Source organism: Methylobacterium sp. SD274 (genome assembly GCF_017355285.1).
Classification (GTDB): Bacteria; Pseudomonadota; Alphaproteobacteria; order Rhizobiales; family Beijerinckiaceae; genus Methylobacterium.
The window spans coordinates 1-112,960 of the sequence record NZ_JADIJP010000011.1 but is presented as its reverse complement, the minus strand read 5'-3'; the positions used below and the strand labels follow the sequence as shown (position 1 = coordinate 112,960).

Below are 112,960 nucleotides of genomic sequence, written 5' to 3'. Positions count from 1 at the left end.
CCATGAACATGCATTGGTCGGCGCGTTCGAGGAGCGACACGGCAGTGTCCCCCGGTCGCGAGGTCGCAACTCCGAGGGAGATCGTCACCTTGCCGAGGGACTCTCCCGTGGTCCGCTTCACCAGTTCACGCCCCATCACGCTGGCACGGACCTTCTCTCCGATGGCGACAGCCGCGTTCCGGTCGGTTTCGGGCAGGAGAATCCCGAACTCCTCGCCGCCGAAACGCGCGAGGGTGACACGAGCCTTCAGGTGCTCGCGCATGACGATGGCGACGAGGCGCAGCACTTGATCGCCCGTGAGGTGGCCATAGACGTCGTTGAAGCGCTTGAAGAAATCGACGTCGATGACGATCAGGCTACAGGGAACCGCCTGGTTCGCCGCGGCCTCGACCATCTTGCGCAGACTCTCCTCGAAATGCTTGCGGTTAGACAGCCCGGTGAGCGGATCGGTGAGGCTCTCCAGCCGCGTCGCCTCCAGCGTCTCGCGCAGGGTCTCGATCTCGCTGCGACTCTCGCGCATGCGGGCTTCGAGCGTACGGTTATTGGCGGTGATCTCCCGGGTCGTCGCCACGAGTGTCGTAACGATCTCACGGACGCGGGCGCGGTTCTGGTCCGAGACGTCGAGATCGCGCGATAACGCCTGAAGTGACGCGCCATACTGCGCGGTCGATCCGAGGGAGAGGTCCATCACCTCCATGATGCCCTCGATTTCGGCCAGCATGTTCGCGTTCATCCGCTCGGTGGCGGCGACAAGACGGCGACTGTCGACATACGTCTCGTAGAGGGAATCCACATCGGAATCGGAGAGGCTGCCATTCTCCGTGGTCAGCCTCTTGATCGCGTCGTTCATCAGCGGCTGGGTGCCGGACACGTAGGCATACCAGACGGAATAGGCCTGGGGGGTCGCCGAGGAGCCGTAATCCCGCATCAGCACGTTGGCGCGGTCGGACAGTGCGAAGGTTCGCTCCCTGTCACCGTAGCTTCCGTGGCTCATCAACCCGCCTGCTTCCCGAACCGGCATTCAGGATGCTGAATGACGAGATGTTCCCGTTACCCCACTGATGGTGGAGATGCAGTTAAAAGGGCAGGGAACAATTTGTGGCTCAGCGCGTCAGCTCGACTTTTTGATCACGGCCGGGCGCAGGAGGAAGGCGGGCACATGCTCGCCGAGACCGAGCGGCGTATCGCCATCCTCATCGTCTCGACGACGGGGTGACGGACGGCGTTCGTCGCGGCCGCGGTCCGACGAGCCTCGGCGGGAATCTTGACCGCGTGGATCAGGGTTGCGAGCCTCTTGCGGCGGACGAGAAGGCTCGCGCCGGCGCGGAGGCTGGACGATTGCCTCGGGCGTGGGGGACTCGGCCACGGCATCGACCTGTGCGGGCTCGGAACGCCGCGAGGGCTGGCGCTCGCGTGATGAGCGCCGGCCTTCCGACTTGCCATTCTCGGACTTGCCGCTTTCGGACTTGCTTCCCTCGGATCTTCCGCCCTCGCCACCGCGTGAGCGCCGAGCGGAATCCCCGCTGCGTCCGCGATGACGTGTGCGGGTCTCTTCCTCGACCACCACCGGCGAGGGCTCGGCCAGGGTGCCGAGATCGCCCTCAGCCCAGGGGATCGGCTGACCGATCAGGCTCTCGATCGCGGTCACCGACCGTTCGTCGGAGCGGGTGACCAGGGTGAAGGCATGCCCGGCGCGACCGGCACGGCCCGTACGCCCGATCCGGTGCACGTAGTCTTCCGGGTGATGCGGCACGTCGAAATTGAAGACGTGGCTCACCGCGGGAATGTCGAGGCCGCGAGCCGCGACGTCGCTCGCAACCAGCAGCGGAACTTCACCGGAGCGGAATCCATCGAGGGCGACCGTGCGCGCGCGCTGATCCATATCGCCGTGAAGGGCCGCGACGTTGAAACCGTGGCTCGCCAGCGACTTCTGCAGCAGCGCCACGTCGCGCTTGCGGTTGCAGAAGATGATGCCGTTGTTGAGTTCGGCCTCACCGCGGATGAGACGGCGCAGGAGATCGCGCTTCTCGTGCCCCTCCGACCCTGCGGCGACCAATTTCTGCACGATCGTCGTCGCGGTGGAGGCGGGGCGCGCCACCTCGATCCGCTGCGGGTTATGCAGGAAAACGTCAGCCAGCCGCTCGATCTCGGGCGGCATCGTCGCGGAGAAGAACAGGGTCTGGCGCGTGAACGGCACCATCTTCACGATGCGCTCGATATCGGGAATGAAGCCCATGTCGAGCATCCGGTCCGCCTCGTCGATGACCAGGAGCTCGACCCCGGTGAGCAGCAGCTTGCCGCGCTCGAAATGGTCGAGCAGGCGGCCCGGTGTCGCGATCAGAACGTCGGCGCCGCGCATCAGCTTGGCATCCTGCTCGGCGAAGGAGACGCCCCCGATGATCAAGGCCACGTTGAGCTTGTGGTTGACGCCGTAGCGGTCGAAATTCTCGACCACCTGGGCCGCGAGTTCGCGGGTCGGCTCAAGGATCAGCGTGCGCGGCATGCGCGCCCGTGCCCGTCCATTCTCGAGCAGGGTGAGCATCGGCAGGGTGAAGGCGGCGGTCTTACCCGTCCCTGTCTGGGCGATACCAAGGACGTCACGGCGCGCCAGAACGTGCGGGATGGCTTGAGCCTGGATCGGTGTCGGGTCCGTGTAGCCCGCGGCCGTGACGGCCTGGAGGACCTTGTCGCTCAATCCGAGGTCGGCAAAAGACATATGCTGATGTGAACCGTTGCGCGCAGGAACTCGTAACGATCCGCGCGGAGAAGATCGTCGTGGGCTAGGCTCCGCAGTCCGTTCGAAAAGGGTCGTTCGAATACAGGACCAGCCGCGCACACGCGTTGCGGGACACTTAGAGCCTTGAGGTGTCTTGTCAATCGACCACGGGCAAAGCACCGTCGTTTATCCGGTGCATACGGCGTCCTGCGAACGAGAAGCCGAAGAGTCGGGGGTACTGTCAAGCTGGCACACGCCCTGCTTGAGCGAGCGCCGGTAGGACATGGGCTTCGGCCCTCACACGAAGGGGGACGAACTCATGTCACATAGCGCCTCGATCACCGAGCCGGCCGCGTCCGGAGGTGCCGTTCCCGATTCCCATGCGGATGTGGTGATCAAACCCGGCTACGACGACCGCCTCACCAACGAGGATCTGGCCCCGCTCAGGAAACAGAGTTGGGGCACCTACAACTTCTTCGCCTTCTGGATGTCGGACGTCCACAGCGTCGGCGGCTACATCACGGCGGGCAGTCTTTTCTCCCTCGGCCTCGTGAGCTGGCAAGTGCTGGTCTCGCTGCTCGTCGGCATCCTCATCGTGCAATTCTTCTGCAACCTCGTGGCCAAGCCGAGTCAGGTCACGGGCACGCCCTATCCGGTGATCTGCCGGGCCTCCTTCGGCGTGAAGGGCGCCAACATCCCCGCCATCATCCGGGGCCTCATCGCGGTCGCCTGGTACGGCATCCAGACCTACCTCGCCTCCAGCGCCTTCATGATCGTCGCCTTGCGCTTCTATCCTGAGCTGAAGCCCTATGCCGACGTGGCGCAGTTCGGCTTCGCCGGCCTGTCCAGCCTCGGCTGGGCGGCCTTCATGGCCCTTTGGGTGATCCAGGCCCTCGTGTTCTGGCGCGGCATGGAGGCGATCCGCAAATTCATCGATTGGGCCGGCCCCGCCGTCTACGTCGTGATGATCGCCCTGGCGGTCTACCTCGTGGCCAAGGCCGGCGTGGCGAATGTCGGCCTCACCCTCGGCGAGGTGAAATACCGGGGCTGGGACGCCCTGCCGGTGATGCTCAATGCGGTCGCCCTGGTCGTCTCGTACTTCTCCGGGCCGATGCTGAATTTCGGTGACTTCTCACGCTACGGGAAGTCATTTCCCGCGGTGAAGGCCGGTAATTTCTGGGGCCTGCCAGTGAACTTCATCGGTTTCTCGCTGCTCACCGTCATCACCACCTCTTCGACCTTGCCGGTCTTCGGCCACCTCATCATCGATCCGGTGGAGACGGTGAGTAAGATCGACAACACCTACGCGGTGGTGCTCGGCGCCTTCACCTTCATGACGGCGACGATCGGCATCAACATCGTGGCGAACTTCGTCTCCCCGGCCTTCGATTTCTCGAACGTGGCTCCGCAGCATATCAGCTGGCGCATGGGCGGGATGATCGCGGCCGTGGCCTCGATCTTCATCACTCCGTGGAACCTCTACAACAACCCGGCCGTGATCCATTACACGCTCGACATCCTCGGCGCGTTCATCGGTCCGCTCTTCGGCATCCTGATCGCCGACTTCTTCATCGTGCGGAAGCAGCATGTCGTGGTGGACGACCTCTACACGATGAGCCCGACCGGAACTTACTGGTACGATGGCGGATACAATCGCGCCGCGATCTACAGCGTCATTCCCTCCGCCCTGGTGCCGGTGCTCTGCGCCGTCATTCCGGCCCTGGGAAGCGTGGCGAATTTCAGCTGGTTCATCGGCGTGGCCCTGGGCTTCTCGATCTATGTCGTCCTGATGCGTAAGAGGGCCGCCGCGGCCAAGGCCTGACCGGAGACCGATTCCCTTTGCGCATCCTGCTGATCAACCCCAACACGACCGAAACCGTCACCGATCTGGTCGCCGCGCATGCGCGGCGAGTGGCGGGCGACGCCGTCGAGATCGTGGCGGTCACCGGGCGCTTCGGTGCCCGCTACATCACCAGTCGGGCCGCGTCGGCGATCGCGGCCCATGCCGCCCTCGACGCGCTGGCCGAGCACGCCGAGGGTTGCGACGCGGTCTACCTCGCCTGTTTCGGAGATCCGGGACTCGGAGGCCTGCGCGAGATATCCCCGCTGCCGGTGGTCGGCATGGCCGAGGCCTCGTGCCTCGCCGCCACGGCGCGGGGAGGGCGCTTCGCCATCGTCACCGGGGGCGCCCTATGGGGACCGATGCTGGAGGAGTTCGTGGCGAGCATCGGCCTCTCCGACAAGCTCGCCGCCATCCGCACCATCGCCCCCACGGGAGACCGCATCGCACGGGACCCCGAGGCGGCCCTGGCGGATCTGGCCGCCGCCTGCACCACCTGCGCCATCCGCGACGGGGCGGATGTGGTGATCCTCGGCGGAGCGGCGCTGGCCGGCCTCACCGAACGCATCCAGCCGCATGTGCCGGTGCCCGTCCTATGCTCGGTGGAAGTAGGGACCCGTGCGGTCCTCGCCGCCGCGATCTGCGGCTTGCCGCCGGGCCAGCCGGCGCCGTCCATCGAGAGCATCGGCCTGTCGCCGGCCCTGGCCGAGCGGCTGGCACAGGAGTGACAGAGCTCCGCACCCGCTGATTCCACGTGCCTGACGGCACTTGCGGACAGGCGCAGGATCAGCTTACTTTGCGATACAAAGTTGATCCGGGAGCATCGGATGTCCGATCTCGATAGAGCCCTCGCCGATATCGTGGCGATCCGCGCGCAACTCGCCCGCGGCGACGCCTTCTGCGGGTTCGGACCCTCCGCCATCGCGGCCACGGGCGTCCTCGCCCTCGGCACCGCCCTGGCGCAGCATGTCTGGCTCGACGACCCGACCGGGCAGCCGCTACTGTTCCTAGGCGGCTGGATCGTCACCGCCCTGGCCTCCGCCGGCCTGATCGGCGCCGAGATGCGAGCCCGTTCGCGTCGCGACCATGCGGGGCTCACCGACACGGCGATCGTGAACGCGGTGGAGCAGTTCCTGCCCGCCGGCGCGGCGGGCGCCTGCCTCGCCCTGGTCCTGGTACAGGTTTCGCCGGAATCCCTGTGGATGCTGCCGGGGCTGTGGCAGATGCTGGTGAGTCTCGGGCTCTTCGCCTCGGTGCGGTCCCTTCCGAAAGGCATCGCGCTGCCCGGCGCCTGGTACATGGTGGCGGGCCTCGCAGTGCTCATGCTGGCGAGCGCCGACCACATCCTCTCGCCCTGGACCATGGGACTGCCCTTCGCCGTCGGCCAGTTTCTGATGGCTATGATCCTCTACCGTGCCCGGGAGGACAGTGATGCGTGATGCTCCCTTCGCGTATGACGGCCTCGACCGGGTCATTCACGAGAAGGCCCGGCTCGGCCTCCTCACCTCGCTGATGGCGGCTCCGAAGGGGCTGGCCTTCGGCGACCTTAAGCAACTCTGCGGCCTCACGGACGGTAATCTCAACCGTCACCTCCAAGTGTTGCAGGAGGCCGGCTTCGTCGAGATCAGGAAAGGGCAGGGCAAGAGTCATGGTGGCACCCGCCCGCTGACGACCTGCCATCTGACGCCGACCGGCCGGACTCGCTTCCTCGATTACCTCGCCGTCCTCGAACAGGTGGTGCGAGACGCCGCCAAGGCCGCCGAGATGGCGGCCGAGAGCGCGGGCCTCCCCCTCGTCGCGCGTCCGGCCTGACGCCTGGACTCCGTCTTTTTTTGCCAAGGAACTCTGCGATGCAAAGCGAACAGACGCCCGGACTGCATGTGGGCATCATCATGGATGGCAACGGACGCTGGGCCTCGGGGCGCGGACTGCCCCGCGCGCTCGGTCACAAGGAAGGCGTCGAGGCGATCCGCCGGGTCGTGGAGGCGGCGCCGAAACAAGCCATCGGCACCCTCACCCTTTATGCCTTCTCTTGCGACAACTGGAGACGTCCGGAGGCGGAGGTCTCCGCCCTGATGGGGCTGCTCCGGCTCTACCTGCGCAACGAGATCGCCCGTTTGGTCGAAAGCGGCGTACGTCTCAGCGTGATCGGCCGGCGCGACCGCTTGCCCGAGGGACTCGCCGCCGCCATCGGCCGAGCCGAGGCCGTAACACTCGAGGGGAAAGCCCTGCATCTGCGGATCGCCGTCGATTACTCAGCCCGCGATGCCATTCTCGCCGCCGCGCTCGCCAGCGCCAGCAATCCCGGGATGACCCGCACCACCTTCTCGACCTTGGTGACGGGCGATGCCTGTGTCCCCGAGGTCGATCTCGTGATCCGCACCAGCGGCGAGCAGCGGCTTTCCGATTTCCTGCTCTGGGAGAGCGCCTACGCCGAACTTCACTTCACCCGCCGCCATTGGCCTGATTTCGATGCCGGAGACCTCGAAGACGCTCTCGCCGCCTACCGCAATCGCGACCGCCGCTTCGGAGGGCTGGCTACCGGGTCCGTGGCGGCCTGAAAAGCTGAGCCGACGATTGGCGAGGCAGGAGGCTGAAGGGTCGGGTCAAAGACTACCCTCTCACCCTTCGGCAGGCTGTTTTCCTTGCGATATGATGGTTCGGTCGGCTTGAGCCAGGCATAGCTTCGTCGGCGAGCAGACGGCTCCCTCGACCTTTAGGGCTGCGCTGCCCTCAGACGAAAAAGAGGAAGGCTCCGAAGCTCGCGAGGAAGCCCGCAAGAGACACCGCCGAGAGAGCAAGAAATTTGGAGGATGCCGTCGATCCGTCGTCGGCTCCGTCCTCGATCGGCGAGAAGGCACGACCCGCAGCCTGCGACGCGCGGATGAGATCGTCGTGGCGCACCATTCTCAAGGCTGCAGAGGGCGCCATGTCGCTCTCCCACCGATCGGCTCTATGTGCGGAAACGCACAAACCAGAGATTGGTTCCCAATCCGACCCGTCATCGCCCCGCCATGTCCGGCTCCTAGGAATCCGTCACCTAAGTCACAGGACGAGTTCCACCATGACCGAGCCGCTGCGCACCCGCTCGCAGGCCGCCGAAGACGGCGAGGATGCAGGCACGAATACGAGCGGCAACGCCACGTTCGGCGATGTGGTCGCCGCGCGGTTCGACCGGCGCGACCTCCTGCGCGGTCTCCTCGGGGTCGGCGCCATCGCGGCGGTGGTGACGCCCCGCGCGCTCGCGGCCGCCCCGGCTGCGGCGGCGCAGGGACGGGCGACGCCGTTCCCGTTCAAGGAGATCGAAGCGGGTTCGGACACCCACCATCACGTGGCCGAGGGGCACGATGCCGACATCCTGATCCGCTGGGGCGATCCAGTCCTGCCTGGCGCGCCTGCTTTCGATCCGCGGAACCAGTCGGCGGAGGCCCAGGCCCGGCAATTCGGCTACAACAACGACTTCGTCGGTTATTTCCCGATGCCCGGCGCCGCCGATCCGGCGGCGCACGGACTTCTCGTGGTCAATCACGAATACACCAACGAGGAGCTGATGTTCCCCGGCCTCGGCCGCCAGGATATCAAGACCGTTGCGTTCAAGGGCATGAACCGCGAGCTCGTCGATATCGAGATGGCCGCCCATGGCGGATCGGTGATCGAGGTGAAGCGAACGGACGGCAAATGGGCCGTGGTGCCGAACTCGCCTCACGCCCGGCGCATCACCGCGGAGACGGTGATGACTTTGTCCGGTCCCGCCGCAGGCTCCGACCGGCTGAAGACGACGGCCGATCCTGTGGGCCGTACGGTGAAGGGGATGATCAACAACTGCGCCGGCGGAACCACCCCCTGGGGGACGTGGCTCACCTGCGAGGAGAACATCAACTATTACTTCTCGGGCTCCCTCGCTGAGGGTTCTGCTGAGGCGACCAACCACAAGCGTCTCGGCCTGCCCGGCAACGCCTATGCCTGGGGCCGCTTCCATGAGCGGTTCGACCTGTCCAAAGAGCCGAACGAGCCGAACCGCTTCGGCTGGGTCGTGGAGATCGACCCGTTCGATCCCGCCTCCGTCCCGACGAAGCGCACCGCCATGGGCCGGTTCAAGCACGAAGGCGCCGCCGGCATCGTCTCGAAGAGCGGCCGCTACGTGGTCTACCAGGGCGACGACGAGCGTTTCGACTACGTCTACAAGTTCGTGACGGACGCGGCCGTAAATCTCGCCGACCGGCAGGCCAACCGCGATATCCTCGATTCCGGCACGCTCCACGTCGCCCGGTTCGATGCCGACGGACGCGGCGCCTGGATGCCGCTGGTCTTCGGACAAGGCCCCCTGACGACGGAGAACGGGTTCCGCTCCCAGGCCGACGTGGTCATCGAGGCACGGCGTGCCGCCGACCTCCTCGGCGCCACCAAGATGGATCGCCCGGAAGACGTCGAGGCCAATCCGAAGACCGGCAAGGTCTATGTCATGCTCACCAACAACGTGAAACGCAAACCCGACGAGGTGAACGCCGCCAATCCGAGGCCCGACAACCGCTTCGGCCACATCGTGGAGCTGACCCCCGACGAGGGCGACCATGCGGCACCGGGCTTCGCCTGGGAGATCCTCGTCAAATGCGGCGATCCCTCCATCGCTACGGTCGGCGCCACCTTCTCCTCCGCGACGACGAAGGACGGCTGGTTCGGCATGCCGGACAATTGCTCGGTCGACGGACAGGGTCGGCTCTGGGTCGCCACCGACGGGAACTCGCCATCGAAGACGGGCCGGAACGACGGAATCTGGGCCATGGAGACGGACGGGCAGGGACGGGGAACCGGCAAGCACTTCTTCCGGGTGCCCAACGGCGCGGAGATGTGCGGCCCCTACTTCACACCGGACGACACCACGTTCTTCGTCGCCGTCCAGCATCCCGGCGAGGCCGACGAGGAGGATCCGAAGGCCGCTCCCGCCACGTTCGAGGCACCTTCGACCCGGTGGCCGGATTTCGACGATGCGATGCCGCCCCGGCCGGCCATCGTCGCCATCACGAAGCGAGGCGGTGGCCGGGTCGGAAGCTGACCGCTCGACCTTTCCAGCTGGACACTGGATCCCCCTCCGTCGCCGTTGAATGGCGGCCCTGTCGAACCGGCGTCGTGGAACTCGCCCCCATTGCGCCGCAACTCCTTCAGAGTGCCAGCAGGGGTACGGATAGCGACCGGGGAAAGGGCAGGGCGCAGCGACCGCGACGGTCCCTCCGAAATCCCGACGACACAGCGTTAAGGGAATCGGCGCAAGCTGTGCAGGAACACGGGGAGAGACCTCCCGCGCCCTCATGGCGGCGCTTCACGTTTCCGTTTCGTTCCTGTATGGTTGGCACATGACTCAGCGCGAGACCTCACGCCAGGCCGTTGCGGCCCCCGCCGTCGGCCGGCCGAGCGATCTGTTCGCAGGCGGCCAGGCGCCGGTTCGCGGTGCCAAGGCTTCCTCCGCCGCCCGGGCGCCCCTCGACAAGGCGCCCATCGAAACAGCCGAGGCCGGCTACGACGCCTCGTCGATCGAAGTGCTGGAGGGGCTGGAGCCCGTCCGGCGCCGGCCGGGCATGTATATCGGCGGCACCGACGAACGCGCCCTGCACCATCTCTTCGCCGAGGTGATCGACAATTCCATGGACGAGGCTGTGGCCGGCCATGCCAGCTACATCGAGGTGGAACTGGAGGCGACGGGCCACCTCGTCATCACCGATAACGGACGCGGTATCCCGGTGGACCCGCATCCGAAATTCCCCGGCAAATCCGCCCTCGAAGTCATCATGACGACGCTGCACGCCGGCGGAAAATTCGACTCGAAGGTCTACGAGACCTCGGGCGGCCTTCATGGCGTCGGCATCTCCGTGGTCAATGCACTCTCGGACAGCCTCGAAGTCGAGGTCGCCCGCAGCCAGACCCTGTACCGCCAGACGTTCTCGCGCGGCCACGTGCAGGGGCCTCTGGTGGAGGTCGGCCGGGTGCAGAACCGTCGCGGCACCCGGGTGCGCTTCCATCCCGATGCCGAGATCTTCGGAGCTCTGAAATTCGATCCGCGCCGGCTGTTCAAGATGGCCCGGTCAAAGGCCTACCTGTTCGGCGGCGTCGAAATCCGCTGGCGTTGCGCGCCGTCCCTGATCGAGGGGATGGACGACGTCCCGGCAGAGACCGTGCACCGCTTCCCCGGCGGCCTGCGCGATTATCTCGCCCGCGATCTCGAGGGCAAGGAACTCGTCACCGATGCGGTTTTCGCCGGCAAGGTGACGAAGCCCGGTGGCCATGGCTCCCTCGAATGGGCCGTCGCCTGGATGGTGGTGGAGGACGGGGTCTCGCACTCCTATTGCAACACCATCCCCACCGCCGAGGGTGGCACGCATGAAAGCGGCCTGCGCGTCGCCCTGCTGCGGGCCCTACGCGAACATGCCGAACGCGTCGGCCAGGCTAAGCGCATGACCTCCGTCACAACGGATGACGTCATGGCGACCTGCGCCTCGATGCTCTCCGTCTTCATCCGCGAGCCGGAATTCCAGGGCCAGACCAAGGACAAGCTCGCCACCGTGGAAGCCTCGAGGATTGTCGAGACGGCGATCCGCGACGCGTTCGACCATTGGCTCGCCGCCTCCCCGGCCCAGGCCAACAAACTTCTCGACTGGGTGATCGACCGGGCCGAGGAGCGCCTGCGCCGACGCCAGGAGAAAGAGGTCGCGCGCAAATCCGCGACCCGCAAGCTACGTCTGCCGGGCAAGCTCGCCGATTGCTCCAAGGCCGGTACGGCCGGCTCGGAAATCTTCATCGTCGAGGGTGATTCCGCCGGCGGCTCGGCAAAGCAGGCGCGCGACCGCGCCAGCCAGGCGATCCTGCCCCTGCGCGGCAAGATCCTCAACGTGGCCTCGGCCAGTCGCGACAAGATGGGCGCCAACCAGCTCATCTCCGACCTGACCCAGGCGCTCGGTTGCGGCACGGGCAACAGCTACAAGGGCGAGGATCTTCGCTACGAGAAGGTCATCATCATGACCGACGCCGATGTCGACGGCGCCCATATCGCATCCCTGCTGATCACCTTCTTCTATCGCCAGATGCCCAAGCTCATCGACAAGGGCCATCTCTACCTCGCGATCCCGCCGCTCTACCGCCTCCAGCACGGCGCGAAGACGGCCTATGCCCGTGACGATGCCGATAAGGAGCGGGTCATCAAGACCACGTTCAAGGGTGCCAAGGTCGAGATCAGCCGCTTCAAGGGGCTCGGCGAGATGATGCCGGCGCAGTTGAAGGAGACGACCATGGACCCGAAGAAGCGCACCCTTCTGCGCGTCGCGGTCCTCGACGAGGCGCGCGTCTCCACGGGCGACGCCGTGGAGCGGCTGATGGGCAACAAGCCCGAAGCCCGTTTCGCCTTCATCTCCGAACGCGCCGCCTTCGCCGACGAGGCCGTGCTCGATATCTGATGCCGAGTGCGGGCTGAGGCGGGCTGATCGAGGTCTGGCATGAGACAGGGGAAGCACCGCTTCCCCGTCACTGTGCGACGAACCCATACCAACGCAAAAAACCCGGCCGCGAGGCCAGGTTTTTCGTAAGGACGATCCTGAGCCGCGCAGCCCTCAAGGAGGACTGCGCGGAGATTATGGACGATCCTAGTAGGTGCCGAACTTGTAGTTCAGGCCGGCGCGGACGACGGCGAACTCGTCGTCGCGACGACCGCTGCTGATCGACTGCACGACAGCGTTGTTGGCGGCGGTGTTGATGATGAAGGCGCCCTGGTTGCGGGTGCCGCGATCGAGGTTCACGTACAGGCCTTCGACCTTCAGCGTCACAGCGGAAGCGCGGAAGAAGTTGAAGAACGAGTCGGTGGGGAGAGCGTATTCGATACCACCGCCGACGGCGTAGCCGGTGCGGAAGTCGTCGTTGCCCTGGAAGCCGCCGAAGCTACGGTCGGTGCTGCCAGCGCCGTAAGCGAAGCCGCCGGTGCCGTACACGAGGGTGCGGTCGAAAGCGTAGCCGAGGCGACCGCGGACGGTACCGAAGAAGTCGAGGCTGGAGAGGCCACGCGGGTCGTTGATGGCGAAGCCGGGAGCGGCAACGACGCCCGAGTCACGACGCTTGGCGCCGAAATCGAGGTACTGGGCGTCGGCTTCGATACCGACGACCACGCCCGAACCCGGGGTGAACTGGTAGTTGTAACCGATCTGCGCGCCGCCGGAGAAGCCGTCCTGGCTGTCCTTGCTGAACGTGGCGACCTGCGGGGTGCCAGCGGCGGTGAAGCGGCTCGCCACCGGGAAGGAGTTGGGGCCTTCCTTGCCGGCGTCGAAAGCGTAACCGGCGTTGATACCGGCGTAGAAGCCCGTCCACGTGAAGACCGGGACCGGAACGAAGACCGGCGGAGCGGCGCGACGGGGAAGGTCGGCGGCCGAAGCGACAGCAGTCAGGCCGGCGAGAACGGTCGTAGCGAGAAGCAGTCTTTTCATTGTGTGTCTGGTCCTGATGGGCATTAAGCCTGAGCGCTTGTAGGCTTGGTCGGGCGTGAGGTCTGTCGCATTCCTGCAACAACATCCATCGAATACAGCAGCAGCCGTCAACGAAGGGTAAAGGTTAGACTCAGGTGAGGAATTAGGAATCGGCCACGTGTTCTGGCGCACCTGAGGGTATTTCTCCTTCAGAGCGACCGATGATCCAGATCCACCGGTGCGACATCCGCTCCACACCTTCTACAACCATTTGTTAATCAGAATAATTATGCATCATTCAGATCAGCAACAATGATCACTGTGATGTTCGCGAGAACGGTGTCCGGCTTTCAAGGGGACGACGCAGCTCCTGCATGGGAGCGGGGCCTGGCAAGTAAATGCAGGATTGGGGGTCGCGCAGGTCCGGCGATCTTGAGACTCGTACCGTAGAAACCGGTTTTCGGGTCGCGGCGACGCCTAGCCGGCATATCTCGAACGGAGCGATCGTACCGATCCGGCGTCTCGTCTCCGACGAAACGAACCTTGCGAGCCATGATCTGAGCGATCCGGGCTTCCCGGCCAGCGCCGTGGCCTATGCGTCCAGAGCCCCGGAGAATGAGGGCGGGGCGATCAACGGTCGATCAGCAGGATCGCACCGGGCTAACGGATACGTGATGACTCCGCCGACGGCGCAGAGCGCCGCCGGCAAGGGACTCGCCCGGTTTCTCAGGCGGCCGTAACCCAGAGTTCACCCTTGCCGAGGGTGGCGAGATCGCCGGAATAGCGCTTGAGCGCACCCGCCGCGAGGTCGGCATGGGCGGGGCTGAGGGCGCGCAGGGATCGGGCGAGCAGGCGCAAGAACACGAGATCGTGCGTTCCCGTCTCGACGAAACTCGGGCTCAGGGCACCGTGTCCGCCTGCGAGGATCGTCCCACGCCGCATGCCGTAGCCCGGATGGTCACCCACCGAGAGGGCCGCGATCGTGCCTGCGATCATCCGCGATCCGGCATGAGCCCCGGCGGATCCGACCAGGATCAGCCCGCGCCGCATGCGGTCGCCGAGATAATCGCCGGCCGAGCCTCGGATCACCAGCGTGGCGCCGTCGAGCCCGGCCTTGGCGGCATAGACTGCGCCGCCCGCATGATCGCCGGCATCCCCTTCGATGGTGATCGTGCCGCCCTTGGCACCCGATCCAGCATAGGGGCCGGCCGATCCCGTGACCGTCACCGAGCCCGATGCCATGCCTGCGCCGAGGCGCTGGCCGACATCGCCGACGACCCGGATCGAACCGCCGCTGAGCGAGGCACCAATGCTGTCGAAGCGGGATGACCCGCCCTCGATGGTCAGGCTGTCGGAGCCGTCGAGGCTGATCGCGAAGACGTCGCCCAGCGTCAGGCCGCGTCGGCTGGTGCCGATGGGGAGTTTCCCCGCCTCGGCCTCGGTCAGGCCGCTCAGGGAGAGCGGATTAACATGAAGGAAATCGAGCCGCTCCGGCGGCTCCTGGCGCAGGGTGAGGGTGCTCATGCCGCTCCAGCCTCGCTCGCCGGCTCCTTCGAGAGCAGGTCCTTCAGGTGATAATGGTGGCGGCCGAGATTGCCGCCGTAATTGCCCGCCGTCACTGCGACGAGCCCGTGCGCGGCACCCGCCTCGGTGGAGGCGTGGAGCGCCGCGCGCATGGATTCGGCCACTGAGCGGGATGTGAGCCCGTCGATGACGATCTCCAGCACCACACCGACCTCCGCCGCGAGTTCGGAGCCGGCCCGGCCCTTGAGGGTCGGGCAATAGGCGTCGTTGGTGGAGGCCATCATGCCTTTCGTCCGTGCTCCGACCTTGGAGCCGGAACGGACGATGCCGCCGGGGAAGGGCAGGATCACGTCCGCCACCGAGCGAGCGGCATCCACGGCGATCTCCGCGACCTTGAGGGTCTCGGCATGGTTGCGCCCGAGGAACAGCAGGTTGCCGCCGCCCACCGCGCCGTCCACCGCGCGGACGAAATCCTCACAGAGGAACTCACCATCCATCACCGGCACACGCCAGTAGCGCCGCGCCTTGCCGGAGCCGGGGTCGGTCAGACGCTTGGCCACCGCGAACCCGTCACCGAAATAGCGGATCGCGCCGCCGAGCTTGATCTTGTGAGGCCCGTCGACGCCCGCATAGCAGGCAGTGCCGGGGCAGGTGAGGATGCACTGGCCGACGCGCTTGAGGAGTTGGTCCTTGAGGCCGTTCGGCTCGAAGCCGAACAGCAGCACGCGCACGCCGGGGCGGCCGTCCGGAGTCTCCTCCGGCGAGAGCTCGCAATCGATCCCGGCCTCGGCGCCGCAGCCGATCACCGACGTAGCGAACCCGGTCATGGTCACGGCGGCGATCATCGCCCATTTGGCGGTGTCGTTGGTGATGATCAGCGCCGTACCGGCGACGTCGAACGCCTCGGCGAAGGTGTCGATCACCGGAATGCCGTTGAGGGTGAGGTCAGCCATGGTCAGTCACCCATCCTCACGCGACGCATCGTCTTCGAGCCCTGCAGGATCTTCATGCGCGACATGCCACGTCCTCGAACACGTCGCCCGCGGGGAAGGCCGCGTCCGGTACGGTGAAGCTGTCGAGGCCGGTGCCGAAGCGAGCGTCGAGATAGGCGTCGGCGCGCGTCACCATCGCCTTGTCGGATTCGACGACGAGCTCCAGCGTGCGGCCCGAACGCCAGTTCACGATCTCGCCATCCTCGACGATGACCTCACCGTCCTTCAGGACGAGCCGGGCACGGGCGAACATCGCGGTCCGGTTCTTGTCGTCCCGGTAGATCGCGACATCGGCGCGGGCGCCCTCACGGAGATGGCCGCGATCGGCGAGGCCGAGGAGCTTGGCCGGGCCGGACCGCGTCAGCTGCGCGATCTCGGAGAAGGAATATTCCCGCTCGATCCCGCACAGGCCGGACCGCTCCGCGATGACGTTGTGCAGGCCGGCGATCTCACGGTCGCGCTCCTCTTTGTCCATCAGCAGATGGATGATCCGCGGATATTCGGTGAAGGGGCCGCCATTGGGATGGTCGGTGGTGAGGATGGTGCGCTCCGGATCGCCCGACAGCAGCATCAATTCGAGGCCGATCGCCCATTGCAGGGAGCTGACCGGGCCGCGCGGCTTGTACAGGAACGGCACGATGCCGCCGCCTTCCGCGTCACCTGCTGTGATGATCCACTTCTTCGGGTTCGCGCCCTTGCGGCCGGCGAACTGGCGGATCACGTCCAGCGAGATCGTCACGGTCTGGCCGAAGGCGACCTGACCCACGTCGAACGTGGCGTTGGGGTGCCGCTCCATCGCCTCCGTGATTCGCTCGGCCGCAGAGCGGAAGCCGCCGGTGGCCGGGTTGGCGGGATCGGCCGCGCCATAGGCATAGAATTGCGCATGGGCGAAGTGGATGCGCCGTCCCTCCGCCGCTTCCATCGTCGCCACGAACGAATCGTCGGCGCCGGGAATGCCGAGATTGTTGGCATGGACGTGGAGCGGGTGCGGGACACCGATCTCCTCCACCGCGTCGAGGAGGGCGTTCATGATCTTGCGGGTGGTGAGCCCGTAGACCGGGATCTCCTCGTCGAGGCTGAGATTGAGCATCCCGTCCTTGAAGGCCGATGCGCCTCCCGCATTGATGCACTTGACGCCGAGGCCCCGCGAGGTCGCCACCGAGAGGGCGACGAGGTCCCGCACCGCCGCCTTGCCCTCGCGCTGGCGCAGCAATTCGAGGAGCTGGTCATCGTTGCCCATCACCGTAAGGGCGCCGCGGTCGAGCAGCGGGATGTCGGCGAGTTCGAGTTGCGTCGCGAGCGCGTTGGTCGGCGGCATCGCCGGCTCGACGGCGACGGTGTAGCCCATCCGCGCGTAATTCGCGCCGATCCAGGCGGCGGAGCCGCCGGCATGAGCAAAGGGATGGCCTTCTGGCGCGGCCTCGCTGGCATAGAGATCGGGCAGCAGCAGGCGGCTCATCACCACGTTGCCGCCGGCGATATGCGAATGCACCTCGACGCCGCCCGCCATCACGACGCAACCGGAAGCATCGATGGTCCGGTCGGGCTTGCGCTCGGAGGCGGCGACGACATGGCCGTCCTCGATCCAGACATCACCGATACCGTCGCGGCCGGCGGTAGGATCGACGACCCGGCCGCCCTGGATCAGGATCAGCATGAGACGCCCTTCTTCTGCGTGAGGCGATCTTGGATGGCGGCGAGCACGCCGGCCGCCGTGAGGTCGGCCGGTTGGCCGACGGGGGGCGAATAGGTGATCGCCGCGCGACGCTCGTTCCACAGGGCGCCGCCGGCGGTCTCGCCGGGCACGCCCACCGCGATGACGATGTCGGCGACGTCGCCCGTGGCCTCGGGGCTGCCCTCGCCGACAATGGCGATGGTCGGCAGGCTGCCGAGCCAGTCCGGGCGTGGGGCAGGGATGGCGGCGAGCCACAGGGCGGCATCGACTTCACCGGCGGCCACCTGGCGCGCGCTATCAAACCGCCAGGGATCATGCTCGGGCAGGTCGCGTCCGAAACCGACCCGCGGCGGCTGGCCGGTGGTCCAGGAGGCGAGCTGGGTCACGGCACGCCCCTGGAACCCGTCGGAGATGGAGAGCGCGAAGAAACGCGTGAGGTCGTTGAGGTCGCGGACCAGACCCTGCAGCATCTCCACGCCGAGCTCACCGAGCTCGGCCGCATCGTAGAGAACGACGCCGTATTGCGCGGTCGTGAGACGACGGGCGAGGTCTGCAAAGGCCGCTTCGCCGGAGAGGTTGCCCTTCACGTAAGCGCGCAGATGCGCCACCGAGACGGCGAGCCCGCCGGTATCGGCGGGATAGGCCACGTGCCGCGTGGCTCCGTTGCCGGGACCGCCGAGGGAGAGCAGCGTCCGCTCGGAGCCGGCGGCGCGGCCGCGCACCGGCGCGGAGGAGGCGATCTCCTGCACGATCGGGCGGTCCCACGGTCGAAGGCCGACAACCAGCACGGCATCGGCCCGGCCGATCGCCTCGGCCGGCGTCGTGTTGAGGTTACCGAACTGACTGAGAGGACCGAGCTCCGCATAGAGTCCGTCGCCACCGGCGGGATCGACGGAGGCGCCGATCAGTCCGGCCAGATGATAGGCCGCCCTCACCGCGCTCGTATCCGCACTCAACCCCGTGACGATCGGAGTCTTCGCTGTGGCGAGGAGCGTCGCGGCGGCCTCCACCGCCGCGCTCACGTCCACCGCACCACCCTTTACCCAGGCAGCCATGCCTTCACCTTGGAGAACGAGGGCCCGGCACGCGCTGTGTTCAGCGTCGCGCACGGCGGGACTGCGCCAGTCCATTCCTAGTGGGCCGGCACGTTTGCATCGCGGAGACGTCGCAAGCAACCCCCCACGCTCGCCGCTTCGGGGCAATCGCATGGAGGCAATGGGGTTCGAGATGGCGGGCGGTGCTTGCGAGCGGTCGGCCCTCCGTGGGAGAAGCCGGCAACCGGGCCGTCGTCTCGAGCGCGGTTTTGCTCCCGCCACCGACCGACGGGACGAGGATGCGGCTGACACGCGCCAGGACGGGAGCGTGTCACGATAAAGGAGCTCGCCGTGGACCGGATCGCCGACGAACGGCCTCTCAGCCAGGAAGCGGCGACACGCGGCGCAGTCCGGGTGCATGCACCCGCGCGCCTGCATTTCGGGTTTCTCGATCTTCATGGCGGCCTCGGCCGGCGCTTCGGGAGCATCGGCCTCGCGGTCGACGCCCCCTCCATCGATCTCACCGCGAGGCCGGCGGCGGCGCTCCGGGTGGACGGGTTCGAGGCCGGGCGCGCCAGGGGCTATGCCGAGGCGGCGGCGCGCCATCTCGGCATCGCAGGGCACGCCGCCTTGCAGGTGGACCAGGCGATCCCCGCCCATGCCGGTTTCGGCTCGGGCACGCAGCTCGCGCTGAGTGTCGCCGCGGCGCTGGCCGCCCTCGACGGCCGTCCCTTTTCACCCGATGCCTTCGCCGATGCCCTCGACCGTGGCAACCGGTCCGGCGTGGGCCTCGCCGCCTTCACCCAAGGCGGGCTGATCGTCGACGGGGGCCGAGACGCCAGCAATGGCCCGCCGCCCCTGATCGCGCGTCTCGCCTATCCTGAAGCGTGGCGGGTGCTGCTCATCCTCGACGAGGGCATGACGGGAGTGCATGGCACCCGTGAGGTCGAGGCCTTCCGAGACCTGCCGCGCTTCCCGGAGGCGCAGGCGGCCGAGATTTGCCGCATCGTACTGATGCAGGTGCTGCCCTCCGTCGCCACGGCGGAGCCCGAAGGATTCGGGGCCGGCATCACCACCATCCAGCGGTTGATCGGCGACCACTTCGCGCCGCATCAGGGAGGGCGCTATGCGAGCCCCGCCGTGGCGGAGGCCCTTGCGGCGATCGCCGCCAGAGGGGTGGCCGGCTACGGCCAGAGTTCATGGGGGCCGACCGGCTTCGCCCTCCTGGCGTCGGAGGCCGAGGCCCAGGCGCTCAAGGCCGACCTCGAACGTCCCGGTTCCCTGCGCTTCGTGATCGCGCGCGGACGCAACAGCGGCGCCTCGGTCACGCGACTTTAAGGGAACCTGGCGCATGAGCGACGCTTGACCATGCCGGCCCAGGCCGGTTCTGGATGTAGACGTGAAAGAAACCATGCGAGAGGCGACCCCGCGAGGGAGTCGGACACTTGCGGAGGAGACAGACGATGGCCCGTTCGATTCTGCATATGCTGACGCCCCTCAAGCATATGAGCCCGTTCGACGTGAACATGGCTGTGGATGCTGGCTTCGAGACGATCGCGACCTATACGGACGTAACCCTGCCGGACGTGACCTCCCTGGTGCAGGATTCGATCTTCTCCCGCTCGCCCCAGGACGGTACGCGCACCAGCATCTTCATCGGCGGTAAGAATGCCGAGGATGCCCTCGACATGATGGACCGGGCGAAGAAAGCCCTGGTACCGCCCTTCGCCAATCACATCGTGGCCGATCCGGCCGGGTCCTTCACCACCGGTGCCGCCATGGTCGCCGAGGTGACCCGCGCCCTCAAAGCGAAGTTCGGCACCGACCTGAAGGGCAAGCGCATCGTCATCTTCGGCGGAGCCGGCGTCGTGGCTTATGTGGCGGCGGTGATCGGCGCGCTGGAAGGCGCCAAGACCGTCCTCGTCGGGCATGATGGCGAGGAGCGTGTCAGCAAGATCGCCTTCACGATGAAATGGCGCTTCGGCATTGATGTCGGCGCCGTCGACGGCTCCACCGGCGATGCGCGCCGCGCCGCCATCGCCGAGGCCGACGTGATCCTCTCGGCCGGCCCGGCCGGCGTCCCGATCCTGTCGGCGACGGATCTCGAATCGGCGCCGAAGCTCCTCGTCGCCTCCGACGTGAACGCAGTACCGCCCGCCGGCATCGCTGGAATCGACGTGAACGCCAAGGACGTGGCGCTGCCCACGGGCAAGGGTATCGGCATCGGCGCGCTCGCGGTCGGCAACGTCAAGTACCAGACCCAGTCGCGCCTGTTCCGCCAGATTCTCGCTGCCGACGAGCCCCTCTGCCTCGATTTCCGCGACGCCTACAAGGTCGCCGTCGAGGTAGCCGGCTGACGGGCACTCGTCCGCTCGCTCGATCCTACCCATGACCTCATCCTGAGGTGTCCGCGAAAGCGGGCCTCGAAGGAGGTCTCCAGCTCCCGCCGAGCAAACTGGAAGCCTCCTTCGAGGCCTTCGCTTTGCTCGTCGCCTCAGGATGAGGCAGGGTGGTGGGAGCGGCGTAGGAGTGATCCGAAGCGATCGCCGCAATGGCAGCATCATCCGAACGGCGTCCGTCCCAGGGTGACGCACTTCTCATCGCCGCCCAGTCCGGGCGCGCTCTGGCGCAGGCCGCGCGCAGGGCGGGCCTGCGCCCCTATGTCCTCGACCTCTTCGGCGATGCCGACACCCGCGCCCTCGCCGAAGGCTATCGCCCCGCCGAGGGCCGTTTCGGCGAAGGGCTGACGGGGGAGGGCGTTCTGGCCGGGCTCGATGCCCTGGCCGCCAAGACGGACAAGCCACCGATCGGACTGGTTCTCGGCAGCGGCTTCGAGACCGCCCCGGATCTGATGGAGGAACTGGGCCGGAGCCACAGGCTGCTGGGGGCCACGCCCCGCTCGGTCCGGGCCCTGAAGGATCCGTTCGCCTTCGCCGCCCTCTGCGCGCGGCACGCGATTCCCCATCCCGAAGTGACACGGGACCTTCTGGCTGACCGGTCGGGCTGGCTGGTCAAGCGTGCCGGCGGGTCCGGCGGCAGCCATATCCGCCCCGCGGGCATGGGCCGGGCCCCACCCGGCGCCTACTTCCAGAGACGCGTCGATGGAACAGCCCATGCGGTCGCCTTCCTGGCCGACGGGCGCGAGGTGGCGATCCTGGCGGTGACCGAGCAATGGAGCGCGCCGTCTGCCTTACGCCCCTTCCGCTATGCCGGTGCGCTGGAACGGGCGGCCCACGAGCCGCCTTTCCTGGCCGCCCCCGCCCTCGACGCGATCACGGCGGCGATTGGTAGCCTCGTCGCCGCGACGGGGCTTCGCGGCCTCGCCAGCGCCGACCTCCTCGTCTCCGAGGCGGGATGGTGGCTCACCGAGATCAACCCGCGCCCAGGAGCCACGCTGGACATCCTGGACCGACGCAACACGCCACTGCTGACCGCGCATATCGACGCGAGCCTCGGCGTTTTGCCGCGAATCGAACCAGCACCGGTGGATGCGGCGGCCACGGAAATCTGGTACGCGGCAGCCGGCTACGCGCCGATGCCGCCCCTCGACTGGCCGGATTTCGTTCGCGACCGCCCACAATCCGGCGCCCCCGTGGCACGCGATGCACCGTTATGCACCGTGTTCGCCCAAGGTCCGGACTCGGCCGCCACCCGAGACCTATTGCGTGTCCGGGCCGCCACTCTGCGGACCCTGCTCGCCCCGACGGAGGAAGCCCGATGACCACCCATCCCCCCGCCACGCTCCGGACCACGCCGAGCCTGAACGCCCTGTCCGCTCCCCTCGTGGAGAAGCTAGTGGCGGACGCCGAGGCCCTGCGCCTTGCCGTCACCACCGAGAACGGCGCGCGCATGGTCGATGCCGGCGCCACCGTGCGCGGCTCCATCGAGGCCGGACGGCGCATCGCCGAGATCTGCCTCGGCGGCCTCGGCACCGTCTCGATCGTTCCCACAGGACCGATCGCGTCCTGGCCCTATTCCGTCGTGGTGCATTCCGCCGATCCGGTTCTGGCCTGCCTCGGCAGCCAGTATGCCGGCTGGTCGCTTGCCGACGAGACCGGGGATTCCGGTTTCTTCGCCCTGGGTTCCGGCCCCGGCCGCGCCGTCTCGGTGGTGGAAGACCTCTATAACGAGCTCGGCTACCGTGACACGGCCAGCCGGACCGCCCTGGTGCTCGAAGCCGCCGGCGGACCGCCCGCCTCCGTCATCGCCAAGGTCGCCGAGGCCTGCGGCCTGTCGGCCGAGGCCCTGACCTTCATCTACGCACCGACCCAGTCGCTGGCCGGCTCGACACAGGTCGTCGCCCGCGTCCTCGAAGTCGCCCTGCACAAGGCCCATACCGTGGGCTTCGACCTGCACAAGATCGTCGACGGCATCGGCTCGGCCCCGCTCTCGCCGCAGCATCCGGATTTCATCCAGGCCATGGGCCGCACCAACGACGCCATCATCTATGGTGGCCGGGTGCAGCTCTTCGTCGAGGCCGACGAGGCGGATGCCAAGCAACTCGCTGAGCAGCTTCCCTCCACCACCTCCGCCGATCATGGGGCGCCCTTCGCCGAGATCTTCGGCCGGGTGAACGGCGATTTCTACAAGATCGACGGCGCGCTCTTCAGCCCGGCCGAGGTCATCGTCACCTCGGTGACCACCGGCAAGAGCTTCCGCGGTGGCCGGCTGATGCCGGAACTGGTGGAAGCCTCCTTCAGCTGAGGCCCATCACGCAACCCTCCCCCCTCCGCGGGGGAGGGTGGTCGCGGAGCGACCGGGAGAGGGGAAGCCCTGTCCGGAACCGGCGCTCCCCTCTCCCGACCCGCTTCGCGGGCCACCCTCTCCCGCAAGGGGGAGAGGGATCGACGTCGAGGTTGCGAACAACATGCGCATCGGGCTCGCGGCCGATAACGGCAACTGGCACAAGGCTCGATTGAGGGCCGCCCTGGAACATCTCGGCGCCGAGCCGGTGCTGTTTTCGCTCGCCGACGTGGCGGTGGTCACCGGCGCGGGTGAGCCGCTGCGGGTGCCGGGGTTCGCGGACGGCCTGCCCGACGGCGTCCTCCTGCGCACCATCGCCGGGGGTACCTTCGAGGCCACCACCATGCGGCTCGGCGTGCTCCACGCCCTCGTCGCATCCGGGGTCACGGTGTGGAATTCCCCCGGTGCCATCGAGCGCTCGGTGGACAAGGCCATGACGAGCCTCCTCGTCGCCAGGGCCGGACTTCCCACCCCCGACACCTTCGTCTTCTCCAGCCGCGAGGCCGCCGCCGCCTGCGTCGCCCACGAGGCGGGACCGGGCCGGCCGCTGGTGCTCAAACCGCTCTTCGGCTCGCAGGGCGAGGGTTTGCAGCTGATCGAACGGCCGGAAGACCTGCCCGCCGAAGAGGCCGTGTCGCGGGTCTATTATCTCCAGCGCTACATCGCGCGGAACGACGGCCTCTGGCGCGATTACCGGGTCTTCGTCTGCGAGGGCCGGGCTATCGCCGCCATGATCCGCGAAGGCGACGGCTGGATCACCAACGTCCATCGCGGGGGCCGGCCATTGCCCTGGGCGATGCCGGAGAAGGCTGCCGAGCTCGCCGAGCGGGCCGCCGCCGCCATCGGCGTCGACTATACCGGCATCGACCTCGTGGAAGACGGGGAGGGCGGATACCTCGTCCTCGAAGTCAATTCCATGCCGGCCTGGTCGGGCCTGCAGCAGGTCACCGAGGTCGACGTCGCGGCCGCCGTAGCCCGGGGCTTCCTCAACGCCGTACGGGCAGCGAGGCCCCCCCGGCTCCTCGCGGCATCGGGATGAGCCGGCTCTCGCCGGAGGCGATCGCCACGGCCTACCAGGCGTGCTGCTTGGCCGAGCTCGATGCCCTGAAACCCGGAAACGTCCACGTCTTCGGCGACGGCCACCGCATGGCGGTGGCCGATTTCGTCACGAGCGCCGAAATCTCCGCTCCCCATCTCGCGGAACCCGGCGCGCGGGTCGGCCGGCGCGTGCGCACCGCCATGGAGGCGACCCTCGGCGCGGTGGGCCAGAACACCAATCTCGGCATCCTCCTCCTCTGCGCGCCCCTGGCGCTCGCCGCCGAACGCGGCGGCCCCTTGCGCGAGGCGTTGAGCCACGTTCTCGTTACCCTCGACGCCGCCGATGCGACCGACGTCTTCGCGGCGATTCGCGCCGCCAATCCGGGCGGCCTCGGCCGAGTCGAGCGGCACGACGTGACCGAATCGGTAGCGCCCGCCAGCCTCGTCGCTGCCATGGCAGAGGCGGCCCCGCGCGATCGGATCGCCCGCGCCTACGTCACCGATTTCGCCGACATCTTCGGCATCGGCCTGCCCGCATTGGCGGCGGCGCGCGGCAAGGGTCTCACGCCCCCCTGGAGCACGACCGCGGTCTTCCTCGGCTACCTCGCGGCCGTCCCCGACAGCCATGTAGCGCGCAAGCACGGGCCAGACCGCGCCGACGCCCTGCGCGCCGAGGCGGCGGAGCTTCTCTCTCTCGATCTCGCCACGCACCCCGTCACCGAGCTCTTGGCACGGGACCGCTCGTGGAAGGGCCAGAACCTCAATCCGGGCACCAGCGCGGACATGACGGTGGCCACCCTCTTCGCCGACCAATTGCTGGCGGCCGGGATGGAACAGCCGTGACACCGGCCACCCGGTGCCGGCGGAGTGCGCCATAATTCATGAAACGGCGCGTTCAACCCCCCGTTAGACAAAGATTTTGCTCGAATCCGCCCCCCCTGCAGGGTTGTTCCGGCAGAGACCCCAGAGTAGGGTCCGCGCCGCGATCCGGGCAAACCGGTCCGGTCCTCATGGGACTGGACGCCGTGAACAAGGATGGCTTTCGGCCGCGCCAAACTACGGGGCGGTCATGCTTTTTCAAGACTCCTGGGAGAAACCCCACATGGCGAAGATCAACAAAGTTCTGGTCGGCGAGGCTCTCGTCGGCGATGGCAACGAGGTCGCCCACATCGATCTCATCATCGGACCGCGCGGTTCGCCGGCCGAGACGGCTTTCTGCAACGGCCTCGTGAACAACAAGCACGGCTTCACCAGCCTGCTCGCGGTCATCGCGCCGAACCTGCCCTGCAAGCCGAACACCCTGATGTTCAACAAGGTCACCATCAACGACGCCCGTCAGGCCGTCCAGATGTTCGGCCCCGCCCAGTACGGCGTTGCCAAGGCCGTGCAGGACGCCGTTGCCGAAGGCATCATCCCCGCTGACGAAGCCGACGACCTGTTCATCCTGGTCGGCGTGTTCATTCACTGGGAAGCTGCCGACGACGCCAAGATCCAGAAGTACAACTACGACGCCGTGAAGCTGTCGATCCAGCGCGCCGTCAAGGGCGAGCCCACCGCTGCCTACGCCACCGAGCAGCGCAACTCCGCTTCGCACCCCTTCGCGTCGAACGCTTAGATCGGGGACAGTCCTGGGCAGAGCGCGCCTCCGCCCGCACCGCGGGGCCTGCTCCAGCGACTGGCTTCCATCTTCCTCGGACGATGAAACATGAAACGAGGCGGCTCTGGCCGCCTCGTTTTTTTATGGCCTCGACACTCTTGGATCGCCCCTCTACCGCCGCAGCGTCCCGTCGTGGATCGCGGTGGCCACCAGGGCGCCCGTAACGCCGATCTCCTCCAACGCGGCGACATCCCCCGGTCCGCGCACGCCGCCCGCCGCGTAGAGCCGCGTCGCGGGGCTGGTCCTGCGGATCTCGGACAGGCGGTCGAGATCCGGCCCGGTCCCCGCGCCGACACGGCTCAGGGTCATCACGATGACCTCGGAAGGCCAGTGCGCCGGCTCGTCATGGAGTTCCGCCGGCCCCATCCTCTCGGCCCCCCGGCTATCGAGGGAGAAGACCGCGCGGTCTCCCAGCGCTCGCACCAAGCCGGCATCGTGCTGGCTCTCGCTACCGATCACCGGGCGGCCCAACCCCTCCGCCAGGAACGCATCGACGCCGGCGGCCCCTGAGAATCCCGCATCGACCCAAAGCTGTACGCCCGGACAGGCGAGAGCGACCTGCGTGAGACTGCCGAGATCGGGAGGCCTGCCATCGATGATCGCATCGAGATCGGCGACATAGAGGATGTGCGCGGCGATCGCGTCCGCCAGCCCCCGCGCGACCTCCCCGGGCGACGATCCCTTTGCCAAGGGCGTCACGATCGGGGCATAGGAGTCGCGATCCCCGGCCCTGGCCCGCACCACCTCTCCGTGGCGCAGGTCGATCACCGGAACGATCCGAAACCCATCCTTCATCGCGTTCCTCCCTGTACGGACTTGCCCGTGACATCTGCCGCATCCACGCACAACCCGGTGATCGGCTGGGATCTCGGAGGGGTCCATGTCAAGGCGGCCCTGGTTCGGGGCGGCCGGGTCGAGGCGGTGGTGCAGGCGCCCTGCCGTCTCTGGCGCGGCCTTCCCGCCCTCGACGAGACGTTTTCGCAGCTGCCGGATTGGGCGCGCGGCGAGGCCGAACACGTCGTCACCATGACGGGCGAACTCACCGACTGCTTCTCCGACCGCACCGATGGCGTGGCGCAGCTCTCCGCCTGGGCGAGCGCGAATCTCGCCGGTTCGGTGCGGATTTATGGTGGCCGGGCCGGGCTCCTCGCGCCCGGCGAGGCGACGGGCGCCGCCATCGACGTGGCCTCGGCGAACTGGCACGCCACGGCGGCCCTGGCTGGCCGCCACGCGGCGAACGCGCTCCTCGTCGATATCGGCTCCACCACGGCCGACCTGATCCCCATCGTGGACGGCCACCCCGCCGCCACCGGTTACAGCGACGCCGAGCGCCTGGAGACGGGCGAACTGGTCTATTCCGGCGTGGTGCGCACGCCCGTCCTCGCCTTCACCGCCTCCGCGCCGTTCAAGGGCCGACGCACCGGCCTGATGGCCGAAACCTTCGCCACCACGGCCGACGTCTACCGGCTCACCGGCGACCTGCCCGAGGGGGCCGACCAACAGCACAGCGCCGACATGAAGGGCAAATCGATCCCCGAGACCGAGATCCGCCTCGCCCGTATGATCGGCCGCGACCATGCGGAGGGAGGCTCAGCGGATTGGCGCGCTCTCGCGGCGCATTTCGCCGAATGTCAGCTCCGTCCCCTCCACGACGCGGCGGCGATCCTGCTCTCGCGCCCCGACATCGCGGCGGATGCGCCCCTGATCGTCTGCGGGGCGGGGCGATTCCTGGCAGAGCGGCTGGCCCGGCGCCTGGGACGCCCGGCCGTGGCGCTCACCGACCTCATCGCGCCGTCGCTCGCGGAGGAGGGCGCCGACTGGGCCTCCACCTGCGGCCCGGCCGTGGCGGTGGCCCTGCTGGCCGCCGAAACCATCCAACACTGAACCGAACGGGAGACCCGCATGAGCGCCACGCACAAACTCGCCCGTATCCTCGCCACGCGCTCCGGCGCGGGAATCGAGCTCGCCCTCGCCACCGAGAGCGGCCAGACCCTCAAGGTACTGGCGAGCCAGGACCAGATCGACATGCTGGTGGACGAGTTGGAGGACATCCTCAATTCGCCGGCCGAGCCCGGAGACGACGAGCCGCCGGCGGCGGCGTGACGCGCCGCTCCCCTCAGTAGGCGTCGCGCTCCTCGCGCTCCTCGTCACCTAGCAGACCCCGGATCTGGTCGAGGCAGCCCTGGAGGATGTAGGCGGCCGCCAGCATATCGACGACCTCACCGCGCTTGGCCCGAGAGGCATCCGCCGCGATCAAGGCCCGCGTCACTGCCGCCGTGGACAGGCGCTCGTCGCAGAAGAGCACCGGCAGGTCGAGCAGGGGCTTCATGTTGCGCACGAAGGAGCGCGTGGCCTGGACGCGCGGCCCTTCGCTACCGTCCATGTTGAGGGGCAGCCCCATGACGAGGCCGCCGACCTGGTGAGCCTCGCACAGGAGGCGCAGGCGCGCGACGTCGGGGGTGAACTTCACCCGGCGGATGGTCTCGAGCGGCGAGGCGATCTGCCGGCCCACATCGGACAGGGCGAGCCCGATCGTCTTGGTTCCGAGATCGATCCCGATGAGGCGTCGGCCGCCTGCGGACGCCGCGACGAACGCCCGGACCTCGTCTTCCGTCACGAGACCTGGCCCAGGAAGGTGGAGGGCAGGGGCTCCGCGCCCATGCCGAGGATGCCGCGCACGGCGGGGCCCTGAACCCGTCGCATGAGGTCGGGAAGGTCGCTCCCCCCGAACCGCACCGATTCGAGATCGGCGCCCATCACCCAGATCTCGTATTCCCGGCGCTCGGTCTGGTCCGTGCCGACGACCACGTCCCAGAACAGGAACTCGCCCGCTTCGGTCTCACCGAAGAAACAGGCGCGCTCGACCACGCTCGGATCGTCCCCCTCGATATCGAAACGATGGCCCTCCCGCATCTCGATCACGGAGGCGATGCTGTGCGCGATCAGTTCCGAGCGGGTCACGAGGTCCGCGCTCTCGGTGGAACTCGGAATCGCGATGCGGATGGAACCGCAGGCGAGCCCTGCACCGCATTCGAGGCAGAAGCTACGGTAGCTTTCCGGCAGCGGGAAACCGAGTTCGGCCTCGGCACGGTCGAGATCGGCCGGATCGGCTTTCGGCCCGGCAGTGAATTCGGTGAACACCGTCTGCCACATGATGTCTGTCCTCGACGCGCTAGACCCTACTCCGGAGGGAATAGCCGCGTGGGACGCAAATGCGCCAGACGTCCACGAAGGATTCCTCGACGTGACGCCGCTGGGTTCGCTCGATCCCGTCCCCGGCTCGACGCAATGCGTTGCCCGGGCCGCGACCAGGAACCCAGCGCGTCCTCTCATGCGCCCCGAGGCGAGATCGCGATGGTCAGCCACAGATTCCATCCCGCCGGGCGGTTCTCCGCTTCGAACTCGCGGTAGAATTTGAGGTTGAGATACCCTTGGGCGTCGCCCACCGGAAACAGGTAGCCGGCTTGGGGTCCCGCCGCGAAGACCCTGCCCTTGAACGGGCCAAATGTAGCGCCGCGTCCGCGATCGCCGGTCACCTGCTGATAGACGTAGCCGACCAGCCCGATCTGGTATTGGTCGCCGATGAACTTCGACGCCGAGAAGTCGATATGTGCGTCGATACCGTTCTGATACTGTGTCTTGGTATTCTCGAAATTATACGTCATGCCGGCGACGGCCGAGAGTTCGTAGCCCAAGTCCTTATCGTAATAGGTGTAGCCGAAACCGGCGTCCTGGCCCCAATGCCCGATGCCGAAATTGGCCAGGCGTGATGAGTTGTAGGTGCCGGACGGGACGTTCGTGAGGGTATAGACGAGGTAGTTGTGATTTCCGGCGCTCCAGCGCATCGAAGCGGCTGGCGTCAGGTCCATGATTCCAACCCGGGAATCGTTCCTCACATCGGTGATGGCGACGGCCATCCCGCCGAATGCGCCGAACAGGCTGAGGGACAATTGCCCGTCGAGCACCGGCGTTGGGAGGGAATAGGTGATCCCCGCATAGGCGAGGTCAGCCCTCTCGGAGACGTTCTGAACCCTTGCGGTCGAGTGGTAGTAGGTCAGGCTCGTCGACCATCCCGGCATGCCCGGCACCGCCGCCATGCTGGCGAAGGAGCCGGCCAGATACAGGTTCGCTCCCCCTTCGTCCGCCCGTGCCGGAGCGGTGAGGAAGGTCGCCGTGATGGAGGCCAGCAACGCAGCCAGCACGTGCATGGTCCTGATTCTGGTCGCTGACTTTGCCACGGCGCTCACTTTCTGGTTGTCCCGAAGCGAAAGAGTCGCCGGACGCACATCTCGGTCGGTCGGTTGTGGCGTCACGATGTGGGCAGCGAGACCGTGGGCAGAGTGGCCGTGGGCGGTTCGACCTGAAGGGCCGTGCGATTGAACCTGAGAAGGTAGAGAAAATAGACGCCGCCCGTGACGAGCAGCCCCACCACGATCAAGTCGGGGACCAAAGCTGCATCGGGCGTGACCAGCACGAACAGCGCGCCCATCAGCCAGACGAGGGCGATGACGGCGACGGGTACCTCGAAAGCGCCCAGGTCGAAGGCGCCGACCCGTCGGTCGAGCTTCTTTCGCACGGCCAGATAGAGAATGACCGTGACGCCGTAGCTGAGGATCGGCAGGATCGTGGACGCCGTGATCAATTGCAGAAGCGCCTCGCCCGGAAGCGCAAGCATGAGAAGTATGCCCCCGACGAGGACCAGGATCGTCGCCGGAATCGGCGTCTGCGTCCGCGGGTGGACCTGGCTCATCAGACGCGACGCGGGAAAGCGGCCGTCCCGCGACATCGCGTAGACCAGCCGTGCCGCGGTCGCCATCACGACCATTCCGCAGGCGAAGAAGGCGAATGTCACCGCGGCCATCATGATCGTCTTCATCATGGGGCCGAACTGGTCGTGGAGAATCTCGGCCACCGGCGAGTCGCTCAGGGTGATCCGCTGGACATCCGGAATGGCGACGGTGAGCGCGATCAGGAAAAGCAGCCCCAGCACACCCGCGGCGACGACGGATCCAACGATGGCGCGAGGAACGCTGCGAAACGGGTCCTTGGCCTCCTCGGCGACATTGGCCGCGGCGTCGAAGCCCACGAGGGTGGAGAGGCCCATCAGCATGGCGAGCATCAGGCCCCCGCCGACCTTGAAATAATCGGGGTCGGCGGCGGCCGTCCCGCGGGAGGTCAAGTTGGCGAAGGAGCCCATCCCGTTCATTGCGATCGCGATCGGCAGAAGGATCACGAGCAGGATGACGATCATCACCTCGATGCCGACGGCGGTCCCGTTGATCAGGCCGACGAGGCGCGTGGACACGATGGTCAGCACGGCCTGGACCAGCAGGATCGCCAAGGTGATCCACCGGGCCGTCTGCTCGTCGGGCGCCATGCCGAGCAAGGGCATGAGCGCCTGACTGGCGAGTGCGTTGTCCACCGCCACCACGCCGATGCCGAGGTAACAGAAGCTCAAGAGACCGAACCACCAGCCGATTGCCGGATTGGCGAGGCGCGACGCCCATTGATAGGACGAGCCCGTCAGGGGAATGCGGGCCGCGAACTGTGCGATGACGAGGGCGACGAAGGTCTGCCCGATCGCCACGATCGCCCAGAGCCAGATCCCGACCGGGCCTGCACTGCGAAGGACGTCGTCGAAGGTGCCGAATATCCCGACGGCGACCGAAATGAAGGCAAAGGAAACGGCGAAGACTTGAAACGAACCCAAAGTTCGCTTCAGTTCCTGGCGGTAGCCCCCAAGCTCTGCGGAGGTTTCTTCCCCACGCAGCCCATGCGGAAACTGTTCCATGATCACCTGCCGCCCCTCGCAGCGATGATTTGCCCCCACCGCATGCTTGGGCGTTAAGCGAAAAAGCGTCCCTCAACAATTGAGAAATTGGCGCGGTCACAGTGTTGGTGAGTGCCTCGCAGCCCACAGCTTTGATAGAAACGACAAACACGGCATTCGATCTCTGAATATTCAGACACATCGAATCTCAGAACGGCAGCTTTTCCCGATTAAATCGCCACCGCACAAAGACCATCCATGACTTACAGGACGGAGTCTGAGCTCTATCTGGCAGCACAGGTCGTCTGGTTCTCACCAGAAGAGTCATATCCGACCGGATATGGTCTGGCCCGATACGACTCCCGGTTGTTGTCGTGACGCGTCTTGTTTCGACGAGCCGGTTTCCGCGTCGTGGGAATGCGCTCTTGTTGGCAGAAGCTGGGAAGCTGTGCCGACCGTCCCATGAGACGGAGCGTCAAGACAATCCGATGGGCCGCGTATCGCCCGGCCTCGGCGACGGCATTGCTGGAGCGAACATGCAGTTGCTTGCCGCCTCGCTCATCCGACGATTCGTGTCGAGCCGGCACCCTCGTTCGAATCCGTTTGGATTGAATGTGCCGGGCGGCTCAAGCGGGGACGCCGTTGGCGTGAGGAATATGTGCTGACAGCAGCAGCGCGCGACTTCCTCCCCGTCTTGATGATGGGAGCCTGGGCGCAGCGGAACCGCGGCGTCGACCTCGCTCGCTTCGTCGACGATACGACGGGCCTGGAGATCGAGCCCATTGCCGTCGATGCGCCCAGTCACGAAGCCGATCGATCTCCACGGTAAGGTTGGGCGGCACGCGGACGGCATCCGCAAGGCCATAGGTATAGCGCTCCTGCTATGGCCCCCGCCTATTGGCTCAGGGATGTCGAGCGCCGCTTGGTATTCGCAACACCAATGGGTGTTCGTTTAACGATTTCCAATGATGATCCCTACACGGCTGCCTATGGATTCTTGAGTGGCAGCGTTCGGAGATCATCGTGTCTTTCCAAAATCTTTCCATCCGCACGAAGCTGGTTGCGGCCTTCTTGATCCTGACCCTCCTTACCGTCGGGCTGGGCGTGCTTGGCCTGCTCGGGACACAACGCATGCGCGAGCAGGCGCTCAAGATCGAGACCAACTGGCTGCCGAGCGTACGTATTCTCGGTGAGATCGATACGCTCACAGCGCGGACGAGCGCGCTCGTTCTCCGGCACACGCAGGCCACCGACCCGGCACTGGTCGCCAGTATCGAGAAGGATATGGAGCGTTTCGGCAAGAAGCTCGACGAGAAGAAGGCCGCCTACGAACCGATGATCGCCTCACCGGAGGAGAAGACCCTTTACGAAACGTTCACCCGTGAAGCCGGGAACTTCGAGGCGGTGCGCCGGTCCATTCTCGATCTCTCGCGCGCCGGTCAGAAGGCACAGGCCTACGACCTGTATGAGCAGAAAGGCATCATTCCGCGCCGCGCGGCCTCGGCGGCTCTCGATAAGCTGGTCGCGATGAATAACGAAGGGGCCAGCGCCGCCGAGACGGACAGCAAGGCCGTATTCGAGACGACGCGTGCCTGGGGGATCGGTGCCATCGCGCTCAGTCTCGTCATCTCCGCGCTCTCGGCGGCATTGATCGTTCGCGGGGTCACGCGCGGCATCGGATCGGTGGTTCAGCCGATGCAGGCCCTGGCGGCCGGCGACCTCTCGGTGACGATCCCGCATCAGGGCGCCCGGACCGAGATCGGCACCATCGCCGACGCGGTGCAGGTGTTCAAGGACGGGTTGATCAGGATGCGGGCCCTCGAGGAGGAGACGGTCCTGGCGCGGGCCGGGGCGGAGGCACAGCGCAAGGCGGCCATGAAGGCCATGGCCGACCGTTTCGAGGACGCGGTCGGAGGCATCATCTCCATGGTCACGAGTTCGGCCACCGAGCTGCAGGCAACCGCGCAGAGCATGGCCGGCACCGCGACCCAGACCGCCAACCAGACCACGAGCGTCGCGGCGGCGGCGGAAGAGGCCGCCTCCAATGTCAACACCGTCGCGGCGGCGGCCGAGGAACTCGGCTCGTCCGTTCTCGAGATCGGGCGCCAGGTGAGCACCTCTGCCACGATGGCGCAGAGTGCCGTTCAGGAAGCGGCCGAGACCGCCGAACTGGTCCAGCAGCTGAACACGGCGGTGTCCCGCATCGGCGACGTCGTGACGATGATTACCTCGATCGCCGGCCAGACCAACCTGCTGGCGCTCAACGCCACCATCGAAGCGGCGCGAGCCGGCGAGGCGGGGCGAGGGTTCGCCGTGGTGGCGGCCGAGGTCAAGGAACTCGCCAACCAGACGGCGCGGGCCACGCAGGAGATCGGGGAGCACATCAACCAGATCCAGGGCTCCACCGACCGTGCCGTGTCGGCGATCGGCAGCATCGCCTCGCGCATCCAGGACATCAGCGGCGTCGCGACGACGATTGCGGCCGCGGTCGAGGAACAGGGAGCGGCGACCCAGGAGATCGTGCGCAATGTGGCCCAGGCCGCGATGGGCACGAGCGAGGTGACGAGCAACATCTCGGGCGTGGCGGGAGCGGCCGAAGAGACAGGAGCGGCGGCAAGCCAGGTTCTCGGCGCCGCTTCGGATCTGTCGCGTCAATCCGAACACCTGAACGCCGAGGTCGACAGGTTCCTGGCCACCGTGCGCGCGGCCTGACGCAACCGATCACGAGGGTGGGGCGACGTTCCGGAGCCCCACCCGGAGAGCGGGGTACCCAGGCGGACTTCAAGTCCACCTCTGCATCAGGTGGCCATCCGAACTGCCGGACGAAGAGGAGGCATCGCCTCGACCAGCACCACCTGCGCTGCGGTTTGTAACCGCACCGGCCCCGAACCGCATCGTCGTTCCGCCGACAGGCCACCGCAAGACGAACCGGCAACGGGTGGTAACCCGCTTTGGCAATTGCAACACGTTCATGCCCTCCGTAGTTAAGGATTTCTTAACGATACGGAGACACCATGCGTCGGCTCGGCCGAATATCCCTCTGCCTCGACATGGTGCGACCGGCGCCCACGGGTCCGCGAACCGGACCTGCCGACGGCGAGGGCCGGTTGTCGTTCCGGCACAAACTCATGCTCGCCTTGGCTCTCGAAATTCTGGTCCTTGGCTTCCGGCAGTCGGAAATCGTCCGGCAGGACAAAGGTATCGTCGTCGAGACTCCCTCTCATCCCGGCAATGCCATTGTCTGAGTTAGGGCTTCCGCCCGCCCCCGGCGTTGCGGCGCCGCGAAGCCCGGTGCTATAGCCCGGCCTCTGACGCGCGTTCCGGCGCAGGTCCCGAGGTCCGAAGGCAGCATGTCGGTCGACGCAACCACAGTGAGGCGCATCGCGCATCTGGCGCGTATCGCAGTGAGTGACGACGAGGTCGCGCCGCTGCAGGGCGAACTCAACGCCATTCTCGCCTTCGTCGAGCAACTCTCCGAAGTCGATGTGAGCGGCGTGGAGCCGATGACCTCGGTCACCCCGATGGCGATGAAGAAGCGGACCGACGTGGTCACCGATGGTGGTCACGCTCGAGACATCGTCTTCAACGCTCCCGAGACCGAGGACCATTATTTCCTCGTCCCGAAGGTGGTCGAGTAGCTCCGTCGATTTCGTGATTCTTGCCCGCTGAGAGGGACCGCGCGGCGCCGGAAACGGGCGACGGGGTCCGGCGGGCTTTGGAGGACAGGCCCCATGACCCAGATCAACGAACTCACCCTGGCCGAGGCCCGCGACGGGCTGAAGGCCAAGGACTTCTCCGCCACGGATCTCGCCAAGGCGCATCTGGCCGCCATGGAGAAAGCGCGGGGCCTCAACGCCTATCTGCTGGAGACGCCGGACCGCGCTCTGCAGATGGCGGAGGTCTCCGACGCCAAGATCGCCTCCGGCGAGGCACGGCCCCTCGAAGGCCTGCCGCTCGGCGTCAAGGACCTGTTCTGCACCCACGGGGTCGCCACCACGGCAGGCTCCAAGATCCTCGAAGGGTTCCAGCCGCATTACGAATCCGCCGTGACCCACAATCTGTGGCGCGACGGCGCGGTGATGCTGGGCAAGCTCAACCTCGACGAATTCGCCATGGGCTCGTCGAACGAGACGTCCGCCTATGGCGACGTGGTCTCGCCCTGGCGCCGGAGCGGCTCCGAGGCCAAGCTGGTTCCGGGCGGCTCGTCCGGCGGTTCGGCGGCGGCGGTGGCGGCCCATCTCTGTCTCGGAGCCACCGCCACCGATACCGGCGGCTCGATCCGTCAGCCCGCCGCCTTCACCGGCACCGTGGGCATCAAGCCGACCTATGGCCGCTGCTCGCGCTGGGGCACCGTCGCCTACGCTTCGTCGCTCGACCAGGCCGGCCCCATCGCCCGCACGGTGCGCGATTGCGCGATCCTGCTCGGCTCCATGTCCGGGCCGGATGCCCGCGACACCACCTGCGCCGACCTGCCCGTTCCCGATTTCGAAGCGGCGGTGGCGCGGGGCGTGAAGGGCCTCACCATCGGCATTCCGAAGGAATACCGGGTGGACGGCATGTCCGCCGAGATCCAGGCCCTCTGGGACCAGGGCGCCGCGATACTGAAGGATGCGGGCGCCACGATCCGTGAGATTTCGCTGCCGCATACCCGCTACGCGCTCCCGGCCTATTACATCGTCGCCCCGGCCGAGGCCTCCTCGAATCTCGCCCGTTATGACGGCGTTCGCTACGGCCTGCGCGTGCCCGGCAAGGACATCGCCGGGATGTACGAGAACACCCGTGCGGCGGGCTTCGGCCGCGAGGTGAAGCGGCGCATCATGATCGGCACCTACGTGCTCTCGGCGGGCTATTACGATGCCTATTACGTCCGCGCGCAGAAGATCCGCACCCTGATCAAACGCGATTTCGAAGAGGCCTACGCCTCCGGGATCGACGCGATCCTGACGCCCGCCACCCCGTCCGCCGCTTTCGGCATCGGCGAGAAGGGCTCTGGCGACCCCGTCGAGATGTACCTCCAGGACGTCTTCACCATCACGGTGAACATGGCCGGCCTGCCCGGCATCTCGGTGCCGGCCGGCCTCGACGCGCAGGGGCTGCCATTGGGCCTCCAACTCATCGGGCGCCCGTTCGACGAGGAGACGCTGTTCGCCGCCGCCCAGGTGATCGAGGAAGCCGCAGGCCGGACCAAGCTGCCCGCCGCGTGGTGGGCATGAAAGCGCGGCCATGACCGTTCCGGTCTATCCTTTCGACGTCTGGATCTGGGCCGCGTTCGATCCCGTCCTGATCGCCATCGCGCTGGTCATGGGCTGGAAGTCGGATCAGTTCGTGAAGGTCATCCTGGTCTCGCTGATGGCTTTCGCCATCTCGGTGCTGGTGTCCTGGGCCGTTACCGCCATCGGCATCCCCTGGCCGGCGCCGGTGAGCCATGACGGGCCGACCTTCTTCCCCATCCGCTGGATGGCGGGCTTCCTGTGGGGCACCGTGGGCTTCATGGCACACCAGCTCTACCGCCTGCGCGCTTGACCGCGCCGGCCGGTCCTTCCACCTTTCCGGCGCGGTTTCGCGCCGCGCAACACTGAATCCGGGCCATCATGACCGCTGCCGTGAACCCTAAGAAGCTCATCAAGGGCGGCCTGCACGACTGGGAGGTCGTGATCGGCATGGAGATCCATGCTCAGGTCACGAGCCGCTCCAAACTGTTCTCCGGCGCTTCCACCGAGTTCGGTGGTGAGCCGAACGACCACGTCTCCCTGGTGGACGCGGCGATGCCCGGCATGCTGCCCGTCATCAACGAGGAATGCGTGGCCCAGGCCGTGCGCACCGGTCTCGGGCTGAAGGCGCAGATCAACCATCGCTCCGTGTTCGACCGGAAGAACTACTTCTATCCAGACCTGCCACAGGGCTACCAGATCAGCCAGTTCAAGGACCCCATCGTCGGCGAGGGCGAGGTGCTGGTGGACCTGCCCGAGGGCGAGACCATCACGGTGGGCATCGAGCGCCTGCATCTCGAGCAGGATGCCGGCAAGTCCCTGCACGACCAGAACCCGACCCAGAGCTTCGTCGACCTCAACCGCTCGGGCGTCGCCCTGATGGAGATCGTCTCGCGGCCGGATCTCCGCTCGTCGGAGGAGGCGCGCGCCTACGTGACCAAGCTGCGCACCATCCTGCGCTATCTCGGCACCTGTGACGGCGACATGGAGAAGGGCTCCCTCCGGGCCGACGTGAACGTCTCGGTGAGGAAGCCCGGCGACCCGCTCGGCACCCGTTGCGAGATCAAGAACGTCAACTCGATCCGCTTCATCGGGCAGGCCATCGAAGTAGAGGCCCGTCGCCAGATCGCGATCATCGAGGATGGCGGCACGATCTCCCAGGAAACCCGGCTGTTCGATCCGGGCAAGGGCGAGACCCGCTCCATGCGCTCTAAGGAAGAAGCGCACGATTACCGCTACTTCCCCGACCCGGACCTACTGCCGCTGGAATTCGACCAGGCCTATGTCGATGCGCTGGCCGAGGGACTGCCGGAACTGCCGGACGCCAAGAAGGCCCGCTTCATCGAATCCTACGGCCTCTCGCCCTACGATGCCGGCGTGCTCATCGCCGAGCGGTCTTCGGCCGATTATTTCGAGGCGGTGGCCAAGGGCCGGGACGGCAAGGCCGCGGCGAACTGGGTGATCAACGAGCTGTTCGGGCGCCTCAACAAGGAAGGCCACAGCATCGAGACGAGCCCGGTCTCGGCGGACCAGCTCGGCGCCATCGTCGATCTCATCGGCGAGGGCGTGATCTCGGGCAAGATCGCCAAGGACCTGTTCGAGATCGTCTGGTCCGAGGGTGGCGACCCGCGTCAGGTCGTCGAAGCGCGCGGCATGAAGCAGGTGACGGATACCGGCGCCATCGAGGCGGCGGTGGACGAGATCATCGCCAAGAACCCCGACAAGGTGCAGCAGGCCAAGGAAAAGCCGACCCTGCTCGGCTGGTTCGTCGGCCAGACCATGAAAGCCACCGGCGGCAAGGCCAACCCGGCGGCCGTGAACGCATTGCTGAAGGCGAAGCTCGGAATCGAATAAGGCTGGGCCGATCCTGGACGCGGACCGCTTTGTCCTCAGGAAGGACACGAAGGCGGCCGCGCCCTACACCGACCTCCTGCATGTGGGCGCCAGCGCCATTCCGGGGTGTCTCACGAAAGGCGACCTCAATCTCGTCGTGCGGGTGGATGCGGCGGAGTTTGCCCGCGTAGAGACGGCAATCGCTGCCTCATTCCGGATGATGAAGCCCGGCTCGATCCGAACGGACGATTCGCAGCCTTCGCGGACGAGACACGCGCGATTCCGCCGGGCATCCAACTCACCGTCGAGAATGGCCGCTATTGGCGCAGTCCAACGCGTTCAAGATGGGGTGCGACGGGCTTTCCATGGCGACGTATCACGCCGAAGAAGGCGGCCTTCATCGACGCGGCGCTGACCGCCTGGGCGCGACGAGGGTGATCGTATCGAAGAGAGCGATCGCCTAACGCGCTCGGTCATCGTGAGACCGTGCAGCCGAGCCGCGGCTCACGGCTTCTGCGAGCGGCTTCCGGCACGACGCTCAGATCTGCGAACGCCCTTCATGGAAGGAGAGGGACCTGCGCCAGCCGAAAGCGATGCTTTCATGGGTTATCCCGCTCGCGCGGATCGCGCAGCGGGTGGGCCCCGAAACCAGACGATCCCCATCGTAATCCGCCACGAACCATGGCCGATCCTGCAAGGACATAGGCGGCGGAAGCGGTCGAGTTGGGGCATTCTGCGTATTCGAAGTCGTGCCGTGTCGGCCGCTTCTGCACCCCGGAGACCGCCTCCGTCCCGTAATTCGTGTTTGTGCTGCTCAACGTCCGGACCGAATTAAACCCGGATGATCGTCACAGCATCCTGCTGGGGTGGAGTCATTCCCGTCTCCTGCGGCTAAGTTGGTCGCGATCGACAAACGATCAGCGCCTCCTCGTTGCTTGAGATGTGCTTTGCTTCGAAGCACATGATCAAGGTGCGACTGGATTTGACCCGCGTCAAGTCCCTATCTCCACTTTCTCGAACCTGTATTCATTCCCATCTGAACGGTTCGGGAAAAGCTATGGACCTTCAGGCGCTTGGCGCCTCGCGGCCGCCGCGAAGAACCGCCTCAGGCGACGTTTCGCAGGGCGCCGCTCCCGGTCGAGGGGGAAAGGCTCGGCGCCTTGCCCGTCGCCGCCTCGTAATCGGCGGCCAGATCCGCAGCGCCGCGCAGACGCCCCGGCTCGTCGCGGTAGCTGCCCGTTCCGGCCACGGGTGCCCCCTGCCATTGCCTCTCGATCGCCAGACGCTCGGGCGTGCCGGCGAAGGCGGCGATGAAAGCATCCGCCGCCATGAGCAGGCGGCAGGCGCTCGGATGGTCGGCGACGGCGGCAGTGTAGTACCAGGGCGCGGGTGCGATGTTGCCGGGCACGATCTCGATGCGGCCGCGCCACGGGCTGTCGGCGCCGGTGCAGGCCCAGTGCATGATCGGCGCGTCCACGGCGAAGGCATCCACCACGCCCTCGGCCAGAGCGTCGTGGATGCGGCCCTGGTCGGTGATCGGCACGAGGCTGCCGAGGGTCGCTACCCGCCTTCCCTTCGCCTGGAGGTTCTCGGCCCAGCGCAGTCCGGCGGCCTCCAGCGTGGCGTAGGCGCTCGGATCGTTGATGACGCCGAGCGTCCGGCCGTCGAGGTCGGACAGGCTGCGGATGCGCGTGTCGCCGGCCCGGCGCGCCAGCACGTAGTGGAGATGGGTATAGGCCTGCGAATAGGCGATGGCGCCGAATCCCGGGCTCGGCGGCAGGGCCGACCAGACGATGTCGGCGGGTGCCTCGGCGGCGGTCCGGCCCGCATCGAGCAGTTCCGTGCACTGGTCCCAGGGGCATTCGACGAAGACCGGCGCGACGCCGAGGGAGCGAGCGAAGGCCGTGGCATAGGCGATGTCGAGGCCGAGCAGGGCGCCGCCGGCGGACTTGCGGAAGGACAAACCCTTGAAATCGGGTTCCACGGCGATCCGCAGGGTACCACGTGCCCGGATGTCGTCGAGGAGATCGAAGTTCTTCGGACGGCGAGCGAGACCGTGCCGGGCCATGTCCGGCGCGGGCAGGCCCGAGGCGGCCGCGTGGAGCGTGGCATCGGCGAGGGCCAGGGCGCGAGACGTCTTGGCCTCGGTCCGGTCGATACTGCTCTGCATGGCGCCGAGAGCCTCGCCGATGGAGGCGTTGCTGGCGCTGATCGAGGACAGTTCGACGCCCACACCGCCGAGCAGGGTCTCGATCCGGTCGGCGGTGGACCGAACGGCGCCGGCGAGTCCGTCCAGGGCATGGTCCGTCGAAACCCGCAGGGCAGAGAGATCGGCGCGGACATCGGAGAAATCGATGATGCCGGCCGCGTTGCGCGCACTCTCCCGGGTCTGGTCGGCCAGGGCGCGGACCTCGGCGGCAACGACGGCGAAGCCGCGCCCATGCTCGCCGGCCCTCGCCGCCTCGATCGTCGCGTTCAACGACAGCATCCGGATCGTCGCGCCGATCCCATCGATGGCGGCGACGATCCGGCTCGCCTCGGCAGCCTTGGTGTCGATGCGCACGCCGATGCGGGCGATCTCGGCGTTGATCGCGCGCATGGCCTGCCCGACCGCATCCACGAGTTCGCCGCGGAGGCGCTCGGCAGTCCCCGCCGCCGTGTCGCGCCCGACGCTGCCGAGCGTCGCCGCCAGGGAACGGTCGACGCCTGTCGATTGGCGACGGATCTCGCGGGTGAAGCTGGCGGCCTGTCCATTGGCGCGGGCGGCGTGGCGCATGAGTGTCGCCATGCCGGCCACCGCGTCGGTGACGCCCACGTCTTCGGGCGCCGCGGTCGGGTCGTTCTCAAAGGCGTCGATGGATTTCAGCACGTGACCCGACCCAGCCGAGAAGATGCCGGAAGAATCGCCCATGGTCCTTAAGCGCGGTTGAAACCTCTTCGCGATCCGTGCTCAACTTCGCGCCAATACTGAAGAAGTTTTCACCTCTTCATCGCTGGCACATGCTGCCCCAAGGCATTCGGCGAAGCGCGACGTCTTCGCGGCCAGGGCTTCAGCGGGCCGCCGCCCCCGGAACACGCTCCTGCCCGGCGGAGGCGGAGGGTCCCGTAAAGCGGTCGCGCAGGGTCTTCCAGAACGTGCCGCCATGGGCACCGGGCTCGCCCACGGAGACGGTGGCGTTCATGCCGGCCACCAGGGTGACGCCCTCGGGAACCCTCTCGATGCGGATGCGCACGGGGACGCGCTGGGCGAGGCGCACCCAGGTATATACCGGGTCGACATTGGGCAGGCCCTGCGTGCTCGGCGAGGCGTTGGCGTTGCTGATGCCAAGCGTGATGCTCTCCACCCGGCCATCGATGAGAGCCGAGTAGCCGAGGAGTTCGGCCCTCGCCACGTCACCCACACGGATATGGGCCAGCTTCGTCTCCTCGAAATAGCCGTCGATCCAGAACGAATCGGTGTCGATCACCGCGACGTTGACGGTGCCGGCGGTGGCGTAGTCGCCCGCACGCAGAAGGAGGTTGGTGACACGCCCCTTCACCGGCGAGCGTACTTCCGTGCGCCCTCGGTTGACCCTGGCCTGATGCAGCTGCGCCTTCGCGGAAGCCAGTGCCGCCTCCGCGATCTTGGCGGTGCCGGCATATTGCTGCTTCTCCTCCACCGAGGTGGAGAGGGTGGTCAGGGCCTCACGCCGGGCCGCCTGGGTCCGCTTCACCTGAAGGTCGGCCTCGCGGTTCTCCAGTTCGGCCTGGGCGGTGGCGATGGAAATGTCGAAATCCACCGGATCGATGACGTAGAGCACATCGCCCTTGGCGACGTTCTGGTTGTCGGCCACGCGAAGATCGACGATCTGGCCGGAGACCTGGGGCGCTACGCTGGCCACCTGCACGCGGACGCGCCCGTCGCGGGTCCAGGGCGCGGTGACGTAGAACTGCCAGACCAGGGCGGCGGCCAGGCAGGCGCAGGCCAGGATCACAACGGTCGCCAGGAGCCGCACCACGCGCCACCATCGGCGCCTGGCGAGGGACGGCGCGCGCTCGCGGGACGGGCGAGCATCGGAGAGATCGTCGTCGGCCATTGTCAGGCAAGATCCATGTCGGCGGTACACATTGCTCAGAAGAGAACGATGAGAAGCGCGAGGATGCAGACGAAGATCCCCGCCTCGGCCAGCGGCGGGTTGGCGACGTAGCGGCTGAAGCGGATGCGGCTGAAGCCGAACCGCAGGAGCACCATGATGGCCAGGGCCGCCACCACATAGGCGACGAAGGGCGAGATCAGGACGCCGCCGAGATCGATGTCATGCCGCACGGGGCGCCTCCATCAGGCCGGTCGCAGGATGCCGAGGCGGCGCAGGAGGCGGTGCTGGCTCTCCATGATGCCGCCCGCCGTCACCAGGTCGCTGACGAGGCGGGCGATGTCGAGCCGCGTCGGACCGCCCACGGATCGGCCGTGCCGGAGGAACGCACGAACGGACCGGGCGAGCGTGGCCGCGTCCGCCGCCTCCAGTCCCTCCCGCGCCTGCCTCGCGGCATCGTTCAGAGAAGGCTCGTCGGGGAGGCGGCACAGCTGGGCATGGGCGCGGGCGGCGGCCGATTCGAGGCGGGCTAGGTCGAAGGCACGGTCCAGGCTCGCCGCGCGGACGGCGCCGCTGCCCGAACTCCATTGCGAGAATTGCAGCAGCCGATCGCTGTTGAGGCTGGTGCGGGTGGTGGCGTCGCCGCCATCGCCGGCCAGCGCGTCCAGCACCGAATCCCGAGCCGAATCGAGGGCGAAGGCGCGACGCTGGGCGGGCGAGATCGGCAGTACGATCCGCACCGCGACGAAGAGGATACAAGCCGCCATGGTCACCAGGAACGCGTTCGCGAGGAAGCCCTGCACGTCGTAGGTCTGCGGGTTGGACGGCGACAGGAGGACCATGAAGAACACGAGCAGGATGAAGCCGATTCCGAATGTCGGCGGGTTCAGGCTGAGAAAGCACGCCACGAAGATCACCGGCGCGATGGCGATGGCGAGCAGCGGGAAGCCCTGCTCGCCCCCCAGCACGCCGAAGAGCACGATTCCGGCGCAGAGCGCCGCGACAGGCATGCCGATGAGGACGCCGCGGGCGAAGGCCTTCGAATCGGGCGCGATGGCCGAGAGCGAACAGGTCGCCGCCACCTGTACCAAGGCGAAGGAGGTGGCGGGCCAGCCGGCGGCGATGAGGAGGAGGGCGGTGGCGCCAAAGGCGATCCCCACCCGTGCCGCCCCACGAAGGGCCACTGGCAAGTCGCGATGCGTCGGCAGGGCGACGTCGCGCTTCGGTCGGCAGCCGGTGGAAAGGGCGTTCAATCCATCCTCGGCAAAGGAGGAGGCGCGCGCGAAATCGAGGCCGCGCTGCAGCGCCAGGATCTCCAGGGGCGCGCTCGTCTCACTCTGGATCGCCTCATCCACCAGGGCACCGAGACGATGCGAAGCCGCGTCGGCATCGGGCGTCCCGTCGTCGGTCAGGCCCAGGCAGATCCGGCGGGCCTCGGCGACAGCCTCACTCTCGCGGTCCAGCATGGCGGCGGCGGCCGTGAAGGCGCGGCTCGCCGCCGCCATGGCGTAGAGCGCGGCGATGGTGCTGCGCGCCCCGGCGGCCCGGCGGGCGCCGTCGTCGAGTTCGCCGCCGATGGCGCTTGCATCGGCGCGCATCACCGCGATCTGCCGGATCAGGGCCGCCGCGCGCTCCGAGCCTGGATCCGCCCGGGACAGGGTCTCGCGGGCGAAAGCCTGGGTGGCCGACAGGGCCTCCGAGAGCGGCTTGCGCAGGGTGCGCCACGTGCTGGGCGAGGCCAGCGCGTCGTTGATGAAGGTGATGGCGACGATGCCGATGGTGATCGCCGCGACGCGGTCGATGGCGGCCTCGAAGACCGCCTGCGGCGTGTCGATATGGGCGACGGCGACGATGGCGACGGTGAAGCCCGCGAGCATGGCGCCATAGGCCCGCGTGTCCTGCAGGAAGTGGGCGACGAAGACGCAGAGGCCGAGCCAGGTCGCCACGGAGACCAGGAGGAGAACCCTGTCCTGTCCGAACGCACCGATCAGCAGAATCGATATCGCGCCCCCCGCCAGGGTGCCGAGAAAGCGGTACAGCGCCTTGGACAGGGCTTGGCCGCGTTTGGGCTGGGCCAGGATCGCCACACAGACGGCGGCCGACGAGGCGCCGGAGAGCTGAAGCCAGAACCCGGCGTAGAGGGCCAGCACCATGGCGAGCCAGATCCGCAGGGCGAATGCCCAGGCGGAGGGCGCGGGAAAGATGCGCTCGACGAACGAGAGCACGCGGTCGGCCGGGGAGGGGCGTGTTTCGGCGGACAGCCCGCTCATCGGCAGGCTCCGCTCACAGGGAAAGCCCCGTTCACAGGGAAGGCTCGCCCGCCGCCGCATCCGCGGCCTTGCCGGCGACCCGCATCTGCCAGAGGCAGAGGAGGGGCGTCACCACCAGCTCCATGATCAGCGCCCCCAGCATGACCGCCGAAGGCAGCCCGGTGAGATAGAGACCGAGCAGCCGCGCCAGACCGCCGAGCGCGACGACGAGGGTCAGGAAGCGGAACAGGCGCGATTTCGCCTCGATGGCCGGGACGCAGCTCCAGAACAGGATGCCGATGCCCATCAGAAGACCCGACAGGTAGCGGAAATGACTGTCGGCGGAGATCTGGGCCAGGCTGTTGCCGCCGACTCCTCCAAGCCCGAACAGGATTCCGAAGAGGCCGGACGCCACCGGTATGATCGCGGCCACCGCCACGACTCGTTGCAGCGCCTCGCGCTCCCGCATGCGTCCGTTCCCCGTTCAGGCCCGGCTGATCCCGCGCCCGCGAGCCGGCTCCCAGCCGAACTAGATCAGGCCTTGATCTCCTTCAAGCGCTTGACGCATTTACTATAATATTGCGGCCATTTCGGTCCTTGCGCGGCCTTGTCGGCGACCGAAAGGGCGCGCCATTCGGCACCGCACTTCTTCTGCCGCTCCCTGGCAGCGTTCTGCCCCACGCTCAATTCCTTCGCGGCGGCATCCGGGGAAGCGGCCACAGGGGCCTGGGCGGACGCGGCCGTGGCGAAGCCCAGAACCATGGACACCGCGATCACCATGGCTGGAAAACAACAAACCCGCATGATTGCAACCCCAGATCGTTACCCTGCACTCACGAAACGGAGGCAGAGCCGACCTCATCACAGCCAGAAGTCGGGGGGAGAGCAAGTCTCTTCGTCGCGCCGCCCCATGCCGTCCACCGTTGGATGTCGGCGTGAAACCTGCAACCATCCGCTTTCTCGTCCGGTTTGAATCGGCGATATGACGCGACCCTGACAGGAGCGGGACGTTTCCCATGGCCGCCGCCACCCAGAACCCCATCGACGTCCATACCTGGGGCACGCCCAACGGTTGGAAGATTCCCATCATGCTGGAAGAGTGCGGCCTGCCCTATCGGGTGGTGCCGGTGAATATCGGCAAGGGCGACCAGCTGGCCCCGGACTTTTTGGCGATCTCGCCCAACAACAAGATTCCGGCCATCGTCGATCCGGACGGCCCCGGAGGGAAGCCGATCTCGATCTTCGAATCGGGGGCGATTCTCCAATATCTCGGTCGCAAGACCGGGTGCCTCTACCCGGCCGACGAACGCGCCAGAGCGGCGGTGGACGAATGGCTGTTCTGGCAGGTTGGCGGCTTCGGGCCGATGCTTGGCCAGACGCATCATTTCCGGATCTACGCGCAGGAGAAGATCCCCTACGCCATCGAGCGGTTCACCACCGAATCGCATCGGCTCTACGGCGTGCTGGATCGCCGCCTCGCGGATCGCGACTACGTGGCCGGCGAATATTCCATCGCCGACATCGCGATCCTCACCTGGGCCAAGCATCACGAGAAGCAGGATATCGACCTGTCGAGCCTGCCGAATGTCCGGCGCTGGCTCGATCTGGTTCTGGCGAGACCCGCCGTGAAGCGAGGCTTCGCGGCGATCTGATCCGCTACTTCTTGGCTTCGGCCTGAGCGGCGGCCGGCTTGGCGGCCGCCTTCGGAGCGGGCTTCGGCACGGCCTCGGAAGCCGGAGCGACAGCGGCCTGCTGGTTCACGTCCGGCACGCGAGTCCAGGTCTCCGAACCGCACAGGACCTTGAGCAGGCATCCCGACACGCTGAGCTCGGAGCCGGACTCGCGCTCCAGGCTGACCTGATAGATCTTGCCCTCGTCGATATTGTAGATGTCGCCCGAAAACTTCTCCTCGTCGGGGGCGAGCCCCTCGATGAGTTGCAGGCCGATCACGGGACGCGAGCGCTTCTTCGGGTCGGGGTTCTTGGCGTCGGTGCGCGGCGCGCCCGTCTCGGTGGTGGGCGTCTTCAGCCACACGACCTTACCGCAGATGTTCGCGCTGTTCGGGCCGCAATGATCGATGCGGATCTTGGCGCGGCCATCCTTCGTGAGCCAGGTGCCGGACGGGTCCTTCGACGGGGCCGCAACGGCGGCGACGAGTCCGGAAAGCAGGAAGGCGGAGGTCAGGGCAACGCGCATGGCTTTTGGTCTCCTGGAGCCTGTGAAGGGCCGCGGCGCATCGGCGGGAGCGTCGCGAAGGGTCGTGAGCCTGGGGTCGAGAGCTTGGTCGTGGCCGTGCCGGGCGTCGAGAACGGTCCGGGCCGGCGTCTTCTGGTGCGAGAAGACACCAGCAATCGGGCGAATTTCCGGCACTGTTGCGCCGAAGCCATGACCAAGGGAATTCCGCTGTGGATGCGCCGTCTTCGTCCTTCGGGTTGAGAGGAGGAGGCGTGCCCGCTATAAGCCGGCCGCCGAAGCCGTTTTCGGCTGAGCGAACATAACCGGACTGAACATGGCCACCGAGCGCACTTTCTCCATCCTGAAGCCCGACGCGACCAAGCGGAACCTCACCGGCGCCGTGAATGCCGTGATCGAGAAGGCGGGCCTGCGCATCGTCGGCCAGCGTCGCATCCAGATGACCCAGGCCCAGGCCGAAAAGTTCTACGAGATTCACAAGGAGCGCCCGTTCTTCGGTGAACTCGTCTCCTTCATGACCTCGGGCCCCGTGGTCGTGCAGGTGCTCGAGGGCGAGAACGCCGTCGCCGCCTACCGCACCGTGATGGGCGCCACCAACCCGGCCAATGCCGACGAGGGCACCATCCGCAAGACCTTCTCCGAGTCGGTCGGCGAGAACACCGTGCACGGCTCTGACAGCGCCGAGAACGCGAAGATCGAGATCGCGCAGTTCTTCCAGGATTCCGACATCGTCGGCTGAGCCCGACCGGCTTTCGCGCCGCCAACGGGTTCGTGATCGCATCGTCGTCCGGTGAACCGGGAGCGTGGCGCGGAACGATGCCGGGTGTGGCGCGAACGCCCTTGCGCGCGAGTCCTGCCGGGCGTGAAAGGAATTCCCTCATCGAATCCCTTTCACGGACCCCACATTCCATGCGCTCCATCGCTTCGCGCACCGGCCGGATCCTGCTCGCCGCCGGCCTCGTGTCCCTGCTCGCCGCCTGCAACGCGAACAAGGATGCGCCCACGGCCTCCCTCGAAGGCTACACGCCCGACCCCGCGTTGAAGACGGCCTCCGCCAGCAACCTCACCGGACGCGTGCGCCACGCCTGCACGGTGACGCAGTCCCGCCTGCAGAGCGTCCCCGAGGCGTCGCTCGCCCGCCCATGCGGCTGCTACGCCAAGCAGACCCTGGCGAGCCTCAACCCGGCCGAGCTCGAATCCTACCGCACCACCGGCTACTTCAACGATTCCGCCCGCGCGAAGGCTCTCTCGGCCCTCGACAGCTGCAGCCTGCCGCGCCCGGCGTAAGCCGTCATCATCGCCGATCTCGATGTTTCGGGATCGGCGATTCGGGCCTCAGCCTTGCGCGGACAGGCTGAGCAAGGCCCCCTCGGCCGGCGCGATATCTCCGGCGAACACCACGCGGCCACTCTCCAGCCTGGCCTGTCCGCTGGCGATCAGCGCGAGGGCACGGGGGTAAAGGAGGTGTTCCTGCACGAGAATGCGCGCGGCGAGACTGTCGGCATCGTCGCCCGGCAGGACCGGGACGGCGGCCTGGGCCACGATCGGCCCGGCATCGAGTTCCGGCACCACGTAATGCACCGTGCAGCCATGCAAGCAGACGCCGGCCGCCAAGGCCTGCTCGTGGGTATGGACGCCGCGAAATAGCGGCAGCAGCGAAGGATGGATGTTGATCATCCGCCCGGCCCAAGCCTCGACGAAGCCCGCGGAGAGGATCCGCATGAAGCCGGCCAGCACGACGAGTTCGATCCTGGCCGCTTCGAGTTCCGCGTTCAGGGCGGCATCGAAGCTCGCCCGGTCGGAATAGGCACGGTGATCGAGCGCCTTCGTGGCGATCCCGACACTCGCCGCATGAGCAAGTCCGCCGGCGTCCGGCCGGTTGGAGGCGACGAGAACGATCTCGGCCGGATAGTCCGGCGCCCGAGCGGCCTCGATCAGCGAGACCATGTTCGAGCCGCGTCCCGAGATGAGGATCGCGACCCGCATCTTGGGCCGGGGAGCCATCACAGAGCGAGCTTACCCTGGAAAGTCACCGGCTCGGGTCCGCGCTCGGTGATGAGCCCGAGGCGGATCGGCGAGGCCCCGGCAGTGTCGAGCGCACGGGTCACCGCCGACACGCTCTCCGGCGAGACCACCGCCACCATGCCGATACCGCAATTAAAGGTGCGCAGCATTTCGGATTCCGCGACCCCGCCGACCTTCGAGATCCATCCGAAGACGGGCGGCGGAATGATCGCGTCGAGGTCGATGCTGATGCCGACTCCATCGGGCAGGACGCGGGGCAGGTTGTCGGGAAAGCCGCCGCCGGTGATGTGGGCGAGGGCCTTGATCCCGTCGGTGGCCCTCAGTGCGGCCAGCAGCGGCTTCACGTAGATCCGGGTCGGCTCCAGCAGGGCGTCGCCGAGCGAGCGCGACGGCTCGAACGGGGCCGGGTCATCGTAGGAGAGGCCGCTTGCCTCGACGATCCGGCGGACCAGCGAGAAGCCGTTGGAATGTACACCGGAGGACGGCAGGCCGAGAACGACGTCGCCGGGCGCAATGCCGGGACGCGGCAGCAGCTTGCCACGCTCGGCGGCGCCGACACTGAAGCCGGCCAGATCGTAATCCGAGCCGTCGTAGAGGCCGGGCATCTCGGCGGTCTCGCCGCCGATGAGGGCGCAGCCCGCGATGCGGCAGCCCGCCGCGATCCCGCGGACGATATCGGTGCCGACACCCGGCACCAGTTTGCCGGTGGCGTAATAATCGAGGAAGAACAGCGGCTCGGCGCCCTGGACGATGATGTCGTTCACGCACATCGCCACGAGATCGACGCCGATCGTGTCGTGGCGGCCGGTCTCGATGGCGATCTTGACCTTGGTGCCGACACCGTCATTGGCCGCCACCAGGATCGGGTCGGAGAAGCCGGCGGCCTTCAGGTCGAACAACCCGCCGAACCCGCCGATCTCGGCATCCGCCCCGGGCCGGCGGGTGGAGCGCACCAGCGGCTTGATCGTCTCGACCATGGCGTTGCCTGCATCGATATCGACGCCCGCATCCGCGTAGGTCATTCCGTTCCGGCTTTCGCCGTTCTTGCTCTCGGCCGTCATCGGCGCCCCGTCTCGCAATCCACGTCCTGCATGGCCAGCATCGGGATGTCGGCCAAAGTCATTCCGCTCCTCTAGCCGCTTGCACCAATCTCGGCGAGTCGTGATCGGGAAATTAGCGATTCGCAACAGATCCGGCCCTCCAGGGAGAATGCCATGCGGGATACGACCGGCCACCGCCATGCCTTGACCGTAGGCGCTGCCGTTCCCACTCTCCGCAACGGCGGACACGACGAGGGGGGACGGCCGATGCGCGGCAGGGCGGTGATCGGACTGGCGGGCCTCGGCATCGTCGCGCTGCTGCTCTACCTGCTTTCGGGGGTGATGCTGCCCTTCGTGGCAGGGCTGGCCCTCGCGTATCTTCTCGACCCCATGGCCGACAGGCTCCAGCGCCTGGGGCTTGGGCGGCTCTCCGCCTCGCTCCTGATCCTCGCCATGTTCGTCGTCGGGCTCGTGGTGATCCTGCTGATCGTGGTGCCCCTGGCCGCCAATCAGATCTCGGCGCTTGTGACGACGTTCCCCGGCATGGTGTCACGGCTGCAGGGTATCATCGTCGAGCGGGTCGGGCCGATCCTGACGCGGGTCGGCGGGGCGGACGTTCTCAACGACCTGCAATCGTCCGTCGGAACCCTGGTGGGGCAGGGCGGCACGTGGTTCCTGGCTTTCCTGAAGTCGCTGTGGTCGGGCAGCCAGGCGCTGGTCTCCATCGCCTCGCTCCTCGTCGTCACCCCCGTCGTGGCCTTCTACCTCCTCGTCGACTGGGATCGGATGGTCGCCACCGTCGACGGCTGGACCCCTCCGCGCCACCGCACCACCGTGCGGCGTCTGGCCGGCGAGATCGACCGGGCGATCATCGGCTTCGTCCGCGGACAGACCCTGGTCTGCCTGATCCTGGGGACGTTCTATGCCGTCGGCCTATTCTTCGTCGGGGTGAATTTCGGCGTGCTGATCGGGATGATCGCGGGTTTCCTCACCTTCATCCCCTATGTCGGCACCCTCGTCGGCTTCCTTCTCTCGGTGGGCGTCGCCCTGGTCCAGTTCTGGCCGACATCGGACTGGCTCCATATCGGGCTGACCGTTGCCGTGTTCGTGGTCGGTCAGTTCTTCGAGGGCAACGTCATCTCGCCCAAGCTCGTCGGTGACTCGGTCGGGCTGCACCCGGTCTGGCTGATGTTCGCGCTCCTGGCCTTCGGCTCCCTGTTCGGGTTCCTCGGCCTCCTTCTCGCCGTGCCGGTGGCCGCCTCCATCGGCGTCATCGTGCGGTTCGCGATCTCGCGTTATCTTCAAAGTCCACTCTATTATGCGGAGGAACCGATCCTGATTCAGAAGCGCGAGGGATGAAGACACCGATGCGCGTGGCCGCGCCTCCGAAGCAACTCGCCTTCGACCTCCCCCTCGACCCGCGCTACGGTCGCGAGGATTTCCTGGTGGGGCCGGCGAACGAGGCCGCCTATGGGCTGATCGAGGCCTGGCCGCGCTGGCCCGATACGGTCTGTCTCATCACGGGGCCGTCGGGCAGCGGCAAGAGCCATCTGGCCTCGATCTGGGCGACGCGTTCCCACGCCTGGACCGTCCCCGCCTCGGGCGTCACCGCCGACTCAGTCACCCATCTCGTCTCGAACGGTGCCCTGGTCATCGAAGATCTCGACCGGCCCGAGGGGCGCGACGAGGCGGCCCTGTTCCACCTCCTCAACCTCGCCCGGGAGAATGGCAGCCCCGTCCTCATCACGGCGGCGGCGCCGGTTGAGGCGCTAGGGCTTGTCACAGCCGATCTGCGCTCGCGCCTCAGGCTGGCGCCGGGCGCCACGATTCTGCCCCCCGACGATGCGCTGATGCGAGCGGTGCTGGTAAAGCTTTTCGTGGACCGCCAGCTCGTCGTCGATCTCAGCGTCGTCGAGGCCATCGCCTTGCGGATCGACCGTTCCCTTGCCAGGGCAAGGGCAGTAGTGGCCGAACTCGACCGCGACGCCCTGCGTCGGGGTCGACGCATCACGAGGCCGCTGGCCATGTCGGTCCTGGCCGATCTGGGAGTACCGGACGACGAGGCCGGCGACGACGAGACCGAAGAGGACGGTCCGCCGACCTGATGAAAGGTCCGGCCCGTTTGTCATCGAAATGTCAGACGCGGCGACCCTATCGTATGTTACGAAGCAGATCGTTTTATCAGAGTTGAGGAGAAGACCCGTTGCCGGAAGTCGAGTCGGACGCGATCGCCAAGGGTACGGATGCCGAGGAGCGGGAAGCGGCTCTGGCCGCCGAGGACTCGCACGGCGAGAACGGCCCCGGCGAGGACGACCTGGATTCCCGGACGCCGAACGCGGCGCCAGCGAAGGGGCCTGCGCCCCGACGCCGGCCCGCGGGCGCCGGCACCGTCCGGGCCCCCGCCGCGCATGCACGGGTGACGAAGCCCGCCTCGACGGCCTCGAAGTCCCGGCCCGGAGCGACGGCGCAGGATTCCGCATCGGCGGACGACGCGGAGACCGATTCCATCCTGGTCGAGACGGTCATCGCCGACACGGTGCCCGAACGGGCCGCCGCCGAGCCCCCGGCGCGGGAGAGCGTTCTGGCGGCCGGTAGGGCCCTTCGCGAATCGCCGGAGCGTTTCGTGAACCGGGAATTGTCGTGGCTGCAATTCAACCGCCGAGTGCTGGAGGAAGCCTCCAACACCAGCCATCCGCTGCTGGAACAGCTGCGCTTCCTCTCGATCTCGGCCAACAACCTCGACGAGTTTTTCATGGTTCGCGTGGCGGGCCTGCACGATCAGGTCCGCGCCGGGCTGATCCAGCCGTCGCAGGATGGGCTGAGCCCGGCCGAACAGCTTGCCCGCATCGGTTCGGAAGTCTCGCGGCTGGCCCTCGACCAGCAACGGCGCTGGCGTGAATTGCGTGACGATCTGCATGGAGTCGGTATCGACTTGGTAGAGCCCGGTGACCTGACCCCGGAGCACAAGGCCTGGCTGGAGGAGTACTTCCTCAGTCACGTCTTCCCGGTCCTGACGCCGCTCGCCATCGATCCGGCCCATCCCTTCCCGTTCCTGTCCAACCTCGGCTCCAGCATCGCACTGATGATGGTCCGCCCGCGCGACGGGCGGACGCTGCGCGCCCTCATCCGTCTGCCCTCGGTCCTTGGCCGCTTCGTGCGCCTGCCCGACATGGCCGGGGACACCACCGCGCGCTTCATCGCCATCGAGCAGCTGATCGTGCTGTTCACGGGCCGCCTGTTCCCCGGATATTTCGTGAAGGGGCAGGGGGCGTTCCGCGTCATCCGCGATTCCGACCTCGAGATCGAGGAAGAGGCGGAGGACCTCGTCCTGCATTTCGAGACCGCATTGAAACAGCGCCGGCGCGGCGTCGTCATCCGGCTCGAGGTCGAGGCCGGGATGCCTGAGGACCTTCGGGCCTTCGTCGCCGACGAACTCGAGATCGGCTACGACGCCATCTTCGTGGTGGAGGGCATGCTTGCCCTCAATGAGTTGGCGCAGATCGTCGGAATCGACCGGCCGGACCTGAAGTTCAAATCCTACAACCCACGCTTCCCCGAGCGCATCCGCGAGAGCGGCGGCGATGTCTTCGCCGCCATCCGGCAGAAGGACTTCATCGTCCACCACCCCTACGAATCGTTCGATTCGGTGGTTCAGTTCCTGGCCCAGGCGGCCCGTGACCCGAACGTGGTGGCGATCAAGCAGACCCTCTACCGCACCTCGTCGAACTCACCGATCGTGGCTGCGCTGGCCGAGGCCGCGGAACTCGGCAAGTCCGTCACAGCCCTGGTGGAGTTGAAGGCGCGGTTCGACGAGGAAGCCAATATTCGCTGGGCCCGTGACCTGGAGAAGGCCGGCGCGCAGGTGGTGTTCGGCTTCATCGAACTGAAGACCCATGCCAAGCTGTCGATGGTGGTGCGCCGCGAGGGCGACAAGCTCGTCACCTACTGCCATGTCGGCACCGGCAACTACCATCCGATCACCGCGCGGGTTTACACGGACCAGTCGTTCTTCACCGCCGATCCGGCGGTGGCGCGGGACGTCTCGCGCATCTTCAACTACATCACCGGCTATGCCGAGCCCGCCGAACTCGAGCGGATGTCGGTCTCGCCGCTGACGTTGAAGCCACGCCTGATCGAGAGCATCGCGGCCGAGGTGGCGCATGCCAAGGCCGGGCGTCCGGCCGCGATCTGGATCAAGTGCAATTCCCTCGTCGACGCGCAGATCATCGACGCGCTCTACGACGCCTCACAGGCGGGTGTGCAGATCGACTGCGTGGTGCGCGGAATCTGCTGCCTGAGGCCCGGCATTCCCGGCCTCTCGGAGACGATCCGGGTCAAGTCCATCGTCGGGCGCTTCCTCGAACACGGTCGGATCTACGCCTTCGGCAACGGATTCGGCCTGCCTCATCCCAAGGCCACGGTCTCGATCTCGTCCGCCGACCTGATGAGCCGTAACCTCGACCGCCGGGTCGAGGCGCTCCTGCCCATCACCAACCAGACTGTGCACCAGCAGGTGCTGGACCAGATCATGCTCGCCAACCTTCTCGACAACCAGCAGAGCTGGCGTGTACTGGCGTCTGGTGCGAGTGAACGGGTCCAGCCTGCGGAGGGTGAGGAGCCGTTCAACGCGCACAAATACTTCATGACGAACCCGAGCCTGTCCGGTCGGGGCAAGTCCTCGAAGAAGTCGAGTCCGCGTGCGTTGAGCCGCAGGGCCCAACGTTCGTGAGCGGACGATTCCAGCAGGAGCTGGTCATGGGACTTCCTCGTGACGGCAGGTCGGGTCTAGGCTTCACGACTCAAGGAGATCCCGGCGTGCAGGACCGCGTGGAACCGGTGGCGATCATCGACATCGGCTCGAATTCCGTGCGGCTCGTGGCCTATGACGGTCTGAACCGCGCGCCGACGCCGCTCTACAACGAGAAAGTCCTGTGTGGGCTGGGCCGCAACGTGTTCAGCACGGGCCGGCTCAACGAGGAGGCGGTCCGGCGCGCGCTCAGCGCGCTCGCGCGCTTCCGCATCCTCTGCGAGACGATGAAGGTCGGCCGTGTCTTCGTGCTGGCCACGGCCGCCGCGCGCGACGCGCAGAACGGCCCGGAATTCCTCGCCGCGGCGGAGGCCGCCTGCGGCCACAGGATTGAACTCCTGTCCGGTCGGCGGGAGGCCGAGCTCTCGGCCCTCGGCGTGATTTCCGGGTTCCACACGCCGGACGGGGTCGTCGGCGATCTCGGCGGCGGCTCCCTCGAACTCGTGGACGTACGCGGCGCCACAGTAGGGCAGGGCGTGACCATGCCGCTGGGCGGCCTCGCCCTTCAGGACCTGTCCGGCGGGTCGGTGAAGAAGGCCCTCAAGATCGCCCGCGAGAACCTCGCCAAGGCGGCCCCCCAGTTGGAAACCCTGCGCGGTCGCAGCTTCTACGCGGTCGGCGGCACATGGCGGGCGCTGGCCCGCCTACACCAGGCAGCGCGGGGCTACCCGCTCCACGTCATGCACGGCTACAGCATCGAGCCGTCGGACGAGCTGAGCTTCCTCGAAGTGGTCGAACGCACCGACGCCGCGCTGCTGCAGGACGTGGAAGCGGTCTCCGAGGCGCGCAGGCCCCTTCTCGCCTACGGTGCCGTGGTGCTGGAGGAGATCATCCGCGTCGGCCGTCCGCGTGAACTCGCCATCTCGGCGAGCGGCGTCCGCGAGGGCCTGCTCTACGAGCAGCTCGACCGCGACACGCGCCTGACCGACCCGCTTCTCGCGGCGGCGGCGGAACTCAACCGGCTCCGCGCCCGCTCGCCAGGCCATGGCGCCGATCTCATCACCTGGACCGACCGCTTCGTCGCCACCCTCGACGGACCGGAAACCGCCGACGAGCGCCGCCTGCGCCACGCCGCCTGTCTCCTGTCGGATATCGGCTGGCGCGCGCATCCCGATTACCGGGGCGAGCAGAGCATCAACATCATCACCCATGCCGCCTTCGTGGGCATCGACCATCCGGGCCGGGCCTATCTCGCGCTGGCAGTGTATTTCCGTCACGAGGGCGTCGCTGCCGAGAAGGCGAGCCCGATGCTGCGCAGCCTCGCCGGACCACGCCTGTTCGAGCGCGCCCGGCTCCTCGGCGCGCTCCTGCGCATCGCCTTCCCGGTCTCGGCGGGGATGGAGGGAGCCCTGGCGCGCCTGCCCCTCCTCTTGGACGATCGACGGGTGACCTTGACCCTGCCGGCGGACCTGGCCGCGCTCCCCGGAGACCGCCTCCTCAACCGCGTCCGCGGTCTCGGTCGGATTCTGGGGATGGAGGGGCGGATCGCCTGTCCCTGACGTTTTTCAAACAAGCGCCGCCGGGCAGGCCTCTCGACACGAGGGGTTCTCAGGACAACGGCCGTGAACGGCGCGGGCTCGCGTCCGTGACCTGTCACCGGACGAGGCGAGTAGTCCCCTTATAGACGTTGTTGCTGCAATTCGCGTTCGGATTCGAGGCGCGATACTTCGAGTCGTTGTCGAGTTCGAGGCGGGACACGATGATACGAATGCAATTGGCCTCCCATACGACGTCGTTCTCGAACTCGACCTGACTGCTGGGGGCATAGATCGTCCCTTCGGCCGAGGCACCGAACTTCGAGTAGATGTCGTGATCGTGGGTGTTTCTTTTATCCGACCAGAGAACGATCCCCGCGTAAGGTCCCGTCGTCGGGGCCTTCAGCTCGAAGCTCGTCTTGCTGTGGAAGAAGATATCGCTCCCCAGCCCATCCATATAGATGATTACGTCATTGCCTTTGATCGAAGCCCCGTTCTTCAGCGTGAGCGGTCCCTTGATGACATAGACTCCTGGTGATAAAGTCACGGACGCATCTTCGATCGTTAAGCCTTTGCAGAAAGCAAAGCTTGGTTCGATCGTTTTCGCTACCGTATCTTTATTGATCAACTTGGCACCCCCGCAAGTCTCGTTGACCGGAGGAGCCAGCGACGCATAAGGATCTGCGACCAGTACGGCCCCCGTCATGGGAGCGGGTCGTACAGTTGCCGTGCTGTGCATGCCGACCCCGCCGACGACGCGGATGCTGCTGACGTTGACGTAAGACGAGCTTCCGATCTCCAACGCGGAATGATGCTTCGAGTTGACCTGCACGCCACAATCCGGCGCATCGATCTGTGCTCCGGGATCGATGTCGAAAGCATTGGAATGATCCGGATGGAGGATCAGGATGCACATCGGATTGGCGAGTGCGATCGCGCTCGCGGAGATCTCCCAGAAATCAGAGCCGAAGAGCTTCGCGAACGAGGTCTTGAAGCTGTTTCCCTTGGCCGTCGTTCGCGATGCCGTGACGCGTACGGCGTTGGCGTTCTCATCGACGGTGAAGGCGCCGTTTTCCCACTTTCCGAACTCCAGATCGGCATTGGTGACGAGTTGATCGACGGTCGGCCGGTTCTGCCGCGCATAGAGCTGCGCCGTCGCCAGGGCCGCGCTCCGGTCCGCCGCCCCGATGTAGCTGGCCGTGGCGAGAGCCGCGGCCTCGGCGCTGGTCATGAGAGTATTCTTCTCGAGGACCGCTGCTCCGAAATCGATGACGAGCCCCCCGACCCCCACCATCACCGGTAGGACGAAGGCAAAGATCAGGGCGACGTTTCCGCCGCGGCCTGCCGAAAAGGCGCGGATATGGGAGGGGCGGAGTTTCATCATTCCGCCAGACTGCGCATGACGGCTCGCGACGTGACGCCGGCCGAAAAACCGCCGAACGGTGTGATCTTGGCCATTTCGGCCTTGGTGATCTCAATGGTGACGACGACATCCCGGTCGGCTTCGTCCCCTTTGGTGGCGGGATCGATATTGGCCGTTGCGACGACGCCGGGATCGTCCAGAGAATGAGATTCAGCGAACTGCTTTGCCTCCGCAGCGGTCATGTATCCCACCGCCACGCCACGTGCGGCCTCCCGCGCATAGGTCGAGATTGTGGTGTGGGTCCGTATAAAGATTGCGACGGTAAAGAACGCCCCCAGCATCAGAAGCAGAACGGGTGCGATCAAGGCGAATTCGACCGCCGATACACCTTGGCGATCCATGATGAGGGATCGAGTTTGCCGAAAAAATCCGCCAACTCCGTCGGTCCATACCATGCTAAGATACGCTCTGCTATCGAGTATCAAACTCATCCAGCATAAACACAGAATTGTTAATTGATTTATCTTGATTAAGAGATACTTTGTAGGCAAAAGCAGAATCTATGATTTAGTCAGCCGCCGTGGTGGGAGCCGAAATTCCGCTATGCCGATGCGGTCAGGCGATCGCGTCGCGAGGGAGCCGGCGCCGAACGGGCCTGTCAGGGGAGCCCTGTCGGGACACAGGCTGGCCGAACGGCCTAGTCACCCCCCCGGAGAGGTCCAATACGGGCAGCCTCCGTCATTGCCGTCGTCTTCACGAGGCGAGGACCGGAAATTCCGGCCGCTGCCTCGGTGTCTTCACGCCGGCCTGTCCGCGAAGATCGCCTTCTTGACGATGGCGTGGACGCCCCAATTGCCGTCCACCACCTGGGTGATGCCAAAATCGACGGCGATGGACATGAGCGAGATCGCCTCGTCCTCGGTGAGCCCCTTCGCCTGCATCAGGAAGGATCGCATCTTACGGAAGGCGTCGCGCATGGCGAGGTCGATGGAAGATTTGGCGAAGATCTCGCTCTGCGCCTCAGGGCCGAGATCGGCGAGGTAGTTCGGGTAACTGAAGCCGGACAGCACCCAATCCTCCGATGTCTCGATCATCGGGAAATCGAGGGATTCGAGCGCGGTACCGGCTAGGTCGGCCTTCTTGTGCAGGATGAACTGGAACGTGCCGGTGAGCGAGCATTCGATCGCCGTGCCGCAAAGCTCGGAATCGCCCTGGCTCGCATGCGGGTCGCCCACCGAGAACAGGGCGCCCGGCACTGCCACCGGGTAATACATCGTCGCGCCCTTGCCGATGCGCCAATTGTCGATATTGCCGCCGGTGTAGCTCGGTGGAATCGAGTTCACCATGTCGGCTTCCTTGGGCGCGAGGCCCATCGTGCCGAAATGCGGGCGGATCGGCACGCGCACGCCCTTGAGCACGTCGAAGTTGCGCTGTGTCTTGGTGTGGTCGACGGGGATGCCGGGATAATCGATGGTCGGATGCGCCACGCCGAACGGATCGGTGACGCCGGGCCAGCGAAAATTGTAGACCGCCTTCGCCCAATCGCGCGCGCCGGTAGCGTCGACCTCGTAGATGGTGACGACCTCGCGCGACCGGTCCCCGGTGATCATGTCCTTGTAATGGTAGCCCCACCAGGCGGCGGCGTTGCTGCCGAAGCTGCGCCCTTTGAAGGCGGGGTTGGCGCAGGGGCGCGGCGCCACGTCGAGGATGCGGACCTCCAGCACATCGCCGGGCTCGGCGCCTCGGATCGCCACCGGGCCAGTGCAGATATGCACGCCGAGCCCTCCGCCCGGTCCGAGCGGGCCGGTCTCCGGTCCGGCGCCCCGGCGGGCCACGCCCTTCTTCTCCTTGGTCCAGAGGAATACGCTCTCGGCACCGGGATCTCCCGTCACCATGCGCTCGGCATCGTCGTTGGCGTGGTGGGTCAGGGTCTCGATCGTGACGTAGTCGCCGGAGGCGATCTCGACCTGGGGCTTCAGCAGCTTCGAGAAATAGCCCCAATGCACCGTCTCGGCCGTCGCCGGCAGATGGTAATGCGCCGTCTGTTTGATGCCCTTGGCACTGGCTTGCGCCAGGGCGGGGCCGACGAGGGACAAGCCGCCTGCGGCCAGTGCCGCGGCACCTCCAGTCGCGACGAATCCGCTCTTGAGAAAGGCACGCCGCTCGGGCGCGAGATCGCCGAGGAACCGCTGCCGATGTTCGGCAAAATGCGCGCAGTTGGGATCGTCACCGAGGCACATGGACTTCTCCGATGGGAAGGCTCGTCCTGAGTCCTGTATGCAATCCGTCGGCCAAGGAGTTTCCTCCGGATTGGGCGGCTGCTTCGGCGCCATGGGCCCGGCCATCGCCTACGGCGAGCGACACGCCTGATCCTCTCCCCAAGCGACAGGGACACGACAAAAAGGCCCCCGGACCATTCGATCCGGGAGCCTTTGCGATGACGATGCCGGGAGGTTCGAGACGACCGGCCAGGGCGTCCTATTCCGAGAGCGGGGTCACTCCCGGCTCGGCCGCGGCCGCCCTCGATTCCACGGAGGTCGCTTGCGCTTCCACCACCGCTGCAGCCGTGACGTTGACGATGCCCCTCGCCGTCACGGAGGGCGACAGGATGTGAGCGGGCTTCGCCGGTCCGATCAGGAGCGGCCCCACCGGGAGAGCGTCGGCGAGGACCTTCGAGAACTGAAAAGCGATGTTGGCTGCATCGAGATTGGGGAAGATCAGCACGTTGGCCGCCCCCTTGAGGGGTGAACCCGGCAGCACCCGATCACGGATCAGGTCGGACAGGGCACTATCGGCCTGCATCTCGCCATCCACCTGAAGTTCGGGCTTGCGAGCCTGGATCAGGCCCAGCGCGGTGCGCATCTTGATGGCCGAGCGAGAATCGGACTGGCCGAAATCCGAATGACTCAGAAGAGCGATCTTCGGCGTCATGCCGAACCGCGAGACATGCCCGGCGCAGGCCACCGCCACATCGGCGATCTCCTCGGCGGTCGGATCCGGACGGACATGGGTATCGGCCAGGAAGAACGCGCCCTTCTTCGTGATGACGAGGCTCATGGCGGCGAAGTCGAGCACGCCCGGCGCGAGACCGATCACGTCGCGGATCACCCGCAGACGTGTCTCGAACCGGCCCTCCAGGCCGCAGATCAGCGCGTCCGCCTCGCCCCGGCGCACGGCGACCGCGCCGATCACCGTGGAATTCGTCCGCACCAGGGTGCGGGCGGCGTCCGGGGTGATGCCGCGCCGGCCCGCCGCCTCGAGATAGGTGGCGACATAGTCCCGGTAGCGCGGATCGTCTTCGGGATCGATCAGGTCGAAATCGGTGCCCTGCTTGATCGAGAGCCCGAAGCGCTTGATCCGGGTCTCGATGACTCGCGGGCGGCCGACCAGAATGGGCCGGGCCACCTGATCCTCGACGATGGCCTGGGCGGCGCGGAGCACACGCTCGTCCTCGCCTTCGGCGTAGATGACGCGCTTGGGCGCTTCCTTGGCCTTGGAGAAGATCGGCTTCATGATGAAGCCCGAGCGGTGGACGAACCGGTCGAGGCTGTCGGCATAGGCCTGGATGTTCTCGAGCGGACGGCCGGCGACGCCGGAATCCATCGCGGCCTTGGCCACGGCCGGCGCGATCCGCAGGATCAGGCGCGGATCGAACGGGCTCGGGATCAGCGAATGCCGGCCGAAGGGCCGGGCCTCGCCGCCATAGGCGCGGGCGACCACGTCGGACGGGGTCTCACGGGCGAGCGCGGCGATGGCCTTCACGGCGGCCTGCTTCATTTCCTCGTTGATCGAGGTGGCGCCGACATCGAGGGCGCCCCGGAAGATGTAGGGGAAGCAGAGGACGTTGTTGACCTGATTGGGGAAATCAGAACGCCCGGTGCAGATCATCGCGTCGGGGCGCTTCTCCTGCGCAAGGTCCGGCATGATCTCGGGGTAGGGGTTGGCCAGCGCCATGATCAGCGGCTTCTCGGCCATCTTCTCCAGGTATTCCGGCTTCAGCACGCCACCGGCCGAGAGACCGATGAACACGTCGGCACCCGGAATGACCTCGGCCAGGGTCCGGGCCTCGGTCTCCTGTGCGTAGACGTCCTTCCAGCGATCCATCAACTCGGTGCGGCCCTTGTAGACCACGCCCTTGATGTCGGTGACCGTGATGTTCTCGACACGGGCCCCGAGCGACACGAGCAAGTTCAGGCAGGCCAAAGCCGCCGCACCCGCGCCCGAGGTCACGATCCGGACCTCCGGAAGCTGCTTGCCGGCGAGTTCGAGGGCGTTGAGCACACCCGCCGCAACGATGATCGCCGTGCCGTGCTGGTCGTCGTGGAAGACGGGGATGTTCATCCGCGCCCGACACTGCTCCTCGACCTCGAAACACTCGGGAGCCTTGATGTCCTCGAGGTTGATGCCGCCGAAGGTCGGCTCGAGGGAGCAGACCACGTCCACGAGCTTCGACACGTCGGTCTGGTCGACCTCGATATCGAACACGTCGATATCGGCGAACTTCTTGAACAGGACGGCCTTGCCCTCCATCACCGGCTTCGAGGCCAGCGGGCCGATATTGCCCAGGCCGAGCACGGCGGTCCCGTTGGTCAGCACGGCGACCAGGTTCTGGCGGATGGTGAGGTTGGCCGCCTCCTGCGGGTCCTCGTAGATCGCCATGCAGGCGGCGGCGACGCCGGGCGAGTAGGCCAGCGCCAGATCTCGCTGGTTGCCCAGCGGCTTCGTCGCCTGGATCTCGAGCTTTCCGGGCCGGGGTAGACGATGGTAGACGAGGGCTCCGGACTTGAGATCGTCAGACATATTGTCGCCCATGAGCCTCACTCCCTCACTGACGGGCCTTTTCGGCTCCGCCGGACTCTCCCGCCGGACGTCGGGATGCGTTGGTTGACGTCCCTGTTGCACCGCCTGCGGAGTGGGCGCAACCCGCACAACCAAACCCGAATCCACCTCGAGAAATTGGTGAAAACTTACGGTTTCTCCATCGGGGAATACTCCTACGGCCGTCCCAAAGTGCGGTTCCCGGAAGCTGGGCGGCACCTTACGATCGGGCGGTATTGTTCCATCGCCGACAAGGTCGAGATCCTTCTCGGGGGCGGGCATCGCCTCGACTGGGCGACCACCTATCCTTTCGCGGCCATGGCGGGGCTGTGGCCGGGAGTGGACGCGTCGGTCGATGACCAGGCATCACGCGGCGACGTGATGATCGGCAGCGACGTCTGGCTCGGCTCCGGCTGTCTGATCCTGTCGGGCGTCACCATCGGACATGGAGCGGTGATCGGGGCCCATGCCGTCGTCTCCCGCGACGTGCCGCCTTATGCGGTGGTCGTCGGCAATCCTGGCCGGGTGGTGCGCTCCCGTTTCGATCCGGGTCTGGTGGCGGGCCTGTTGGAGACGGCTTGGTGGGAGCTGGATCCCGCAGCGATCCGCCCGCTCGTGCCGCTGCTCCAGAGCGATCGTGTCGCCGAGTTGATTGCGGCCGCGCGCGCGGCACGGGCGGCCGGCGTTGCGGGCGCCGCCTGAATCCCTTACCCGGACTGCTTCATCCCCACACTGACGATCGATCGACTTCAAGGCACAGACGATGTCCGACACGCCTCCCGACCGCCTCGCGGTGAACCCCAACAGCCCGTTCTACAACGAGGCCATCCTCGAACGCGGCATCGGCATCCGCTTCAAGGGCGTCGAGAAGACCAATGTCGAGGAATACTGCGTCAGCGAGGGCTGGGTCCGCCTGTCGGCCGGCAAGACCCTGGATCGGGCCGGCAACCCGATGACGGTGAAGCTGAAGGGCCCGGTGGAGCCCTATTTCCGGGACGACGCAGCGGAAGGCTGAAGGGGTCACCCCGACGCCGTGTCCAATGGGAACGGCACCGGCTCCCTGATCGCGGGACCTTCACCGCGATCCGGCGGGCCTTAGCCCTCCCGCTTCCGGCACTCTCCCGCGTAATTCCTCAGGGCCTCCGCCACCAGGGCGTCGATCTGACTTTCTGCCTTCGGCTGGCGGATGACGAGACTCGTCACCGAATCCGGGTGGTTCGCCCGCTGCTTCGGGGTTCGCGCATGGTTCGAGACGCGCAGGGCGAAGACGCTGCCCTCCGGCTTGAGATAGACGCTGTCGCCGCGCGTGTTGCGGGCGACAATCAGGAAGCCATGTGACGCGACGCCGGCCACGGCGCGTGCCAGGGCGTCCGTTGGATTGAGCAGGGTCATGCCAGCCCTTCCTGCGCGAGAGCCGTGCGGCCACGAATAGCGGCGAGGGCGCCCGCGGCCGAACCGGCATAGCGTTCGAGCAATTGCCGGCGGAAGCTCAAGGAGGCCAGAGCTGCCTTCGGGGCGTTCACGGCAAGCATCCGGGGGCTCGGATCGGGCAGACCATATTTGCGTGAAACGTAGGCCCGTGACCAGGCCTGGTGCCAGCGGGTGCGGAAGACCCGGCCCGGCTCAGGCGCGGACGAACGCCCACGCCCATGCAGGGCGACCGCCCCGTGAACATGGACCAGGGAGCGACCGGCATCGGCGACCCGGCGGCACAAGTCGTCATCTTCGTAGAACAGGAAGATGTTCGGGTCGAACCCGCCCAGGTCGAGGAACAAGTCGCGCCGGATCATTAGGCAGGCGCCCGACAGGAAGGGCACACAGGCATCGCCCTCGGGCAAGGCACGGTTGCCCGGCGGATTGGTCAGATAGGGCGCGAGCAGCGAGCGCGGCTGGTAGAAGAAGCGCCCGTCCGGCTCCATCAGGCGCGGCGCCAGCAGCCCCGCATCGGGATACGCGGCGGCGGCCCGCAGCAGGGCATCGACCGCTCCTGCCTGAACCACGATGTCCGGGTTGAGAATGAGCACGCGCTCGGCGCGCTCGGCGGCCCGGATCCCGATGGTATTGGCCCGACCGTAGCCCTCGTTGCGGAGGTTGCGGACCACTTTTGCGCCGGCCGCCTCGGCGACGCTCGCCGAGGCATCACGGCTCGCATTGTCGACCACGACGGCAGGCACATGCTCCGCCGCCAGGGCCGCGAGGCACGACGGAAGCGCATGGGCGCTGTCATGGGCAACGACGATGGCGACGAGGGAAGGCATCGTGGCCGGCCGGGCGAAGGTTTCTCAGCCCTGCTTCTCCGGCAGGTTGAGACGGATGTGGAGCTCGCGCAGCTGCTTCGGAGTCGCCTCGGCAGGGGCCCCCATCATCAGATCCTCGGCGCGCTGGTTCATCGGGAACAGCACCACTTCGCGGAGGTTCTGCTCGCCGCAGAGCAGCATGACGATGCGGTCGATTCCCGGTGCGATGCCGCCGTGCGGCGGGGCGCCGAGTTTCAGGGCATTGAGCATGCCGCCGAACTTCTCCTCCAGCACCTCCTGGCCGTAACCGGCCAGACCGAAGGCCTTCTCCATCACCTCGGGGCGGTGGTTACGGATCGCGCCGGAGGACAGCTCCGTGCCGTTGCAGACGATGTCGTACTGGAACGCCTTGATGACGAGGATCTTCTCGGACTCGCTCGGATCGAGGGCGAGGAATTCCTCGCGGTCGAAATTCGGCATCGAGAACGGGTTGTGGGAGAAGTCGATCCGCTTCTCGTCCTCGTTCCACTCGTACATCGGGAAGTCGGTGATCCAGCAGAATGCGTACTGATCCTTGTCGGAGAGGTTCAGCTCGTCCGCGATGCGGATGCGGGCCTTACCGGCCAGAGCCGCGGCCTTCGCCTCGGTGCCGGCGGAGAAGAACACGGCGTCGCCGGCCTTCGTGCCGGTCTTTTCGCGGATGAGGGCCTGGATCTCCGAAGGGATGAACTTGGCGATCGGGCCCTTGCCGGTGACCGTGCCGTTGTCGTCCTCGAAGATGATGTAGCCGAGGCCCGGCGCGCCCTCGGTGCGGGCGAAGTCGTTGAGCTTGTCGAAGAACGAGCGCGACTGCGTCGCCGCCCCCGTCGCCGGGATGGCGCGAACGACCCCGCCGGACTTGATCACGCCCTTGAAGGCTTTGAACTCGACCTCATCACGAGCGAACTCGTCCGTCACGTCGGCGATGATCAGCGGGTTTCGCAGATCCGGCTTGTCGACGCCGTATTTCAGCATCGCCTCGGCATAGGGGATGCGCGGGAAGGTCTCGGTGACCCGCTTGCCTTCGGCGAATTCCTTGAAGACGTCGCGCAGGACCGGCTCCACCGACTGGAACACGTCCTCCTGGGTGACGAAGCTCATCTCGATGTCGAGCTGGTAGAACTCGCCCGGCGAGCGGTCGGCGCGGGCATCCTCGTCGCGAAAACACGGCGCGATCTGGAAGTAGCGGTCGAAGCCGGCGATCATCGTCAGCTGCTTGAACTGCTGGGGGGCCTGCGGCAGCGCGTAGAACTTGCCAGGGTGCACGCGGGACGGCACCAGATAGTCACGCGCGCCTTCCGGGCTGGAGGCGGTGAGGATCGGCGTCTGGAACTCGAAGAAGCCGCCCTCGCGCATGCGGCGGCGGAGCGAATCGATGATCGCGCCGCGCTTCATGATGTTGGCGTGCAGCTTGTCACGGCGCAGATCGAGGAAGCGGTACTTGAGCCGCGTCTCCTCCGGGTAGTCCTGGTCGCCGAAGACCGGCACCGGCAATTCGCCGGCGGGGCCGAGAACCTCGATGTCGTCGATATAGACCTCCACCGTTCCGGTGGGCAGGTCGGCATTCTCGGTTCCCGCAGGGCGCGTGCGCACGCGGCCGTCGATGCGGATCACCCATTCCGAGCGGGCGAGGTTGGCTGTCTTGAACGCCTTCGAATCGGAGTCGACCACGCATTGGGTGCGACCGTAATGGTCGCGCAGATCGATGAAGAGCACGCCGCCATGATCGCGGATGCGATGGCACCAGCCGGAAAGGCGAACGGTCTCGCCGACGTCGGACGGGCGGAGCGCCCCGCAGGTATGGGTACGATAACGGTGCATGACGGGCTCTTCAGATTGAGCGGCGCACCATTCACGCGAGGGCGGGCAAGTCAAGGCGAAGGCGATCCTACGCCACGCGGCGGAGCCCGTAGGCGGGAGCAGGGACGAGCCCGGAACGGGCATCGTCGAGGCCCTGGAGACGGGGGCGGGACCTTTCGGAGACGAGGGTGAATCCCCATATCAGGTCCATGAATGCAAACGCATTTTTCGATATTCTGAACGAGGCTGCCGCCGCTCCTGCCGAACGCCGGAAGACTGCCGAACAGGGCGAACACAAGCCCGGCGCGTGGCAGGTTCTGCCGCTCGAAGGCCGCTACGAGATCGTCTACGAGGATTCCCGTGGCCTCTGGAGCACGCGGAGCCTGAGCGCGCGCGAGTTGAGGCTCGGACCCGGCCGGACGCTGCTGGGCGGTATCGACCGCGCACGCGGCGGCTATCGCGGCTTTCGGGTGGACCGCATCCGGCGCCTGTCCGAGGAAGGCGGCCCCCGAATGAATGCCGGCATCCTCGACTGGCTTCTCGCCCGTGCCGAGGCCCAGAGGCGCGAGCGTGCCGAACTGGTGCGCAGCCTCGCTCGCCGGAACCGGTCCCGCAAGCGCGCCGCCTGACGAAGGAAGTGCAGCACGGGATGTCGGGGATAGGCGCGCGCGGCGCGAGATACGATCTCGCCTCACGCGTCAACCTCCGATATAGCCGGCTCTCATGGACCTCATAGCTACCACGCCGGCCCTCGCCGAGGCTTGCAGCCGTTTCGCCGGACAGCCGTTCGTTACCGTCGACACGGAGTTCATGCGGGAGACGACCTACTACCCCAAGCTCTGCCTCATCCAGATGGCGGGGCCGGACGGGTCGGGCGTGCTCGTCGACCCGTTGTCTCCCGATATCGACCTCGCGCCATTCTTCGCGCTGATGGCCGACGAGAGCGTGGTCAAGGTGTTCCACTCGGCACGCCAGGATCTCGAGATCATCTGGCTGCTCGGCGGGCTGCTGCCGCAGCCGTTCTTCGATACACAGGTCGCCGCCATGGTCTGCGGCTACGGCGACTCGGTCTCCTACGAGCAGCTGGTCAACGACGTCGCCAAGGCCAAGATCGACAAATCGTCCCGCTTCACCGACTGGTCGCGCCGTCCGCTCTCGGACGCCCAATCGAGCTACGCCCTCTCCGACGTGACCCACTTGGTGAAGGTCTACGAGGTGCTGGCGGGGCAGCTCCTCTCCACCGATCGCGGCGAGTGGCTCGACGAGGAGATGAGCGTCCTGACCTCGCCGGAAACCTACAAGGCCGACCCGGCCCAGGCCTGGCGCCGGCTCTCCGGCCGCATGCGCAAGCCGCGCGAGATCGCGGTTCTGGCCGAGGTGGCGGCCTGGCGCGAACGCGAGGCCCAGACCCGCAACGTGCCGCGCGGGCGAATCCTCAAGGACGAGGCGGTGATCGACATCGCCACCTCCGCGCCTCGCAGCGTCGAGGCGCTGGGACGCCTCCGCTCGATCCCGGCGGGTTTCGAACGCTCGCGCACCGGAGCCGACATCCTGGCCGCCGTGGAGCGCGGCTTTCAGCGTGATCTCTCCGAGATCGCCTTGCCCGAGCGCAGCCGGGGCCGGGGCGGCAACGGCGCCGTGGTCGAATTGCTGAAGGTGCTGCTCAAGGCGGTCTGCGAGGCCGAAGACGTGGCACCCAAGATCGTCGCCACGATGGATGACCTCGAAGCCATCGCGGAAGACGACGAAGCCGACATCGCGGTGCTGCAGGGTTGGCGCCGGACGCTGTTCGGCGAGAAGGCGCTTGCCCTCAAGGCAGGCCGCCTGGCCCTCTCGGCCCAGGGTGGGCGGATCGTGGTGCGCGCGCTGGATTGATCCAAGCCTCACGTCCCCCCCGCCTGGGGAAGGGGAGCCGCATGCGCGGCTCGCCCGTCCTCAATTCACCTTCGCGCTGACGTCCAACCTGTCGAGCACGGCGCCCGGCGTCGGGGCCGCGCTGAATTCGAGCATGCCGATGCCACCGGCATTCTTCGCTTTGGCGCTGAGGAGAAACGTACCCGGCCGGGTCACGAACTGGCCCAGAGCCGCGCCGATGGCCTTGGCGCCGGCGGAATTGCCGAGGATCGCCGGAACGCCGAACGTGGTCGCGGTCACGTATTCCTGGGTCAGTTCCTCCGGCTTGAGGCTCAGGCTCTTCGACTGCGAGGCGATGAAGCGCTCGAACAGGCCGCTATTCTCGATCCGCAGGTCGAGGGTCTTGGCAGTCGCCCCCAGCATGGCGAAGGTCGAGACGCTCGGATCCGGGTCGAACACCGCCGGGCCGATACCGCCCAGGATGCCGTTGACCTTCACGCTGCCCATGTCCTTGCCCGACACCGACACCTCGCTGAAGGAGAGTTCCTTGGCGGCCTCGTTCCAGGCCGTGTCGGCGACGACGTTCAGGTCGAGGTCGCGATAGCCGTAAGCGCCGAGGGAGCCGAGCCCCGGAATTCCGGCCACCGCCGTAGCGGGCAGGGTGAGTCCCGAGAGGGTGGCACGGCCGGTGGTCGGCAGGCCGTCGCGCAGCGGCCCGAAGGCGAAGGCACCGTCACGCAAGCCGATCTGCGTGGGAGCCGCCGCGACGGGGGGGAGCGCGGGAGCAGCAGCAGACTTGCCTGCAGAATTACCGGGAGGCTTCGGCGCGGCGGGTGCCCCGTCCGGCGGCAGGTCGAGGCGCAGGTCCTTCACTGCCAGGGTGCCGAGCACCGGCGTCATCTGCCGCAGATCCGCCTCGGTCGGCTCTCCGGCCTGAGCCGAGAGCTTCCGCATGGCCGCCACGGTCGGAGCGAAGGAGAAGCCCGCGAAGGACAGGCGCGAGAGCTTGCCACTGGCTTCGCCCGCCGTGAAGCCGAGATCCTCGAAGGTAAGGTTTCCGGAGGTGAAGGCCATGCGCCCCATGGTCATCGCCATGGGTTCACCGTCATGAGTCTGATTGACCGTGAGCCCGCTGGCCTGGAACGAGCCGACGGAGAACCCGTCCATCAGGTCGGCCACGGTTCCGAGGATCCGCGCCTTGTCGGCGGAGGCAGGCTGGGTCGGGTCCACACGGGACATCGCTTCCAGCGCGCCCGTCCATGTCGCGGGAATCTGTCGGCCGCTGACGTCGCTACCCTCGAGACGGGCGATCTTCACCAGAGTGCCCTCGGCCTCCATCACAATGTCGGCGGCCGAGAAATTGCCGTAGATCCGGAGCATCGGGCTCTTGGCGTCGCCTGCCTCGCCGTAAAGCCGCGCCATCGCGGCGAGATCGACGTCCTTCATGTCGATGCGGCCGTAACTGGCGCTGTGTCTCGCCTCACCCCCATCCTCCGCAGCCGTCACCCCAGCGGCACTCGCCTGGGCGATACGGCCGCCACGGACATCCTTGGCCGTCACGTCGCGATAGGTCGCTGTCTGGGCCCTGGTACCGATCCGGGTCTCGGAACGAAGCTCCGGAATCACGATGCTGGCAGCATCGAACTTGGCCAGACGCGCGGCCAGAGGCTCGGGGCCGGATTTCAGGAGAGCGAGCAGATCGTCCTTCGTCAGACGCGTACCGCTGACGATGACCTGCGGTGCGGTGAGGGTCGTACCGCCGAACGTCATCGTCACGTTCTGGAGCGTGACGTCCTGCACGGCGGACGCCGCCTCCTGGGCCGTGGCCGGCAATGGGCCCATCGGGCCACCTCCGCCAAGGGCAAGGAGGGCACAGACCGAAAGGCCGGCCGCCCGCATGAGGAAGGGACGGCCTTGTGGGACGTTCATGAGCAGATCCGGGGCGCTGCGGAAAAGGCGCTTCGTGCAACGGTGCCGCGCCGAACCGCATCCGTGCCGCAGTTTCCGCGGCGAGGCAATCGCGCTGCCGCACGCCGCGATGTGACGGAAAGACGATGACTCAGAGCGAGAACGACGTACCGCAGCCGCAGGAGGCCGTGACCTGAGGGTTCTCGATCTTGAAGGACTGGCCGATCAGGTCGTTGGCGAAATCGATGGTCGAGCCGCTCATGTATTCGAGGGACACAGGGTCGACGAGGACGGTCGCGCCATCCCGTTCGATCACCATGTCGTCATCGGCGCGGGAGCGCTCGATGTCGAAGGCATAGGAGAAGCCCGAGCAGCCGCCACCATTGACGCTGATCCGCAGGGACGCACCGGGAGGCTCGGTCCCCATGATCTCGTTGATGCGCTTGGCCGCGCGGGGGGTCAGGGTAATGTCGGCCATCGTGATGCTCTTGGGTTCTCGTCGATTGCCAGAAGCGCTAGCCCACACAAGATATGCGCCGTAGAGACGCGCTGCAACGCGGTAGGAGCCTGGCGCGAAATGACGGGTTCGGGAGGTGACGTGCGGCACAGGGGCGAACGCTGGCGGGCGCGCTACGCCACCGATCCGGCAGCCACGCGTGGGCGGCTGATCCCGGAGGCGGTCTCGCCCACCCGCAGCGACTTCCAGCGCGACCGCGACCGGATCATCCATTCGGCCGCCTTCCGGCGCCTGAAGCACAAGACCCAGGTCTTCGTCCATCACGAAGGCGACCATTACCGGACCCGCCTCACCCATACGCTCGAAGTCAGCCAGATCGCACGGGCCCTCGCCCGTGCCCTCGGCCTCGACGAGGATCTCGCGGAGGCGCTGGCGCTGTCCCACGACCTCGGCCACACCTGTTTCGGGCATACCGGCGAGGACGCCCTCGATGCACTGACGAAAGGCCATGGCGGGTTCGACCACAACGCCCAGGCGCTGCGCATCGTGACCCGGCTCGAGCGGCGCTATGCCGGATTCGACGGGCTCAATCTCGCCTGGGAGACCCTGGAGGGCCTCGTCAAGCACAACGGGCCTCTGCTGACGCCCGAGGGAGCCCCGACCGCGCGCTGGGCCGAGCGGGGGATTCCCGCCGCGATCCTCGAATACGACGCCGTTCACGATCTCGAACTCGGCCGCTTCGCCGGACCGGAAGCGCAGGCGGCGGCGCTGGCCGACGACATCGCTTATGACAGCCACGATCTCGATGACGGCCTGCGCGCCGGTCTGTTCGAACTCTCCGACCTGCAAGAGGTGCCGTTCCTCGCCAGGCTGATGGAGGAGATCGACGCTCTGCATCCCGGGCTGGAACCCTCGCGAAAGATCCACGAACTGGCGCGTCGCGTCATTACCCGCTTCGTCGAGGACGTGATCGCGGAGAGCACGCGCCGGATCGAAGTCCTGGCGCCGATGTCGGTAGAGGACATTCGTGGGGCATCGGCACCGGTCGTCGCCTTCTCACCCGCGCTGGCGGAGGCGGACACGACGATCAAGCGCTTCCTCTACGCGCGGATGTACCGCCACCCGAGCGTGCTGGCGGTGCGGGCGCAAGCCGACATCATCGTCGCGGATCTGTTCGGCGCCTTCACGGCGAACCCGGCAGCCATGCCCGAGGAATGGCGGGTCGGGCTCGATGGCGCAGGGGAGGGGCGCATCGCCCGCCGGGTCGCCGACTACATCGCCGGCATGACCGACACTTACGCCGTGCTCGCCCACAAGCGCCTGTTCGCGACGACGCCGGACCTGCACTGGAGCCCGGAGAGCCGGGGTCTGCCGCTGGCGGAAGGATAGCGGCCGAGATTTCGGGACGATTCATGCGCATCTGCTTCATCGGCGACAGTTTCGTGAACGGGGTCGGTGACGACACCTGTCTCGGATGGACGGGCCGTCTCTGTGCCGAGGCCCGCCGCGCCGGCTGGGACGTCACGCATTACAATCTGGGAATTCGCCGCGACACCAGCCTCGACATCCACGGCCGCTGGCGACGCGAGGCCGAAGCCCGGCTGCCCGAGGGGCTGGACGGCCGGCTTGTCTTTTCGTTCGGCGCAAACGACTGCACGCTCGTCGATGGCCGAATCCGCGTCCCTCATGACCGCTCACTCGACACGGCGGAGAGGATTCTCGGAGACGCCGCCGGTTGGCGAAGAACCCTGATGGTCGGTCCGCTTCCCGTCTGCGACGATCCAGCGACGGATGCGCGAATTCTGGCTCTGTCGCGGGACATCACTCCTCTTTGCGCCCGACTCGATGTCCCGTTCCTGCCGGTCTTCGGCATGGCGACAGAATCCGACGCATGGACCAGCGAGGCTGGAGCGGGGGACGGAACGCACCCCAATGCCAAAGGCTACGCGGCTCTGGCCAGCGTCGTCGCCGGCTGGGAAGCTTGGCGCGCCTGGTTCTGAGTGTCCTTCACGAAACCTCCGATGTGCCGTGTTGAGCTGAGCGAGATCCGGCCAAGACCGGAGTTTGGCGACGCCTCGTGAAGCGCCGGGTCGATGAGGAGCCAGGAAGTGCGATGGGCGGCCTCCCGTGACACCTGCCTCCCGTGACACCTGCCTCCCGTGACACCTGCCTCCCGTGACACCTGCCTCCCGTGACACCTGCCTCCCGTGACACCTGCCTCCCGTGACACCTGCCTCCCGTGACACCTGCCTCCCGCGTTGGTATGCCGCCGCATTGAGGCGCAAGCCGTCGTGACGATGCGGCATGGCGCGAGCGGAATAGATATCCCATGAACATCTTCGCCACCTTCGAGGCGCGCGTGCGCGAAGCGCTCGAGAGCCTGACCCGGTCCGGGACGCTGCCCGAGGGGCTCGATCTCTCCCGCGTGGTGGTCGAGCCGCCGCGCGACGCCAGTCACGGCGACCTCGCCACCAATGCCGCCCTGGTTCTCGCCAAGGAGGCCCGGACCAATCCGAAGGCGCTCGGCGAAGCGCTGGCCACGGAGCTCCGGCAGGATCCCCGCGTGGTCGAGGCGAGCGTGGCCGGACCGGGCTTCATCAACCTGCGCCTGACGCCCGAGACCTATCACGAGGTCGTGCGTGCCGCGCTCGGCGAGGGCACCGAGTACGGCCGCGCTCGGATGGGCGGCGGCAAGGTCAACATCGAATACGTCTCGGCCAACCCCACCGGACCGATGCATGTGGGCCATGGTCGCGGGGCGGTATTCGGCGACGCGCTGGCGAACCTGCTCGTGGCGGCCGGCCGCGACGTGACGCGCGAGTACTACATCAACGATGCCGGCGCGCAGGTCGACGTGCTCGCCCGGTCCGCGTTCCTGCGCTACCGCGAGGCCCTGGGCGAAGAGGTCGGCCCTGTGCCCGAAGGCCTCTATCCCGGCGACTATCTCGTGCCGGTGGGCAAGGCGCTCGCCGAGAAGCACGGACGCGCGCTCCTCGACGCGCCGGAATCCGACTGGCTGCCGCAGGTGCGGGCGGATGCCATCGCCGCGATGATGGACCTGATCCGGGGCGATCTCGCCCGGCTCGGCATCCACCATGACGTGTTCTTCTCCGAGGCCACGCTGAAGGAGGCGGTGCCCGTCCTCCTGGCGGAACTCCGCGCAAAAGGTCTCGTCTACGAGGGCCGGCTTCCGCCGCCGAAGGGCCAGCTTCCCGATGATTGGGAGGACCGTGAGCAGACCCTGTTCCGCACGGTGGAGTTCGGCGACGACGTCGACCGGCCGCTGCTGAAATCGGACGGCTCGTTCACTTATTTCGCCTCCGACATCGCCTATCACCGCGACAAGATCCGGCGCGGCGCCACCGACCTGATCGACGTTCTCGGGGCCGATCACGGCGGCTACGTCAAACGCATGCAGGCGGCGGTGAAGGCGGTGAGCGACGGCCACGCCACTCTCGACGTCAAGCTGTGCCAGCTCGTGCGTCTCCTGCGGGCCGGCGAGCCGGTGAAGATGTCGAAGCGCGCGGGCGAGTTCATCACCCTTGCCGAGGTGGTCGACGAAGTCGGCCGCGACGCGATCCGTTTCATGATGCTCTACCGCAAGAACGACGCGACCCTGGATTTCGACCTCGCCAAGGTGGTGGAGCAATCCAAGGACAACCCGGTCTTCTACGTCCAGTACGCCCATGCCCGCTGCGCCTCGGTGTTCCGGCAGGCAGGCGAGGCCATGCCGGACGAGGATTTTTCCGTCGCCGGCCTAGCCGACGCGGACCTGACGCTGCTTGCCGATTCCGCGGAAATCGAGATCATGCGGTTGATCGCCCAGTACCCCCGGGTGATCGAAGCGGCGGCTGCGGCGCACGAGCCACATCGGGTGGCATTCTACCTCTACGAGCTCGCAAGTTCCCTGCATGGTTTCTGGAACAAAGGCAAAGACCTGCCGCAATTACGGTTTATTAATCCAAACGACCGAAACTCGACACGGGCAAGACTGGCCCTCGTGGAGGCTTTGAGGGGCGTCGTCGCCTCCGGCCTCACGGTCTTGGGTGTCACCGCGCCGGATGAAATGCGGTGAGGTGATCTCGGCGTGAAGAGGAATGCTGCCATGACGACGAACGCTTCGCGAGCGCCTGTCGATTTCGACGCCTTCGCGCGTGACTTGCAGCCCACGACGCCGCCCCAGTCGCAGGCCCAGCCTGCGGCCAAGCCCGATCCGTTGGCCGAACTCGCCCGCATCGTCGGCCAGGACGATCCTTTCCGCGCGTTGCTGGAAGCGCGTGATTCCCGTGCCAGCGCCGAGCCGCGAGTCCAGGGAGGACGCAGGGAACCGAGCTTCCACGACGAGGCGCCGGCGGCTCCCGCAGGCTACGCCGCCGCGCCTTCGGGATACGCGCAGCATGCCCAGCATCAGGTCGAGCCCGAGCCGCAGGCCGCACACTCGGCACATCCGGCCGACGCGTTCGATCAGTATCTCGCCTCCGTCGACCACAGTGCCTATGCCGCCGGTCCTCAGGATCCGCACGGGTCCGAGGCTTACGCGCCGGAGCAGGACGACCGCCTCAATCGCGCGGCCGAGCGGCCCCGCCAGCGCAGCCGCCTCGTTTCCGTGGGCGCCGGCCTCGGCGTGCTGGTGGTCTGCGTCACCGGTGCGCTCACCTGGCGGAGCATGAATTCGAGCCACAGCGACGGCACCGTGCCGACGATCCTCGCCGACAAGGCTCCGCTGAAGATCGCACCGCAGAAAGCGGACGGCGTCGAGATCCCCGACCAGAACAAGCGGATCTACGACCGCAACGCCAAGGACGACCAGATCCACATCGTCAACCGCGAGGAGCAGCCGGTCGACGTGGCGCAGGCCGCCCGCTCGGCCCAGCGCGCCGGGGAGGGCGGCGCCACGCCGTCCACCGGACAGCAGGGCGGCAATACGGGTCCCCTCACCGAAACCCTCGGCGAGCCTCGCCGGGTGCGGACCGTGTCGGTGAAGCCGGATACGCCTCCGCCGCCGCCTCAGCGCGAAGCGCCCGTCGCCCAATCGGTGATCCCCACCATGACCCTTCCGGGTGACGGCGGTGGCTCGACCAATGCCTCGATGCATTCACGCGTCGGCAAGCTGCCGGCGGCGCCCGCTCCCACCGAGGAAGCTTCGGCCCCCGAGCCGACCGCTCCCGCCTCTCGCGCGAAGGCCCCGCAGCGGGTAGCCGCCGTCGCCCCCGACGCGACCTCCGCCCTGCCGACGCCTGCGCCCGCCGCCTCGGCCTCCACCGCACCCGTGAGCGGTTACTCGGTCCAGCTCGGCGTACGCACCAGCGAAGCCGAAGCGCAGGCCGCGTTCAAGCAGATGCAGAGCAAGTTCAGCCAGCTCTCCGGCAAGCCCGCCCTGATCCGTCAGGCCGAGGTCAGCGGCAAGACGATCTACCGCGTCCGCGTCGGGCCACTGGCCAAGGCCGAGGCGACCACCCTCTGCACCGAGTTGCAGGGCGCCGGCGGCCAGTGTTTCGTCGCCAAGAACTGAGCCTCGGGAACTGAGGGTCACGGCGGCGCTCAGGCGAGTGCCGTGAAGACGGCGAGAGACAGTGCCGGCTTGTCGCGGGTCCGTGACGCCTCGTTCGAGTACCGCCAGCGCGGGCGGAGCCGCCATCGTGAAGTGCAGGGACGGATGCCCCTCGGACAGTCCGTCCATCATCAAGCCGAGCAGCACATCCCATGACAACTCGCGCCCTGATCCTCGGCTGTGCCGGCCGGACTCTCTCGGACGAGGAGGCCGCTTTCTTTCGCGACGCGCAGCCCTGGGGCTTCATCCTGTTCAAGCGCAATATCGGCTCGCCGGACGAGGTGAGGGCGCTGACCGATGCGCTGCGCGCTACGACGGGCCGGGCCGATACGCCGATTCTGATCGACCAGGAAGGCGGACGGGTGCAGCGCATGGGACCGCCGCACTGGCCGTCTTATCCGGCCGGCGCCCGTTTCGGCCGCCTCAATGGATCGGGCACCGCCATGGCGCGCCTCGGCGCGCGGCTCATGGCGCATGATCTCGCCGCGGTGGGAATCAACGTCGATTGCGCGCCCGTCCTCGACGTGCCGGTGGCGGGAGCCCACGACATCATCGGCGATCGCGCCTACGGCACCGATCCGCACATTGTCATCGCGCTCGGACGGGCGGTGGCCGAAGGGTTGATGGAAGGCAGCGTCCTTCCGGTGATCAAGCACATTCCCGGTCACGGTCGCGCCGCCTGCGATAGCCACAAGGACCTGCCCGTGGTCGAGGCCGAGGGCGTCAGCCTGGCCTCGCACGATTTCGTGCCCTTCCGCGCCCTGGCCGACCTGCCGATGGCGATGAGCGCCCATGTGGTCTACGCAGCCCTCGATCCGCATCATCCCGCGACCCAGTCCAGCGTCGTCATCGGCCAGGTGATCCGTGGCCTCATCGGCTTCGACGGCCTGCTCATGACGGACGACCTTTCGATGAAGGCCCTCGACGGCAGCTTTCGCGAGAAGGCCGAGAAGGCCTTCGCCGCCGGTATCGATGTCGCCCTCCATTGCAACGGCGAGCGGCACGAGATGCAGGCCGTCCTGGAAGGTACGCCGATCCTGTCCGGCGAGGCTTTGCGCCGGGCCGAGGCCGCCCTGGCCCGGCTCGCGCCGCGCGTGGAGTTCGATGTCGCCGAGGCCCGTTCGCGTTTCGAGGCTGGTCTTTCCGCCCACGCGTGAGGCCCGGACTGCCCCAGCGTTTCGGGCGAGTGCCGCTATGACGCGCTGCACAATTGTCTCAGATGCCTCAAATGCCTCAGCGCGAGACCGTGCGGTTCTTGTGTTCGCTCCCCGCCATCCTTAGGTTCCCGACAATCCGTCGTGAGAGGGCGTCGCTGGGCTGGCGACAGCATGGGCGCAGGAGTTTGCCATGGGCAGCATGAGTATCTGGCACTGGATCATCGTCGCGGGCATCGTGATGCTGCTGTTCGGGCGCGGCAAGATCTCGGACCTGATGGGCGACGTCGCCAAGGGCATCAAGGCCTTCAAGAAGGGCATGGCCGAGGACGAGACCCCGACCGGACAGGCCCCGGCCGTTCCGCCGCCGAGCGCGGGCGAGCCCGTGCGTACGCTGCCTGCCCAGGGCGAGCCGGCCACGGCGAGCCATGTCACGGCCGACCGCAAGGTCGTCTGAAGCACACCCTACGGACAGGCATCGGCCTTGCGCAAACTATGCTAGGCCGCCGGCCGTGACGAGGCAAAGGCCATCGGCCGCGGGACGAGCGACGCCATGTTCGACATGAGTTGGGGTGAGGTGATGCTGATCGGCGGTGTCGCCCTTATCGTCATCGGACCCAAGGATCTGCCCAAGGCCCTGCGCACGGTCGGTCAGGTCACGGGCAAGATGCGCCGCATGGCCGGCGAATTCCACGCCCAGTTCAACGAGGCGATCCGCGAGGCGGAATTCGACGAGGTCCGCCGCGAGGTCGACGGCATCAAGCGCTCCGCGAGCACGATGGGGCCGAGCTTCAACCCGGTCCAGACGATACGCGACGAGATTCGCGGTGCGGTCGACGGCCGATCCCAGTCGAGCACCCAGCCCCTCGCCAACGTGGCTGCCAAGCTCGCCGAGAACGATCCGCCGCCCGAACCCGAAGCGCCGTCACCCGAGATAGCCTCGCCGGAGCCGCCGCCCGTGCACGCCTTGCCGGACCTTCCGCCGCGTACGACGGCGCCCGAGGCATCCTCCACCAAACCTACCGAGACCGGCGCAAGCACATGATCGATTCGGTCGACGAATCCGAGGTCGAGGCTTCGCGCGCGCCACTCCTCGATCATCTGATCGAATTGCGCTCGCGGCTGATCAAGTCGCTGGCCGCGTTCATCGTGATGTTCTTCGCGTGTTTCTTCGTCTCGCGGCACATCTACAACATCCTGCTCTACCCCTACGTCTCCGTAGTGGGGGCGGAGAAGGCGCAGCTCATCGCGACGCACTTCCTCGAGCAGGTTTTCACCAACATCAAGCTCAGCGTGTTCGGCGCGGCCTTCCTCGCCTTCCCGGTCATCGCGACGCAGATCTACGCCTTCGTCGCGCCGGGCCTCTATCGCAACGAGCGCCAGGCCTTCCTGCCCTATCTCGTGGCGACGCCGATCTTCTTCGTTCTCGGCGCGCTGGTGGTGTTCTTCCTGGCGATGCCGCTTCTCATCCAGTTCTCGGTGAGCCTGCAGCAGGTCGGCCAGCCGGGTGAAGCGACGATTTCGCTTCTGCCGAAGGTGGACGAGTATCTCTCGCTCATCATGACGCTGATCTTCGCCTTCGGATTGGCGTTCCAGCTACCCGTGATCCTTACCCTGCTCGGCCAGATCGGCGTCATCGACACGGTCTTCCTGCGCGAGAAGCGGCGCTACGCCATCGTCCTCGTCTTCGTGGCGGCGGCGATCCTAACGCCGCCCGACGTGATCTCGCAGCTCTCCCTCGCCCTGCCGATGCTCCTCCTCTACGAGGCCTCGATCTTCTCGGTCGCCCGCGTCGAACGCCGCCGCAAGGCCAAGCGGGTCGCGGAAGGTCTGGAGCCTTAGGCGCCACAAAAGCCCCATCCACCACCTCATCCCGAGGCGGCGCGTAAGCGGCCTCGAAGGAGGCCTCCAGTCCGCACCTTGGTGTCTGGAGGCCTCCTTCGAGGGCTGCACTGCGCTGCGCCGCCTCAGGATAAGGGGGTATCGGGGATGCTCCGTCGACTCATGCCCGGCCTTGTCGGGGTCGCCCCGATGCTGCAAAGCGTCGGCGACTCATAGCGAACCGAGCCGCCCATGCACGACATCCGCGCCATCCGCGAGAATCCGCAAGCGTTCGACGAAGCCCTGCGCCGTCGCGGCCTCGACGCGCTCTCGGCCGAGCTGATCGGCCTCGATGACGCCCGCAAAGCCGCGACCTCGGCGGCCCAGGCCAACCAGGAGCGGCGCAATGCTCTGGCCAAGGAGATCGGCGGCGCGAAGAAGGCGAAGGACGAGGCGCGCGCCGCCGAACTCATGGCGGAGGTGGCACGGCTGAAGGAGGAGGGGCCCACCCTCGAGGCCGCGCAGGCGGAAGCCGGCAGGATTCTCGACGACCGACTCGCGGCGATCCCGAACCGTCCGAACCCGGATGTGCCCGAGGGCGCCGACGAGCACGGCAATGTCGAGCACCGCGCCTTCTCCGGAAGCGGTACCAAGCTCGCCACCGGCCGCCAGCATTTCGAACTCGGTGAGGCCTTCGGCCTGATGGATTTCGAGGCGGCCTCACGCATGTCTGGCTCCCGCTTCGTGGTGCTGAAGGGGCAGCTGGCCCGGCTCGAACGTGCGCTCGGCCAGTTCATGCTCGATCTCCACACCGGCGAGCACGGCTACACCGAGGTGGCGCCACCGATACTCGTACGCGACGAGGCGATGTTCGGCACGGCGCAGTTGCCGAAGTTCCGCGACGACCAGTTCCGGGCCGGTGAGGAACACTGGCTCATCCCCACGGCCGAAGTGCCCCTCACCAACCTCGTGCGCGAGAGCATCCTCTCCGAGGACGAGCTGCCGCTTCGCTTCACCGCGCTCACCCCGTGTTTCCGCGCGGAGGCCGGGTCGGCCGGGCGCGACACGCGGGGCATGCTGCGCCAGCACCAGTTCAACAAGGTCGAGCTCGTCTCGATCACCACGCCCGATCAATCGGCGGCGGAGCACGAGCGCATGCTCGGCTCGGCGGAAGCCGTGCTGAAGAAGCTCGACCTGACCTACCGGGTCATGACGCTCTGCACGGGCGATATGGGCTTCGCCTCCCAGAAGACCTACGACATCGAGGTCTGGATGCCGGGGCAGGAGACCTATCGCGAGATCTCGTCCTGCTCGGTCTGCGGCGACTTCCAGGCGCGGCGGATGAACGCGCGCTATCGGCCGAAGGAAGGCAAGGGCGCACAATTCGTGCATACCCTCAACGGGTCCGGCGTCGCCGTGGGCCGCGCCCTCATCGCCGTGATGGAAAATTATCAGAACCCGGACGGCAGCGTCACCATCCCGTCGGTTCTCAAGCCCTACATGGGCGGCATCGAGAAGATCGAAGGGCTGAAGAGCTGATGCGCATCCTGGTCACCAACGACGACGGCATCCACGCGCCGGGCCTCGAAACCCTAGAGGGCATCGCCCGGACCCTGTCCGACGACGTCTGGGTCGTGGCACCCGAGAGCGACCAGTCCGGCGTCTCGCACTCGCTGTCGCTCAACGATCCCCTGCGCCTGCGCCAGGTCTCCGAGAAGCGCTTCGCCGTAAAGGGCACGCCCTCGGATTGTGTCATCATGGGCGTGCGCCACATCCTCAAGGACCACGGGCCGGATCTCGTCCTGTCCGGGGTCAATCGCGGCCAGAACGTCGCCGAGGACGTGACCTATTCGGGCACCATCGCGGCGGCCATGGAAGGCACGATCCTCAACGTGCGCTCCATCGCCCTGAGCCAGGCCTACGGCGCCGGTGGGCGTGGGGCGATCAAATGGGGTTGCGCTGCCCATCACGGGCCGGGCGTGGTCAAGAAGATCCTCGAAATCGGGATCGAGCCCGGCATCGTCGTCAACGTCAACTTCCCCGATTGCGAACCCGAGGAGGTAGTCGGCACCTCCGTCGCTGCGCAGGGTATGCGCAATCAGGCGCTGCTCGCCATCGATGCCCGGCAGGACGGTCGCGGCAACCCGTATTTCTGGCTCGCCTTCGCCAAGGCGCAGTTCGAGCCGGGCCATGGCACCGACCTCAAGGCCATTGCGGAAAACCGCATCTCCGTGACCCCGCTGCGGCTCGATCTCACCGACGAACCGAGCCTGACCCGCTTCGCACAAGCCTTTGCCGAGTGAGGAACCCCGGTCTTCGCACGGCGCAAGCGCTATCGCGCTCCAGCGCACCAGTGCGGGACCATGGACGATCCAAGCCACGGAACGATCGAACACGGCCATGAGGCACAGCTGGTGACGATGGAGGGCTCGGTCGAGGATGCCGCCTTCGTCATGGCCCTGCGCGGTCTTGGCGTGCGCGACACCGACACGTTGCGCGCCATGGAGCGCGTGCCCCGCGCCCGATTCGCCCCTGAAGGGCACCGGGATCTGGCCCGGCGCGACATCGCCCTGCCGCTGCCCTGCGGCCAGACCATGTCGGCGCCCACCGTCGTCGCCGCCATGCTGACCGCGTTGAAGGTGAAGCCCGGCACCCGCATTCTCGAAATCGGCACCGGCTCCGGCTACGTCACCGCTCTGCTGATCCGTCTCGGCGCCGCCGCGATCCTGAGCGTCGAGCGCTATGCGACGCTGGCCGAGGACGCCGTCTCCGCCCTCGACCCGGAGGACAGGGTGATCGCCCGTATCGAGACAGGTGACGGCCTCGATCCCGCATCGACCGGGGAGGGCGGCTTCGACCGTATCCTCGTCAACGGGACCCTGCCAGCCTTCCCCGAGCATCTCGCGGCCGCCCTGCTGCCCGGCGGCCGTCTCGTCGGCGCCCTCGGCTACGGGAGCGGTAGCCGGCTGGCCTTCATCGACCGGGATCGGGACGGTCGCATCAGCGAAGGGTTCGGCAGCGGATTAAGGCTGGCGCCCCTGACAGACGGCAGGGCGTTCATTCTTTGACGAAAGACCTCGCTTCGCCAAAGCGAGGAGCAGGGTCTTCGAGGGGAGACGCCAAACCTTTGATCAGACACGATCTTATCGCGCCCCAAGGCCATTCGAACCTGAACCGGCCATGGAACTCCGGCCCTCGGAAAGTTCCTTCGGTGTCGAAAACGTGGTGAACGGGAACGGTTGTTTAACCTGAATCCCGTTTGAATGACGTCATCAAGTTGCGTCAGGCAAACAGGTGCGTCGATGCGGGTTCGCGGGACTGGTCTAGGGTTGAGGACGCTGTCGCGTTTCGCGCTCATCGGTGTGATCGGCGGCAGTGCTGCCGGATGCTCCACCGATGCGTCGCGGTTGGGCGACCCCTTCGGGAACCCCTTCGCCTCCAACATTTCAAGTGAGCCCAGCGCCACGGGCAGCTTGCCCGAGGAGGGCGAGATGCCTGCCGCCCCGGCGGTGCGCACCTCCAGGATCCAGTCGCAGTCACTCGGCGCGCCGATGTCGCCGCGTCCGCTGGCGGCGACGCCTCCCATGGCCACGGGCCGTGTCGCTTCCACCGCGCCGAATTCCGGGATGGTGTCCGGCATGAACCCCTCGGGAATGAATCCCGCGGGCATGAATCCGGATGCCGGCCGCGGCATGGTCGCGACCCCGCGCACCGTGCCTGCCGCACCCCCGGCCCGTCTTCCGCTCAATGCCGGCGCCAAGGCAGCGGAAGCGAAGGCTGCCGAGGCAAAAGCCGCCGAAGCCAAGGCTCGTGCAGAGGCTGCCCGTGCGGAGGCCGCTCGCCAGGACAGCGTCCGTCAGGAAGCGGCCCGCAAGGAAGCCGCCGCCAAGGCGGTAGCCGAAGCCAGGACGGCCACGGAAGCCAGGAAGATCGCCGAGGCGAACAAGGTGTCCGAGGCCAAGCGGGCCGTGGAGACCAAGAAACTCGCCGACGCCAAGCTCGCGGCCGATGCCAAGCATGCGGCCGAAGCCAAGAAGCTCGCCGATGCGAAGAAGCTCGCGGAGACCAAGAAACTCGCCGAGGTGAAGAAGCCCGTCGAGGTGGCCAAGGCCGAGACACCGAAGGTCGATCCCGCCAAGGCGAAGGCCGAGGCCGCCCGCAAGGCTGCGGAAGCCGAAGCCAAGCTCGCCAAGGCGGAAGCCGCAAAGGATGCGGCCAAGAAGGTCGCCGAAGCCAAGGCCGCCGAGAAGGCCAAGGCCGCGCCCGTCAAGGTCGCTTCCCTGACGCCCGTGCCCGAGAAGGCCGAGCCCGCCAGCACCGGCTCCGTCGCACCTGCGGCTCCCGCCGCCGAGCCCGACCAGTCGTTCCGCTGGCCTGCCAAGGGCCGGGTGATCTCGGGCTACGGCACCAGCGGCAACGAGGGCATCAACATCTCGGTGCCCGAGGGTACGGCCGTGAAGGCCGCCGAGGACGGCACGGTCGCCTATGCCGGCTCGGACGTGAAGGGCTACGGCAAGCTGGTGCTGGTTCGACACACCAACGGCTACGTCTCGGCCTACGCCCATAACGGTGAACTCGACGTTCGCCCCGGCGAGAAGGTCAAGCGCGGCCAGACCATCGCCAAGTCCGGCGCCTCGGGCAACGTGACCTCGCCCCAGCTGCACTTCGAGATCCGCAAGGGCGCGACCCCGGTCGACCCGATGCCGCACCTCGCCAGCAACTGAGCGCATTCAAGACCCAAAGAGAAACGGCGGCTCGCAGGAGCCGCCGTTTTCGTTTGTAGATCCGTTTGATACCCCGTCCATCCATCCCGAGGCACACACTTCAACTCGGTCTGGGCGAGCCTCACTCCAGCCGCTGCCCTAACCGCCCCGCCAGATCCTGGATGAACTGGAACGCCGTGCGACCCGAGCGGGAGCCGCGGGTAGTGGCCCATTCCAGCGCCTCGGCCCGCACCGTATCCAGGTCGGCCTTCAGTCCGTACCGCTCGACATAGGCACGGATCATGGCGAGGTACTCGTCCTGGCTGCACTTGTGGAAGCCGAGCCAGAGGCCGAACCGGTCGGAGAGGGAAACCTTTTCCTCCACCGCCTCGCCGGGATTGATCGCCGTGGAGCGCTCGTTCTCCACCATGTCGCGGGCGAGCAGGTGGCGCCGGTTCGAGGTCGCGTAGAACAGCACGTTCTCCGGCCGGCCCTCGATGCCACCATCGAGGGCAGTCTTGAGGGACTTGTACGAGGTGTCGTCGCCGTCGAAGGACAGGTCGTCACAGAACACGATCCAGCGGTGCCGGTCCGCCCGCAGGGTCGCCATCAGGTCGGGAAGGGTCTCGATATCCTCGCGGTGGATCTCCACCAGTTTCATCGGCAGTTCGCCCTCCGCCCGCTCGGCGTTGATGCGGGCATGGGCCGCCTTCACCAGCGACGACTTGCCCATGCCGCGTGCCCCCCAGAGCAAGGCGTTGTTGGCGGACAGCCCCTTGGCGAAGCGCGCGGTGTTGTCGACGAGGATGTCACGAGCCCGGTCGATGCCGGTGAGGAGATCGATCTCCACCCTGTTCACCCGCGGCACCGGGATGAGGCGGCACTCGGCGCCCCAGAGGAAAGCGTCGGCCGAATTCATGTCGATGACGGGTTTCGCGGCCGGGGCAGAACGCTCCAGTGCGGCGGCGATCCGCTCGAGGACGGGCAGGATCGCCTCGATCATCTCCCGGTCTGCAGGTTGGGTCGCGGTCATGGCGTCTCGAAGCTCCTGGAATACGCGCTTGAGCGCGTCATTACGGACATCGGGCACGAAAATCACGGGTGCGGCATCGGGCGCCTGCGATCCGCACCTTGCCGGCTGCTGACGCGCCGTTGCTTTCACCTAGTGCATGGCTATAGTCCGCGCGCTTTTAGACCGGTCCAGACGCGCCGAGATCGGCCCGTGCGCGACGATGTGAGGACCGGTTCAGCTAAGGAGTCACCCGCTTGATTACCCCCGCCTTCGCGCAAGGGGCCACCTCGGCCGCTGGCGGAGCGGACATCGCCTTGCAGGTGGTGCCGTTCGTCCTCATCTTCGTCATCATGTACTTCCTGATCCTCCGCCCGCAGCAGCGCCGCGTGAAGGAGCATCAGGCCCTCGTGAAGAACGTGCGCCGCGACGACACCATCGTCACCACCGGCGGCCTCGTCGGGCGCGTCACCAAGGTGGCCGACGAAGCGTCCGAGATCGAGGTCGAGATCGCCCCGAACGTGCGGGTGAAGATCGTCCGGACGATGATTTCGGAAGTGCGCGTCAAGGGCGGGCCGGTCAAAGCGGCGTGAGCCGAATGCGGTGAGACGTGGTGCGGAACCGATGGTCCGCGCCCCGGCACACGGCTTGTGACTCCGCTTGAAGGGGCCGATGCAAGCATCGGCACCATAAGAAGAAACGGGACGGGCGGATGCTGCGCTTTTCGAGAACCAAGATCGTCGCGACGCTGGCCGTCATCCTCATCGGCCTGAGTCTTGCCGTGCCGAGCTTCTTCTCGGCCGAGCAGCGCAAGGGCTTCATGGCCTCCCTGCCGGGCTGGTTCCCGAGCTGGATCGTGCCCCAACGGGCCATCGTGCTGGGTCTCGACCTCCAGGGCGGTTCGCAGATCCTCCTCGAGATCGACCAGACCGACCTGATCCGGTCGCAGACGACGGGCCTGCGCGACGACGTTCGTCGCACCCTGCGTGAAGCCAACGTCACCCCCGAAGGCGGCATCCAGGTGATCCCGCGCGGCGTCCAGGTCCGCATCTCCGATCCGGCCAACCGCGCCAAGGCTTTGCCCAAGCTGCGCGAACTGTCCCAGCCGATCTCCAACGCCATGGTGGCGCAGGCCGGCGGCCAGACCCTCGACGTGGCGGAGCGGCCGGACGGCACGATCCAGCTCACGCTCACCGATGCCGGCCTCACCGACCGTACCCGCCGGGCCGTGACCCAGGCCATCGAGGTCATTCGCCGCCGCATCGATTTCGGCGGCACCAAGGAACCCTCGATCCAGCAGCAGGGGGCCGACCGCGTCCTCGTCCAGGTTCCCGGCTTGCAGGACCCGCAGCAGCTCGAGGATCAGCTCGGCAAGACCGCCAAGCTCGAATTCCGCATGCTCGCCGATTCGCCCTCCGGCGACGTGGACATGCTGACCAACAAGGACGAAGGCGGCGGCAAGGTACCGGTCGAGCGACGGGTCATGGCCGATGGCGGCGATCTCACCGATGCGCAGCCGGCCTTCGACCAGCAGAGCCACGAGCCGATGGTGAGCTTCAAGTTCAACCTGAAGGGCGCCCAGCGCTTCGGCCAGGCCACCTCTGAGAATGTCGGCCGCCGCATGGCCATCGTCCTCGACAACGAGGTCGTCTCGGCACCGCGCATCAACACGCCGATCACCGGCGGTTCGGGCCAGATCACCGGCAACTTCACCGTCAAGCAGGCCAACGACCTTTCGATCCTGCTGCGCGCCGGTGCGCTGCCCGCCAAGCTCACCGTGGTCGAGCGCCGTGTGGTCGGCCCCGGCCTTGGCCGAGACTCGATCAAAGCAGGCCAGAACGCTACCCTGGTCGCCGGCGCTCTCGTCATCATCTTTATGTTCGCGACCTACGGCGTGTTCGGCTTCTTCGCCAACATCGCGCTCCTCGTCCATGTGGGCCTCATCCTCGGCCTGATGTCGGTGCTGGAGGCGACGATGACCTTGCCGGGCATCGCCGGCATCGTGCTCACCATCGGCACGGCAGTGGATTCCAACGTGCTGATCTACGAGCGCGTGCGCGAAGAGGTGAGGGCGGGGCGCTCCATCGTCTCGGCCCTGCAGGCCGGCTTCGACAAGGCCTTCGCCACCATCATCGATTCGAACTCGACCATGGCCATCGCCGCCGTGATCCTGTTCTTCCTCGGCTCCGGCCCAGTGAAGGGCTTCGCCGTGGTGTTCATCCTCGGCATCCTCACCACCGTCATCACCGCGGTGACGCTGACCCGCATGATGATCGCCCTGTGGTACAACTACGCCCGACCCAAGGCTTTGCCGTTCTGAAGTCCGTCCGAGCATTCACAGTTTGCGAGAGGAGCCCGATCCGGTTTTCGAGTGATCCGTCCATCCGAAACACAATCCCGTCATCCCGGGGCCGCGAAGCGGAGCCCGGGATCCAGACACGCGGGATTGCCAGGCTAGTCATCCACCTGAGTGTCTGGATTCCGGGCTCGCCCTGCGGGCGCCCCGGAATGATGGACGTGCGGTGGACCCGGACGGGTTCTCTTCGACGACCAGATCGACCTCATTGCCGAAAGACCGAGACCGATCATGCGCCTGCTCCGCCTCTGGCCCGATGAGTCGCACGTCGACTTCATGCGCTTCCGGCGCTTCACCTTCCCGCTCTCGGCCTTGCTGTCGGTCGGGACGGTGATCCTGTTCCTGACGGTCGGCCTGAATTTCGGCATCGACTTCAAGGGCGGCACCCTGGTGGAGCTCCAGGCCAAGTCCGGCACCGCCGATGTCGGAACCGTGCGCCATACCGCCAACGGGTTCGGCTTCGGTGAGACCGAGGTGCAGGAGCTCGGCGGCCAGGGCCAGATCCTGGTGCGCTTCCCGCTCCAGCCCGGCGAGCAGGGCCAGACGGCCGTGATGCAGAAGGCGCATGGCGCCTTCGACGCGGAGTACGAGTTCCGCCGCACCGAGACGGTGGGTCCGCGCGTATCGGGCGAACTCGTCCAGTCGGGCACGCTCGGCGTCGTGCTCTCGGTGCTCGCCGTGCTGTTCTACCTCTGGTTCCGCTTCGAGCGGGAACTGGCGCTCGGAGCCATCGTCGGCACCCTGCACGACATCGTGCTCACCATCGGCATCTTCGTCATCAGCCGGATCGAGTTCAACATGACCTCGATCGCCGCCATCCTCACCATCGTGGGCTACTCGCTCAACGAGACGGTGGTGGTGTTCGACCGGACCCGCGAGTTGATGCGACGCTACAAGACCATCCCCACGGTGGAACTCCTCAACCTGTCGATCAATTCCACCATGTCACGCACGGTGATGACGGCCACCTCCGCCTTCCTCTCCCTGCTGGCCCTCGTACTCTTCGGCGGCGAGGCGATCCAGGGCTTCGCGGTGGTGATGCTGGCGGGCGTGGTCATCTGCACCTACTCGGCGATCTTCGTCTCGACGCCGGTCCTGATCTATCTCGGCCTGATGCTGTCGGGCGTGAAATCCCAGAACCGCCCCACCGGCGGTCGCGTGCCCCAGGCGGCGGAGTAACGATGGCGGACGGCAGCCTGCACGACGGTTTCGTTCCAGGGCGCCATCTCATCGACGCCTACGGCAATGGCGGCTTCCGCTTTGCCGACATGTCGCATCGTGGCTCGATCCTCGTGACGCCGAGCGGCATCAGGGCCTGGGACGTCACGCAGGCGAAAGAGATCGACCGGGACGCCCTGCGTCCCGTCGTTGCCGAGGCGGGGGCGGTGGAGCTCCTCCTCATCGGCACCGGCCTCGACATCGCCCCCTTTCCCGATACGCTGCGGCGATGGCTCAAGGATAACGGCATTGGCCTCGATGTGATGCAGACGGGAGCGGCCGCGCGGACCTACAACATCCTGATGGCGGAGAACCGCAAGGTCGCCACTGCCCTGATCGCGGTCGCGTGACGAAGACCGAGACCAGCCCCGGAACGGCCGACCCTCTCGCATTCGCGTTCGAGCATTGCGAGGCACTGGTCCGGGAGGGCGATCCCGACCGCTATTTCGCGACGTTGTTCGCCCCCGTGGCGTACCGGCCGCATCTCTTCGCGCTCGCCGCCTTCAGCCTCACCATTGCTCGCGTGCGCGACGCCGTCACCAATCCGGTGGCGGGCGAGATCCGCCTGCAATGGTGGCGCGATGCACTCCAGGGAGAGGCGAGGGGGGATGTGAAGGCCAACCCCGTCGCCGCCGCCCTCGACGATGCCATCGTCAAGCGCCGGCTCGGGCGCCAGCCCTTCGTCGATCTGATCGATGCCCGCGTCTTCGATCTCTATGACGACCCGATGCCCCGGATAAACGATCTCGAAGGCTATTGCGGCGAGACCGCCTCCTCGCTCATCCGCCTTGGCGGGCTCGTCCTGTGCGATGGCGCCGAGCCGGGCGGAGCTGCCGCGGCGGGGCATGCGGGCGTTGCCTATGGCGTCGCCGGCCTCTTGCGGGCCCTCCCCTGGCACGCCCGCAACGGACAGGTCTATCTACCGGCCGACATCTTGAAGGACCATGGCGTCACCCGCGAGGACATCGTCACGGGACGGGGAGGCCCCGGCCTTCTCGGCGCGACGGCCGACCTTCGGGCTCTGGCGCGCCGACATCTCGAGGCTTTCGAGACAGCGCGCACGACCATCGCGCCCGCCGCCTTGCCGGCCTTCCTGCCCACTGCATTGGTCGAACCCAGCCTCGCGATGATGGAGCGGCCGGGCTACGACCCGCTTAACACCGTCATCGCGCTGCCGCGCTGGCGTCGCTTGTGGCGGCTGTGGCGGGGATCGCGGCGGGGTTGAACCCAGGGCTCCCGAAGAACGCTGGGTATTCTTCCTCGTAGAATCGGGACGCGGCGAACATCGTCCCGATCATTCCGGGGGTACTGCAGGCTCATCCAAAAGCAGAGAGCCGCTCCAGAACCGTGCAATCCAGAGCTCTGCCAGAGTCCGATGTCTAACAACCTGGAGTTCTGCATCCCGGGCTCCGCTGAGCGGCCCCGGGATGCAGAAGAGGCGGTTGATCGAGTTTGACCTCAGCGAGCCTTCTTGGTCAGCTTCTCGGCGATCTCGAACATCTCCTCCGGAGCATAATCCGGTGTGAAGGCCGAGGGGACGCCGGTGAGCTGGTGGATCTTGCCGCCCTCGGGCATGCCCTCGACGACGCTGAGTTCGCCCGGCGGGTCGCCCGGCAGAGCCATCTCGCCATTGCCCCAGATGCCGGCCATCTCGGTGTAGTCACCCGGGCTGAACGTGTAGAGCCGGCGGTGCGAACCCTCCTGCAGGTACTTCTGACACTCGGGGATCTTGTCGAGGTTGATATTCGGTGTCGGCAGGAACTTCTCGATCTCCACGCCGGTGATCTTCTTCAGCGCCAAGGCGTAGGCATGGGCGTGAACGGAACCGCGCACCAGCAGGTAGCCGCAGACCTCACGGCCCGTCGGGTCGGTCAGGGTCTCGTAGACGCGCAGCTTGTGCAGGCGAGCGCCGCATTCCAGATGGAAATTGTGGAGCAGGTCGACGACGACGTTGCCGGTCGTCGTAATGAAGTCGTTGTTCCAGGATGCGCCGTTGCTGTTGACCGGCGTTACGCCGCCGCCATTCGACAGGAACGCGGCCGCGAGCCGGATATCCTTCATGTCCTCGAACGGCGCCTTGGAGATGTCGCCACCATCCTTCTCGTCGCCGTCATTATCGGGGCCGTTATTGAGCATCGCAACGCCGTTGCTTACGAGCTCCACATGGCCCAATTCCTCGGCGGTGATGGCCGCCACCAAGCTATAGAATGGCTTCAGCTTAGATTTGCTGCGGAAATTGAAACTCTGGAACATGTAGTTCCCAAGAGTCGACATCTCACCATATTTGCCGCCTAGCAGTTCCTGCAGGGCAGCGGCGGCGTTCGGATCTTTCCTTTTGGGTGCGGGAAGCTCGGCTTGTAGCTTGTCGACGCGCATAAACATAGGTTGATCTCCGTATCGCCGGTATGGAGGATACCAACGGGAACGGTCTCCCCACCCTCATGTTCCGAGGCTGCGACAGGTCGCACGGCCGCTTCGCTTACGTTTTGGAACGGCTCCGCTTGCGTTTTGGAACGGCTCCGCTTGCGTTTCGAAAGAGACGTCCTACCGTTTCCGAGCGTCTTCGGTCTTGGCGGACAGAAAGCGAAGCACGCGCGCAACATGATCTGAATACAAGATTCTTCGCGTTGAGCCCGCTCCACTGCTCTGCTAGCTACGATGTCAAGGGTCCGACGAGAGATCGGGCTCACCGAGGAGCGCGACGCCCGTGAATACGTGGAACCAGGTCTACGATCCCTTTGGGAGCCCATGGCTCTCGACGCTTGCCGCATCCCTACCGGTCATCGCCCTGCTCGGCATGATCGCCAGCGGCAAAGTGAAGGCCCATATCGCGGCCGTTCTGTCCCTGGTCCTGGCCTTCTGCGTCGCCGTCTTCCTGTTCGGCATGCCGGCGGATCTGGCCACCCGCGCTTCCGCCTATGGCGTGGCGCTCGGGCTGTTCCCGATCGGCTGGATCATCCTCAACGTCATCTTCCTCTACCGTCTCACGGTGGAGAAGGGCTGGTTCGCCACACTGCAGCAATCGGTGGCCGGCATCACCACCGACCGGCGGCTTCAGCTCCTCCTCGTCGCCTTCGCCTTCGGCGCGTTCTTCGAGGGAGCCGGCGGCTTCGGCACCCCGGTGGCCGTCACCGGCGCGATCCTGATCGGCCTCGGCTTCTCGCCGCTCGCCGCCTCGGGCCTGTCGCTCATCGCCAATACCGCGCCCGTGGCTTATGGCGCCCTCGGCGCCCCGATCCAGGGCCTCGCCTCGGTGACCGGCTATGATCCCTACATCCTCGGCGCCATGATCGGCCGCCAGCTGCCGTTCTTCTCGGTGCTGGTGCCGTTCTGGCTGATCTGGGTGTTCGCGGGCTTCCGCGGCATGGTCCAGATCTGGCCCGCTATCCTCGTCTGCGGCGGCTCGTTCGCGCTGGCCCAGTTCGGCATTTCGAACTACGTCAACCCGTGGATCGTCGATATCGGTGCCGCCCTCGTCTCCATGGGCGCCCTGGTCCTGTTCCTGAAGTTCTGGCGCCCGGCCACGATCTGGACCTCGCCGGCACTGCGCGGCAACGATCCCTCCATCGGCTTCGTCACCGCCGAGGGTGGCGCCAAAGTGGCCCCCACGGGCTCCGGTGCCCGCACCGCCTCCTCCTCCGAGATCCTGATGGCCTGGGTGCCGTGGATCATCCTCTCGGTGATCGTCGCGATCTGGGGCACGGGCTGGTTCAAGGCCATCGTCAACCCGATCTTCACCTGGCGCTACGAGGTGCCTGGCCTGCACAACGTCATCATGAAGGTGCCGCCGGTCGTGGCGACCGCCCATCCGGAAGCCGCCGTCTTCGCCTTCACCTACATGTCCTATACCGGCACCGGCGTGCTGTTCGCCGCCATCCTGTCGGGCCTGCTCATGCGGTTCTCGCCGTGGCGTCTGGTGACGGCCTACATCGAGACCATCTGGGTGCTGCGCTACTCGCTCATCACCATCTCGGCGATGCTGGCTCTGGGCGTCCTCACCCGCTACGCCGGCGTGGACGCGACCCTGGGCCTGGCTTTCGCCGGAACCGGCATCCTCTACCCGTTCTTCGGCACACTGCTGGGCTGGCTCGGCGTGGCGCTGACGGGATCGGACACGGCCTCGAACGTGCTGTTCGGCGGCCTGCAGAAGATCACCTCGGAGCAGCTCGGCCTGTCGGGCATCCTCATGGCTTCGGCGAACTCGTCGGGCGGCGTCATGGGCAAGATGATCGACGCCCAGTCCATCGTCGTCGCCTCCACCGCCACCGGCTATTTCGGCCAGGAGGGCAAGATCCTGCGCTTCGTGTTCTGGCACTCGATCGTGCTGGCCTGCCTCGTCGGCGGCCTCGTGATGCTACAGGCCTACGTCTATCCGTTCACCGCGATGGTCATCCATCCGTAGGACCGGCGAGAGACCGATCTCGACAGAACCCGTCCCGGCCATGCCAGGGCGGGTTTCTTTTTTGTCGCGATCCCCTGCCGAAGGCGTTCTCCGGCATCGTCGCGTCTTGCTCTCTGCGAGTCGTGGCCCCACGTCGAATCCATGTTCTTTCGCACGCTCGCCTCGCGCTACTCCCTGTCGAACCTGCCCGCGCAGGCGACGGAGCGCCTGCGGATCGCACCGCTGGTCCAGGCGGATGCAGAAGCGGTCCGCGCGCTGACCGACGACCCGGCCATCACCCGAGTGGTGGATTTCCTCCCAACTCCCTTCACTCTCGACCACGCCCGCCGCCTCATCGGCAGCGGCAAGCCGGTGAAGGATTGCTTTCTCGGGGCCAAGGCCGATGGCGCTCTCGTGGCGGTGATCGGCGTCCATCTGCGCGGAGAACACGCGGTCGAAATCGGATATTGGGTCGGCGGCGCCGCCCGCGGCCGAGGCTACGGCAGCGAAGCAGTCGCCGGCGTCGTCGCGATTCTGCGCAAGCGCTTTCCCCACCGCTTCATCGTCGCCGAATGCCGGCCTGAGAACGCAGCCTCTCGCGGGCTGCTGCTCAAGACCGGCTTTCGCGATACCGGCGACGAGGGGCATCGGCCGGGCCGACGGATCTTCTCGCTGGATCCGGTCTGAACGGGTCGGACGGCCTACGAGCCTCAGCGGCTCCGACAATCCTTACCGTACCAGTACCCCGTCCGGGCATCGAAGCCGCCGCCGGAAGCGGCATTGCAGACCGATAAGGTTTTGTCGCCGACGCGCTGCTGGCTGAGAGCCTTGTAAAGATCCGCGCGGGCTTCGCGCTCGCGGTTCTGCGCGGCGAGATCGGCCTGAATCTGGAGATTCCGCTCGGCCCGCATGCGCTGGCGGTCCCGGTCGATGTTCATCATGCAGGTCGCGAATCCTTCGGAATCAGGGGCGAACCCGTAACCGGAGCACTGACCGAGATCGAGCTTCCGCTGCTCCTCCGCAGACACGCATCCGGCAAGGCCGATCGCACAGGCGGCGATCAGGAGCGCACTCCGACCGAACGATCCCGAACGAGACACGGTGCCGGGAATCCGGCCAAACTCCGCCTGGGCGACCAGTGCTGGATGCGTGGCAAGGTGAGGCGAGGATTCGAAAGACATGACACCGGAACGAAAGGAGGGATCGATTAGGTATCGATAGCTCCCCTCAGACTAATTTTTGGTTCTTCGTCATTATGGATGGATCCTTAAATCGATCCCGTTCCCCTAAGTGTATTCTCGCAATATGCCTGGATTTGGCAGCTTGGATAAGAATGAATTTGTCGGTCGTCGAAACGAATCGCTTACCACAAAGGCCCTGCAAGTTTGCCTAGGAAACATCCCGAGCCCCGGATCATGGCCTATTCCGCTGCGATCTGCCCGGTGTCATGTCCCATCCAGGCAGCCAGATCGGCCCGCGCCCGGTCGGTATAGGCGCGCTTCTTCGCCACCGCCTTTTCAGGCCCCTTGAGACGCTTGCCGCCTTCTCCTTTCGGAGAATGGGCGAGCGGCGGAAACAGGCCGAAATTGACGTTCATCGGCTGGAACGAGCGCGGCGCGCCGGCATCCTCGGCCGCGATGTGGCCGCCGGTGATATGGCCGATGAGGGCACCCAGCGCCGTCGTGGCAGGCAGCGGCTCCAGCGTGTCACCGCGGGCCTCGGCCACGGCGAAGCGCCCGGCCATGAGGCCGATGGCGGCGCTCTCGACATACCCCTCGCAACCGGTGATCTGGCCGGCGAAGCGCAAGCTCGGGCGTGCCTTCAGGCGGAGCGTCGCGTCGAGGAGACGGGGCGAGTCGAGATAGGTGTTGCGGTGCAGCCCACCGAGACGCGCGAATTCCGCGTTCTCAAGGCCGGGAATCGTGCGGAACACCCGGACCTGTTCGGAATAGGTCAGCTTCGTCTGGAAGCCGACCATGTTGTAGAGCGTGCCCAACGCGTTGTCCTGACGCAGCTGGACGATGGCGCAGGCCTTCACGGTGGGGTCGTGCGGGTTGGTGAGGCCGACGGGCTTCATCGGGCCGTGACGCAGCGTCTCGGGGCCGCGCTCGGCCATGACCTCGATCGGCAGGCAGCCATCGAAATAGGGGGTGGTCGCCTCCCATTCCTTGAAACCGATCTTGTCGCCCTCGATCAATGCCTGGATGAAGGCGTCGTACTGTTCGCGATTCATCGGGCAGTTGATGTAATCCGCCCCCGTGCCGCCGGGGCCGACCTTGTCGTAACGCGACTGGAACCACGCCTTGTCCATGTCGATGGAGTCGCGGTGGACGATGGGCGCGATGGCATCGAAAAAGGCGAGGGCCTCGGCGCCGGTGAGCGCGCGGATGGCCTGCGCCAGGGCTGGCGAAGTGAGGGGGCCGGTGGCGATGATGGTCCGGCCCCATTCCTCCGGCGGCAGGCCCTCGATCTCCTCGCGTTCGATCGTGACGAGGGGATGTGCCTCCAGGGCGGCGGTGACGGCAGCGGCGAACCCGTCGCGGTCCACGGCCAGCGCCCCCCCGGCCGGGACCTGATTGGCATCGGCCGCGCGCAGGATCAGCGACCCGAGCGTCCGCATTTCCTGGTGCAACAGGCCGACGGCGTTGCCGTTGGCATCGTCCGAGCGGAACGAATTCGAGCAGACGAGCTCGGCGAGATCCCGGCTCTTATGCGCCTCCGTGCCGCGCACAGGCCGCATCTCGTGGAGAACAACAGGATGACCGCTCTCGGCGATCTGCCAGGCGGCCTCCGACCCGGCGAGGCCGCCGCCGACGATATGGATGGGGGAAGTGTCTGCTCGGTCCGTCATGGTCACGGGATAGACCCGTGACCCGCCCCGATCAATGCAGCTGCGGCGAGACGAGGAAGCGTTCGCGGTCGCTCGACGTCACGGTCAGCTTGATCGGGCGTCCCTCCCGCTCGATCGTGAGAGGGACCCGCACCCCGGCCTCGCCCAGCGCCCAGATCTGGCGGAAGAACCCGGCGAGATCCTCCACCGGCTCGCCCGCGACAGCGGCGAGCACGTCGCCCACGCGCAGGTCCGCGCTCTCGGCGGGCCCGTCATCGGCCAGGCCCATCACCACCACCGCGCCGTCATTGTCGCTGGCATAGAGGCCGAGCCAGGGCCGGGTCGGCCGGTCCGCCCGCCCGCGTGTGGTCAGGTCCTCGAGGATCGGTGGCAGAAGGTCGATGGGAACGACGAGGTTGATCGCCTTCGGACCCTCGGTCCCGCCCTGCTGGAGCTGCAGGGAGCCGATGCCGAGGAGGTCGCCCGCCGGGCCGATCAAAGCCGTACCGCCCCAATGCGGGTGAGACGGCGCGGTGAACAGGGCCTCGTCGAGGACGTACTCCCAGTAGCCGGCGAATTCCTGCCGGGCGATCAGCTTGGCGGCGACGCTGCGCGTGCGTCCCCCAGCCCCGGCCACCACGGCCTTGTCTCCGATCTTCAGGCTCTCCGAGCGCCCGATGGGAAGCGGCGGCAGCCGCAGATCGCCCAATGCCTGGACGAGGCCGAACCCGGTCACGGCATCGAAGCCGACCACGTGGCCCGGGACCGAGCGCCCGTCATGGGTGGTCATCCAGACGCTCTCCGCCTCGGTGACGAGGTAGCCGATGGTGAGGACGAGGCCGTCCTCGCGGATCACCACGCCGTTCCCGGCGCGTTCCGTCCCCAGGGTTTCCGCCGTGAACGCCTCGGGCGGGATGCGCGTGGAGAGCGACACCATGGCCGAAAGGGCCCTGTCGAGATCGTACGCGTAATCGCCGGCCTTGGGCTGCACGGCGGAGGGAATCTTCCAGTCTCCGTGCGACGTCATCAATCCCGTATCCCTGTCCTGCGCCTCGGACCCATGAGCTCTGGCGGATCCGCAGAGCGTGGGGGTCATCGGTTCCATCCGGGAGATAGGTCGCCGGCTCGCCGTCGAACACCCTGCGCAGGTCGGGCGCGTGACAGAGGTGCGCCGATCCACATCGATCGCCCGCAACACAGTAGCCTAGGCCCGTGCGCTCGATTAAGACTTGGGTTAACGTTCACGCCAGATGGAACGGCTGCGCCATGTCCTGTCGAGTCTTGTCTTGTCGAGAGGACGCCTGACCCTTGCGTGACGATGCGGCACTGGCGCGCCTGATCTCGGCGGTCGCATCCGGCAACGAGCAGGCTTTGCGCGCGCTCTACGATCTGACCGCCCCGAAACTTTTCGGCATCGTGCTCCGTATCCAGCGAGATCGCGGCATGGCGGAAGACGTGCTCCAGGATGTCTTCCTGCGGATATGGCAAAGTGCCGGCTCGTTCTCTCCGGAGGCGGGTCGCCCCTTGCCCTGGCTCTGCGCCATCGCCCGTAACCGGGCGATCGACGGGGTCCGCCGCAAGGGAGAGGTCCAGGGGCCGGTGACCGAGGACGGGGAGGATTGGGTGGAACGGCTCGCCGATCCCCACGACAGCGAGGAGGCGATTCTCGGGCGCGATGCCCTGCGCGCCTGCCTGTCCCGCCTGGAGGCGACGCAGCGCGACTGCATCGTCCTCGCCTATTGCGAGGGGCATTCCCGGGAAGAACTGGCAGAACGGTTCGCGCGTCCCGTCAACACCATCAAGACGTGGCTGCATCGCGGGCTAGCGGCCCTGCGGGGCTGCCTGGAGGGGCCGGCATGACCGAAGACCCCACCGAGCGCGATCTTCGCGCCGCCGAATACGTCATCGGTACGCTCGACGCCACCGAGCGCGCCGCCATGGACCTGGAGCTCGCCGTCGACCCCGCCGCTCGCGCCGCCGTGCGGGAGTGGGAGCGTCGCCTGGCCCCTCTCGCCGCCGTCATTCCCGAGATCGAACCGGGCGAGGGCGTATGGCCGGCGATCCTGCGCGCGCTGCCCAACCGGGCCTCCCCGTCTCCGGCGGCGAACGACAACCGCGTGGCCGCCCTATCGCGCAAGCTCGGCCTGTGGCGGGCCGCAGCGGCGGGCGCAGGGGTGCTGGCTGCCGGGCTCGCCCTGTTCATCGCCGTCGGCCCCCGCCCCGGTGGGGAGGGCGAGACACGCTACGTCGCCGTGGTCTCCAGCGGCGGCGAGGCTCCGGCCCTCATCGTCAGCATCGATACGGTGGCGGGAACCGCACGAGTGCGCCCGGTCGGCGCCGAGGCGCCGGCGGGAAGCAGCCTCGAATTGTGGTATGTCGGAGCCGACAAGACGCCGAAATCCCTCGGGCTGATCGGCAAGGACGCGGCACGCGTGGCCCTGCCCGCCGGGTCCGATGCCGCGCGGCGCGGCGAGGGTGTCTTCGCCGTCTCGGTGGAGCCGCCGAACGGTTCTGCCACCGGCCTGCCTACCGGCCCCGTCGTCTATACTGGCAAGCTCATCCGCGATTGAGGGCGGCCCGGATTGGGGCCCGCCACGATGGAGCCCTCCCATGCCGCGCTTTGCCGCGAACCTGACGCTGCTCTTCACCGAGCATGCCTTCCTCGACCGGTTCGAGGCCGCGTCCCGTGCCGGGTTCACGGCGGTGGAATTCCTATTCCCCTACGAGCATTCGCCGGACGACATCGCCGGGCGCCTCGCCGCGAATGGCCTGGACCTCGTACTGTTCAACATGCCGCCGGGGGATTGGGCAACCGGCGACCGAGGGCTCGCCGCCTTGCCGGAACGGTTCGACGAGATGCAGGCCGGGGTCGAGACAGCGCTCGCCTACGCGCTCGCCGCGGGCTGCCCTCGCCTGCACCTGATGGCGGGCATGGCCAACCGGCAGGATGACCACGCCATGGAAGCGTATCGCCGGTCCGTGCGATATGCAGCCGAACGCCTTGCCCGGCATGGCATCGACCTCCTGATCGAGCCCATCAACGGTCGCTCCATGCCGGGCTATTTTCTCGACGATGTCGATGCCGCCGCCGAACTCGTCGCGGCATTGCGCGCGGAGGGTCTCACCAACCTCAAGCTCCAGTTCGACATCTTTCATTGTCAGATCCTGCACGGAGACGTGACAATGCGGCTGGCCCGCCTCCTGCCGCTGATTGGCCATGTCCAGGTCGCGAGCGTACCGGCGCGCCACGAGCCCGGTACGGGGGAGGTGAACGACGCCTTCGTCTTCACCGAACTCGACAGGCTCGGATATTCGGGCTCGGTCGGGTGCGAGTACAATCCGCGTGGCCGAACCGAAGATGGGCTCGGCTGGCTGAGCACCTATGCGGGCGGACGAGCTCGGATTTAGCGCCGTCAGGTCGGTTCCCCCTCGGAGCCGATAAAGCATACCGCTTCCACCTGGCATGGTTGACCACGGAGGAGTAGGACCATCAATTGTTTATGACGCGGCATCGTGGTTAGGGACTGCCCCGGCCGGCTCGAACGGCCAAGCTTCGAGAAGCTTTTCCCCAGGGGCAGATCAATCGATGGCCGACCTCTTCAAACCCGTTGCCCTGACGGGGAATGCCGTCGTGGACAGCCTCATCCTCGGCGGCGCCTGGAACGCCGTGACCCTGACCTACGGGTTCAAGGCGCAGGACATCGATGCGAACGGGATCGACGATTTCTCCGAGGGCGACTGGAAGGCGTTCTACAGGGAGATCTACGACACCGTCAGCAGCGTCGCGAATGTCGATTTCGTCGAAGGCAGCGTGGCGCGGGCCCAATTGATCCAGCGGCTCGATGTCGGCGGAGGCGGCGAATCCGGCACGCCCGCCCCGGGCGTCACCTCGCTGGAAACCGCGGTAGGCATCGACCCGACGAGCGTGAAAGGGGCCGCCGACGTGGTCCGCCTCGGCACCTATTCCGAAACCTGGATCCACGAGATCGGCCACAGCCTTGGCCTCGGCCACCCCCATGACGGGGAGAACGGCAAGTTGCCGGGTGTCGTCGAGCCGGGCGATTTCGGCACCGGCAACCTCAACTCCCAGATCTATACGGTGATGGGCTACACCTTCCCGTTCTGGGGCGAGGACAACCCGTTCACGCCCGAGCGCGACGAGAACACCGCGCTCAATGCCCAGCCGGGCTCCTTCGGGGCCATCGACATCGCAGCCCTGCAGCATCTCTACGGAGCCCGCGCCCACAACGCCGGCAACGACGTCTATCGCTTCAGCGACGATGTCGATGCCAATCGCGGTTACACCACGATCTGGGATACGGGCGGCTCCGATACGATCGTCTATGAGGGGTCGAGCGCGGCCAAGATCGACCTGCGCGCGGCGACCCTGAAAGCCGAGATCGGCGGGGGCGGCTGGCTCTCGACGTCGGAAACCCTGATCGGCGGCGTGACCATCGCCAACGGCGTCTCCATCGAGAAGGCGAAGGGCGGGGCGGGCGACGACATCCTCATCGGCAATGACGGCGCCAACCGACTCGACGGCGGACGGGGGGCCGACCGCATGAGCGGTGGGCTCGGAAACGACACCTATGTCACGGACGGCCGCGACACGATCGAGGAGGCGGCCAGGAGCGGTACGGATCAGGTGCTGAGTTCGGCCAGCCACCGCCTCGGCACGAATCTCGAAACTCTGAGGCTCATCGGCTCGAAGGCGATCGATGGCATCGGCAACGCCGTCGCCAATACGATCACCGGCAACGGCGCCGGCAACATGCTGACGGGCGGAGCCGGAAACGACGTTTTCACCGGCGGGGAGGGGGCGGATACCTTCCTGTTTCGCACGCGGCCCGGAACCGGCAACACCGATCACATCCGCGATTTCTCCGTCGCCGAGGATGTCGTCGCGCTCTCGAGCAAGGTCTTCGCGGCCCTTCGCGCCGGCCCCCTCGCGGAGAAAGCTTTCAAGGACCTCTCGTCGGGACCGGCCGATGCGGATGACCGCGTTCTCTACGACGCCACGACCGGCACCCTCTCCTACGATGCCGACGGGAGCGGAGCCGGCACCGCCCGCACCTTCGCCGTCATCGATACGAAAGTGCTCCTGACCTTCGAGGATATCCTCGTCGTCTAGGTTTCCCACCGTCGACAAGGCGACCGGTCCGGCGTCGAGAGGGCAAGCGGTGCCGCCCCTGAGCGATAGTGTCCAAGGGCGATGCGGAAGCCTCACTTCCTGGCGGGATCGGTCCGCTTCAGGATCGCCTCCATCTGCGCGATCTCAGTCTCCTGAGTCTTGACGATGGCTTCGGCCAGGGACCGGACTTCCGGATCCTTCGAGTATTGGAGGGCGACCTTGGCCATGGCCAATGCGCCCTTGTGATGCGGGATCATGCCGGCGGCGAAGTCGCGGTCGACGTCGCCGGAATAGCGGATCTCCATGTCGCCGTGCATGCGCATGCTCGCCTCTTTGAAGGCGCGAGTCGCCGGGGTGTCGGCGGCCTTGCCCTTCGCGGCGGGCTTCGACCCGTGGTCATGGCTGTGCGAATGGGTAGTGCCGTCCTCGTGGCGGTGCTCTTCGGCCGCGAGAACCGGGGAGGCGAGGGGCAGAGCCAGGATCGCGGCCAGGATCGCGGGGAGGGCTGTCTTCGTCATCGGAGTTCCCTGTCGTCAGAAGGTTGCAGGCGGGGAGGGCATGGTCCCCGCCACCGGGAAGGGGGCTTCATCGCCGGGCGCTTCGCGCAGTCGGGCGAAGGCGGGGCCGCCGAAGCGCAGCATCAGGACCGGCGTCAGCACGGCGTCGAGGAGCGTCGCGCTGATGAGGCCACCGAAGATCGTCACGGCCACGGGGTGCAGGATCTCCTTGCCCGGCGCGGTGCCGTCGACCAGCAGCGGCACCAGGGCGATCCCTGCGGCGAGCGCCGTCATCAGCACCGGCACGAGGCGCTCGTTGCTCGCCCGCAGCACCAGGGCCGGGCCGAAGGGCAGCCCCTCGTTCAGCCCGAGATTCAGCACGTGGCTGATCTTCAGGATGCCGTTGCGGGCGACGATGCCGGTGAGCGTCACGAAGCCGATCATCGAGGCCACCGAAAGCGGCAGCCCGGCGATAGTGAGGGCGACGACGCTGCCGATGAGGGCGAGCGGCACGTTGCCCATGACGATGAGAGCCAGCACGCCGGAGCGGTAACGGCTCGCCAGCAGGGCGAAGACCAGGGCGAAGGAGACGAGGCCGAGGAGGCCGATGCGGCGGGTCGCCTCCCCTTGCGCCTCGAACGCGCCTTCGAGGCGCGCGCTGATCCCCTCCGGCAGCGTCGTCCGGGCCAGGGCCTGCGCGATGTCGGCGGCGACCTTCGAGCCGTCCGAGCCCGGCACGGTGTTGGCCTGGACCACGATGCGACGGCGGCCGTTCTCGCGCTGAATCTGGTTGGGACCGTCGCGCTCGGCGATGTCAGCCAGCGCGTGGGCCGGCACCCAGCCCGACGGCGTCTCGATGAGGAGGTCGCGCAAGGCGGCCATGGAGCGGCCGCTTTCGGGCAGACGCAGCACCACATCGAAGCGGCGCAGGCCCTCGACCAGGGTGGAGACAACGCGTCCGTTGGCGAGCTGCCCCACCGTATCCACCACCGTCGCGGGGGAGACGCCGTAGAGGGCGGCCTTCGCCGGATCGACCCGCACCTCGATCTGGGGAACGCGTACCTGCCGCTCGACCTGGAGGTCGGCGACACCCGGAATGCCGGACAAGGTCTCGCGCAGGGATTCGGCGGTGCGTCGCAACGCGTCGAGATCCTCGCCGAACAGCTTGAGGGCGATCTCGGCCCGAACGCCGGAGAGCATGTGGTCGAGCCGGTGCGAGATCGGCTGGCCGACATTCACCGTGACAGGAAGAACGGAAAGCCGCCCCCGGATCTCGGCGGTGATGGCGTCGCGCTCGCGTCCGCCGGGCTCCAGGCGGATCTCCAGATCGGTGGAATGGACCCCTTCGGCATGCTCGTCGAGCTCGGCGCGGCCCGTCCGACGCCCGACCTTGTCGACCTCGGGGATCTCCATCAGCAGGCGCTCGGCGATGGCGCCGACGCGAGCGGATTCGGCGAGCGAGATGCCGGGGGTGAAGGTGGTGGTGACCGTGAACGAGCCTTCGTTGAAGGTCGGCAGGAAGGCGCGGGGCAACCGGCCCGCGCCGTAGCCGGCGGCGATCACCGCCAGGACCGCGTAGACCATGGCAAGGCGTTGATGGGCGAAGGCCGTTTCCACCAGTCGCCCATTGGCCCGCTTGAGGCCGCGGATCAGCCGGTTCTCGGGATGGTCGAGGCTCTTCAGGCCAGGGAGCAGCCAGGAGGAGAGGACGGGCGTCAGGGTCAGCGAGACCACGAGGCTCGACAGGATGGCGATGATGTAGGCTTGGCCGAGCGGCGCGAAGAGCCGGCCTTCGATCCCCGACAGGGCGAAGAGCGGCACGAAGACGAGACAGATGATGATCGTGGCGTAGACGATACCGGAGCGCACCTCGTTCGAGGCATCCACGATCACCGAGAAGGTGCTGCGAGGCGAACCCTCCGCCCGGTTGTCGCGCAGGCGCCGCAGGATGTTCTCCACATCGACGACGGCGTCGTCCACCAGCTCTCCGATGGCGATGGCGAGGCCGCCGAGCGTCATCGTGTTGATGGAGAGGCCCAGCAGAGAGAACACCGTGGCGGTGGCGAGGATCGAGACGGGAATGGCGGCGAGCGAGATCAGCGTGGTCCGCACGTTCATCAGGAAGGCGAACAGCACCACGGCCACAACGGCCACGGCTTCGATCAGCACCGTGATCACGTTACGAAGCGATGTCTCGATGAAGTCCGCCTGCCGGAACAGGACGTTGCCGGCCTCGATTCCGTGCGGCAGGGAGGGGCCGATCTCCTTGAGCGCCGCCTCGACCTCGCGGGTCAGGCGCACGGTGTCGATCCCCGGCTGCTTCTCGATGGAGACCACCACGGCGGGATTGCCCATGAAGCCGCCGTCGCCGCGCTTGGGCCGCGCTCCGAAGGCGATCTCGGCGACCTGCCGCAGGTAGACCGGACCGCCCGGCGTCGTGACGACGAGATTGCGAAGGTCGTCGAGATCGGTGGTGCGGCCGAGCGCGCGGATCAGGACCTCGCGGCCGCCGGCCTCGGAATAGCCGCCACCGGCATTGCCGCCGTAATTCTGCAGGGCTCGGGTGAGGGCCTCGTCGGTGACGCCCAGCGCCCGCATGGCGGCGGGATTGGGGGCGACCCGGAACTGGCGCACCTCGCCGCCGATGGGGATGACCTGCGCCACGCCCGGGATCGAGAGCAGGCGCGGGCGCAAGGTGAAGTCGGCGGTCTCGCGCACCTGCATCGGGGTCGCGGTCTTCGAGGTGACGGCGACCAGCAGGATGCCGCCCATGATCGAGGAGACCGGCCCCATCTGCGGAATCACGTTCGGCGGCAGCTCCGAGCGCGCGAGCGCCAGCCTTTCATTGACGAACTGCCGGTCCCGGAACAGGTCGGTGTCCCACTCGAACTCCACCGTGACGATGGACAGGCCGATGCCGGAGACCGAGCGCACCCGGCTGACACCGGGCAGGCCATTCATGCGGGTCTCGATCGGGTAGGTCACCCGCTGCTCGACTTCCGTGGGCGCGAGCCCCTCGGCTTCGGTCAGGATCGTGACCGTGGGCCGGTTGAGGTCGGGGAGTACGTCGACGGGCAGGCGCGCGAGGGAGAGCGCGCCGGTCAGGACCAGGGCGAAGGCGAGGGCCAGCACGAGCAGGCGGTTGCGCAGGGATTGCGCGACGATGAGGCCGAACATGGGGCTGTCTCCTCAGCGGATCTGGTCGAGGAGTTCGGCGCCCTGGACGACGACGCGCCGTCCCGGCTCCAGACCGTCGGCGATGAGGGTGCGGTCGGCATCGAGGGAATCGGTGCGGACGGTGCGCGCCACGAAGCGCTCGGCGCCGACATGCTCGTAGACGACGCTCCCGCCCTCGGCGCGGAGGATGCCGGACCGTGGGACGGCGAGGCCGGTCCGCTCCCCCGTCAGGGGGGCGTGGACGGTGACGAACTGGCCGAGACGAAGACCGGTCGTGTCGTCTTCCACCGCGAATTGCACGGGAACGGCCTGATTGCGATCGGCGAGGCCGGCGCCGCGATAGGCCAGCGCCATGCTGCGCCCGTCCCCGAGCCGGGCCGTCGCCGCACCCTCAGGGGACAGGGCCTCGAAGCTCAGCGCCTCGATCCAAAGCTTCTTCGGATCGAGGATGCGGAAGACGACGGTGCCGGGAGCCGCCATGGCGCCTGCAGTGGCGCTGGCCTCGGCGATGACTCCGTCCACGGGTGCGACCAGTGCCTCGGGCGAGCCACGGACCGCATCGAGGGCGGCGCGGCGGTCCTTCAGCCCGTCGCGCTCGGATCGGGCATCGTCGAGCTGGGTCTGCGCCACGGCGCCGGTCCCCGCCAGACGCTCGAACCGGACCACGCGCCGGTCGAGGATCGCGATCTGCTGGTCGAGTTCGCCCTGGCGCTGGCGCATGTCGGAGACGTCCACCGCCTGGACGGGCGGAGTGACGGTGGCGAGCACCTCGCCGCGCGTCACACGGGTTCCGAGGCGAGGAAATCCGCTTGCCGGAGGGGCTAGGCGGCCGCCCACGGAGGATTGCACCACGCCGCTGGCATTGGGATCGGCGATGACCCGGCCGGGCAGGGCCACGGTGCGGGCCACGTTCTCCGTCGCCGTCAGGGCGGTGCGCAGGACGAGGAGCCGCTGCAGGGATTTGGGTACGAAGATCGACCCGTCGCCTAAGCGCTTGGCCCGGTCGGCGCCGCCGGAGGGCGGGCTCGCCATCATCCCCCCCTCGGCCGGCGCGGCATCGTGGCCTTCATGGGCGAGGGCGGCGCTGCCCAGCACGATCGTCGCCGTGACCGCCAGGACGACGACGATGGGAATCGTGCGCCGACGGCGGATCAGGACGACGGCGCCGAGGCCGAGGAGAAAGCCCCCGGCGGCGGTGACGGAGGGCGGCTGGTGCGTCAGGCGCTCGACCAGGGAGGCGGCGGTCGCCGTCTCGGACGCCGCAGCCGCGGCTTTGGGGGCGGGCAGGTCGAGATCCAGGGAGAGGATGTCGGTGCTGCCCTCCGCCGTCACCGCGACGAGGAGGTCGTGGTGCTCGGATTCCTCGAGCCAGGGCGCCGGGAGCCGGTAGGTGCCGTCGGCCTGGAGCTCGGCCTTCCTGCGCCCGTCCGGCGTCGAGAGGGCGAGGGTGGCGTCGATGACCGGTGCGTTGGTCTCGAACGCGTCGAGATAGAAGACGAGATCGTGCCCCTGCACGGTGGCGACGAGTTCGTAGCGCTCCGACTTCGCCTCGGCTCGCGGTGCTGCCGCCGCGACGGGCAGGGCAGGGGCCTCGTCTCCGTGGGAATGGCCCTCATGGGACAGGACCGCGCCGGTCAGGGCCGCCCAGGCGATGGCGCACGCTGCGACACGGCGCAGGGCAGCCGGAAAAACGATGGACATGATGCGAGAAACCTTGGCGCCGTTGAAGCAGGAGACGGCGATCCACGCGAGGCCGGAAGGCAGCCGCGCGGGAACGCCGTCGTTACGTCAGGCGAAGGATCTCGGGGGTTCGGACGGGGAATCCGGGGCGGCATCCGTCCGTGCGGAGGCGGCACCCACGGGAACGGGTCCGGTCAGTCCGGCGGAGGATGCGACGTCGCCCTCGGTGGGAGCGAGGCCGAGGGCGCAACAGGGAGCGCCACAGCCGCCGGCGCAGCAGGGACCGGCACAGCCAAGATGAGGCTCGGCCCGCAGGACCGAGACTACGGCACGCATGCCGCTATCGGACGTGATCCCCTGGACCGCTTTCGTCTCGCGGGCGTTCTGAACCTGAACGCGCTCGACCTGGACCCGCTCGACCTGGGCCCCGGTTCCGTGCCCATGCCCGGTATGGGCGCTCGCGGGCGACGACATGGCGAAGCCGGCGATCGCGAGGATCACCGTCATCAGCCAGAGCGCGAGGCTCCGGTCCAGATTGCGCCGGATGGGTTTCATGTCGGCGCAGAGCGTAGCATAGGGCATGCGCCCGCGACAGGGCCGATCGCAACTCGGAAGGCTAGACGCGTGAGACAGATCCTCGTGATCGGCATCGGCACCGGCAATCCGGAGCACGTCACGATCCAGGCGATCCGGGCCTTGAACACGGTGGATGTGGTCTTCGTCCTCGACAAGGGGGGCGAGAAGGCCGACCTCGTCGCCCTGCGCCGTGAGATCTGCGAGCGCTACATCGAGGAGCGGCCCTACCGCATCGTCGAGGCCCAGGATCCGGAGCGCGACCGCAACCCTGCCGATTACGGCGTGGCCGTGGAGGATTGGCACAGTGCCCGCGCCGCCCTGTACGAAGCGATGATCGAGCGGGAACTGCAAGAAGACGAGACCGGGGCCTTCCTGGTCTGGGGTGACCCGTCGCTCTACGACAGCACCCTGCGGATCATCGACCGGATCGTCGCGCGAGGCCGCCTCGCCTTCGAGTACCGAGTGATCCCCGGCATCACCAGCGTCCAGGCCCTGGCGGCCAGTCACCGCATCGCCCTCAACCGCATCGGCGCGCCGGTGCAGCTCACCACGGGACGCCAGATCGCTGGCGGCCTCTCCGAGGAGGCCGACACCACCGTGGTGATGCTCGACGGCGACCCAACCTTCGCCCATCTCGACCCGGAGCTGGCGATCTATTGGGGCGCCTATCTCGGGAGCGACGACGAGATCACCCTCTCGGGTCGCCTCGGCGACGTCGCCGCCGAGATCCGGCGCATCCGGGCGGAGGCGAGGGCACGCCACGGCTGGATCATGGACATCTACCTGCTACGGAAGCCGGCCGATTAGGCCAGGATCACGTCTCTCGACGCCAACCTCACCCTCAATGATCGCGGCGTCGCTCGCCCCTCTCGATGTGACCGGCCAGCGTGAAGCCGATTTCTCGCATCAGGGCATCGAGGAGTGCCGTCAGCTTCGGCTGGTGGAGGCCGGTCGCGAGGTCTTGCAGGGCGATGGCGTGTTCCGCCATGCGGTTAGCCGCCGCCTGGGCCTGCATGTCGGGCTGATGAGGGAGGGCGCCATCCTCGGTGTGATCGATGACGATGCCGAGCCCCCTCGCGCACTCGCCAGACCCGTCCCGCTCAACCCGTCCGCGCAGGCCGAGCCGGCGCTCGCCTCGAACCGTCCTGAAGACGATCTCGAACAGACCGCCCCCCTCGGTGGCGGCATGTAGGGCATTCTCCACGCGAGACCGGTCCTCATCGTGGATCGCCGTCAGGAAGGCGTCGAAACTCACTACCTCCGTCTCCGGAACGAAGCCGAGAATCTCCGCGAGCAAACCGGAGACGGCGATGCGGCCAGCCCAGACGTCGTGGGACCAGACGCCAACGATTCCCGATGCGTCGAGCGCATCCCGAAGGCTATCCGAGTCGTCGGGGAAAAAGCTGGTGCGCGCAGGCATGGATCTCCTGGGCCGCCGGGGCCGGGCCGCTGACAGCGAAACGGTGACCGCGGAGTATCCCGAAGCCAGGTCGGACCTCCATTGGGTCATTACCTGAGGTTGATAAATGCTTCGACATACGGCGACTGAGACCGCATCATACCCCTAAAACCGCATCACTGAAAGCTTTTAACACGTTATGCGTGCATTAAAGGCAACCTGAGATTGCCACCAAGTGCATGTTCGCCGGGGGACGGGGAGATCGATCGTGGCCCACGATCCTCAGCCAACGGAACCCTCCGAGCCCCGGCGTCGATCTTAACCACTGATTAACCATGACCCGCCAAAAACCGGGATCAGGGCATCCTGGTGTCACGGGACGACGGCTTCGAGCGCGTCCGGTGTCGATCCGAGGCCGGGAATTCGATCGGCCTCCGGGCCGATATTCGCCCCGGCACGGCAGGAATGCGACATCTCAAGCCGCGAGAAGGGCTCCCGTATGAAAGCCATCACCTTCGTCACCCAGAAGGGAGGCAGTGGAAAGAGCACCCTGTGCATCTCACTGGCGGTGGCGGCGCAGGAGCGCGGCCTGTCGGTCTGCATCCTGGAAATGGACCGCCAGGCGACGATCAGCGACTGGCTCGACCACCGCACGGCGGATGGCCCGGAAGTGGCACAGATCGACGCGACGCAGATCGAAGCCGTCATGACCCAGCTGCGTGAATCCTCCTACGATTACGTCTTCATCGATACGCCGGGCGTCGATTCCACCGGCACGCTCTCGGCGATCCGCGCGGCCGATCTCTGCATCATCCCCTGCCGCCCCACCCCGGCGGACCTGCGCGCGTTCAAGCCGACCCTGGCCGCCATCTACCGCCTGGAGAAGAAGTTCGCCTTCGTGCTGAACCAGACCCCACCGCGCTCCTACCGGATCCGCGACGCAGCCGATGGCCTCGCCGTGCTGGGCATCCTGCCGGACGTGAACATCGTCGCGCGGACCGATCACCAGGACGCGATCGGCGTCGGTCAGGGCGTCACCGAATTCAACCCCAAGGGCCAGGCCGCCGGCGAAGTCCGCAAGCTCTGGACGTGGATCGAGAAGCGGATGCAGGTCGTCAAACATGCCAAAGCCGCCTAGGCCGAGCCTCGCCTCCATCGTCGCGGGAGCCGCCTCCCCAGGGAGGAGCGCCGATATCGTCCAGCTCGATACGGGCCACACGCCCGTCCGCAAGGCGCCTGGCACCCTGAAGGAGCGTGCCAGGCAGATGTCGGTCTATCTGGAGCCGCCGGTCTACGACCAGCTGCGCGACCTCGCCCATACCGAGCGCACGAAGATGCATGCGCTCATGCTGGAAGCCCTCGATCTGCTGTTCAAACAGCGCGGGACCATGCCGATCGAGCGGCTGAACGAGACGAGCCACCGCTGATACCCGGCTCCTGTCGATGCCTGGCATCGACAGGATAAAATCATTTCTTGCCAAATACTTATTTACATACCCTCAACTGACGCATCCGCATTTGGCGGCACCGACCTCCTGACCTGCCGGACGGAACTCCGAGACGATGTCCACAACCGCGAGAACGTGATTCTCTTCACTCTGACAGGGTTTTGTAGCGCGCTCTTCACTTGATGAATGAGTGGATAAGGCCGGCCCCGCCCTCGACCCGCAGCGTTCAGCTTTCCTTTACGTCAACCCGACAATTGTCTGTGCAATCGAAGCCCGTTCTTTCCGGGCGGCCTTCGACGGCCGGACCGGATCGCTCTTCCGTTCCCCGAGCCCTGTATGGTGTTTCGAGAGCGTAGAGTGCTGGGCGGTTCGGTATGGCGCGTTCGACGAAGGCCGGATCGGCTCCAACGGCGGGCGTACCGCTGCTGCGCCTCCTCGCCGTGTCCGTGGTGGCATTGACCACCGCCAATTGCGCGCAGAACACCCAGAAGCTCGCTGGCCCGGCCGGGTCCTCCGGATCGTCCTACGATCCGAAATACGGTGTGAAGGCCAGTCCTCGCCTCTATAACGAGGGCGACACGATCCCCAAGGGCGGCGGCCGCCGCTTCTCGGGAAAGCCCTACGTGGTGGCGGGCCGCACCTACGTGCCCCGCGACGATGCCAAGGGCTATGTCCGCGAGGGCCTGGCCTCTTGGTACGGCAGCGCGTTCCACGGCCGGATGACCGCCAACGGCGAGGTATTCGACCGTCACTCCATCGCAGCCGCCCACCCGACGCTGCCCCTGCCGAGCTACGTCCGGGTCACCAACCTCGCCAACCGCCATTCGATGATCGTGCGCGTCAACGATCGCGGCCCTTATCATGCCAACCGGCTCATGGACGTGTCGGAGGAGGTGGCCCAGGCCCTGGAATTCCACCGCAGCGGCACCGCCAAGGTCCGGGTGGAGTATGTGGGCAAGGCCTCCACCGCCGGCAGCGACGACCGCAAGCTGATGGCGACCTTGCGCACCGATGGAGCGCCCGCCCGCGTCGGCGGCGCTTCACCGGTGATGATGGCCGATCTCGGCCCCGATGCCGAAACGGAGCGTCTGTCGCGCGCGCAGCGTCCCGCCATGGCCTTCAAGCCGGCCCCTGACGAGGACGATGCAGCTCCCGCGCCGCGTCCTGCCCGGCCCGCGCCGGTCCTGGTGGCAGGCGGCTCCAGCGTCGCCGTACCGGCGGCCCTGCAGCCCACCGCGTCCCGGTCGCATGCGTTCCGGCCGACCATGCCGGATCGCCCGGCACCGGCCCTGCAGATGGCTCATGCCGCGCCGAAGGCGAAGGGATCGCCGCCCCACGCCGTGGCAGCGACGCGCCTCGCTTCGAGCGCCGGCCCAGCCCAGAACCTTGCCCAAGCCCCTGCCCAGGCATCGAAGCACGGCGCCACGACGACCAAGGACGCGAAGACGCTCCAGGCCAAGCTGGAATCCTCCGCTCCGAAGACGAAACTCGCCCACGTGCCGGTCCCGGCGGCACCGCAGAGGATGGCGGCCGCCCCTGCTCCCTCGCGCGGCCCGGTGGTGAAGACGGCGAGCACCGCGACTCCGGCACGCTCCGCGACAGGCCATGCCGCGGTGGCGAACCTGCGTCCGGCTGCGCCGCCCTCGAGCCCGCTGGGAACGGCCAAGGCCAGCGTCGCCAAGCTGTCCGTGCCTCCGGCCGGCTCGCAGCCCGTCGGCGCACAGGCCGGACGCGGCAAGTCGTCCGCCCCGGCGGTCGCCACCGCCGCAGCGAAGCCGGCCCAGCCACGCCGCTCGCGCATCGCCGAGGTCAACTGACCGTCGAACGACCGAGACCGGCGGCATCGTCTCGTCCACCGTGTCGCGACATCATCGGCAAAGTTGCGTTCGATTTCGCGGGCGATCCGCTATACCATCTCGCAAGGGCGAGAACGGACCGGGCTTATCAGCCAAGCCTCGGGGCCGACGGGCATGAGGCGAACGATGCGTGCGACGACGAACCGGACGAATCTGGCCGCCGGCTTTCGGGCCGGACTGGCAGGCTTGAGCCTGTCGGCGATCGGCTGGTTCGCAGCCCTTCCCGCCCTTGCCCAGAGTTTCCAGACAGCCGCTCCCCACGCCATCCTGATCGATGCGGATTCGGGCTCCGTGTTGTTCGAAAAAGCGGCCGACGAGCTGTTCTCGCCGGCCAGCATGGCCAAGCTGATGACCACGGAGATCGTTTTCAACGAGATCCGGCAGGGCCGGCTCAGCATGGAGAGCGAATTCCAGATCACCGAGGACGCCTGGCGCCGGGGCGGTGCCGGGGGAGGCGGCTCCTCGATGTTCGCCCAGCTCAACAGCCGCATCAAGCTGTCCGATCTGCTGCGCGGCCTGATCGTGCAATCGGGCAACGACGCGGCCATCGCCATCGGCGAGGGCATCGCCGGCTCAGAGGAGAATTTCGGTCGGATGATGACCGCGCGGGCCAAGGAAATCGGCCTGACGCGCTCCACCTTCCGCAACGCCACCGGCTATTCCGCGCCCGACCAGAAGGTCACCGCACGCGATCTCGCCAAGCTGGCGATCCACCTCATCGACACCTATCCCGATCTCTACAAGATCTTCGCCGAGCGCGAGTTCACCTGGAACAAGATCAAGCAGCAGAACCGCAATCCGCTGCTGACCCTCGATATCGGGGCCGACGGGCTCAAGACCGGATATCTCGAGGAATCGGGCTACGGCCTCACGGGCTCGGCGGTCCAGAACGGCCAGCGCCTCATCATGGTGGTCAGCGGCCTCAAGACGGCGCGCGACCGCGCCGCCGAGTCGCGCAAGCTAGTGGAATGGGGATTCCGCGCCTTCGAGCCGCGCCAGATCTTCGCCAGCGGTGAGACCGTGGCCGATGCCTCCGTCTTCGGCGGGGCGCAGGGTAGCGTCCCGCTGGTGGCCAAGAAGCCGGTTCGGGTGCTCCTGCCCCGTGGCAACGGCGACCGCATCAGCGCCCGCGTCGTCTATCAGGGTCCCCTGACCGCGCCGGTGGAACAAGGCAAGGAGGTGGGCCGCCTGCGCGTCACCCGCGGCGACACCCAGGCCCTCGACCTGCCGGTCTATGCCGGAGAAGACGTGCCAGCCGGCACGATCCCGCAGCGCGCCCTCGACGGAGCCTGGGAGTTCGGGACCGGGCTGTTCCGGCGCGCCTTCGACAAGGTCGGCGCGGGTGACAAGGCCGGCGCGACCGAT

Annotated in this window: 101 protein-coding genes and 1 pseudogene (1 of these 102 cut by a window edge); 61 read left to right on the top strand and 41 right to left on the bottom strand. The window is 67.0% G+C overall.

The genetic code is table 11. The features are described 5' to 3' along the window. On the bottom strand, nt 1-994 hold the 5' portion of the coding sequence (locus IPV08_RS11915) for a GGDEF domain-containing protein (protein ID WP_207412044.1). Its footprint begins 74 nt before the window's first position; only the first 994 of its 1,068 coding nucleotides appear in the window; its start codon is at nt 992-994; its stop codon lies off the left edge, out of view. A gap of 117 nt (nt 995-1,111) precedes the next feature. Continuing rightward, the gene (locus IPV08_RS11910) at nt 1,112-2,716 is read right to left on the bottom strand and encodes a DEAD/DEAH box helicase (protein WP_207412043.1); all 1,605 of its coding nucleotides are present in this window, start codon (nt 2,714-2,716) and stop codon (nt 1,112-1,114) included. A gap of 319 nt (nt 2,717-3,035) precedes the next feature. Between IPV08_RS11910 and IPV08_RS11905 the strand changes: the two genes are divergently transcribed. The 5 genes from IPV08_RS11905 to IPV08_RS11885 all read left to right on the top strand — a co-directional run bounded on the left by IPV08_RS11905 (nt 3,036) and on the right by IPV08_RS11885 (nt 7,117). Next, nucleotides 3,036-4,538, top strand: a complete 1,503-nt coding sequence (locus IPV08_RS11905) for an NCS1 family nucleobase:cation symporter-1 (RefSeq protein WP_207412042.1) — start codon at nt 3,036-3,038, stop codon at nt 4,536-4,538. 17 nt (nt 4,539-4,555) lie between these two features. Further along, nucleotides 4,556-5,284 carry an aspartate/glutamate racemase family protein gene (locus IPV08_RS11900; RefSeq protein WP_207412041.1) on the top strand — a complete coding sequence of 243 codons (729 nt, stop codon included), beginning with the start codon at nt 4,556-4,558 and terminating at the stop codon, nt 5,282-5,284. Nucleotides 5,285-5,383: 99 nt separating this feature from the next. Beyond that, a complete protein-coding gene (locus IPV08_RS11895; RefSeq protein WP_207412040.1) occupies nt 5,384-5,995 on the top strand; it encodes a hypothetical protein in 612 nt (203 codons plus the stop codon). Continuing rightward, complete coding sequence (locus IPV08_RS11890; RefSeq protein ID WP_056423950.1) at nt 5,988-6,368, top strand: transcriptional regulator; 381 nt, start codon at nt 5,988-5,990, stop codon at nt 6,366-6,368. Before IPV08_RS11895 ends, IPV08_RS11890 begins: the two co-directional genes overlap by 8 nt. Before the next feature lie 38 nt (nt 6,369-6,406). Beyond that, nucleotides 6,407-7,117, top strand: coding sequence for a di-trans,poly-cis-decaprenylcistransferase (locus tag IPV08_RS11885; RefSeq protein WP_056423952.1), 711 nt, complete (start codon nt 6,407-6,409; stop codon nt 7,115-7,117). A 172-nt stretch (nt 7,118-7,289) separates the two neighbouring features. On the opposite strand, the gene IPV08_RS11880 is transcribed toward IPV08_RS11885, so the two are convergent. Then, nucleotides 7,290-7,487: a hypothetical protein gene (locus tag IPV08_RS11880; RefSeq protein WP_056423954.1), complete on the bottom strand. Its 198-nt coding sequence runs from the start codon at nt 7,485-7,487 to the stop codon at nt 7,290-7,292. Nucleotides 7,488-7,620: 133 nt separating this feature from the next. Here IPV08_RS11880 and IPV08_RS11875 point away from each other — a divergent pair, with 133 nt between their 5' ends. Both IPV08_RS11875 and parE read left to right on the top strand, forming a co-directional pair. Further along, nucleotides 7,621-9,609 (top strand): PhoX family phosphatase, encoded by a 1,989-nt coding sequence (locus tag IPV08_RS11875; RefSeq protein ID WP_207412039.1) that lies wholly within the window; start codon nt 7,621-7,623, stop codon nt 9,607-9,609. 298 nt (nt 9,610-9,907) lie between these two features. Next, entirely contained in the window at nt 9,908-11,998 is a 2,091-nt protein-coding gene (parE, locus tag IPV08_RS11870; RefSeq protein WP_244478116.1) for a DNA topoisomerase IV subunit B, read from the top strand. A 186-nt stretch (nt 11,999-12,184) separates the two neighbouring features. On the opposite strand, the gene IPV08_RS11865 is transcribed toward parE, so the two are convergent. From IPV08_RS11865 to IPV08_RS11845, 5 genes are all read right to left on the bottom strand, one after another. Continuing rightward, a complete protein-coding gene (locus tag IPV08_RS11865; RefSeq protein WP_056423958.1) occupies nt 12,185-13,015 on the bottom strand; it encodes a porin family protein in 831 nt (276 codons plus the stop codon). Nucleotides 13,016-13,720: 705 nt separating this feature from the next. After that, entirely contained in the window at nt 13,721-14,518 is a 798-nt protein-coding gene (locus IPV08_RS11860) for a formylmethanofuran dehydrogenase subunit C (RefSeq protein WP_207412038.1), read from the bottom strand. Continuing rightward, entirely contained in the window at nt 14,515-15,471 is a 957-nt protein-coding gene (fhcD, locus tag IPV08_RS11855) for a formylmethanofuran--tetrahydromethanopterin N-formyltransferase (protein WP_056423964.1), read from the bottom strand. Before fhcD ends, IPV08_RS11860 begins: the two co-directional genes overlap by 4 nt. 52 nt (nt 15,472-15,523) lie before the next feature. Then, a complete protein-coding gene (locus tag IPV08_RS11850) occupies nt 15,524-17,167 on the bottom strand; it encodes a formylmethanofuran dehydrogenase subunit A (protein WP_207412037.1) in 1,644 nt (547 codons plus the stop codon). After that, entirely contained in the window at nt 17,161-18,240 is a 1,080-nt protein-coding gene (locus IPV08_RS11845; protein ID WP_056423967.1) for a hypothetical protein, read from the bottom strand. Before IPV08_RS11845 ends, IPV08_RS11850 begins: the two co-directional genes overlap by 7 nt. 330 nt (nt 18,241-18,570) lie before the next feature. On the opposite strand from IPV08_RS11845, the gene IPV08_RS11840 reads away from it, so the two are divergent. The 7 genes from IPV08_RS11840 (at nt 18,571) to fae (ending at nt 25,615) form a co-directional block, all read left to right on the top strand. Continuing rightward, nucleotides 18,571-19,557, top strand: coding sequence for a beta-ribofuranosylaminobenzene 5'-phosphate synthase family protein (locus IPV08_RS11840; RefSeq protein WP_207412036.1), 987 nt, complete (start codon nt 18,571-18,573; stop codon nt 19,555-19,557). Nucleotides 19,558-19,682: 125 nt separating this feature from the next. After that, nucleotides 19,683-20,576, top strand: coding sequence for an NAD(P)-dependent methylenetetrahydromethanopterin dehydrogenase (locus tag IPV08_RS11835; RefSeq protein ID WP_207412035.1), 894 nt, complete (start codon nt 19,683-19,685; stop codon nt 20,574-20,576). Between the two features lie 194 nt (nt 20,577-20,770). Further along, a complete protein-coding gene (locus IPV08_RS11830; RefSeq protein ID WP_207412034.1) occupies nt 20,771-21,940 on the top strand; it encodes an ATP-grasp domain-containing protein in 1,170 nt (389 codons plus the stop codon). Continuing rightward, a complete protein-coding gene (gene mch, locus IPV08_RS11825; RefSeq protein ID WP_056423976.1) occupies nt 21,937-22,923 on the top strand; it encodes a methenyltetrahydromethanopterin cyclohydrolase in 987 nt (328 codons plus the stop codon). Before IPV08_RS11830 ends, mch begins: the two co-directional genes overlap by 4 nt. A gap of 163 nt (nt 22,924-23,086) precedes the next feature. Then, nucleotides 23,087-24,001: a RimK family alpha-L-glutamate ligase gene (locus IPV08_RS11820; protein WP_207412033.1), complete on the top strand. Its 915-nt coding sequence runs from the start codon at nt 23,087-23,089 to the stop codon at nt 23,999-24,001. Beyond that, nucleotides 23,998-24,843, top strand: coding sequence for a triphosphoribosyl-dephospho-CoA synthase (locus IPV08_RS11815; RefSeq protein WP_207412032.1), 846 nt, complete (start codon nt 23,998-24,000; stop codon nt 24,841-24,843). Before IPV08_RS11820 ends, IPV08_RS11815 begins: the two co-directional genes overlap by 4 nt. A gap of 259 nt (nt 24,844-25,102) precedes the next feature. Beyond that, nucleotides 25,103-25,615, top strand: a complete 513-nt coding sequence (fae, locus tag IPV08_RS11810; protein ID WP_018043473.1) for a formaldehyde-activating enzyme — start codon at nt 25,103-25,105, stop codon at nt 25,613-25,615. Nucleotides 25,616-25,768: 153 nt separating this feature from the next. Here fae and IPV08_RS11805 read toward each other — a convergent pair whose 3' ends face one another. Continuing rightward, on the bottom strand, nt 25,769-26,452 hold the full coding sequence (locus IPV08_RS11805) for a HisA/HisF-related TIM barrel protein (protein ID WP_207412031.1): 684 nt from the start codon (nt 26,450-26,452) through the stop codon (nt 25,769-25,771). A gap of 27 nt (nt 26,453-26,479) precedes the next feature. On the opposite strand from IPV08_RS11805, the gene IPV08_RS11800 reads away from it, so the two are divergent. Further along, nucleotides 26,480-27,541: a hydantoinase/oxoprolinase family protein gene (locus IPV08_RS11800; RefSeq protein WP_207412030.1), complete on the top strand. Its 1,062-nt coding sequence runs from the start codon at nt 26,480-26,482 to the stop codon at nt 27,539-27,541. An 18-nt stretch (nt 27,542-27,559) separates the two neighbouring features. Continuing rightward, on the top strand, nt 27,560-27,760 hold the full coding sequence (locus tag IPV08_RS11795; protein ID WP_056423983.1) for a hypothetical protein: 201 nt from the start codon (nt 27,560-27,562) through the stop codon (nt 27,758-27,760). Between the two features lie 13 nt (nt 27,761-27,773). Here the strand turns inward: IPV08_RS11795 and ruvX are convergent, their stop codons facing one another. From ruvX to IPV08_RS11775, 4 genes are all read right to left on the bottom strand, one after another. Beyond that, a complete protein-coding gene (gene ruvX / locus IPV08_RS11790) occupies nt 27,774-28,274 on the bottom strand; it encodes a Holliday junction resolvase RuvX (protein WP_018043477.1) in 501 nt (166 codons plus the stop codon). Then, complete coding sequence (locus IPV08_RS11785) at nt 28,271-28,810, bottom strand: SMI1/KNR4 family protein (RefSeq protein WP_207412029.1); 540 nt, start codon at nt 28,808-28,810, stop codon at nt 28,271-28,273. Before IPV08_RS11785 ends, ruvX begins: the two co-directional genes overlap by 4 nt. A gap of 176 nt (nt 28,811-28,986) precedes the next feature. Further along, a complete protein-coding gene (locus IPV08_RS11780) occupies nt 28,987-29,865 on the bottom strand; it encodes a transporter (protein ID WP_207412028.1) in 879 nt (292 codons plus the stop codon). Nucleotides 29,866-29,966: 101 nt separating this feature from the next. Next, on the bottom strand, nt 29,967-31,448 hold the full coding sequence (locus tag IPV08_RS11775; protein ID WP_207412027.1) for an amino acid permease: 1,482 nt from the start codon (nt 31,446-31,448) through the stop codon (nt 29,967-29,969). A gap of 625 nt (nt 31,449-32,073) precedes the next feature. Between IPV08_RS11775 and IPV08_RS24580 the strand changes: the two are divergent. The 6 genes and pseudogenes from IPV08_RS24580 to gatB all read left to right on the top strand — a co-directional run. Next, nucleotides 32,074-32,256: pseudogene (locus IPV08_RS24580) on the top strand (hypothetical protein); the annotation flags it as partial. A gap of 194 nt (nt 32,257-32,450) precedes the next feature. Then, on the top strand, nt 32,451-34,139 hold the full coding sequence (locus tag IPV08_RS11770) for an MCP four helix bundle domain-containing protein (protein WP_207412026.1): 1,689 nt from the start codon (nt 32,451-32,453) through the stop codon (nt 34,137-34,139). A 638-nt stretch (nt 34,140-34,777) separates the two neighbouring features. Further along, nucleotides 34,778-35,065, top strand: coding sequence for an Asp-tRNA(Asn)/Glu-tRNA(Gln) amidotransferase subunit GatC (gene gatC / locus IPV08_RS11765; protein WP_056424141.1), 288 nt, complete (start codon nt 34,778-34,780; stop codon nt 35,063-35,065). Between the two features lie 93 nt (nt 35,066-35,158). Continuing rightward, complete coding sequence (gene gatA / locus IPV08_RS11760) at nt 35,159-36,640, top strand: Asp-tRNA(Asn)/Glu-tRNA(Gln) amidotransferase subunit GatA (RefSeq protein ID WP_207412025.1); 1,482 nt, start codon at nt 35,159-35,161, stop codon at nt 36,638-36,640. Nucleotides 36,641-36,650: 10 nt separating this feature from the next. Continuing rightward, the gene (locus IPV08_RS11755) at nt 36,651-36,950 is read left to right on the top strand and encodes a hypothetical protein (protein ID WP_056424145.1); all 300 of its coding nucleotides are present in this window, start codon (nt 36,651-36,653) and stop codon (nt 36,948-36,950) included. A gap of 68 nt (nt 36,951-37,018) precedes the next feature. Beyond that, on the top strand, nt 37,019-38,491 hold the full coding sequence (gatB, locus tag IPV08_RS11750) for an Asp-tRNA(Asn)/Glu-tRNA(Gln) amidotransferase subunit GatB (protein WP_056424146.1): 1,473 nt from the start codon (nt 37,019-37,021) through the stop codon (nt 38,489-38,491). 1,084 nt (nt 38,492-39,575) lie between these two features. Here the strand turns inward: gatB and IPV08_RS11745 are convergent. The 6 genes from IPV08_RS11745 to IPV08_RS11720 form a co-directional block, all read right to left on the bottom strand. Beyond that, entirely contained in the window at nt 39,576-41,381 is a 1,806-nt protein-coding gene (locus tag IPV08_RS11745; RefSeq protein ID WP_207412024.1) for a methyl-accepting chemotaxis protein, read from the bottom strand. Nucleotides 41,382-41,520: 139 nt separating this feature from the next. Continuing rightward, nucleotides 41,521-42,546 carry a biotin/lipoyl-binding protein gene (locus IPV08_RS11740; RefSeq protein WP_207412023.1) on the bottom strand — a complete coding sequence of 342 codons (1,026 nt, stop codon included), beginning with the start codon at nt 42,544-42,546 and terminating at the stop codon, nt 41,521-41,523. Between the two features lie 35 nt (nt 42,547-42,581). After that, on the bottom strand, nt 42,582-42,776 hold the full coding sequence (locus IPV08_RS11735; RefSeq protein ID WP_056424155.1) for a DUF1656 domain-containing protein: 195 nt from the start codon (nt 42,774-42,776) through the stop codon (nt 42,582-42,584). Nucleotides 42,777-42,788: 12 nt separating this feature from the next. Continuing rightward, entirely contained in the window at nt 42,789-44,813 is a 2,025-nt protein-coding gene (locus IPV08_RS11730) for an FUSC family protein (protein ID WP_207412022.1), read from the bottom strand. A gap of 31 nt (nt 44,814-44,844) precedes the next feature. Continuing rightward, the gene (locus tag IPV08_RS11725) at nt 44,845-45,261 is read right to left on the bottom strand and encodes a DUF4345 domain-containing protein (protein WP_207412021.1); all 417 of its coding nucleotides are present in this window, start codon (nt 45,259-45,261) and stop codon (nt 44,845-44,847) included. A 65-nt stretch (nt 45,262-45,326) separates the two neighbouring features. Beyond that, entirely contained in the window at nt 45,327-45,554 is a 228-nt protein-coding gene (locus IPV08_RS11720; RefSeq protein ID WP_348271046.1) for a hypothetical protein, read from the bottom strand. A gap of 254 nt (nt 45,555-45,808) precedes the next feature. Between IPV08_RS11720 and IPV08_RS11715 the strand changes: the two genes are divergently transcribed. After that, nucleotides 45,809-46,444: a glutathione S-transferase N-terminal domain-containing protein gene (locus tag IPV08_RS11715; RefSeq protein WP_207412020.1), complete on the top strand. Its 636-nt coding sequence runs from the start codon at nt 45,809-45,811 to the stop codon at nt 46,442-46,444. Nucleotides 46,445-46,448: 4 nt separating this feature from the next. On the opposite strand, the gene IPV08_RS11710 is transcribed toward IPV08_RS11715, so the two are convergent. After that, nucleotides 46,449-46,988 (bottom strand): DUF2147 domain-containing protein, encoded by a 540-nt coding sequence (locus IPV08_RS11710; RefSeq protein WP_207412019.1) that lies wholly within the window; start codon nt 46,986-46,988, stop codon nt 46,449-46,451. A 313-nt stretch (nt 46,989-47,301) separates the two neighbouring features. On the opposite strand from IPV08_RS11710, the gene ndk reads away from it, so the two are divergent. Together ndk and IPV08_RS11700 are read left to right on the top strand one after the other, a co-directional pair. Then, a complete protein-coding gene (gene ndk, locus IPV08_RS11705; RefSeq protein ID WP_018043493.1) occupies nt 47,302-47,724 on the top strand; it encodes a nucleoside-diphosphate kinase in 423 nt (140 codons plus the stop codon). 170 nt (nt 47,725-47,894) lie between these two features. After that, complete coding sequence (locus IPV08_RS11700) at nt 47,895-48,272, top strand: hypothetical protein (RefSeq protein WP_207412018.1); 378 nt, start codon at nt 47,895-47,897, stop codon at nt 48,270-48,272. 48 nt (nt 48,273-48,320) lie between these two features. On the opposite strand, the gene purN is transcribed toward IPV08_RS11700, so the two are convergent. Next, on the bottom strand, nt 48,321-48,989 hold the full coding sequence (gene purN, locus IPV08_RS11695) for a phosphoribosylglycinamide formyltransferase (protein WP_207412017.1): 669 nt from the start codon (nt 48,987-48,989) through the stop codon (nt 48,321-48,323). Then, entirely contained in the window at nt 48,989-50,071 is a 1,083-nt protein-coding gene (purM, locus tag IPV08_RS11690) for a phosphoribosylformylglycinamidine cyclo-ligase (protein WP_207412016.1), read from the bottom strand. Before purM ends, purN begins: the two co-directional genes overlap by 1 nt. Before the next feature lie 246 nt (nt 50,072-50,317). Between purM and IPV08_RS11685 the strand changes: the two genes are divergently transcribed. The 4 genes from IPV08_RS11685 to ppx all read left to right on the top strand — a co-directional run bounded on the left by IPV08_RS11685 (nt 50,318) and on the right by ppx (nt 56,356). Further along, nucleotides 50,318-51,409: an AI-2E family transporter gene (locus IPV08_RS11685; RefSeq protein ID WP_207412065.1), complete on the top strand. Its 1,092-nt coding sequence runs from the start codon at nt 50,318-50,320 to the stop codon at nt 51,407-51,409. Nucleotides 51,410-51,417: 8 nt separating this feature from the next. Continuing rightward, nucleotides 51,418-52,155 carry a DnaA/Hda family protein gene (locus IPV08_RS11680; RefSeq protein ID WP_207412064.1) on the top strand — a complete coding sequence of 246 codons (738 nt, stop codon included), beginning with the start codon at nt 51,418-51,420 and terminating at the stop codon, nt 52,153-52,155. A gap of 431 nt (nt 52,156-52,586) precedes the next feature. Then, nucleotides 52,587-54,779, top strand: a complete 2,193-nt coding sequence (locus tag IPV08_RS11675) for an RNA degradosome polyphosphate kinase (protein ID WP_244478124.1) — start codon at nt 52,587-52,589, stop codon at nt 54,777-54,779. An 86-nt stretch (nt 54,780-54,865) separates the two neighbouring features. Continuing rightward, nucleotides 54,866-56,356 (top strand): exopolyphosphatase, encoded by a 1,491-nt coding sequence (gene ppx, locus IPV08_RS11670; RefSeq protein ID WP_207412014.1) that lies wholly within the window; start codon nt 54,866-54,868, stop codon nt 56,354-56,356. 94 nt (nt 56,357-56,450) lie between these two features. On the opposite strand, the gene IPV08_RS11665 is transcribed toward ppx, so the two are convergent. The 4 genes from IPV08_RS11665 to IPV08_RS11650 form a co-directional block, all read right to left on the bottom strand. Beyond that, the gene (locus IPV08_RS11665) at nt 56,451-57,716 is read right to left on the bottom strand and encodes a pilus assembly protein TadG-related protein (RefSeq protein WP_207412013.1); all 1,266 of its coding nucleotides are present in this window, start codon (nt 57,714-57,716) and stop codon (nt 56,451-56,453) included. Then, a complete protein-coding gene (locus IPV08_RS11660; RefSeq protein WP_207412012.1) occupies nt 57,713-58,096 on the bottom strand; it encodes a TadE family protein in 384 nt (127 codons plus the stop codon). Before IPV08_RS11660 ends, IPV08_RS11665 begins: the two co-directional genes overlap by 4 nt. A 396-nt stretch (nt 58,097-58,492) precedes the next feature. Further along, nucleotides 58,493-59,935, bottom strand: a complete 1,443-nt coding sequence (locus tag IPV08_RS11655; RefSeq protein WP_207412011.1) for an acetamidase/formamidase family protein — start codon at nt 59,933-59,935, stop codon at nt 58,493-58,495. Between the two features lie 238 nt (nt 59,936-60,173). Next, nucleotides 60,174-62,507, bottom strand: coding sequence for an NADP-dependent malic enzyme (locus tag IPV08_RS11650; RefSeq protein WP_281435339.1), 2,334 nt, complete (start codon nt 62,505-62,507; stop codon nt 60,174-60,176). 84 nt (nt 62,508-62,591) lie between these two features. Here IPV08_RS11650 and IPV08_RS11645 point away from each other — a divergent pair, with 84 nt between their 5' ends. Together IPV08_RS11645 and IPV08_RS11640 are read left to right on the top strand one after the other, a co-directional pair. After that, entirely contained in the window at nt 62,592-63,215 is a 624-nt protein-coding gene (locus tag IPV08_RS11645; RefSeq protein ID WP_246747917.1) for a CatB-related O-acetyltransferase, read from the top strand. A gap of 61 nt (nt 63,216-63,276) precedes the next feature. Next, entirely contained in the window at nt 63,277-63,528 is a 252-nt protein-coding gene (locus IPV08_RS11640) for a DUF3297 family protein (RefSeq protein WP_056424187.1), read from the top strand. 80 nt (nt 63,529-63,608) lie between these two features. On the opposite strand, the gene IPV08_RS11635 is transcribed toward IPV08_RS11640, so the two are convergent. Genes IPV08_RS11635 through aspS form a run of 3 tightly spaced genes read right to left on the bottom strand, consistent with a single transcriptional unit; the run spans nt 63,609 to nt 66,610 of the window. Further along, nucleotides 63,609-63,905 carry a hypothetical protein gene (locus IPV08_RS11635; protein ID WP_207412008.1) on the bottom strand — a complete coding sequence of 99 codons (297 nt, stop codon included), beginning with the start codon at nt 63,903-63,905 and terminating at the stop codon, nt 63,609-63,611. After that, nucleotides 63,902-64,771, bottom strand: coding sequence for a glycosyltransferase family 2 protein (locus IPV08_RS11630; RefSeq protein WP_207412007.1), 870 nt, complete (start codon nt 64,769-64,771; stop codon nt 63,902-63,904). Before IPV08_RS11630 ends, IPV08_RS11635 begins: the two co-directional genes overlap by 4 nt. A 24-nt stretch (nt 64,772-64,795) precedes the next feature. Further along, nucleotides 64,796-66,610, bottom strand: coding sequence for an aspartate--tRNA ligase (gene aspS / locus IPV08_RS11625; protein ID WP_207412006.1), 1,815 nt, complete (start codon nt 66,608-66,610; stop codon nt 64,796-64,798). A 167-nt stretch (nt 66,611-66,777) separates the two neighbouring features. Between aspS and IPV08_RS11620 the strand changes: the two genes are divergently transcribed. Both IPV08_RS11620 and rnd read left to right on the top strand, forming a co-directional pair. Beyond that, nucleotides 66,778-67,218 (top strand): hypothetical protein, encoded by a 441-nt coding sequence (locus IPV08_RS11620; RefSeq protein WP_348646110.1) that lies wholly within the window; start codon nt 66,778-66,780, stop codon nt 67,216-67,218. A gap of 94 nt (nt 67,219-67,312) precedes the next feature. After that, the gene (gene rnd, locus IPV08_RS11615) at nt 67,313-68,464 is read left to right on the top strand and encodes a ribonuclease D (protein WP_207412005.1); all 1,152 of its coding nucleotides are present in this window, start codon (nt 67,313-67,315) and stop codon (nt 68,462-68,464) included. A 60-nt stretch (nt 68,465-68,524) separates the two neighbouring features. On the opposite strand, the gene IPV08_RS11610 is transcribed toward rnd, so the two are convergent. Together IPV08_RS11610 and IPV08_RS11605 are read right to left on the bottom strand one after the other, a co-directional pair. Further along, entirely contained in the window at nt 68,525-70,372 is a 1,848-nt protein-coding gene (locus tag IPV08_RS11610; protein WP_246747913.1) for a hypothetical protein, read from the bottom strand. Between the two features lie 130 nt (nt 70,373-70,502). Beyond that, entirely contained in the window at nt 70,503-70,829 is a 327-nt protein-coding gene (locus IPV08_RS11605) for an iron-sulfur cluster assembly accessory protein (protein WP_056424199.1), read from the bottom strand. 99 nt (nt 70,830-70,928) lie between these two features. On the opposite strand from IPV08_RS11605, the gene IPV08_RS11600 reads away from it, so the two are divergent. The 12 genes from IPV08_RS11600 (at nt 70,929) to IPV08_RS11545 (ending at nt 84,058) form a co-directional block, all read left to right on the top strand. Then, a complete protein-coding gene (locus IPV08_RS11600) occupies nt 70,929-72,197 on the top strand; it encodes a deoxyguanosinetriphosphate triphosphohydrolase (protein ID WP_207412004.1) in 1,269 nt (422 codons plus the stop codon). Between the two features lie 23 nt (nt 72,198-72,220). After that, a complete protein-coding gene (locus IPV08_RS11595; protein WP_207412003.1) occupies nt 72,221-72,808 on the top strand; it encodes a GDSL-type esterase/lipase family protein in 588 nt (195 codons plus the stop codon). 329 nt (nt 72,809-73,137) lie between these two features. Further along, nucleotides 73,138-74,883 (top strand): arginine--tRNA ligase, encoded by a 1,746-nt coding sequence (gene argS / locus IPV08_RS11590; protein WP_207412002.1) that lies wholly within the window; start codon nt 73,138-73,140, stop codon nt 74,881-74,883. Between the two features lie 30 nt (nt 74,884-74,913). Continuing rightward, the gene (locus IPV08_RS11585; RefSeq protein ID WP_207412001.1) at nt 74,914-76,320 is read left to right on the top strand and encodes an SPOR domain-containing protein; all 1,407 of its coding nucleotides are present in this window, start codon (nt 74,914-74,916) and stop codon (nt 76,318-76,320) included. Between the two features lie 191 nt (nt 76,321-76,511). Beyond that, nucleotides 76,512-77,516 (top strand): beta-N-acetylhexosaminidase, encoded by a 1,005-nt coding sequence (nagZ, locus tag IPV08_RS11580; RefSeq protein ID WP_207412000.1) that lies wholly within the window; start codon nt 76,512-76,514, stop codon nt 77,514-77,516. A gap of 190 nt (nt 77,517-77,706) precedes the next feature. Next, entirely contained in the window at nt 77,707-77,970 is a 264-nt protein-coding gene (locus IPV08_RS11575; RefSeq protein ID WP_207411999.1) for a twin-arginine translocase TatA/TatE family subunit, read from the top strand. A gap of 96 nt (nt 77,971-78,066) precedes the next feature. Then, complete coding sequence (tatB, locus tag IPV08_RS11570) at nt 78,067-78,558, top strand: Sec-independent protein translocase protein TatB (RefSeq protein WP_207411998.1); 492 nt, start codon at nt 78,067-78,069, stop codon at nt 78,556-78,558. Continuing rightward, complete coding sequence (gene tatC, locus IPV08_RS11565) at nt 78,555-79,355, top strand: twin-arginine translocase subunit TatC (protein ID WP_056424215.1); 801 nt, start codon at nt 78,555-78,557, stop codon at nt 79,353-79,355. The genes tatB and tatC overlap by 4 nt, the downstream gene beginning before the upstream one ends. A gap of 231 nt (nt 79,356-79,586) precedes the next feature. Then, a complete protein-coding gene (gene serS, locus IPV08_RS11560) occupies nt 79,587-80,873 on the top strand; it encodes a serine--tRNA ligase (protein ID WP_056424217.1) in 1,287 nt (428 codons plus the stop codon). Beyond that, nucleotides 80,873-81,637 carry a 5'/3'-nucleotidase SurE gene (gene surE / locus IPV08_RS11555; RefSeq protein WP_056424219.1) on the top strand — a complete coding sequence of 255 codons (765 nt, stop codon included), beginning with the start codon at nt 80,873-80,875 and terminating at the stop codon, nt 81,635-81,637. Before serS ends, surE begins: the two co-directional genes overlap by 1 nt. 117 nt (nt 81,638-81,754) lie before the next feature. Then, nucleotides 81,755-82,402, top strand: a complete 648-nt coding sequence (locus tag IPV08_RS11550) for a protein-L-isoaspartate O-methyltransferase (RefSeq protein ID WP_207412062.1) — start codon at nt 81,755-81,757, stop codon at nt 82,400-82,402. A 234-nt stretch (nt 82,403-82,636) separates the two neighbouring features. Continuing rightward, nucleotides 82,637-84,058, top strand: a complete 1,422-nt coding sequence (locus IPV08_RS11545) for a M23 family metallopeptidase (RefSeq protein ID WP_056424223.1) — start codon at nt 82,637-82,639, stop codon at nt 84,056-84,058. A 121-nt stretch (nt 84,059-84,179) separates the two neighbouring features. Here the strand turns inward: IPV08_RS11545 and IPV08_RS11540 are convergent, their stop codons facing one another. Further along, nucleotides 84,180-85,070: an ATP-binding protein gene (locus tag IPV08_RS11540; protein WP_207411997.1), complete on the bottom strand. Its 891-nt coding sequence runs from the start codon at nt 85,068-85,070 to the stop codon at nt 84,180-84,182. A 233-nt stretch (nt 85,071-85,303) separates the two neighbouring features. On the opposite strand from IPV08_RS11540, the gene yajC reads away from it, so the two are divergent. The 5 genes from yajC to IPV08_RS11515 all read left to right on the top strand — a co-directional run bounded on the left by yajC (nt 85,304) and on the right by IPV08_RS11515 (nt 89,845). Next, nucleotides 85,304-85,639: a preprotein translocase subunit YajC gene (gene yajC / locus IPV08_RS11535; RefSeq protein WP_056424225.1), complete on the top strand. Its 336-nt coding sequence runs from the start codon at nt 85,304-85,306 to the stop codon at nt 85,637-85,639. A gap of 119 nt (nt 85,640-85,758) precedes the next feature. Further along, complete coding sequence (gene secD, locus IPV08_RS11530) at nt 85,759-87,366, top strand: protein translocase subunit SecD (RefSeq protein ID WP_207411996.1); 1,608 nt, start codon at nt 85,759-85,761, stop codon at nt 87,364-87,366. 267 nt (nt 87,367-87,633) lie between these two features. Next, nucleotides 87,634-88,581, top strand: coding sequence for a protein translocase subunit SecF (gene secF / locus IPV08_RS11525; RefSeq protein WP_056424229.1), 948 nt, complete (start codon nt 87,634-87,636; stop codon nt 88,579-88,581). Between the two features lie 2 nt (nt 88,582-88,583). Beyond that, nucleotides 88,584-88,970 (top strand): MTH938/NDUFAF3 family protein, encoded by a 387-nt coding sequence (locus tag IPV08_RS11520; protein ID WP_056424231.1) that lies wholly within the window; start codon nt 88,584-88,586, stop codon nt 88,968-88,970. Next, on the top strand, nt 88,967-89,845 hold the full coding sequence (locus tag IPV08_RS11515; protein ID WP_207411995.1) for a squalene/phytoene synthase family protein: 879 nt from the start codon (nt 88,967-88,969) through the stop codon (nt 89,843-89,845). Before IPV08_RS11520 ends, IPV08_RS11515 begins: the two co-directional genes overlap by 4 nt. Nucleotides 89,846-90,078: 233 nt before the next feature. Here IPV08_RS11515 and IPV08_RS11510 read toward each other — a convergent pair whose 3' ends face one another. Beyond that, the gene (locus tag IPV08_RS11510) at nt 90,079-91,002 is read right to left on the bottom strand and encodes a manganese catalase family protein (protein ID WP_056424235.1); all 924 of its coding nucleotides are present in this window, start codon (nt 91,000-91,002) and stop codon (nt 90,079-90,081) included. Nucleotides 91,003-91,327: 325 nt separating this feature from the next. On the opposite strand from IPV08_RS11510, the gene IPV08_RS11505 reads away from it, so the two are divergent. Continuing rightward, nucleotides 91,328-93,022: a lactate permease LctP family transporter gene (locus IPV08_RS11505; RefSeq protein ID WP_207411994.1), complete on the top strand. Its 1,695-nt coding sequence runs from the start codon at nt 91,328-91,330 to the stop codon at nt 93,020-93,022. Between the two features lie 141 nt (nt 93,023-93,163). Then, nucleotides 93,164-93,688 carry a GNAT family N-acetyltransferase gene (locus tag IPV08_RS11500; RefSeq protein ID WP_207411993.1) on the top strand — a complete coding sequence of 175 codons (525 nt, stop codon included), beginning with the start codon at nt 93,164-93,166 and terminating at the stop codon, nt 93,686-93,688. Between the two features lie 23 nt (nt 93,689-93,711). On the opposite strand, the gene IPV08_RS11495 is transcribed toward IPV08_RS11500, so the two are convergent. The 3 genes from IPV08_RS11495 to IPV08_RS11485 all read right to left on the bottom strand — a co-directional run bounded on the left by IPV08_RS11495 (nt 93,712) and on the right by IPV08_RS11485 (nt 96,858). Beyond that, nucleotides 93,712-93,942 carry a hypothetical protein gene (locus IPV08_RS11495; protein WP_246747912.1) on the bottom strand — a complete coding sequence of 77 codons (231 nt, stop codon included), beginning with the start codon at nt 93,940-93,942 and terminating at the stop codon, nt 93,712-93,714. A gap of 479 nt (nt 93,943-94,421) precedes the next feature. Further along, nucleotides 94,422-95,852: a methylenetetrahydrofolate--tRNA-(uracil(54)-C(5))-methyltransferase (FADH(2)-oxidizing) TrmFO gene (gene trmFO / locus IPV08_RS11490; RefSeq protein ID WP_207411992.1), complete on the bottom strand. Its 1,431-nt coding sequence runs from the start codon at nt 95,850-95,852 to the stop codon at nt 94,422-94,424. 31 nt (nt 95,853-95,883) lie between these two features. Next, complete coding sequence (locus IPV08_RS11485) at nt 95,884-96,858, bottom strand: S1C family serine protease (RefSeq protein WP_207411991.1); 975 nt, start codon at nt 96,856-96,858, stop codon at nt 95,884-95,886. A gap of 281 nt (nt 96,859-97,139) precedes the next feature. On the opposite strand from IPV08_RS11485, the gene IPV08_RS11480 reads away from it, so the two are divergent. From IPV08_RS11480 to IPV08_RS11465, 4 genes are all read left to right on the top strand, one after another. After that, complete coding sequence (locus IPV08_RS11480) at nt 97,140-97,691, top strand: sigma-70 family RNA polymerase sigma factor (protein WP_207411990.1); 552 nt, start codon at nt 97,140-97,142, stop codon at nt 97,689-97,691. Continuing rightward, complete coding sequence (locus tag IPV08_RS11475) at nt 97,688-98,401, top strand: anti-sigma factor (protein WP_207411989.1); 714 nt, start codon at nt 97,688-97,690, stop codon at nt 98,399-98,401. The genes IPV08_RS11480 and IPV08_RS11475 overlap by 4 nt, the downstream gene beginning before the upstream one ends. Nucleotides 98,402-98,441: 40 nt before the next feature. Continuing rightward, complete coding sequence (gene otnI / locus IPV08_RS11470; RefSeq protein ID WP_207411988.1) at nt 98,442-99,239, top strand: 2-oxo-tetronate isomerase; 798 nt, start codon at nt 98,442-98,444, stop codon at nt 99,237-99,239. A 178-nt stretch (nt 99,240-99,417) separates the two neighbouring features. Beyond that, nucleotides 99,418-100,962, top strand: a complete 1,545-nt coding sequence (locus IPV08_RS11465) for a M10 family metallopeptidase C-terminal domain-containing protein (RefSeq protein WP_207411987.1) — start codon at nt 99,418-99,420, stop codon at nt 100,960-100,962. Nucleotides 100,963-101,054: 92 nt separating this feature from the next. Here IPV08_RS11465 and IPV08_RS11460 read toward each other — a convergent pair whose 3' ends face one another. The 4 genes from IPV08_RS11460 to IPV08_RS11445 form a co-directional block, all read right to left on the bottom strand. Continuing rightward, the gene (locus IPV08_RS11460) at nt 101,055-101,480 is read right to left on the bottom strand and encodes a DUF305 domain-containing protein (RefSeq protein WP_207411986.1); all 426 of its coding nucleotides are present in this window, start codon (nt 101,478-101,480) and stop codon (nt 101,055-101,057) included. Nucleotides 101,481-101,495: 15 nt separating this feature from the next. Continuing rightward, nucleotides 101,496-104,636 (bottom strand): efflux RND transporter permease subunit, encoded by a 3,141-nt coding sequence (locus IPV08_RS11455; protein ID WP_207411985.1) that lies wholly within the window; start codon nt 104,634-104,636, stop codon nt 101,496-101,498. 12 nt (nt 104,637-104,648) lie between these two features. Continuing rightward, nucleotides 104,649-106,337: an efflux RND transporter periplasmic adaptor subunit gene (locus IPV08_RS11450; RefSeq protein WP_207411984.1), complete on the bottom strand. Its 1,689-nt coding sequence runs from the start codon at nt 106,335-106,337 to the stop codon at nt 104,649-104,651. Between the two features lie 87 nt (nt 106,338-106,424). Continuing rightward, a complete protein-coding gene (locus IPV08_RS11445) occupies nt 106,425-106,898 on the bottom strand; it encodes a hypothetical protein (RefSeq protein WP_207411983.1) in 474 nt (157 codons plus the stop codon). 42 nt (nt 106,899-106,940) lie between these two features. Between IPV08_RS11445 and cobF the strand changes: the two genes are divergently transcribed. Continuing rightward, nucleotides 106,941-107,699 (top strand): precorrin-6A synthase (deacetylating), encoded by a 759-nt coding sequence (cobF, locus tag IPV08_RS11440; RefSeq protein ID WP_207411982.1) that lies wholly within the window; start codon nt 106,941-106,943, stop codon nt 107,697-107,699. A gap of 34 nt (nt 107,700-107,733) precedes the next feature. Here the strand turns inward: cobF and IPV08_RS11435 are convergent, their stop codons facing one another. Continuing rightward, on the bottom strand, nt 107,734-108,312 hold the full coding sequence (locus IPV08_RS11435) for a PAS domain-containing protein (RefSeq protein ID WP_207411981.1): 579 nt from the start codon (nt 108,310-108,312) through the stop codon (nt 107,734-107,736). A 478-nt stretch (nt 108,313-108,790) separates the two neighbouring features. Between IPV08_RS11435 and IPV08_RS11430 the strand changes: the two genes are divergently transcribed. The 4 genes from IPV08_RS11430 to IPV08_RS11415 form a co-directional block, all read left to right on the top strand. Then, on the top strand, nt 108,791-109,429 hold the full coding sequence (locus IPV08_RS11430) for a ParA family protein (RefSeq protein ID WP_056424260.1): 639 nt from the start codon (nt 108,791-108,793) through the stop codon (nt 109,427-109,429). Further along, the gene (locus IPV08_RS11425) at nt 109,413-109,718 is read left to right on the top strand and encodes a ribbon-helix-helix domain-containing protein (protein WP_056424261.1); all 306 of its coding nucleotides are present in this window, start codon (nt 109,413-109,415) and stop codon (nt 109,716-109,718) included. The genes IPV08_RS11430 and IPV08_RS11425 overlap by 17 nt, the downstream gene beginning before the upstream one ends. 395 nt (nt 109,719-110,113) lie before the next feature. Continuing rightward, the gene (locus IPV08_RS11420) at nt 110,114-111,556 is read left to right on the top strand and encodes a septal ring lytic transglycosylase RlpA family protein (protein ID WP_207411980.1); all 1,443 of its coding nucleotides are present in this window, start codon (nt 110,114-110,116) and stop codon (nt 111,554-111,556) included. A gap of 165 nt (nt 111,557-111,721) precedes the next feature. Continuing rightward, on the top strand, nt 111,722-112,960 hold a 1,239-nt coding region (locus tag IPV08_RS11415; RefSeq protein WP_207411979.1), incomplete at its 3' end, for a D-alanyl-D-alanine carboxypeptidase family protein.

Bases quoted from the DNA above. Each gene is read 5' to 3' on its own strand.
- IPV08_RS11910 (WP_207412043.1), bottom strand. From the start codon at position 2,716: ATGTCTTTTGCCGACCTCGGATTGAGCGACAAGGTCCTCCAGGCCGTC.
- IPV08_RS11905 (WP_207412042.1), top strand. From the start codon at position 3,036: ATGTCACATAGCGCCTCGATCACCGAGCCGGCCGCGTCCGGAGGTGCC.
- IPV08_RS11895 (WP_207412040.1), top strand. From the start codon at position 5,384: ATGTCCGATCTCGATAGAGCCCTCGCCGATATCGTGGCGATCCGCGCG.
- IPV08_RS11890 (WP_056423950.1), top strand. From the start codon at position 5,988: ATGCGTGATGCTCCCTTCGCGTATGACGGCCTCGACCGGGTCATTCAC.
- IPV08_RS11885 (WP_056423952.1), top strand. From the start codon at position 6,407: ATGCAAAGCGAACAGACGCCCGGACTGCATGTGGGCATCATCATGGAT.
- IPV08_RS11880 (WP_056423954.1), bottom strand. From the start codon at position 7,487: ATGGCGCCCTCTGCAGCCTTGAGAATGGTGCGCCACGACGATCTCATC.
- IPV08_RS11875 (WP_207412039.1), top strand. From the start codon at position 7,621: ATGACCGAGCCGCTGCGCACCCGCTCGCAGGCCGCCGAAGACGGCGAG.
- parE (WP_244478116.1), top strand. From the start codon at position 9,908: ATGACTCAGCGCGAGACCTCACGCCAGGCCGTTGCGGCCCCCGCCGTC.
- IPV08_RS11865 (WP_056423958.1), bottom strand. From the start codon at position 13,015: ATGAAAAGACTGCTTCTCGCTACGACCGTTCTCGCCGGCCTGACTGCT.
- IPV08_RS11860 (WP_207412038.1), bottom strand. From the start codon at position 14,518: ATGAGCACCCTCACCCTGCGCCAGGAGCCGCCGGAGCGGCTCGATTTC.
- fhcD (WP_056423964.1), bottom strand. From the start codon at position 15,471: ATGGCTGACCTCACCCTCAACGGCATTCCGGTGATCGACACCTTCGCC.
- IPV08_RS11850 (WP_207412037.1), bottom strand. From the start codon at position 17,167: ATGCTGATCCTGATCCAGGGCGGCCGGGTCGTCGATCCTACCGCCGGC.
- IPV08_RS11845 (WP_056423967.1), bottom strand. From the start codon at position 18,240: ATGGCTGCCTGGGTAAAGGGTGGTGCGGTGGACGTGAGCGCGGCGGTG.
- IPV08_RS11835 (WP_207412035.1), top strand. From the start codon at position 19,683: ATGGCCCGTTCGATTCTGCATATGCTGACGCCCCTCAAGCATATGAGC.
- IPV08_RS11830 (WP_207412034.1), top strand. From the start codon at position 20,771: ATGGCAGCATCATCCGAACGGCGTCCGTCCCAGGGTGACGCACTTCTC.
- mch (WP_056423976.1), top strand. From the start codon at position 21,937: ATGACCACCCATCCCCCCGCCACGCTCCGGACCACGCCGAGCCTGAAC.
- IPV08_RS11820 (WP_207412033.1), top strand. From the start codon at position 23,087: ATGCGCATCGGGCTCGCGGCCGATAACGGCAACTGGCACAAGGCTCGA.
- IPV08_RS11815 (WP_207412032.1), top strand. From the start codon at position 23,998: ATGAGCCGGCTCTCGCCGGAGGCGATCGCCACGGCCTACCAGGCGTGC.
- fae (WP_018043473.1), top strand. From the start codon at position 25,103: ATGGCGAAGATCAACAAAGTTCTGGTCGGCGAGGCTCTCGTCGGCGAT.
- IPV08_RS11805 (WP_207412031.1), bottom strand. From the start codon at position 26,452: ATGAAGGATGGGTTTCGGATCGTTCCGGTGATCGACCTGCGCCACGGA.
- IPV08_RS11795 (WP_056423983.1), top strand. From the start codon at position 27,560: ATGAGCGCCACGCACAAACTCGCCCGTATCCTCGCCACGCGCTCCGGC.
- IPV08_RS11785 (WP_207412029.1), bottom strand. From the start codon at position 28,810: ATGTGGCAGACGGTGTTCACCGAATTCACTGCCGGGCCGAAAGCCGAT.
- IPV08_RS11780 (WP_207412028.1), bottom strand. From the start codon at position 29,865: ATGCACGTGCTGGCTGCGTTGCTGGCCTCCATCACGGCGACCTTCCTC.
- IPV08_RS11775 (WP_207412027.1), bottom strand. From the start codon at position 31,448: ATGGAACAGTTTCCGCATGGGCTGCGTGGGGAAGAAACCTCCGCAGAG.
- gatC (WP_056424141.1), top strand. From the start codon at position 34,778: ATGTCGGTCGACGCAACCACAGTGAGGCGCATCGCGCATCTGGCGCGT.
- gatA (WP_207412025.1), top strand. From the start codon at position 35,159: ATGACCCAGATCAACGAACTCACCCTGGCCGAGGCCCGCGACGGGCTG.
- IPV08_RS11755 (WP_056424145.1), top strand. From the start codon at position 36,651: ATGACCGTTCCGGTCTATCCTTTCGACGTCTGGATCTGGGCCGCGTTC.
- gatB (WP_056424146.1), top strand. From the start codon at position 37,019: ATGACCGCTGCCGTGAACCCTAAGAAGCTCATCAAGGGCGGCCTGCAC.
- IPV08_RS11745 (WP_207412024.1), bottom strand. From the start codon at position 41,381: ATGGGCGATTCTTCCGGCATCTTCTCGGCTGGGTCGGGTCACGTGCTG.
- IPV08_RS11740 (WP_207412023.1), bottom strand. From the start codon at position 42,546: ATGGCCGACGACGATCTCTCCGATGCTCGCCCGTCCCGCGAGCGCGCG.
- IPV08_RS11730 (WP_207412022.1), bottom strand. From the start codon at position 44,813: ATGAGCGGGCTGTCCGCCGAAACACGCCCCTCCCCGGCCGACCGCGTG.
- IPV08_RS11725 (WP_207412021.1), bottom strand. From the start codon at position 45,261: ATGCGGGAGCGCGAGGCGCTGCAACGAGTCGTGGCGGTGGCCGCGATC.
- IPV08_RS11720 (WP_348271046.1), bottom strand. From the start codon at position 45,554: ATGGTTCTGGGCTTCGCCACGGCCGCGTCCGCCCAGGCCCCTGTGGCC.
- IPV08_RS11715 (WP_207412020.1), top strand. From the start codon at position 45,809: ATGGCCGCCGCCACCCAGAACCCCATCGACGTCCATACCTGGGGCACG.
- IPV08_RS11710 (WP_207412019.1), bottom strand. From the start codon at position 46,988: ATGCGCGTTGCCCTGACCTCCGCCTTCCTGCTTTCCGGACTCGTCGCC.
- ndk (WP_018043493.1), top strand. From the start codon at position 47,302: ATGGCCACCGAGCGCACTTTCTCCATCCTGAAGCCCGACGCGACCAAG.
- IPV08_RS11700 (WP_207412018.1), top strand. From the start codon at position 47,895: ATGCGCTCCATCGCTTCGCGCACCGGCCGGATCCTGCTCGCCGCCGGC.
- purN (WP_207412017.1), bottom strand. From the start codon at position 48,989: ATGGCTCCCCGGCCCAAGATGCGGGTCGCGATCCTCATCTCGGGACGC.
- purM (WP_207412016.1), bottom strand. From the start codon at position 50,071: ATGACGGCCGAGAGCAAGAACGGCGAAAGCCGGAACGGAATGACCTAC.
- IPV08_RS11685 (WP_207412065.1), top strand. From the start codon at position 50,318: ATGCGCGGCAGGGCGGTGATCGGACTGGCGGGCCTCGGCATCGTCGCG.
- IPV08_RS11680 (WP_207412064.1), top strand. From the start codon at position 51,418: ATGCGCGTGGCCGCGCCTCCGAAGCAACTCGCCTTCGACCTCCCCCTC.
- IPV08_RS11665 (WP_207412013.1), bottom strand. From the start codon at position 57,716: ATGATGAAACTCCGCCCCTCCCATATCCGCGCCTTTTCGGCAGGCCGC.
- IPV08_RS11660 (WP_207412012.1), bottom strand. From the start codon at position 58,096: ATGGATCGCCAAGGTGTATCGGCGGTCGAATTCGCCTTGATCGCACCC.
- IPV08_RS11655 (WP_207412011.1), bottom strand. From the start codon at position 59,935: ATGTGCCTCGGTGACGATCCCAACTGCGCGCATTTTGCCGAACATCGG.
- IPV08_RS11650 (WP_281435339.1), bottom strand. From the start codon at position 62,507: ATGGGCGACAATATGTCTGACGATCTCAAGTCCGGAGCCCTCGTCTAC.
- IPV08_RS11640 (WP_056424187.1), top strand. From the start codon at position 63,277: ATGTCCGACACGCCTCCCGACCGCCTCGCGGTGAACCCCAACAGCCCG.
- IPV08_RS11635 (WP_207412008.1), bottom strand. From the start codon at position 63,905: ATGACCCTGCTCAATCCAACGGACGCCCTGGCACGCGCCGTGGCCGGC.
- IPV08_RS11630 (WP_207412007.1), bottom strand. From the start codon at position 64,771: ATGCCTTCCCTCGTCGCCATCGTCGTTGCCCATGACAGCGCCCATGCG.
- aspS (WP_207412006.1), bottom strand. From the start codon at position 66,610: ATGCACCGTTATCGTACCCATACCTGCGGGGCGCTCCGCCCGTCCGAC.
- rnd (WP_207412005.1), top strand. From the start codon at position 67,313: ATGGACCTCATAGCTACCACGCCGGCCCTCGCCGAGGCTTGCAGCCGT.
- IPV08_RS11610 (WP_246747913.1), bottom strand. From the start codon at position 70,372: ATGAACGTCCCACAAGGCCGTCCCTTCCTCATGCGGGCGGCCGGCCTT.
- IPV08_RS11605 (WP_056424199.1), bottom strand. From the start codon at position 70,829: ATGGCCGACATTACCCTGACCCCCCGCGCGGCCAAGCGCATCAACGAG.
- IPV08_RS11600 (WP_207412004.1), top strand. From the start codon at position 70,929: ATGACGGGTTCGGGAGGTGACGTGCGGCACAGGGGCGAACGCTGGCGG.
- IPV08_RS11595 (WP_207412003.1), top strand. From the start codon at position 72,221: ATGCGCATCTGCTTCATCGGCGACAGTTTCGTGAACGGGGTCGGTGAC.
- argS (WP_207412002.1), top strand. From the start codon at position 73,138: ATGAACATCTTCGCCACCTTCGAGGCGCGCGTGCGCGAAGCGCTCGAG.
- IPV08_RS11585 (WP_207412001.1), top strand. From the start codon at position 74,914: ATGACGACGAACGCTTCGCGAGCGCCTGTCGATTTCGACGCCTTCGCG.
- nagZ (WP_207412000.1), top strand. From the start codon at position 76,512: ATGACAACTCGCGCCCTGATCCTCGGCTGTGCCGGCCGGACTCTCTCG.
- IPV08_RS11575 (WP_207411999.1), top strand. From the start codon at position 77,707: ATGGGCAGCATGAGTATCTGGCACTGGATCATCGTCGCGGGCATCGTG.
- tatB (WP_207411998.1), top strand. From the start codon at position 78,067: ATGTTCGACATGAGTTGGGGTGAGGTGATGCTGATCGGCGGTGTCGCC.
- tatC (WP_056424215.1), top strand. From the start codon at position 78,555: ATGATCGATTCGGTCGACGAATCCGAGGTCGAGGCTTCGCGCGCGCCA.
- serS (WP_056424217.1), top strand. From the start codon at position 79,587: ATGCACGACATCCGCGCCATCCGCGAGAATCCGCAAGCGTTCGACGAA.
- surE (WP_056424219.1), top strand. From the start codon at position 80,873: ATGCGCATCCTGGTCACCAACGACGACGGCATCCACGCGCCGGGCCTC.
- IPV08_RS11550 (WP_207412062.1), top strand. From the start codon at position 81,755: ATGGAGGGCTCGGTCGAGGATGCCGCCTTCGTCATGGCCCTGCGCGGT.
- IPV08_RS11545 (WP_056424223.1), top strand. From the start codon at position 82,637: ATGCGGGTTCGCGGGACTGGTCTAGGGTTGAGGACGCTGTCGCGTTTC.
- IPV08_RS11540 (WP_207411997.1), bottom strand. From the start codon at position 85,070: ATGACCGCGACCCAACCTGCAGACCGGGAGATGATCGAGGCGATCCTG.
- secD (WP_207411996.1), top strand. From the start codon at position 85,759: ATGCTGCGCTTTTCGAGAACCAAGATCGTCGCGACGCTGGCCGTCATC.
- secF (WP_056424229.1), top strand. From the start codon at position 87,634: ATGCGCCTGCTCCGCCTCTGGCCCGATGAGTCGCACGTCGACTTCATG.
- IPV08_RS11520 (WP_056424231.1), top strand. From the start codon at position 88,584: ATGGCGGACGGCAGCCTGCACGACGGTTTCGTTCCAGGGCGCCATCTC.
- IPV08_RS11510 (WP_056424235.1), bottom strand. From the start codon at position 91,002: ATGTTTATGCGCGTCGACAAGCTACAAGCCGAGCTTCCCGCACCCAAA.
- IPV08_RS11500 (WP_207411993.1), top strand. From the start codon at position 93,164: ATGTTCTTTCGCACGCTCGCCTCGCGCTACTCCCTGTCGAACCTGCCC.
- IPV08_RS11495 (WP_246747912.1), bottom strand. From the start codon at position 93,942: ATGATGAACATCGACCGGGACCGCCAGCGCATGCGGGCCGAGCGGAAT.
- trmFO (WP_207411992.1), bottom strand. From the start codon at position 95,852: ATGACGGACCGAGCAGACACTTCCCCCATCCATATCGTCGGCGGCGGC.
- IPV08_RS11485 (WP_207411991.1), bottom strand. From the start codon at position 96,858: ATGACGTCGCACGGAGACTGGAAGATTCCCTCCGCCGTGCAGCCCAAG.
- IPV08_RS11475 (WP_207411989.1), top strand. From the start codon at position 97,688: ATGACCGAAGACCCCACCGAGCGCGATCTTCGCGCCGCCGAATACGTC.
- otnI (WP_207411988.1), top strand. From the start codon at position 98,442: ATGCCGCGCTTTGCCGCGAACCTGACGCTGCTCTTCACCGAGCATGCC.
- IPV08_RS11465 (WP_207411987.1), top strand. From the start codon at position 99,418: ATGGCCGACCTCTTCAAACCCGTTGCCCTGACGGGGAATGCCGTCGTG.
- IPV08_RS11460 (WP_207411986.1), bottom strand. From the start codon at position 101,480: ATGACGAAGACAGCCCTCCCCGCGATCCTGGCCGCGATCCTGGCTCTG.
- IPV08_RS11455 (WP_207411985.1), bottom strand. From the start codon at position 104,636: ATGTTCGGCCTCATCGTCGCGCAATCCCTGCGCAACCGCCTGCTCGTG.
- IPV08_RS11450 (WP_207411984.1), bottom strand. From the start codon at position 106,337: ATGTCCATCGTTTTTCCGGCTGCCCTGCGCCGTGTCGCAGCGTGCGCC.
- IPV08_RS11445 (WP_207411983.1), bottom strand. From the start codon at position 106,898: ATGCCCTATGCTACGCTCTGCGCCGACATGAAACCCATCCGGCGCAAT.
- IPV08_RS11435 (WP_207411981.1), bottom strand. From the start codon at position 108,312: ATGCCTGCGCGCACCAGCTTTTTCCCCGACGACTCGGATAGCCTTCGG.
- IPV08_RS11430 (WP_056424260.1), top strand. From the start codon at position 108,791: ATGAAAGCCATCACCTTCGTCACCCAGAAGGGAGGCAGTGGAAAGAGC.
- IPV08_RS11425 (WP_056424261.1), top strand. From the start codon at position 109,413: ATGCCAAAGCCGCCTAGGCCGAGCCTCGCCTCCATCGTCGCGGGAGCC.
- IPV08_RS11420 (WP_207411980.1), top strand. From the start codon at position 110,114: ATGGCGCGTTCGACGAAGGCCGGATCGGCTCCAACGGCGGGCGTACCG.